Genomic DNA, 92279 nt, shown 5'->3' on the forward strand with positions numbered 1-92279 from the left:
AAGAACAAAGCGGGTGCTACGAGCCGCTCCAGAGACAAGCAAGCAGCTTAAACGCCAAGCTAGAGTCGGCCGCCGCCTCCGGAGGAGCGCAGGGGCGCCGCGCCCGCAGCGCGGCGCCCCGACGCGCGGGGCCGGTACGGCTCCGCGACGCGCTCGCGGCGGCTCAGATCAGCAGCAGGCCGATCCCGGCCAGCAGTGCCGTGGCCGCCAGCGCGGCGATCAGCAGGACGGTACGCCCGCTCGCGCCGCGCAGGCGCAGGGCGAGGGCCAGCGGGCCGATCGGGATGATCCTGTCGTTCATGTCAGTCTCCTCGATGACGTGTGATGGATCCGAAGGTGTGCGTCACGGGGTTCGGGGGTCCTCGTGGCTCAGCGCGTCCCGCAACCGCAGCAGCTCACGGTGGCGGGACCGCGCCCGGAGGAGGGCGGTCCCCGACGCGATGACGAGGCAGAGGCCCACCAGGGCGATACCCAGGGTCACGCCCGCCCCCGCACGGGCCGCGGCCAGCGCCGTCCCGGCCACGCCTGTGACCAGGGCGGCCGCGAGAGCGATCCGGCCTCCCAGGACGCGGTCCCGGGCGAACAGCGGTCGGCGTCTGCTCAACACCCATCCGGCGAAGACGGCCCAGGCCAGCCCGATGGCGATCAGCCCGGCGAAAGCGGCCTGGGTGCGCGTGGGAAGCGGTTGCGGCTCGGTGGCCCACAGCACCGCGATCAGCGCCGCCGCGCATCCACCCATCACCCCCACGACCACGTGGCGCATCCGGGAGGCCAGCGAGACCTCCGCGGCCAGCGCGCGCCGGAGTTCCTCGGGCACCTCCCGCCCGGGCGCGGGGTTCTCCCCACTCATGCCTCGTACCCCCTTTCGACCAGGACGCCGCGCAGCATGCGGCGCGCCCGGTACAACCTGCTCTTGACCGTGCCGGGCGGAACACCGAGCACCTCGGCGCAGACGGTCAGCGGCAGATCCTGGAGGTGGAACAGGACCAGCACCTCGCGCTCCAACGGCGGCAGACCGTCGAGCCCGGCCTCCACCTGCATCGTGGTCAGCACCGCGCCGAGGGAGTCGCCGTCGGCGACGACGTCCCCCGCCTCCTCCACCGGCGTCTCCCGCGCGCGGTAGGACTGGCGCAGGTGGTCGGTGATCACGCGTCGGGCGATGGTGAACACCCACGGGGCGAACCGGTCCGGCTGGCGCAGCCCCGGCAGTCCCCGCAGCACGGCGACCCACACCTCCTGGACGAGGTCGTCCGCGAGGTGCGACGAGTTCACCATGCCGCACACGTAGCGCCGCAACGGGTCGTGCCAGACACGCACCAGCTCGCCGAACGCCTCCCGTTCCCCGAGCTGGCAGCGCACCACCAACAGTCCGTCGCGTCGGTCTTCACCGTCCACCGCACCTCCTCCTCGCTCCGCCCGTCACCGGAACAGTCGGCGCGGGCGGCGGAAAGGTTCACGCGGGTGTCGGCGGCGCTACCGGTTCGGTCCTCCGGTTCCCGGCGAGAACGACGACGGCGGTGGCCGCCGCGCACAGGACACCGGTGAGCGGCACGGCCGCGGCGCCGGTGAAGGTGGCGGCGAGGACGGCCAGGGCCGCGAGCGGGAGGGCGGCGCGGTCGACGACCGTGGCGGCGTGGTGGCGGGTGTGGATCAGCCAGACGGTGACCAGGTAGGCGGCGGTCGGGACGGTCAGGGCGGCGTTGGCGGTGAGGGAACCGACGTGGGCCTCGCCGGTGGCGTGTTCGACGGCGACCTCGATACCGGGGCCGATGGCGGCCGCGGCGGCGAAGACGACGTAGTGGCCGTAACCCCAGGGGATGGCCTGCCGGGTGGAGATCAGATGGGCGTGAGCGGGAACGGAGAAGTAGATCCACCAGGCGGAGAAGACGATGAGCAGACCGCCCAGCGCGATGGACGCCAACGGACCCAGGGCGTGGTGGTCGTCGAGCCCGGACCTGACGGCGACGGTGGCGGCGAGGATGGTCTCGCCGAGGACGATGATGGTGAACAGGCCGTAGCGTTCGGCGATGTGGTGGGGGTGCCAGGGGGTGCGCCGGGCGCGTTCGGCGATCACGGGCACGGACAGCTCGGCCAGGGCGAGGACGACGAACAGCCATCGCTGGACGCCTTCGGGGACCAGGAGCAGGACGACCCACCCGCTCTGGCACAGGATCAGGCCGAGGGCGTAGCGTCGGGCGGTGCGGGCCCCGGCGTCGGTCTCACCGCGGGCCGCGCGCAGCCACTGCGCGGTCAGGGCGACACGCATGATGAGGTAGCCGATGACGGTGAGGGTCCAGTCGCCGTCGAAGGCGCGGGAGACCCCCGCCGCGTAGACGAGGACCCCGGCCATCTGCACCAGGGTGAGCAGCCGGTAGGGCACGTCGTCGCAGTCGTAGGCGGAGGCGAACCAGGTGAAGTTCATCCAGGCCCACCAGATGCCGAAGAAGACGAAGGCGTAACCGAGGGTCCCGGCGCCGGCGTGGCCGTCGGCGATCGCGTGCAGGAGGCCGACGGCGGCCTGCGCGACGGCGACGACGAAGCACAGGTCGAAGAAGAGTTCCAGAGGCGTGGCCGCGCGATGCTCCTCGTCGGTCCGCCGCGGAACCATGCGGGCGATGAGGCGACTGGTCATCGGTACCCTCCTGGGATGTGTGTCGGCTCGGATGGACCGGTGATCCGCACCGGACCGCCGACGGCGGCGCGGGCCCGCCGAAGGTCCGGCGGAACCGCGCGCGGTGCCTGGCCGGGACCGGGGCGCGGCTCCGCCGAGATGTGGAGATCCGTTCTGCGCGGCCGGTCAGCGGGTGGTGTAGCCGCCGTTGGCGAAGATGGTCTGACCGGTGATCCACCGGCCGTCGGTCGCCAGGAACCTCACCAGCGGCACGATGTCCTCGATCTTGGTGAGGTCGTTGCCCAGGGCCTGGGACTTGTGGAAGACCACGCGCTCGGGCGTCTCCTGGCCGTAGAAGAACGGGGTGTCCATCGGACCGGGGGCGACGTTGTTGACGGAGATCCCGCGCTCGGCGAACTCCTTGGCGGCGGCCCGGGTGAAGTGCTCCACGGGGGCCTTGGCCCCGGCGTAGGTGGAGTAGCCGTCGGTGAAGGCCGCCAGCAGGGAGGTGACGATGGTGATCACCCTGCCGTCGTCGTTGAGGTGACGACCGGCCTCACGGATGAAGAAGTAGGCGGCCTTGGAGTTGACCGCGAACATCCGGTCGTACTCCTCCTCGGTGGTCTCCACGATGGGCTTGCGCAGCACCATGCCCGCGGTGTTGACGGCCACGTCGATCCCGCCGAAGTGGTCCTTGGCGGTGGTGAACAGGCGCTCGACCTCGTCCACCCGCGTCAGGTCTCCCTGGACCACCAGACCTTCGCCGCCGGCCTCCTCCACGGCCTTGAGCGTCTTCTTCGCGTCCGCGCCGCTGGCGTCGGAGTGGTGGTGGATGACGACGTTCGCGCCGTCGGCGGCGACGGTGGTGCTGAGCAGGCCGCCGAGGTTCTTCGCGCCCCCGGCGATCAGGACGGTCTTCCCGGACAGTGAGTGGTTCGAGCTCATGGGGTGTCCCCTTTCCCTAGGTTGACCCGCGGTACCCGACCACTCTCACCCGGTAGGCGCGTCGTCTCTTGAACGATCCGGCCGTCCTGGAACAAACACATCACGGAATTGACCGTCACCCGCCCCTGTGTTCGAGGCGAGGACGGTCAGAATGGAGAGCGTGGGAACCTCACTGATCAAGCCGCACCTGGTGCACCTGTCCGGCAGCGGCTCCGGCCTGGGGCACGCGGTCGTGGAACGCGATGTCGAGCTGGCCGCCGGGAAGCACCCCGTCGCCCAACCGCCCGTCGGGCCGAGTTCGCACGTGCTCGTGGTGCACTCCGGCACCTCGACGAACCTGAGCTGGTCGGCCGACGGCCTGGCCCGCCGCGAGCGCTTCCACCGCGGACAGTCCCTGATCAACCCGGCCGGATGGGCGTGCCGTCCCCGGTGGGAGGAGGACGTCGAACTGATGCTCGTGGCGCTCGACCCCACCTGGTTGGAGAAGCTCGCCGACGAAGACGGCCTGCACGGCACGCTGGAGGTCACGCCGAGTTTCCACCTGAGCGACCCGTTCCTGGCGATGATGGTCGAGCGGCTCGTCCTGGAGTACGAACAGACCGGCCCGGACGACTCCCTCTACGCCCAGTCCCTCGTGCAGGCGATCGCCGCCCACGTCCTCAGGGTCTCCTCCAACCACGGCGGCGGCCGTGCACCGGCGGCGGGCTCCGCGCTCCCACCACGCAGGCTGAGCCGCGTCGTCGACCACATCCACGCCAACCTCGGCGGGCCGATCAGTCTCGACGACCTCGCCAGGGTCGCCGGTGTCAGCCGCTCCCACTTCACCCGCCTGTTCCGTTCCTCCACCGGGCACCCGCCCCACCAGTACGTCCTCAGGCAGCGCCTCGAACACGCCCGCCGGGCCCTGGTCACCACAGACACGCCCATCGCCCGGATCGCGCAGGACTGCGGCTTCGCCGACCAGAGCCACCTCACCCGCACCATGCGCCGTCACCTCGGCGTCACCCCCCGCGCTCTGCGCGCAGCCTCGGCCTAGCCTCGCGGGGGGCGGGGCCTGGGCGTGGGCCGAGGTGGTGCCGGAGCTGCGCGCGGCGGGCCACGGCGTCCGTCCCCTCACCCTGTCCGGCCTCGCGGAGAAGCGGGACGTTCCCACCGGGCGCGGCCAGGGCCTCACCGACGATCAGGTCGCCCGGATCGTGAGCGGCTCGACACCGCATCCGGGCGCTTCCCTGACCGAACCGGCCGCCCTGACCCGACCGCTCGGGGAGATCCCGACGACCTACGTCAAGTGCCTGCCGGACGCCCCGAACCGAACCTGGAACCTGGTCACGATGGACACCGGCCACTGGCCGATGTTCTCCCAGTCGCGCGCGCTGGCGCGGGTCTTCGTCAGCGCGGTGTCCTGAACGCCCCCGCGGAGCTCGGGCCACCTCCCGTCCCCTACGGTTCCACGTACGCGGAGAGGTTGGCCAGGGAGGAGGCGAGCCCCGCCGCGTGGTCGGCCCGGGAGATCCCCTCGGGCACCCCGGTCGCCGCCACGGTCACCAGCGTGCCCTCCGGGTGGTCATCCAGGCTCCAGGTCATCGTCATCGTCCCGGCGAACGCGGGGTCCTCCGACTCGAAGACGGCCCGCTGCACGATCCTCTCCTCCGGCGCCAACTCGACGAACTCGACCTCGACGACGTCGCCGGTCTCCGACGACTTGCCCCGTCCGGCCCCGGGGTCGAGGTAGGTCAGCTCCATCCGGAACCCGCCCCCGGGCCACGGCTCGAAGCGGTCGAGCCGCCCGGTCATGCCCTCCGGCGGCAGCCAGGTCCGGAGCGCCTCCGGTTCGGTCATCGCGGCGTAGACCGCCTCGGCGGACGAGCGCACGATCCTGCTCGCCCGGTCGACCCGCTGCCCCGTTCCACCCATCACCGCCGCCTTCCGTGAACGACTCCCGACCGGACCCACGTTAGGCGCACGGGCTGGCGGACGACGGACGCCGCACGCCCCGGTCGCGACCGGGGCGTGCGGCGTCATCCGTCGGACGGGGGCGAGGGGTCAGACCTTGCGCCAGCGGGGCACCCAGGCGCCGTCGGTGACCTCGTAGTCCCCGAACAGGGCGGGCGCCTCCTTCCGGAGGGTCTCCCCGATGAGGTGGAACAGCAGCCGGATCTCCTCCTCCGCGCCCGGAGCCGTGCGGGCCTCCAGCGTGTGCCGCAGCGTGCGCACGTTCGCGGTCCACACCAGCCCGGTCGCGACGCCCTCCGGGGCGAAACGGCGCATGAAGGAGGTCTTGTGCTTCTTCTCGGCGAACTTCACTCCCTCGTCGTCGAGGCCGAAGTGGTCCGCCATCCAGAGCTGGAACTCCTCCATCCGCTGGAGCATCTCCGTGGCGCGCTCCATCAGCTCCGGGTCCTTCTCCGCCCACTCCGGGAACCAGAACGGCAGGTCGGACAGGCGCACGAAGCGCAGCGACTCCTGCGACACGGCCACACCCGGGCGGTGGCGGATCAGTTCGTGGGTGTTGCCGGAGACCACCGGCTTGCCGTTCCGGCGAACCCACAACAGACCGTTGGGCACCTTGACGCAGTGGATGCGACCGCTGTAGTGCTCCATCTGGTCGTGGTACCCCTCAGCATTCCGGTAACGGCTGGAAGCACCGCGGGCATTGTTGACGATGGGGTAGGAGCGGTTCCCCAACAGCGAGACCACGTAGCAGGGGCGCAGGTTGTTGAACTTCTGCCCGCCGGGCATGGTCCGTTCCAGTCCCACACGCTCGTCGACGCGCACGTTGGCGGACAACCCCGCCTTGATGGCCAACACCTGAAGGTCGTCGGCGAGCTCACGCGAACTCGTGTAGATCACCCGATGCCCGGATTCGCGGTGGACTGTTCCGTCTCCCTCGACCATCGCGTCGAGGAACACGGCGATGGTCTCCGGCGACCAGGTATGGACCATCTCGGGGACGTACTTCTCGTGGGAGTGCCCCAAGTCGGCGAGGAAGTCACGCAGGGCCGTGCACTGGGTGCGGACCGCTCCGTTCCCCGTCTCCGGAACATAGGCGGGCAGACCCATGTCCTCGATGGCACGGCGCATCCGGTCCAGTACCGGCCCCCGGTTCTGCGCGAGGCAGATCTGATGTCCGTTGACGCTGCCCTCGGCGATGAAGTAGCCGAGGAAGCGCGCGAACGCCTCGGTCGGGAAGGAGACAGCCGGGTAGCGACGGGTCCCCTCGGTTCCGGTGTCCTGCCGTGTGTACACGCGCGTCGTCGCGGGAATCTCCACCCGGTCGGGTGTGTGGCCGCGCCAGGTCGCGGCCTTCTGGTAATGGACACGCTTGTGCAGGATGTCCTCGGCGAACTCCACCCCGAAAGGCTGTTCTCCGCGCCTCGCGGCCTGGGTGTCGTGCCTGCGCACCCACATCCGGTGGTTGGGGGTCACCAGGAGGTCGACCTGCTCAGAGGCGACACGGTACATCGGACCGTCGTAGTCGGCGTGGTAGACCTCGGTGGCTCGCTGGTACTCCAGCTCACCGCTGTCCGGGTTGAGGGTCGCGAACGTCTCGTCACCCTCGATCTTGGGCCAGGGAATCCACCCTCGGTCGGTGAGGACCTCGGTGTCCGAGTCATAGCAGCACACCCGCGACACGTTGTGCAGCACGAAGCTGAAGCTGATGTGCTCCAGCACCGACCCGTGCATGCTCGCCAGGATGTTGCCCAGGTACTTGTCCTGGTCCCTGCGCACCCGGGTCACGTTCGGGTTCAGCCCCGGCTCCCAGGAGCGGTAGCACAGCCGCCCGGCGAACTCGGCGAGGTTCTGCGGGTCGTTGAGGTGGGCGTCCAGCTCACCGCGGTCGAAGCGCTCCAGCCACGCCTCTCCCCCGACCTCCTGGAGGTAGTCGGCGATCGCGTCGTAGTCCACCTGCGGACGTGCGACCAGACGTACCTGCGGCTCGACCTTCTTCACAGCACCCTCTCCTCATGGCTCCCCGCCCCCGGGCACACGTCAACGCCGTGACCTGGGGGTAGACCACGGAAGCGTGTGCGGGGTTGGGCCGATTGGCCTTCCCCGAGGGTACACGTCCCGCCCGGCCCCCGGCCCCGCTCCCGGGTGATCCGGTCCGCGCGTGGAACTCCCCACGCGCGGACCGACGCCGTTCAGCCCCGGGCCAGCCGCAGCACCCGCGCCACGATGCCCTCGCCGACGGTCGCGGTCAGGATCGACTCGGGGTGGAACTGCACCCCGTACCACCGCGCCTCGGTGTCCTCGATCGCCATCACCACGGGGTGCTCGCCGTCCAGGACGGCGGTGACGTCGAAGTTCTTCACCAGTTCGGGCAGCGTGTAGGTGGAGTGGTAGCGGGCGGCGGGGAAGACCTCCTCCTCGCCGAGCCCCTCCAGCAGCCTCCCGCCGGACACCCGGACCCGGCCGGGTTTGCCGTGCACGGGTTCGTCGAGCGTGCGCAGCTCGCCCCCGGCGTGCTCGACCATCGCCTGGAGCCCCAGGCACACACCGAACACCGGCAGTCTCCGGGCGGCCAGTTCGTCCAGCAGCTTCGCCGTCCCGAAGTCCTCGGGCAGGCCCGGCCCGGGCGAGAGCACCACCAGGTCGGGCGCGAACCGGTCGAACAGACGGGGGTCGAACCCGTAGCGGACGGTGGTCACCTCGGCCCCGTGCCTGCGGACGTAGTCGGCCAGGGTGTTGACGAAGGAGTCCTCGTGGTCGACCAGCAGGACCCGCATCCCCTCGCCGGGGAGTTCGGCGGCGGGCTCGGAGGCGCGATCGGCGGAGCCGTCGTGCGGGGTCCGCGGCCCGTCCTCCCGCTCGCCCAGGGCGAGCGTCTCCAGCAGAGCGCGCGCCTTGAGGAAGGTCTCGCGCTCCTCGGCCTCGGGGTCGGAGTCGTAGAGCAGGGTCGCCCCGACCCGGACGGTGGCCACGCCGTTCTGGATGTGCGCGGTGCGCAGGGTCAGGCCGGTGTTCATGGAGCCGTCGAAGTTGAGGACGCCGACGGCGCCTCCGTACCAGCGGCGGGGGCTGGTCTCGTGCTGCTCGATGAACCGCATCGCCCAGGTCTTGGGCGCCCCGGTGACGGTGACCGCCCACATGTGGGTGAGGAAGGCGTCGAGGGCGTCGAAGTCCCTGCGCAGGGTGCCCTCGATGTGGTCGACGGTGTGGATGAGCCGCGAGTACATCTCGATCTGGCGGCGGCCGATCACCCGCACGCTGCCCGGTTCGCACACCCGCGACTTGTCGTTGCGGTCCACGTCGGTGCACATGGTCAGCTCGGACTTCTCCTTGACCGAGGAGAGCAGCTCCTGGATGTTCTCCGCGTCGCCGAGGGCGTCCTCGCCGCGGCTGATGGTGCCGGAGATCGGGCAGGTCTCCACCCGCTGGCCGGTCCCGGGCTCGCCGGTGACGCGGACGAACATCTCCGGGGAGGCGCCGACCAGGTACTCCCCCTCGCCGAGGTTGAAGAAGAACTCGTAGGGCGCGGGGTTGCGCTCGCGCAGCAGTTCGTAGAAGCGGGCCGGGGAGGAGCAGCGGGCGTAGGTGCGGTGGCCGGGCACCACCTCGAACAGGTCGCCGCGCCGGAACCTCTCCTTGGCGTCGGCGACGATGCGGGCGTAGGAGCCGGGTTCGGGCCCCTCGGGGACCTCGGCGGCGACCACCCGCGGGGTCGGTTCGGTGACGCGCTCCAGCCCGTCGGTGCTGGCCTCGGGGCGGTCGCCGTCGGCGGGGATGGTGAACTCGTAGGTGTAGCGCACGCAGGTCTCGCGCTTGCGGTCGCGGACGACGACGGCGTCGGGCAGGTGCAGGACCAGGTCGCGGTCGCCGGGGTCGCGGTCGATGTGCGGCTCGATGGGCTCGAACTGGAAGGCCAGGTCGTAGCCGAACGCGCCGTACAGGCCCAGGTTGGCGTCCTCGGGGCTGCTCATCGCGGCGATGACGGCCCGGATCGCGGTGAAGACGCTGGGGCGGCGGCTGCGCTCCTCCTCGGTGAAGAACTCCCCCGGGCCGGGTTCGGGGACGGTGACCGCCACGCGGTCGGCGTCCCGTTCGCGGTCCTCGGCGGCGCCCACGGAGACCAGCGCGTCGGCCACGACGGGCAGCAGGACCCGGCCTCGGGCGTTGAGGGCGGTGGCGATGACGCGGCGGCCGCGCGCGATGACCTCCAGGCACGGGTCCACGTACCCCAGGTGCCAGCGCGAGTAGCGGCCCGGGTACTCCATCCCGGAGGAGAGGACGCCGCCGCGGCGGTGCTCGACCGCCTGGACGAGGTCGGTGAGCAGCTCGGGGTCGCAGTCGGAGGCGGTACGGCGGACGGTCACGCCGCCCTGGGTGCGATACGTGGTGGTCGAGGCGTCGCTGGGGTTCACGGCCGGTCCTTCGGGCGCTGTGGTCGGTCGGGTGGTCACACCGGCCGGGGCCGTGGAAACGCGAAACGACCGCCGGTCCGGGGCGGTCGCTGGTCTCGGGTATACGAACCGGGTGCACCGCCTAGGAGCGGCGCCACCACTGGGTGTGAAGGGTGGTCTCGGTTCGCATGCGACCGAGTGTAGCGGGTCACGCGGCCCCCGGCCACCACGACGGGCGGGCCGAAGCGAAGCGGAGGCCCAAGGAAGGCACGGCTCAGCCGCCCAGCCACCGGTAGCGGCGCTCGGGCCGACCGGCGGTCCCGTACCGCAGCCGCACCTCGGCGCGCCCCTGCTCGGTGAAGTACTCCAGGTAGCGGCGGGCGCTGACCCGCGACACCCCGGTCTGCTCCGCGCACTCGGCGGCCGACAGGTCCGCTGTGGCCCCGCCCTCGGACACCGCCCGGGTGAGCGCGGCGCGGACGAGGTCGGCGGTCTCCGGGGTCAGCCCCTTGGGCATGGTCCGGGCGGCGGTGCGCTCCGGGGGCCGGGCGGCCCCGAAGGCGCGGTCGACGGCGTCCTGGTCGGGCGCGGTGTCGGTGTCCAGGTCGCGGCGGAGCCGGGAGTACCCGCGCAGGCGCTCGACCAGTTCGGCGGGTTCGAAGGGCTTGATGAGGTACTGCACCGCGCCGCCGCGCAGCGCCTGGCGGACGGTGGCGCCGTCCCGGGCGGCCGTGATCACCAGGACGTCGACCTCCGGCAGGTCGGCGCCCGCGTCGGGGCCGCGCAGGCGGCGCAGCACGTCGATGCCGTTCATGTCGGGCAGGTAGACGTCCAGGAGCACCAGGTCGGGGCGGGTCCGGGAGACCATCTCCAGCGCCTCGGCTCCGGTCCGCGCCTCCCCGACCACGGTGAAACCGGGCAGGCGCTCGACCAGGGCCCGGTGGACGCGCGCCACCATGAAGTCGTCGTCGACGATGAGCGTGCGCACCGTCGGTTCCCCGCCGGAGGCGCCCCGCGGCCTCTCCCCCGCCGCGCCCCGGTCACCACCGTCGGCGGCTCGACTCGTGCTCATGACCCGTTCCCCTCGTCGTCGTGGCGGTCGTACAGGACGGCGGTGAACTCGGAGCCCGAGACGGTGGCCTCGCCGCCGCAGCGCGCGCACACCAGGCTCACGATGGCCAGGCCGAGACCGCGTTTGCGGCCCGAACCGCCCTTGGTGGTGTACCCGTGCTGGAACACCTCGTCGGCGAGTTCGCTCGGCACGCCCGGGCCCGAGTCGCGCACGGACACGCGCACCGGGTCGCCGTCCCCGCCGACCACGTCCACCTCCACCCAGGCGGGCCGGTCCGGCCCGGCGTTCTGGGTGGCCGCGTCCAGCGCATTGTCCACCAGGTTGGCCACGACCGTGACCAGGTCGGCGGCCAGCTCCTCGGAGAGCTGGCCGAGCCGGGCGCCGGGCGCCACCCTCAACCGGGCGCCCTGTTCGGCGGCCACGCTCGCCTTGGCGATGAGCAGGGCGGCCACCGACGGGTCCTGGATCCGCTCGGTGACCTGGGCGCTCAGCCGGGCGCGGGCGCCGCCGATCTGGCTGACGTAGCGTGCCGCCTCGTCGTACTCGGACAGTTCCAGCAGACCGGAGATGACGTGCAGCCGGTTGGCGAACTCGTGGGCCTGCGCGCGCAGGGTGTCGGTGGTGGTCTTGCTGGCGTCGAGCTCGTGCTGGAGTTCCACCAGGTCGGTGCGGTCGCGCATGGTGGTGACCGAGCCGACCGCGCGCCCCTCGGTCGCCAGCGGCATCCGGTTGAGCGCGACCAGCCGGTCTCCGACGGCCACGACGGTGTCGCGGCCGCGCACCCGCCCGACCAGGACGTCGCGCAGGTCGTCGGGGACGTCGAGGTCGGCGAGCGCGGCGCCGACGCTGTCGGGGGGCAGGTCGAGCAGGCGGACGGCGGCGTCGTTGACCAGGGTGACGCGGTCGTCGGCGTCCAGGCCGAGGACCCCCTCCTTGAGGCCGTGCAGCATGGCCTCGCGGTGTTCCACCAGCCGGGTGATCTGCTCGGGTTCCAGGCCCAGGGTCTGGCGTTTGACCCGGCGGGACAGCAGCAGCGATCCGACCACGCCGAGCACGCTGGCGATGCCGAGGTAGACGAGCAGGTTCGGGGTGGCCAGCACGAGCAGTTCCCCGGGTCCCGGGTAGTCGCTGCCCGCGACGACGACGCCGAGGATCGTCCCGCCCTCGCCGATGACGGGGACGGCGGCGGCGACCGTGCGCTGGCCGTCGACGTCGGTCACCCCGGTCCAGGCGCGGCCGCCCAGCGCGGTGGCCACCCCCGGCAGGTCGGCGTCGGTGGCGTCGGCGACGGGACCGGGGTCGAGGGTGATCGGCGCGCCCGCCGCGTCGTGGACCACGACCAGGTCGGCCCCGGACAGGGCGCGGACGCTCTCGGCCAGGGGCGCCAGGACCTCCCTGCGGTCGGGCTCGCGCAGGCCGACGCGCACGGTGTCGCGGGCGGCGGTGCTCTCGGCGACGGCGAGCATACGCCTGCTCTCGGTCTGGCGCAGGCGGGCGTCGGACTGGGCGAGGGACACGGCGCCCACCATGACCAGGACGATGACGATGATGCCGAGCTGGAGGGCGAGGAACTGTCCGGCGAGGGTGAGCCGCCGCCCCGGCCCCGCGCCGTCGGTTCCGTTCACGGCCGCCCCGCCGCGGTCGCGGCAGCCGCCGTGAACACTACGAACACAACGTCCGTTACCTCCGTTGTCCGCACAATCATCACAACACTTCTCACTGGTGTTTCCGTCTGTTTGCCTGTGTGTCGCCTCACAAGAGATCCGGAACACACCCGGTGGCATCCCCTACGGAGACACTATGCGGCGCATCACATCCCCTTTCCCGTCCAGACCCGGAACCGGGCTGACCAGAGCCCGGGCGCTGCGGCTGGCCGCGGCCGCCGCCGTCCTCCCGCTGGCCGTGGCGGCCTGCGGTGAGAGCGGTGGGACCACCGACGCCGACGGCGCGTGGGAGCCGAACCGCCCGATCGAGATCACCGCGCCCGCCGCGACCGGCGGCGGCTGGGACACGCTCGCCCGCACGAGCGCCCGCCTGCTGGAGTCGGAGGGGCTGGTCGACCAGTCGGTCCAGGTGGTCAACAAACCGGGCGCGGGCGGCGCGATCGGCTGGGCCTACGTGGCGGGCCGCGAGGCCGACCCGCACACACTGTTCGTGACCAGCCCGCCCATCATCCTGGTGCCGATGGCGGGCGACTCCGAGTACGACCACGAGGACTTCACCCCGATCGCGCGGCTGGCCACCGACTACATGGTCTACCTGGTTCCCGCCGACTCGGAGATGGAGACCTTCGACGACCTGGTCGAGACGGTGGACGCGGGCGGCGCCAACATCGGCGGCGGCTCCGGCCCCGGCAGCATGGACCACGTGGCGCTGGCGGGCGCGGTCAACGCGGCGGGCGGCGACGCGGCCGGGATCAGCTACGTGCCCTTCGACGGCGGCGGCGAGGCCATGACCGCCCTGCTCGGCGGACACGTGGACGCGGCGGTCGCGGGCGCCAGCGAGGCCGCGGGCATGCTGGAGGCCGGAGAGCTGCGGGCGCTGGCCATCTCCTCCCCCGAGCCGGTGGCGGCCTACCCGGACGTGCCCACGCTGCTCGACCAGGACGTCGACTTCACCTTCGACATCTGGCGCGGCGTCATGGCCCCAGCCGGGCTGGAGGAGGCCCAGGTCGCCTACTACGAGGACCTGTTCGCCGAGCTGATGGAGACCGAGGCGTGGCAGCGGGAGTCGGCCTCGCTCGGCTGGACCGACGCCTACCAGAACAGTGACGACTTCGGCGCGTTCCTCGACGAGCGGCGTTCGGAGTTCACCGAGATCCTGACCGAGGTCGGGCTCCAGTGACGACGGAGGACACCATGACCCCGCGTGAGTCGGGCTCTGAGGGGGCGGCCCCGCTCCGCCCCCTCGGGGGGTCCGGGGCCCCCGGCGCCCCGGTGCGGTCCGAGGGCTCCGGGAACAGGCGGACCTTCGGGTTCAGCAACCGGACGGTGGCGGTGGCGCTCGCCGTGTTCGCGCTCGGCTACCTGGTCCTCGCCTTCCAGGTGCCCGAGTACACGGCGGTGAACGTCCCCGTGCAGCCGGGCACCCTGCCGCGTTGGCTCGGAGCGGTGCTGCTGGTGCTGGCGGTGCTGTTGTTCTTCCAACGCACCCCGGACGCGACCGACGACGAGGCGGCTCCGGAGGACGAGGCGGCGGACGGCGGTACGGCTCCCCGCGACGGGTCGGACGGTGACGGTCCGGGCGCGGAGGACGGCGGACCGGCCGCGACCGGGAAGGGGGCCGCGTCCGCTCCGGGCTGCGCCACCGGCACGGGCGCGCTGGGCCGGTTGCGGGACCCGCGTCTGGAGGTCGCGCTGTTCGTCGCGGCGCTCATCGTGTACGTGGCGCTGTTCGAGCCGCTCGGGTTCATCCTGTCCACGGCCCTGTACCTGGGTTCGACGACCGTCTACCTGGGCTACCGCCGCCACGTGGCCACCGCCGCGGTCGCGGTGGGCGTACCCCTGGTGCTGTACCTGGCCATGTCCGAGGGGCTGGGCGTCGTCCTGCCGAGCGGACCGCTCCCGTTCTGACCCCACCGAGGCGAAAGACACCCTCACCATGCTCGACCAACTCGTCCAGGGGTTCGCGGTAGCGGTCACCCCGCAGAACCTGCTCTTCGTCCTCATCGGCGTGCTCGCGGGCACGGTCATCGGCATCCTGCCGGGGCTGGGCCCGATGAGCGCGATCGCGCTGATGATCCCCATCGCCTACGGCATGGACCCGACCTCGGCGATCATCATGCTGGCCGGGGTCTACTACGGGGCGATCTTCGGCGGCTCCACCTCCTCCATCCTGCTCAACGCCCCGGGCGTGGCCGGTACCGTCGCCACGTCGTTCGACGGCTACCCGATGGCCCGCCAGGGGAAGGCGGGCAAGGCGCTGGCGATCGCCGCGCTGTCGTCCTTCACCGGCGGCACGATCGGCGTCGTGGGCCTGATGATGATCGCGCCCAGCCTGGCGTCGTTCGCGGTCAGCTTCGGCCCGACGGAGTACTTCGCCCTGATGGTGCTGGGTCTGACCGCCGTGGTCTCCCTGGCCGGGCGCGACCTCGTCAAGGGGCTCGTCTCGGCGGTCGTGGGGGTGATGGTCGCGCTCGTGGGCATCGACTCCCAGACCGCGATCACCCGGTTCACCTTCGACCTGCCCGAGCTGTTCGAGGGGGTGGAGTTCCTCATCGTGGCGCTCGGCGTGTTCGCCCTGGCCGAGGTACTCGTGATGCTCAACCGCCGCGGGCGGGGCGGCGCCCGGGGCGGTGTCACCTCGCTCCGGCTGAGCGGGCGGGAGCTGGCGCGGATCACCCCGCCGACGCTGCGCTCGGGCGTCCTGGGCTTCTTCACCGGTGTGCTGCCGGGCGCGGGGGCGACCGTGGCGTCCTTCCTGTCCTACTCGACGGAGAAGCGCATCGCCAAGGACGGCGCCACGTTCGGGCGGGGCAACCCCAAGGGCGTGGCCGCGCCGGAGTCGGCCAACAACGCCGCCGCCGTGGGCTCGTTCGTCCCGCTGATGACGCTGGGTGTGCCCGGGTCGGGGACGACGGCGATCCTGCTCGGCGCGCTGCTGGTGCTGGGGGTGCAGCCGGGACCGTTGATGCTCACCGACAACCCGGACATGTTCTGGGGCCTGGTCGCGTCGATGTACATCGGCAGCGCGGTGCTGCTCGTGCTGAACCTGCCGCTGATCCCGGTGTTCGCCAAGGTGCTCAAGACGCCGAAGGCCGTCCTGATCCCGCTGGTCGTCGTATTCTGCGTGGTGGGGGTGTACGGGCTCAGCTTCAGCGTGTTCGACCTGGGTCTGCTGACCGCGTTCGGCGTGGTCGGCTTCCTCATGCGGCAGAACGACTTCCCGGCCGCGCCGATGATCCTGGGGCTGATCCTGGGCGGGCTCATGGAGAAGTCCATGCGCCAGGCCCTCCAGATCTCCGGTGGGGACTGGTCGGTGTTCGTGACCGAGCCGATCTCCGCGGCGCTCGTCGCCCTGGCGGTGCTGTCGATGGTTCCGTCGCTGGTGCGGGCGGTCCGGGAGCGCGTGGCCGGTCGGTCCGCCGCCGGGGTCGCCGCCGCGTCCGCCGGTCGGGGCGCCGAGGAGGACTCCGACCGCGCGGAGTCGCTGAGGAGCTGACCTTCGAGGGGGCGGACCACATGAGGGGCACGAACCGGCGCGCCGTACTGGCCGCCGGTTTCGTGCTGCCCCTGGCGGCCTGCCTGCCGCTGACCGGCCGCCTGGCCGAGCGCGGCCCCGCGGAGCTGCGGATCATGGTGCCGACGCCGCCCGGAGGCGGGTTCGACCACACGGCGCGGACGGTCGAGGCGGTCCTGGAGGACACGGGGGCGGTCCGGGACGTGACGGTGTTCAACCTGCCGGGGGTGTCGGGCACGGCGGCCCTGGCGCGGTTGGTGTACGAGCGCGGCACCCCCGGTCTGGTCCTCCAGATGGGGTTGGGGGTGCTGGCCAACTCCCACATCGAGTCGGCGTCGCACTCGGCGACGGAGGCCACGCCCCTGGCCCGGCTGATCGAGGAGCCCGAGGCGCTGCTGGTGCCGTCGGACTCACCGCTGGAGACCATCGACGACCTGGTCGACGCCTGGCGCGCCGACCCGTCCGGGATGGCGGTCGGGGGCGGGTCGACCCCGGCCGGTCCCGACCACATGGTGACGATGCTGCTGGCCGAGGAGTTGGGGATCGACCCGAGGGCGGTGGACTACCGCGCCTATGACGGAGGCGGTCCGGTGCAGGCGGCGCTGCTGAACCACGAGGTGGACTTCGCCGCGGCCGGGCCGAGCGAGCAGCGCGCGGCGATCGACTCGGGACAACTGCGGGTGCTGGCGGTGACCGGCGCGGAGCCCGACCCGGGGACGGGCGCGCCGACGCTGGAGCGGGCGGGGATCGGGCTGCGTTTCCTCAACTGGCGCGGACTGCTGGCTCCGCCGGGGCTGTCCGGACCGGACCGGGAGGAGCTGCTCGCGATGGTCGCGGACCTGCACGGCTCGGGCGAGTGGCGCGCGGAACTGGAGCGGAACCGGTGGACGGACGCCTATCTGGCGGGTGAGGAGTTCGCCGTGTTCCTGGCCGAGGAGGAGGAACGCGTGGCGGCGGCGCTGAACCGGCTGGGCCTGACCGGAGGGGACGGCTGAGCGTCCTCTCCCCGGATAGGGCCGGGGTACGGCCGCGGCTGTGGGGCGGCCCGGGTCCCGGTGTCGCGGGCGCGCCGCGCGGATGGATGCGTGCTACGATGAGGATTTCGCCGTTTCCAGCATTTAGCACACAAAAAACCATCTAACTAAAGGATAGCAAGTAGATGGAGCTCCGTCAAGCGGACACCGTGCCGGACACCACCGCCGCCACCACCCCGTCGGACACCGCCACACGCCGCTCCCCCGGCGAGGACGCCCGCCCGGGCGCCGAGTCCCCCGAACGCGCCGCCCTGGCCGAGGAACAGGCCCGGGTCAGCGCCATGTACGACCGGTTGGACGTGCTGCGCGCCCACACCGAGGAACAGCTCTCCGCCGCCCACCTGCAGGACCGGTCCGGCTACGCGGCGCTCGTGGAGCGCGAGGACCGGTCGTACGCGCAGGCCAGGCGCCGGGCGCAGCTGGGTTCGGTCGAGGAGGGGCTGTGCTTCGGCCGGATCGACCTGGCCGCCGGAGACGGCGGGGACGAGGAGCCCGAGACGCTCTACGTCGGGCGGATCGGGCTGCGCGACGCCGACCACGAGACCATCCTCGTCGACTGGCGCGCCCCCGCCGCGCGCCCCTTCTACGCCGCCACCCCCGGTGACCCCGCCGGACTCACCCGCCGCCGCCACCTGCGGGTGCGTCGCCGCCGCGTCGTGGGCCTGGACGACGAGGTCTTCGACCCCGACCGCCTCACCGAGACCGACCGCCGCCAACTGGTGGGCGAGGCGGCGCTGCTCGCCTCGCTGCGCCGGGGCCGGACCGGGCGGATGGGCGACATCGTGGCCACCATCCAGTCCGAACAGGACCGGGTGATCCGGGCGGGGCTGTCCGGGGCCCTCGTGGTCCAGGGCGGACCGGGCACCGGCAAGACCGTTGCCGCCCTGCACCGCGCCGCCTACCTGCTCTACACGTACCGCCGCGTGCTGGAGCGGCGCGGAGTGCTCGTGGTCGGCCCCAACCCGGCGTTCCTGCGCTACATCGGCGACGTGCTGCCCTCGCTCGGGGAGACGGACGTGGTGATGCGCACGGTCGGCACCCTGGTCCCCGGCGTCGAGGCGCACCGGCACGACCCGCACGCGACCGCGCGCGTCAAGGGCTCCACCCGGATGGTCGACCTGGTGCGGGCCGCCGTACGCGACCGCCAGCGCACGCCGACGGAGGCGTTCGGAGACGTCGACCTGCGGGTGGAGACCGACACCGGCGTCCTGACCGTGCCCGGCGCCGAGTGCGGGCGTGTCCTGTCCGCCGCGCGCGGCTCGCGGCGGGCGCACAACGCGGCCCGCACGTACGTGGTGAACGCGCTGCTCACCGAACTCGCGCGGGCCGAGGCGACGCTGCTGTCGCGGCCGGTCGACGAGGAGGACCTGCCCTTCCACGGCCGACGGCTCTGGCAGGAGGACCCGGTGCGGGCGGCGATCGACGCGCTGTGGCCGCCGCTGACACCGCAGGGACTGCTGGAGGAGCTGTTCTCGGACCCCGAAGCACTGGAGCGGGTGGGGGCGCGAGCCGGGCTGGACCCCGACGAACGCGCCGCCCTGGTCCGCGCCCGGGGGTCGGCGTGGACCGTGGAGGACGTGCCGCTCCTGGACGAGGCCGCCGAGCTCCTCGGCCGGGACGGCAGCGCGGACCGGGCGCGGGAGCGCCGCGAGGCGGCCGAGCGGGCGCAGGAGGAGCGCTACGCCCAGGGCGTGCTGGAGGCCACCGGGCTGTCCGAGGTCAGGGTCTGGGACGGCTCCAAGCTCATCGAGGGGGCCGCGCTGGCGGAGCGCCATCGCGACTCCGGCCCCGACCTGACCACCGCCGACCGCGCGGGGGCGGACCGGGAGTGGACCTACGGGCACGTGATCGTGGACGAGGCGCAGGAGCTGTCCCCGATGGCCTGGCGCGCGGTGATGCGGCGGGTGCCCACGCGGTCGTTGACTGTCGTGGGGGACGTCGCCCAGACCGGTAACACGATGGGGACCCGGTCCTGGCTCGACGCGCTGGAACCCTACGTGCGGGAGAAGGTGCACGTGGAGCGACTGCGGGTCAACTACCGGACCCCGGCGCCGATCATGGCGGTGGCCGCCGACGTGCTGCGGGAGGCGGCACCGCGGGAGGAGCCGCCCGAGTCGGTCCGTGAGGAGGGCGACCCGCCGCGCGCGGTGCGGTTTGAGGGGCCGTGGGCGGTGGAGCTGCCCGCGCTGGTGGCCGAGGAGACCGAGGCGATCGGCGAGGGCAGGGTCGCGGTCATCACGGGTGACCGGGACGTGGACGGGGTCGCGGCGGCGCTGCCGGAGGCCGGGCGGGCCGGGCGCGGGGGCGACGACCGGCCGGTGGTGGTGCTGACCGCGACGGAGGCCAAGGGGTTGGAGTTCGACGCGGTGGTGGTCGTGGAACCGGACGTCCTGCTGGAGCAGCCGTGCGGCGCCAACGACCTGTACGTGGCGCTCACCCGCGCCACCAGGCGGCTGACGGTCGCGCACACCCGGGAGCTCCCCCGGGTGCTGAAGCGGCTGGCGTGACGGGCGGGGCCACGGTCGGGCGCGGGGCTGGCGCGGGTGACCTTCGCCCCTGGTGGAGGCGGGTGTCGTCGGGGAGCATCGACGCATGACGACACCCCCCTTCCCGCCGGACATCATCCTCATCTCCCCGGGCGACACGGCGCACCAACCCGGGTGCTGGCACAACGACGAGGCCGGGATCCGGTCGGGCGAGCACCCGGGCTGGGGGTGGATTCCGGACGCGACCGCCGAGCAGTGGAAGAGCATCGGGGAGGACCGGCCGCTCCGGGCCACCCACGGCGAGACGTCGCGCGAGGCCACGACCCGGTGCAGGCACTGCCCGAGTGAGTGGGCGCCCGGGTCGTGAGTCACGGAGCCGGGGGCCGACGCCGGGAGTCGGTGGCCGGTGGCCGACGGCACGGGAGCCGGGGGCGGAGCCGCCGGGGCCGGGGCCGGGGAACTCCGCCGTACGGCCGTGCCGCCCACACCAGAATTCTGAGCAGAAAATACCGATAAGACCTGATAAAAGAATCTTGCGAATAGGCGGCAAAGAACACCGCGCGCAGGAGAAAAACAACACCGGGGCATGAAATCCCCGTGCGGGGGGAATATGCACCCCTGAGGGCGCCGAGGTGACGGCGGCGCCCGGGTAACGCCCCCTCACCCCCAGAAATCCTCCCGCTCCCGAAACACCCCGCCCTGGCGGACCCCGACGCGACGGTACCGGGGAACGCCTCCCACAACGGACTCCACGACCCCTGGAACGGCCACGGGGAGAAGAACCATGAACGAACGCGCCGTGCCCGCGCGCGACGACGTCCTGGACCGGATCGACGCCCTCTCCGCCCGGGTCGACGAACTCCGGTCCCGCGTCGGCGCACTGGAAACCCGGGTGTCGACACTGGAGGGCGGACACCCGGTCACGACGACGTCGATCGGTATGGCGGTCGGTTGGCGAGGCCGCCACACCTCCTGGCCCCGCCTCATCGAGGAGGCTCAGGACATGACGGAACGTCGCATGCGCGTGCGGCGCGTCTACGACCCGGGCGTCCCCCCGTCCTTCTCCGAGTCGCACCTGCGCCACGACCACGGGTGCCGCACCCAGGTGTGGTCGTTCAAACCCGGTCCGACGACGACGGTCGACGCCCTGGTCCGCCTGTTCAGGTCCGTTCCGGACCGGTCGAACGTGTGGGTGATCCCCTATCACGAGCCCCGGGACAACATGTCGGCGCGGGCGTACCAGATCCTGTACCGGAGGGTCCACCTCGCGTACACGAAGGTCGGCGGGTTCGCCGGGATCGGTCCGTGCCTGGTGAACTGGGGCGTCCGGAACAGGAACGAGCTGGCGTACGCGATCCCCGAGCTGTCCGACTTCCTCGCCGTGGACACCTACGTCGACCTGGAGGGGACACCGGAGCTGTCGGCCGTCGAACACGTGCGGGTGGCGCTCGACCACGCGAACGCGCACGGGCTGGCCTTCGGCGTGGGCGAGTTCGGGGTGGACCACGGCCGCTGGTACGTCTCCCCGGAGCGGAAGGCCGCGTGGCTGCGGTCGTTCGCGGAGCTGGGCGACCACGCCGAACACGGGCTGGCCTGGCTGTGCTACTTCCACGCCGACGTGGGCGGGAACTTCGCGCTGGACAACCACCCGGACTACGTGGCCGCCTACCGGCACGTGTGGGACGCCTACGCGTGAGGGCGTCCGCGCCGGGGCGCCGGGGTGTGAACGGCGCCCCGGCGCGGGTCAGCCCACCGTCTCCTCGACCCGCGCCTCCTCGGCGCCCTCCCGATCCGACGGCGAGGACGTACGCGGGCGCGGAGCGACGATGCCCTGTTCGACGGCCATGTCACGCAGCAGAGGGGGTGTGGTCCACAGCGTCGGCAGCATGATCAGGCCCACGGGGACCGCGGTCACCACGATGAAGGACTGCAGCGCCTGGATACCGCCGTCCCCCACCAGGAGCAGCGCGACGGCGGCCAGCCCCATCCCCACGCACCAGACCGCCCGGGCTAGCCCCGAGGGCTCGCCCTCACGCATGCCGGAGGCCGCGATGGCGTAGGACATCGAGTCGAGTGTGGACGCCAGGAAGATCAGGGCCACCAGGACCGTCAGCACGCCCAGTACCGCGGTCATCGGCAGCGCCTCCAGGATGGACAGCGCCGCCGCGGGCAGACCGTCCTCGGCGTAGGGGCCGGTGATCGTCCCCGGGTCCCGCCGCTCCAGCCAGATGCCGGTACCGCCCAGCGCGGTGAACCAGACCGTGGTGACCACCGCGGGCAGGACCGTCGCCCCGACGTAGATGTCGCGTACGGTGCGCCCCCGGGAGATACGGGCGAAGAAGATCGCCATCATGGGCCCGAAACCCAGGAACCAGCCGAAGAAGAACAGGGTCCAGTACCCGAGCCACGTCTCGTCGCCCCGGTACAGGCTCATGGCCAGGAACTCCCGCGCGTGGACGGTGCCCGCCTGGAGGTAGAGGTCCACGACGAAGGGGAGCGACGCCATGCTGACCACGGCGACGATGAGCAGCAGGGCCAGCCAGACGTTGGCCCTGCTCAGCAGCTGGATACCCCGGTGGATGCCGCTCAGCACCGAGATCGCGGCCACGACGGTCAGGCCCAGGATGATCAGCGCCTGGACGGCGTAGGTGTCGGGCAGGCCGAACAGCGCGCCGGAGATGTAGGAGATCTGGAGTCCGAGGAAGCCGATCGGCCCCACGGTCCCGGCGACCACGGCGAGCACGCAGCTGATGTCGACGACAGCGCCGATCCAGTGTGTGCGCACCCGCTCGCCCATGAGCGGCCACAACAGGGTGCGCGGACGCAGCGGCATGCCCTTCTCGACTCCGCGCATCATGACCAGGGTGGCCAGCGAACCGCCGGCGGCCCAGGCGACGAAGCCCCAGTGGGCGAAGCTCTGCGCCATCGCGACGGCCGCCCTCCCGGCTCCGCCCGCCCCGTCGGCGTACTGCGGCGGCGGCGAGGCGTAGTGGGCGATGGGTTCGGCCGCCGCCCAGAACACCCCTCCCGCGGCCAGCAGGGTGGTCGCGATCATCGCGACCCAGGTGAACCGGCCGAACTCGGGGGCCTCGGAGCCGCCCATCCGGACCCTGCCGTAGCGGGAGAAGGCCAGGACGGTGACGATGACGAAGGTGGCCAGCATCAGAAGCTGCCAGTAGGCGCCGAACCAGCGCGCGGACCAGGTGAAGGCCGTGTCCACCGCGGCCCCGACCGTACGGGGTGAGAGCAGGGACGCGAGGACGAACGCGGCCAGGAAGGCGCCGGTCGCACCCGTGACCCACAGGTCGGAACGTCTGCCTCGCGCGGACGCGCGTGAACGCAAGGTGGAGAACATGAAAGTAGCGAAAAGCCCCTCGGATGGAAGCACCGGCGCGTCTGGGCCGGTATCGGAAGGCTCCACCCGCCGTGCGCGTGTGGCGTCCGGCGGCGACGGGGTCGGTGCGACGGCCGTCGGGCGGAGCCGGCAGGCGGTGGAGCGGGGGCGGGGCGTCGGGCGCGATCCGCCGGTTCGTCGGGACGGCCCCGGAGAAAGCGGGGCGGACCCCGGAACCACGGCGGCCCACGCGACGACGAGGCCCCACACTATCGCAGGCCAGAACGGGTTTCCGTGTGAGTGTGCACACCGGTGGGACGGTGACGCGTCACGCACCGGGACGTTCCCGGCCCCACCCGAGGGGTCCGCGACCTCGCGTGGGGCGGGGCACGTGGGACGGGACCGGGCCGCTACACCTCGGTGGGCCGGTCGATGACCCGGGTGTCGACGACCAGGGCCGCGACGCGGCCGTCGGCGGTCCGCCCCAGCCACATCGGGCAGGGGTCGGCGCCGTAACCGGCGGGGACGGTCACCATGTTCCCGCCGCTGACGGGCTCGTCCAGGGTCCTGGACCACGGGCTGGTGTCCTCGGCCCGCTCCCGGGGGTCGGTGGAGGTGAGGGGACCGGGAACCTCCGTGTGGACGATCGCGTGCGCCAGCCTCCTCAGCAGCCACACACCGCTCCGGGTGTGCGCTTCCCCACCCATGGAGTCGCCGACGGTCCCCGCGAAGTGCTGGGCCGTACGGGCCCCGGGTTCGTCGAGGAAGGCGCGGGCCGCCTCCCGCATCCGCCGTTCCCGGTCCGCGAACCGCGCCAGCTCCTCCTCCGTGTGACCGATGAGGAGGTTGTGGTCGCGCTCCGGATCCGAGAACAGCTCCCGGAGGCGGGGCAGGCACGCCGCGTCGCAGAGGCTGACCACACCGCTGCCGCCGTCCACCAGCACACCGAAGAACTGGCCCTCGCCGAGGATGTGGAAGTCCTGGCCGGGGCTCAGGGCCATCTCCCAGGAGTCGACCGGGGTTCCCGCCAGGTCGGCGACGTCGATCCGCACCCCCGCCACCAGGGCGAACTCCCGGTCGGGGGCGGCCGAGCGCAGCACGGACAGTCGCACGGGGTGCTCCCCGGGCGGCAGGGGGACCGACAGGGCCTGCTCCTCCGTGATCGTGTCCAGCCGGGAGGGGTCGAAGACGAGGACCCGACCGGTGGGCAGGGTGACGGTTCCGGCGTCGTGCACCTCGATCTCGGCCTCCTTCTTCCACCGCGCGTCCCGGTGCTCTCCCCCCGGCCGGAAGAGCTCGTCGACGCCGACCGGGGCCAACGGGCCCGGCGGACTCCAGGGCGCGGTCACCGGCACGGGGTCGGGTTCGACGTCGGCCTCGCTCAGCCGGACGGTCGCATCGCTCAGCCGGGGGTGCAGGGCCAGGAGTTCCTCCCAGCGGCCGAACCCGGGCGCCGGCCTGGTCGCGATCGACACGAGGTCCTCGTCGGGCCACCGGTTGACGGTGGTGCGCCCGCCGCCGAGGTAGTCGTGGTGGTAGCTGGCCCACTCCGGGCCCATCAGCACGGCGGTGGTCAGCACGAGCCTCCCTTCCTCGTCGGCCTCCTCCGCGGCGGGCTCCGGCCAGCGTCGGCTGTGGGTGAGCGCGAGCGCGCCGTCCTCCCGGCGCGCGTAGCGGTGGTGGGTGCGCCGCTCACCGTCGGCGTCGAACAGCCAGACCCCGCAGTGGTCGTGCGACCAGGCGATCTCCAGCAGGACGAGCGGCTCGCCCCCGGGGTCCCGGACGAGCACGGCGTACTGTTCACCGGCCTCGTCGCGCTCCCGGGCGGTGTCCGGCTCCAACAGACCCACGGGGCGGGCGGCCAGGGGGTCCCACCCCTCGCAGTAGACGAGGTGGCAGGCGGCAGGGGACGGCATGGGGTGCTCCGATACTTCGTGGGGGTGTCGGAGGGGAACCTACCGCCCTCCTCCGACACGGGGGACCGGGGGCGGCATTCCGCCCCACGGCCGAGGACGGCCGGGTCCGGCCCGTCGGTCCCCCGCGCGGCACCCGTGTCGCGCCCCCTCAGCGCCGATTTCACGAAACCGCCGTGCCCCCCGAGGGCGACCGCTAGAACTGAAAGCACCGAACCGCAGCAAGCCTCAGGGAGAGGGCATGGCACGCCGCGCAACGTCGCATCGGGTCCACCGGCTCACGATCGTCCTCGACGGCACCAACCCCCCGGTGTGGCGCCGCGTCGACGTACCCTCCGTTACCCGCCTCGGCGGTCTGCACGCCATCATCCAGGCGGTCCTGGGCTGGAACGACGAACACCTGCACACCTTCGAGTTCGGTGGGCGGCGCTACAGCGACCGGGGGGACGACCATCCCGGGTTCGGTCCCCCCGACCGCGACGAACGGGGGGTCAGGGTCGGTGACGTCCTGCGGCGTCCCGGTTCCCGGGGCACCTACACCTACGACCTCGGCGACGAGTGGCGGCACACCGTCACCGTGGAGGACATCGACGACGCCCCGCCCGACGCCGTCTACCCCCGGTTCCTGAACGGGCACGGCGGCTGCCCGCCGGAGGACTGCGGCGGCGCCGAGGGGTACGAGCACCTGCGCCACCTGCGGGACCACCCCGACGAGATCCAGGACGGGCCCCACGGCGAGGCCGAGGAACAGCGGGCCTGGGTGGGGCTGCTCGCCCCCGACGACCTCGACGTCGGAGAGATCCGGGACGGGCTCCGGACGGCGGTCGGAACACTGCCCCTGGACGAGCCCGGCGACGCCGTCCCGCGCGCCGACCCGGCGCGACCGGTGACGCTGCCCCCCGAGGACGAGCTCGCCCGCACCGCCCTGGACGCGCCGCTGCTCCGCGGCGCCGTCCGGCTGGCCCGCTGGACCGCCCCGCGCCGGAGGCTGACCGGCACCGGTGTGCCCCGCCCCGGCGAGGCCCGCGCCGCCATCGAGGAACTCGACCTGTGGCCGGTGGCGTCCGAGGCGGAGTCCGCCGAGCGGGCGGAAGCGCTCGGGTGCGCCCGGACGGCCAAGGATCTCCCCGACTTCCTGGCCCCCTGGGAGGCGGCCGTCGAACTGGGCCTGGTCGAGGTGGGCTCCACCACCGCGCGGCCCACCGGCGCGGCCGACGGGCTGGAGACGGACCCCGGACGGGTGCTGGAGCTGTGGACGGATCTGTTCGACGCGGCCGTCGACGGCCCGCCCGTCCCGGGCGGGTACCACCGGACGGGGATCGACGGGTCCGACGTCCTTCCCCCCACCCTGCGCTCCCTCTACGAGGCGCCCGACGGCGCCGGGTTCCCCCTCGGCGGGTTGGCCCGGGCCCTGGTGCCCCCGGCCGACGGGCCGGGCGCCCTCGACGCCCGGGACGCCGAGATGTGGAGGGGGCTCATGACCGAGATCCTCTACACGACGGTGCACGGGCTCGCCGCGATCGGCGCGGTGCGCCTGACCGACCGCACTCCCCCGCCCCTGGCCGCCCTGTACCGGCCGGGGCACGTCCGGTCCCGCGTCCCCGATCGGGACGAGGTCGAGAGCGCGCACGCGGCCGGGACCATCGACTGCTCGATCGCGCTCACGCCCCTAGGGCGGTACGGAACCCGGGAGCTCCTGCTCGGCATGGGGATCCCGGCGCCGCTCAGCGGGTCCCTGGCCGCGGTCGGGGCGGACGAGCTCCTCGACGCGCTGGCGGCGCTGCCGAGGGAGTACCACGCCGCCGAGATCACGCCGTGGGCGGCCCACCGCACGCCGGAGGAGGCGGTGCGGGAGATCGCGGAGGCCGCCGCGGCGCCGACCGGCCACGGGGCGGCGCGCCGCGCCCTGGGCGCGATGGTGCTCAACTCACTCGGTGAGCGGACCGCGCCCGCGCTGCGCGCCCTGCTCGGGTCACAGCGGCGGACCGTGGCCGGTCTGGCCGCCAGCGCGCTGCTCAGCTCCGACGTCCTCTCCAGGGAGGAGGGGCGTCGGATGTTCACCGAGCACGGCCCCTGGATGGTCATCGACACCGTCGCCGGGCCGATGGAGCTGGGCGAGTACCAGGTGAGCACGTTGTTCGCGCTCAACGAGGAAGCCGACGGAGGGTCCATCGGACGGATGGTGCTCGAGACCGCGGACGACCTGTGGCGGGTGGACCACCCCCAGGCGGTCCCGGCGTTGGAGACCCTGGGGCGGCTGCACCCGGACAGGCGGGTCGCCAAGGTGGCGCGGCGGGCCGCGCACAAGGCCCGCGGCCGGGGGTGAGGCGGCGGGCCGCACTGGGCGGGGTCACGCCGACGACCGCCGGTCTCGGACCCGCCCGGCGCGGCGGGGCCGACACGACCGCCCGGGACCCGACCGGCGTACTACCCGAGAAGGCCACCGTCGACCACGTCGAAGACGCGTACCCCGGCGTCCCCGGTGACGGCCAGGGCACGCTCGTCCGGTGAGAACGCCACCCCGTTCACCTCTCCGGTGACCCTCGTACGGCTGAGGGGTTCCAGCGTGCGGGCGTCGTGCAGGGCGACCACACCGTGGTTGCCGCACCAGGCCAGGTGGGCACGGCCCACGACCAGGTCGCGCGGATAGTCGGCCCACGCCCTCCCGCTGCGGGAACCCCGTGAACGCGTACGGGCCAGCTGTTCGCCCGTCGTCACGTCCCACAGGGTGAACACGATCTCCTCCACCCAGTCGCCGCCCCGGCCGTAGCTGACCGTGCGGTGCTGCACGGTGACGATCCCGTCCGCGTCGGGGCTGAACCTGACCAGCGTCCAACGGCCCTCGGGTGTGGTGTCGTTGAGCCTGCGGCTGCCGCCGTTGACCAGGTCGAAGAGTCTGACGGGGGCCAGCCCGCCCGCGAGCGCGTACAGTTCCCTCCCCGGGCTGACCGCATCAGGGGCGTAGCGACCGTGCATGCTGGCGTAGGAGTCGTAGTCGCGTCCCTCCCTGCGCGCGGCCTCGACCAGATCCCGGGTCTCCTCGACGTCGGTGTGCGGGAAGGGGCACCGGTCGCCCGCCGGTTCGGTCCTTCGCGGGTCGCGCGCGTCGGCCGTGTACCACGGTCCTCCCTGGAAGGACCGCACCGCGACACGCGCGCCGTCGGGGCTCCACACGGGATCGGCGCACCGCGGGACGCGCCGTTCCGGGGTGTGGTGTCCCCCTCCCAGCGGGGTCCACAGCCGGACCCCGCCCGATCCGCCCGTGGTCAGCGCGCCGCCGTCGGGGCTCCAGGCCAGCGCCGTGGTCTCCTCCGGGCAGCAGTCGATCCGGGCGCGCGGTGACAGCGCGCCGTCGACTCTGACGTCCCACAGGACGAGGTGGGCCCATCCCTGGTGCTGGAGCCTGAGTTCGGCGAGGACACCGCCGTCGGGGGACCATTCGACGGCCCTCGTCCAGGGGGCACCGTGCTCGCGTTCGGTGCGCCACAGGACCCGTTCGGAGCCCGGGGCGCACACGACCAGCTCACGCCTGGAGAACACGCAGACCCGTTCCCCGTCGGGATGCCAGCGCACCCCCGACACGGAGTCCCAGGGCGTCCCATGACCCCACACCCGGTACCGGGGGTCGTCGCACGGGTCGGACCAGGTCAGCAGGAGGCTCTCCGGAACCGGCGGATTCCCTCCCGGCACGGGACCCCCGCCCTGGGCCAGGGCCGCGAGCGCGCCGTCGGAGTGCCAGTGCAGGTCGAGTACCCGCGTGATCACGTCACCGACCAGGAGCCACGGCGACCGCTCGCCTTCGTCGACCGCCCACAGGCGCACGCCGATGTCCTCTCCGATGGCGAGCGTCCGGGAGTCCGGCGACCAGGCGATGGCTGGGTGGGCTCCGTACCCGGACCGCGGCGCCGTGGGCGTGGCGGCCTGCTCCTTCCAGGTGGCGGTGTCGTAGACGAGCACCGTGCGCACGTACTCGGTCCGACTCTCCCACCCGTGGACGTCGTCGGCGTCGTACTCTCCGAGGTCGGGGAAGCGGTCGCTCCTGCCGAGAACGGCGAGCCGCCGCCCGTCGGGGCTCCATGCCGCCCGGTCCAGGGACGCGCCCTCGATGTCCAGGCGCTGTTCCTGCCGCCAGGTTCCCGTGTCCCAGATCCGCACCGTGGCGTCGTAGAGGCCCACCGTCGCCAGCTTCCCGCCGTCGGGCGACCAGGCGACCGAGCACACCGGAGCACGGTGGCCGGTCAGCACGCGCAGCAGCCGGGCGTCGGTGGGCACCGTGTCGGGCCCGCGCGCGGCCAGGCGCACCGGCGGCAGGGCCTCGTCCATACCGGTCAGCCATGCGGACACCCGTGGTTCGCGGGCCAGGACGTCGGACAGCGTGCAGGCGACCTCGGTGCGGTCGCGGGACCGGGTGAGCAGGTGGGCGTTGGTGCGCAGGAGCCGCCGCAGCAGTGCGGGTTCGGAGGCGGGGTCGGCCGTCTCGGGGACGGACTCGGACAGTTCGTCGCAGACGCGTTCCGGACCTCGCGCGAAGACGCGGTCCACGAGGCTGGCGTAGTCCCTGACGGACGAGAGGTGGTCTCGGTGGGTGTCGGCATCGCTCACGTCCGGCCACGCTAACGGCCTCTGACCACGCCGAGACCCTCATGGCCGTTTCCGGACAGCGTCGGGGCACGTCGGCCACGGATGTCACCGGCCTCCCCTAACGTGAGCCGTGATCCCGCACCACACGCGTGAGAGGCCCCTCCTTGACCCGTCCCGTCGACTTCCGGCTCACCCACCTCGTGCCCGCCCTCGACGACACCTGCGAGGAGCTGGTCGCCGAGGCGCTCGGCCATCCCCGCCTGCCCGAGGAGCGCTGGTGGAGTCGGATCCGGCTCCCGCTCGTCCTTGGGCGTGTCGGAGCCGAACACGTGGCCTCGGGGTTGGCCCGTCTGGCGTCGCTCCGTTGGGAGGGGCGGGCCCTGGGCGAGGTGATGCCCGCGCTGTACGCCACCGGTCGCTCGGACGAATGGGGCGCGGGCCTCGCCGAGCAGGAGCCGGTCCTCGACACACCACTGTGGCGTATGACCTCCGACCTGGACGGGACGGGTGTGGAAAGGACGCTCCGGGCCGCCTTCCTGACCGTCCTGGAAACACTGCCGAAGGAACCCGTCGGGAACGGCGTCCCCAGGGCTACCGAGGAGAACAGAACCGTCGGCGCACGGGGTGCGGACACTCCGGCCACGGACTCCGAACCGCCCCGGGAGCCACAGGCCCCCGGTCCGTCCGCGTCCCCGGGAGAGGACCGCCCGTCCTCCGACCCCACCGCGTCCGCGGAGCCCGCGGTGACGCCCGTCGGAACCGGGGAAACCGATCACGCCGCCACCCTGCTCGATGAGATCGACTCCTGGTTCATGGTCGGCGACGAGCGCCGTCGCGCCGTGGCCGCGAGACGGATCTTCACCGACGACCCCGAGACCCTGGAGTCCATCAGCGGTGAGTTCGGGGTGACCCGCGAACGCATCCGCCAGATCCACAAGCAGGTCGAGCGGGACCTGCGCTCCTGGCTGGACTCCCCCTTCGGCGAGCCCCTGACCGCCTACCTGGAATCGGTGTCCGCCCGGCTCGGCTCCGCCGCCCCGCTCGACTCCCTCTGGGCGCTGCGCCCCGAGCACTCCCTGCCCGTTCCGTGCCTGGGCATCCCGATGGGGCGTGTCGTCCTCACCCTGTTGCCCGGGCACCGCGTCACGGACGGATGGCTTCTCACCGAGGAGGCCGACGCCCTCGCGCGACGCCTGTCGGGCCTGCTGGAGACCAGGACCTGTCTGCCCCTCGGTGAGACGCTGGAGGCCGCGCACGGGGCGGGGATCCTCCCCGAACACGCGCGGGCGTGGATCGAGGCGCTGCCCCGGACCCGTGTCGTCGACGACCAGGTCATCCACTGGGGGCGCAGCCTTCCGGACAAGGCGTGCGCCGTCCTGGCCGCCGCGGGGCGCCCGCTGCACGTCGACGAACTCATCGAGCGCATCGGTGGAGACTTCAACGAGGCCGGTTTCCGGGAACGGCTGCACAACGACGACCGCCTCATGCGGCGGGACCGCAGGGTCTTCGGTCTGCGTTCCTGGGGCGGTGAGGAGTACCTGGGGGTCGAGGGGACCGTGCGCCGCGAACTGGAGAGGGCCGGGGGCGAGATGCGGGTGGCCGAGCTCGCCGAGTCGATCGCGGGCCGCTTCGACGTCAGCGAGAGTTCCGTCCGCTCCCTGACGTCGGGAAGCGCGTTCGCCCACCCCAGGCCCGGGTGGATCGGGCTCCTCGACGACCCCGCGCGCGGCGGTGACAGCGCCTACCGTCCCCGCCGCACCGTGGACCGCACCCGCCGGTGCTTCCGGGACGCCGAGGGCGCCTGGTGGCTGCGCGTGGACGTCAACGCCGAACACCTGCGGGGCTCCGGCTTCCCGATGCCGAACGGCTTCGCGGTGTGGGCCGGGCTGTACCCCGGGGCGCGCCTACCGGTGCTCGTCGGTGACCGGGAGTCGGCGGCGACCTGGAAGAACCAGCCGCTGATGAGCTCGGTCCGCCCCCTCCTCCAGGAACAGGGCGCCGCCGAGGGCGACCACGCCTTCATCACGTTCGCCGAGGGGCGCGTGCGGTGTCGGGTGTCCGGCGCCGCCTCCGCGTCCCCCGACCCGCTCTCGCGCGCCCTGACCCTGGCCGGTGTGACCGCACCGGTGTCCGGGACCGACGCGGTGGCCGCCCTCGCCGACGCGCTGGGACTGGCCTCCGACACCTCCGCCGACCAGGTCCGGGAGCGTCTGGCCGACCGGGGTGACCACGACATCCTGGAGGCCCTGGCCATGCTGGCACAGCGGGGGTGAGGAGCCCGCGCGGCGCCGCACCGGCACGGCTTCGGCACCCCGGACGTGCCGGGCGGGCCGGAACCGACCCCGACACGATCCCCTCTCCCTCCGGGCTCCCGGGTCGGTGCCGTGGGGGGCGAGCTGGTCGATCCGCCACGCTCCATCGTCGCGCGGCCGCTCGACCCGGCGTACGCGGCGGCATCCGGACTCGTTCCCCGCGTCCCGGGAAAGGCACGGGAGGGGAGTTGGAAGACGTCCTCCCTCGGTACCCGCGGAGGACGTGACGCCTGTGAGGGGAGCCCGTTTCGGGCTGGCCCGGTGGGTGCTACGACGCGAGGCCGCCCCGGTCCGGAACCAGCCCCAAGGGTTCCTGCCCCCACAGCCAGCCGGGTTCCAGGTTGGCCCCGAGCGCCTCACCGAGGGTGTCCAGTACCAGCGGCCGGAGAGCGCGCTGGGCGACCCTGGGGTGCCCGCCGGGGTCGGGGCAGATGAACGCCGCCAGGACGCGCGACTCCAGGGCCAGCGCCCGCGGGTCGGCGCCCGCGAACCACTGGAAGCACTTCCAGAGGAACCCGAGGGCGGCCCCGGCCAGCGCCGTCCGTGCCCGGTCCCAGGAGGGTGCCTCCCATCCCTCGAACAGCGCCGCCCGGGCGGTCTGCGGCACCTGGTCGAGGCGGTCGGCGCCCAGGTCGAGTGCCCGCGCGATCTCCACGAGCAGGTCGCACCAGAAGTGACCGACGATCGCCTTCCCGACATCCGCGAAGGCGGGATCGGTCGCGGCGCGCCGCGAGGCGTACCGGCGCAGGTCCCGGTCGAAGACCTCGCCGTGGAGCCCGGTTCCGAGAGCACCGATCCGGTTCCGTGTCGCCCTCTCGTCCGCGAGCCAGGCGACCAGGGCGGCGAGGGCCACGCGCGCCCCGGCCCGCTGGAGGTACAGGGTGGGGGCCCTGCGGCCGTTGTCCCGGTGCCGTCTCCTGCGCTCCCACCACAGTCGTTCGGCGGATTCACCCAGGTCCCTGACCGTCTCCGGGCCTCCTCCCGCACGCGCGAGGTAGCCCGGCCATCCGTGCAGGCTTCCTCCGCAACCGGTACAGACGCACCTGGGCCTGGTCGCCAGTGCACACCGTTCGCTGTGTCGCACGAAACCTCCGTGGGGGCGGCGGTGGCCGGTCGGACACACCGCTACCCACGGTGACCCCGTGAAGGTGGAACCCGATACCCCGTACGCGATCAGTCTGCGGTGTCCGGGAGGAGAGGACCCTCTGACCGCGGAGGGACGTTCGGGGGCTGTTCCCGGCCGCTTTCGTCTCCTCGACCAGGGGACGGGACCGCGACGGCAGCCACACGACGATGGCCACGCACGCTCACCCGTCGTGCGTGGCCATCACGTCGCGGCCCCTCGCCGTGGCGAGCGGCCCCGTCAGGCGGGGGTGCCGTCGCCGGTGCGCATCCAGACGGTGCGCTGGGGGAACGGGATGTCGATGCCCGCGGCGTCGAGGGATTCCTTGACGCGACGGCGCAGTTCACGGGTCACGGCCCACTGTTCGAGCGGAGCGGTCTTGACGGCGAGGCGCACGACGACGCCGTCCGCGTCCAGGGACTGCACACCCCAGATCGACGGGTCCTCCAGGAGGATGCCCTCGAACTGCGGGTCCTGGCGCATCTCCCGGCCGGTCTTCTCCAGGGTGTCGTAGACCGTCTCCAGGTTGGACTCGTAGGACACGGAGACGTCGAGGACGGCGCGGGCCCAATCCTGACTGTCGTTGCGCACCCGCTGGATCTCGCCGTTGCGGATGTGCCACAGGCCGCCGTTGATGTCGCGGACCTGGGTGAGCCGCAGACCCACGCTCTCGACCGTGCCGACCGCCTCGCCGAGGTCGACGACGTCGCCGACGCCGTACTGGTCCTCGATCATGATGAGCATGCCGGCCAGGTAGTCGGCGACCAGGCTCTGGGCGCCGAAGCCGATCGCCAGGCCGACCACGCCCGCGCTGGCCAGCAGGGGGCCGAGGGCGATGCCGAACTGGTCGAGGATCATCGCCAGGGCGGTCCCCACGATGACGATGGTCGTGAAGCTGCTGAGCACCGAGCCGATGGTGCGGGCCCGCTGCTGGCGCCTCTCGCTGGCCCGGGACGCGTCACGCTGGAGGACCGCGGGTCCCCGGGCGGAGCGGTTCGGCGCGTTCTCCCGTTCGGAGGGCTGCAGGAGGCGTTCCACGGCGCGGGAGATGGCGCGCCTGGCCACCGCCCGAACGATCAGCGCGCCGAGGACGATGAGGAGGATTCGCAGGGGGACGCCGACCAGCAGATCGAGGTTGTCCTGAAACCATCCGGGGACGGCGGCCGCCTGCTCGACGGCTTCACTGTTCACTATGGTGCTCCACTTGCTGGATGGACATACGCGAAGATCGACGTAGAACGTACTTGCGGCTCTCCGCACAGGTCAAAGTCGGTGCGGTGGATCTCCACCGAGCAGGTGCGGGTTGCGGGTCTGGAGGGAGGCCGCGCGCAGGTGTTCGCGGCGTGCACGGGCATACACCCCAACACGCGCATGCCGGTCCTCACAGTGGCCCCACGGAGACGAAACGGTGAGAACGGAGCGGCGCAGCGCCTTCGTCCAAGGAGTTCACTCGCCCGGGTCCTGCTCCATCTCCGCGAGCATATGGATGGTGAGCTCCTTGGGCAGAGCACGGGTGGCGTCCGTGTGGTGGCGCAATCCCGCCGTCTGACCCACATCGGCACCGGGCATGTCGATCAACCAGCGAAGGGTTTCGTCGTCCAGACGATCGGGATCCGCGAGGTCCCGGAGCAGTGCCCGGCCCCCGGCTTCCCGGTAGTCACCGGGAAGGGGGATGCCCTCTCTGACGGCATCCCACACGATTCGCTCGCAGATCGCGCCCCAACGGCCCTGTCCCCACCAGTGGCGGGTGTAGCCGGTCGCGCCTCCCACGCTGAGCAGACGCAGGGTCGGCTCCGGGCCAAGGAGATCCTCGTCCATACGTTTCCAGAAGCGCAGCTGCTCGGACACCGTCCGCCGTACCTCCGTCCAGCCCTCTCCGAACAGCTCCGAGATCTTCCGCCCGTCCGGCAACGCCCACTCCGGATCTGTCAAACACGCTTCGATGGCCTCCCAGTCGGTTCCCTCGATCTCGTCGAGGTGGGGAAGGATCGCCTTGGTCACGGCGATGTTGACGCGTGCCATGAGGACGTCGTCGGGCAGGTGCCAATCCTCGACGGCGGTGTCGTTGCGCCAGCACCATGAGGCGATACCGAGCGCTGCCGCGCTCGGAACACAGTCCGGCAAGACATCTCGGCCGACGAAACAGCAGACGAACTGGTCATAGGTGGACATGCCCTTCTCCGCGTCCAGCCTGGCACCGAGTTCTTCCACCGACAGTCCGCTGTAGGAAGCCGCTGGTTCGAGGATCCACCTTTGGTAAGCCACGGAGACGAGATCGGAGGCGCTCACGGTACTGTCCTCCGATGCCTTGACGCGCAGGGGGTCCAGGAGACCCAGTGCGCCGAGTCGTTCGGCGACCTCACGCTGAGCCTCTTCCGCACCCTGGCCGATGTCCACCGTCACGATGTCGTCGAGCACTTCGACGAACTCGAAGGGAGGCTCTCCGACGCCTTCGGAGAACTCGTTGGAGGAGAACTGGATCTGGTGTGCCCACACGTCGTAGGTGACGCAGAGGACAGTGCCGGAACGAAGCAGGTGGGCCATGATAACGGGCCCGTGACCGGGCTCGTGGTACCCCTCCTGTAGGTGGTCCCAGAGCTCCCAGCCACCCTCCAACAGCGGCCTGACCAGAGTCTCGAGTTCTTCGAAGTACCTCTGCCACTCCTCGTCGGAGGGTCCGGAAGCCCCGTTGAGCGCATCGACGGCGGCATGGACGCCCCGCCGGTACTCGGGTTCGCTCCAGTTCCCCAGGAGGTCGAGGATTCTCCGGGAGTCCTCCTCCCGTTTCCTCCGGTCAGTCTCCTCAACGTGTTTCCGGAGTCGCCAGGACGCGTGCGCGACCGGATCCTCGGGTTCTCCGGCCGCGCGTCGTCGATCCAGCTCACGCAGGTCGGCGATGAGGTCCGCCTTGCGCGCGTAGACGGAACGTACGGGGCGGTCATAGGCCAGTTTCCGCAGCTGGACCAACGTCATCCGCTCATAGCCATCGGAGGGAGGTCCGGGGTAACCGTCACTGGACAATGAAACGGGTGCTTTCCTTGAGGAGGGTCCGCGCTCCGTCGACGTCGGCGAGGCGGGCTGACAGGGTGCGTTCGGCCAGGTGCCTGGGCAACGCAGCGCTGAACTTGAGCCCGTCCAGGGCTCGCGTGGCCACCGTGGGCAGGGTGACACTCTCCCGGGCGGCCTGTTTGGCCTCGGCCCAGGTGCGCGGTTCCAGGTCGGCGTTCAGGCGCAGGCAGGCGTCGTTGGGTTGCTGTTTGGGGTCGGCGGCGTTTCCCAGACTGGCGGCCAGGGTGAGGTTGGCCCGGGCTCCGGCCCAGGTCCACCAGCGCAGGTCGCCGCCTTCGGACCGCACGATCACCGATCCCCCGGGGTGTACGAGATCGATGTGCTCGTCGCGCGCCTTGGCCAGGGCGTTGACCGCCCTGCGGGTGAGCCGCACCCGCGGATCGGTCCCCAGGAGCACCTCGCGCACCGCGCGAGTGAGGTGGAAGAAGGAGCCCAGGTGGCCGCCTGAGTCCCACTTGGCCTTCCCGCCGCCGCCCTCGACGGGTTCCACGAAACAGCGTTGCCGCCGCCAGTCCACCCCGGTCACCACCCAGGTCCGCCCGGCCAACAGCAGTCGGCGCGGGCCGGTCCGTTCCTCGTCGGCGGCCAGAAGCGCCGGGTCCACCCGACCGATCTCGGTGCGCCCGTTCAGCGCGGTGAACTGCGGCGGCGCGGTGAAGACACTGGTCAGTTCCATGAAATGCCGGTGACCGAAGCGCTTCTCGGCCTCGGGGCCGATCATCATCAACCCGCCGTCCAGGTCGATGAACCCCTCCCGGATCAGGTGGGCGGCGATCGGCTCGCCCTGGTGGAAGGGTTCGAGGTCGCCCCACCATTCGGGCCAGAGCCGCGCGCCCACCTCGGGCTCCTGCAGGCACAGGGCCAGGAGCTGCTGGGCGACGATGTGGCGCGGTTCGGGCGTGGGGACGACGGGCTCCACCCAGTGCTGTCCCCACAGGTGCAGGAGACCGGCGGCGTCCAGGAGCCCTGCCTTGTCGACGGCCAGGAACAGGCAGTTGCGGATGCTTCCCTGACGCCGCCCGGTGCGGCCGATGCGCTGGAGGAAGGAGGCGACGGTGCCGGGGGCGTTGATCTGGATGACCCGGTCCAGGTCCCCGACGTCGATTCCCAGTTCCAGGGTGCTGGTGGCGACGATGACGCAGTCGCGGGCCTCCCCGAAGGCGTGTTCGGCGCGGCGGCGCTCGTCCAGGGACAGGGAGGCGTGCGACAGGAAGGTGGTCACACCCAGCTCCCGCAGCGCGTGGCCGAGCTCCTCCACGTACTGGCGCGAGTCGCAGAACACCAGGCGCTTCTCCCCCCGGTGCAGGGAGGCGATGACCTTGGCGGCGTTGGTCAGGGAGCCGACGTAGTCGAGTTCGACGTCACCGGGCGGCGGCTCGTCGGGCACGTGGCCGGGCTTGGGCAGGTGCACCCCGGGTGCGACCACCCTGCCCGGTCTGCGACCCGCCATCGACCCCTGGAGCCAGGAGAGCAGGTCGTCGGGGTTGCCCACGGTGGCGGACAGGCCCACCCGCTGGATGGGGCGACCGGCCACCCGGCCGAGGCGCTCCAGCACGGCGAGCAGGTGCCACCCGCGGTCGTCCCCGGCGAAGGCGTGCACCTCGTCCACGACGATGGCGTGCAGGTTCTTGAAGAACTCCCGGTGGTCGACCTTGACGCTCACCAGCATGGACTCCAGGGACTCCGGGGTGGTGAGCAGGATGTCGGGCCGACGCCGCAGGATGCGTCGGCGCCCGGCCGTGGTGACGTCCCCGTGCCAGAGCTCGGCGGTGCGCCCCATCCACCCGGCGTACGCCTGGACCCGGGGAAGCAGGTTGTTGAGCAGCGCCTTGATGGGGCACACGTACAGCAGGGACAGTCCGCCCCCCGACCGCCCGGCCATGGTCGTGAGCAGCGGGAACAGGGCCGCCTCGGTCTTTCCTCCGGCGGTGGGCGCGAGCAGGACGGCGTCGTCGCCGTCGATCAGCGGGGCCAGGGCCTCGCGCTGGAGCGGCCGGAGCCCGGGCCAGCCGAGGGTGTTGACGACGTGGTGGGCGAGGGTGGGGTGAAGCAGGTCGAGGCTGCTCGGTCCCGGTCCACCGGTGTCCTCGGGGGCTCCGCTCACAGGTCCAGTTCCACCTCGTCGGCACTGGCGGCGCGCTGCACATGGGACCCGCGTTCGACCTCGGTGAGTTCGTGTCCGCCGACGGTCAGGTGGTAGTGCGCCCGGGGGTCGAAGTCGGGGTTCTGGTCGACGCGGTCCATCACGTCCACGAGCTTGCGCAGGAACAGCCGGGGCGCGATGCCGACCCGACCGCCCAGCTCCCCGGCGACGGCTTCGGCGAAGGCGAGCAGGTAGCCGTCGTCGACTCTGTCGCGCACCCGCTGGGGGGCGTCGGCGCCGTCGGCGTACAGCTCCCGGACGGCCACGCCCAGCTCGTGCAGCTTGGCCAGGTCGAAGCCGGTCAGACGGATCTGGCTGGCGTAGAGGTTGTCGTGGGCCGGGTCCGGCAGGAAGTCGGTGTGCAGGCGCTGGGCCAGGGGGGCCAGGCGCTGGACCCCCTGGGGGCCGTCGAAGAAGGCGGGGGTGCCGGTGATGACGAGGTACAGGCCGGGGAACTGCCTGTTGGCGATCTCGTCCAGGAGCTGGCGCAGCGCGTTGAGGCCCTTCTCCCGGGTGTCGGTGCGGGCGCGCTGGAGGGTCTCCAGCTCGTCCAGGACCACGAGGAGCCCCGGATGCCCGCAGTCGCGCAGGAGGACGAGCAGCCCCTTGAGCGCGGCCAGGGCCCCGAAGTGGTCGAGGTCGCCCTTGATCCCGGCGTAGCGCTTGGCCGCGGACGCGACGTTGGGCTGTCCGCCGAGCCAGGCGATGAGCGCCTCGGCGATGGCCTGTTCGCCCTCGGACTGTGCCCGGTGGTAGCCGCGCAGGGCCGCGGCGAACCCGGGGTTGGCGGCGGCGACCTCGGACAGCCGCCGCTCCAGCAGCTCCAGGACGGCGGCGTCGAGCGCCTCCTCGTCGTCCTCGGCCACCTCGCCGGTGGCCAGGACGTCCTCCTCCAGGGCGTAGACCCAGTTGTCGACGATCTCGCGCAGGGCGCTGGGCGGCTGGGTGGCGGTGGTGAGGCGCTCCGTCAGTCGCCGGTAGACGGTCTCCAGCCGGTGCAGCGGGGTCTCGGTCTCGGAGATCTGGATCTCGGTGACGGCGAAGTTGGCGCGTTTGGCGCGCTCACCGAGCCAGCGCACGAAGAAGGTCTTGCCGGACCCGTACTCGCCCCGGACCGCCTTGAACTCGGCGCCCCCGCCGCTGACCGAACCCAGTTCCCGGTCCAGGGCGTGGGTGAAGCGGTCCAGGCCCACGGCGAACAGGTCGAGGCCGCTGTGCGGGACGGTCCCGCGGCGCAGGGCTCCGACGACGTCGTCGCGACGGGCGGCGCTGACGGTGGTCACGGTCAGCTCCCTTCGGTGAGGAACTGCTGGCGGAGCAGGGAGGTGTTGAGTTCCGCGCTGCGGTCGCCGTCGGTCAGGGTCAGGACCGGGTAGGACTCGACGTTGAGGACCTTGCTGACCATCTTGAGAAAGCGCACGGCCCGGTGCGGGGCCTCGGACTTGCCCGCGGCGCGGGCGGCGGCTCCGACCGGCAGGCGGGGGTGGGTGCCGCCCGCCGCGCCGAGGGCGTCGATGACCGCGCCGATCTCCCGGGCGGACGGCGCCTTGGCCACACGCGCCAGGCTGGCCTCGAACACGGCCGTCGCGGTCACCCTGGCGCCGAGGCTGTCGGGGGCCAGCTCCGCCACCTCGATCAGGGCGGGGGTCTGGTCCGGGACGGACTTCGAGCGCGACCGTCCGCCGCCCCCGCTCTTCCGTCGACCGCCCGCCGTGTCCCGGCCCGGTGCGGACGACCCCGCACCGGATCGCACTCCCCGGGCGGGGGCGGAGCCCGTGCCGGTCTCGGTGGCGGGGGCGGTGCCCTCCAGCGGTTGGGACCACCAGGCGGGTTCGAGCTGGGCGGACGAGAGCAGGGACCATCCCTTGGGCGCCCGGTCGAGCACGGGGATGAACGCCAGGACGGGGATGACCATCTCGGCGGCGGAGAACCCGCCGTGGTAGCCCTCCTTGCGGTCGGTGTAGCGGATGTCCTCGCGGTAGGGCACCACGAGGCTGCCGTCACCGACGAGCACCCGGTCGCCGGTGGCGAGGACCTCGCCCTCCCCGGGCTCCCCGGTGCGGTACCGGGCGGACTCGCCCGCCTGGGTCTTGCGGGCCTCCCTGCGGTCCCACACGTGGCCGTGGTCGGAGGTGAGCAGGACGGGCCGTCCGACGCGGGCGGCGGCGTCGAGGAGGGAGGTGAGCGCGCCGATCTGCTCCGGCCGCCAGGTGGGGTCGTTGCCCTCCCGGCCCTTGGCCAGGGCGTCGTCGATGGTGTTGAGCACGACCCCGACCACGGTGCCGGTGTCCTCCAGGTGTGCCTGAACCCGTGTGGGCAGGTGCTGTCCGGCCCCGGCCTCCAGGTCGCGCTGGTGGTAGAGCACGGCGTCGCGGCGGCCGAAGGCCGGGCTCGCCCACAGGTCGCGGAACCCCTTGCGTTCGGTGTCCTGTTTTCCGGTGGTGAGGGTGCCGGTGAGCAGCGAGGCCCGGGAGCAGGTGGTCGTGGAGGGGACCGTGGCCAGGGCGCCCGCCCGGGCCGGATCGCCGTCCGCGTTCTGGCGGCCGATCTCGACGAGACGGCCGCGCGCGTTGACGTGTTCGGCGAGCTGGACGGCCACCTCGACGCTCATCCCGTCCAGGACGATGACCAGGGGCGCGTTCCCGGTGGCCAGGGGACGGGCGAAGTGGTCGAGCAGGTTCTCCGCGCGCGGCTGGTCGTCGGTGGGCGCGTGTCCGCTGTTCCACCGGTTGACGACGGTGGCGAACTCGGCGTCGACGAGGGCCCGCCAGGCGCGGACCCGGTGGTAGAGGGTGGCCAGGGCCTGGTCGAGGACGGGCACCTCGGTGTGGTGGTGCCAGACGACGGACGCGGCCCGGTCCACCCATCCGGTGTCGCGCACGTGGGTGTGGACCCACTCCCGGGTGGTGGTGGGCGCGGACGCGCCCAGGGGGTGCGCGGCGGTGCCGGTGGCCAGGCGGCGCAGGAGGCGGACCGCGTTGACGGCGACCCGACCGGAGCTGCTGTCGGGGTCGTGGCGGCGGTGTTCGGACAGCCTGCTCAGCGCCTCCTCCACCTCGCGCAGGTCCTGCGGAAGCGGCAGGGACTCGCTGACGGGCGCGTCGCCGTCGCCGAGGGCGACCCCGATGGCACGGCCCAGGTCGGCCATGCGACTGTGCAGTCCGGCGTCGAGCAGTCCGCTGGTCTCGGCGACGGAGGCGGCGTCGAGCTGGTGGAGGAGTTCCTCGGCCCGGCGGATGGTCTCGTCGGCGTGGACTGGGTCGGGCAGGTCGAGTTGGCGTAGGAGCGCCGCGATGCACGCCTTGCCGAACTCGTCCAGGTCCCGCGGGGTGGGTTGGCTCAGTCCGAAGTAGCGTTCCTGGGCCCGGATGAGGGCGTTGTGGGCGACCCTGCCGCGCTGCTCCTCGCCGAACTGGTCGTCGCGTGCGGCCCGGGCCAGCTCGCCCAGGGCCAGCCCGATGGGGATGGCGTCCAGGGCGTGGCCGCGGTCCAGGAGGGTGAACAGCACCCGGGGGACGGCTCCCAGGGCCTCCACCACGGCGGCGCGCAGCTCGTCGCGTTCGTCCTCGCCCAGGCGGGTGAACGCGGCGACGGCGTGGGGGTCGCGGGTCCACTCCAGGAGGGCGGCGCTGTCGACCTGTTCGCCGGGTTCGCGGCCGAAGCGCACGGACACCGCGATGGACAGGGCCTGTTCGAGTTTGAGCACGCCGGTGCCCAGGCGTAGCTGTCGGGTGGCGCGGATGCCGCGCAGGGTGTGGGCGAGCCAGCTCCACCGGCCCGAGTACAGGCGCGGGTCGATCCCGGTGACCTTGAGGTCGGTGGCGAGCAGTTCCCAGTCGTTGAGACGGGTGACGTCCTCGCCGAGGAACCTGCCCAGTAGTGCCTCGCCGAAGTCGGCGGGGTCGATCGGGGTGAGCACGACGAGGTAGTCGACGTCCTCGCCGAGCAGGCTGAGTTCGCGCACGATGGCCAGGACGCTGTCCGCACCCGCGACGCGCACGGTCAGGTCCGTGTCACCGTAGCGTACGGCGAGGGTGTCGGGGCCCTCCCAGTGCGGGTCGGCGGACAGCGCGAGGGCGCGGGCCGCGGAGGGCCGGTGGCCCTTGTCGACCCGGCGCTGTTCGGCCTCCAGGGCGCGCTGGAGGGCGCTGGTGACGGCCTCCTCGTTGACCCGTCCGAGCGCGGTGGGGGCGGGGTCGGCGCCTCGGGTGGCGGTCACTCGGCCTCCCGGATGGTGATCTGGATCGGCCTGTCCTCGGGGATGCCGAGGTCGCGGCGGAGCTTGGCGACGGTGGCGGCCACGTCGTCGTGGGAGTCGACCCGTACCCAGGAGGTGGTGTCCTGCGGTTGGGGCCCCGGACCGGTGCCGGTTCCGTTACCCGTGTTCTCGGGTGTCCTGGTCCCGCCGCCCGAGCCCGCATCCGGATTGGGGGCAGGGGTCTTGCGCACGAGCAGGGCGACGGCCTCGCTGTTGGCGGCGCTGAGCGCGGTGGCCAGACGCTTGCTGCTCTCGTTGTGGCGCGCGGTCTCCTGGAGCCGGGCGAGGATTCCGGCGGCCTGGTCGGACTGTCCACCGCCTTCGCGGGCCAGGGGTTCGAGGGCCTCCAGCAGCTCCCACTGGGCGGCGTCCAGAGCACTGGCCAGGTTTCCGGCGCCGGTCACGGCCATCTTGTACACACCGGCCTCATCGGGCAGGTCGGCCTGGCCGAGGGCGGTGACGAGCGCGGTGTCGTCCGCCAGCCCGACCAGGCGGCCGAGGAGATCGTCGCACGCGCGGGCGGTGCGCAGGCGGGGCGCGTCGTCGTCCAGTCCGAGCACCTGGGCGTGCCGGGTGAGCTGTCCCACCAGGTGTTCGGTGCCCGACTGCAGGCGGCGGGCCTGTTCCTTGAGCTGTTCGGCCAGCCGCTGCACGGCCCGGGCGCTGCGCAGGGGTTGGCGGGTGAGCCCGAAGATCCGTTCGGCGCGTTCGTTGGCCCGTTCGAAGTCCTCCTCGGAGGGCAGTTCCTGGCGGCGCAGCACGATGTCGCCGGCGAGCTGGCCGAAGGTGGCGCCGGTGTAGCGCTTGCCGCCCCGGATCCAGGCGCGGTCGCTCTGGACGGCGTAGACCTGCACGATGAGGTCGACGATGTCCTCGGGCAGGCCCTGACCGTCCTCGCGGGAGCGGATCCACTCCTTGAGCTTGCCGACGTTGACGTCGGTGGTGGTGGCCTGGTCGATGCTGGCGTACCGGTCGATCCTGCGCACCCAGTCGTCGCGGAGCACGAACACCTCGGTGACGGTGGCGATGTGCAGGGGGTCGGCGATGCGCCGCAGCACGGGCAGGTCGGTCTTGGGCGGCTCGTACCGGTTGAGCCTGTCGGCCTTGGCGGCCTCGACGGCGGCGAGCACGGTGCTGAGCTCGCTGCGGCGGACCGCGGCCCTGCCCGTGGGGCTGGACAGGTCCGGGTGCTCCGGGTACAGGTGGTCCAGCAGTTTGAAGGTGACGCGCTCCAGCGCGGCCGGGAACTGACTGCCCGCCTCCAGCGGGATGGACAGCGACGACGGCAGCGGCTCGATGTGCGGATCGGCGGGGGCGCCGTAGTCGCCGCTGTCGGGGGCGGCCTCGACGAGCCCGTAGGCGCCGCGCAGCAGGGAGCGGATCTGGTTGGTGAGCTGGTTGCGCTGGTTGTCGAGCTGGGCGCGGGCCTCTCGGCGGTCGTCGCTGCTCCAGTCGGGCGCCTTCTCCTCCACGATGTCGGGCTGGAGCAGGTACTCCATCATGAGGATGCGGCGGGCGTCCTCGATCCGGTTCGGGGACAGGAAGGTGGGCAGCCACACCAGCCCGGCGACGGGTTCGGTGAACTCCTGACGCAGCGCCTCCACCCGGCGCCGGTCCTCGGTGGGGTTGTGGTCGCCCTCGTCGAAGGGGTAGTCGATGACCACCCGCACGGCGTTGGCCGCCATCGGCTGGAAGTCCTCGCGGTCCATGTCCTCGGGCGAGCGCACGTTGCCGAAGACGATCTCGACCGTGCGCTGGGTGCCGCGCCACACGACGGTGGTGCGTCCGGCGCCCTCGTCCAGTCCCAGTTCCTCCCAGAGCAGGCGCTTGAACAGGTGGCGCAGGGCGTGGTCGTTGGCGGCCGTGTAGGCGCTGCGCATGAGGGACTCGGTGTCCACGCGCAGCAGGTTGAGCGAGACGGTGGGGTTGGTGGACTGGGCGCCGACACGCACCTCGCCGAACTGGGCGGCCATGTCCTTGAAGAACTGGGTGACGGCGGCGACGTCCTGGCCGGTGCGGCGGGCCTTGACGATGCCCTGGTTGAGGGCGATGGCGCGCCCGGCGGTCAGGTCCTTCAGGGCGGGCACGTTGGGGGTGAGCGCGCTCAGCAGCAGGGTCTTGACGAGCAGGTCGTCGCGGCGGAACGGGGAGCGCACGTCCAGCCCGGCCGTGTCGGCCTCGGTGAGCCGGTGCTTGTCCAGCAGCCAGGGGCGCACCCGGTTGCGATAGAAGGCGCTGATCTTGGTGTACTCGGCGCTGAGCTGGTCCTTGAAGGGGCGGGACTCGCCCTCGATGAGGACGTCGAAGACCGCGCCGAGCGGCACCATCTGCCCCACCGGCAGGGTGGAGCGGTGGTTGACCAGTAGTTGCAGCAGGAGCTTGAGCGCGCTCCGCTGGCGCTGCAGCGCCCCGGACAGGTCCACCATGACGTGCAGCAGGGCGGGGCTGAACGGGTAGAGGTTGCGGAAGTCCTCCCAGGTGCTGGTGTCGGCGCCGCCGTCGCTGTCCAGGAGGGTGTCGCGCACCTCGGCGCGGGTGTTGCGCATCCGCTCGAAGGCGGCGTCGATCTCGGCCGCCGCAGCGTCGTCGCGCGGCTTGATGAGGCGGTGGCGCACCACCTCGGTGAGGTTGGCGTCGGCGAGCTTGATGTGGCCGAAGCGGCCGTCCCAGTAGCTGATGGTCTGGGAGATGCCCTCGGTGCCGCCGCCGAGGCCGACCAGGTCGCGCAGGTCGCGCTGGCGGGGCACGAGGCTGATGATGGGCGCGGGCCGGTGGCTGTGCGAGGACTCGACGAGCTTGGCGATCTTCTGGATCTCGCTGTTGATGCGCGCCTCGTCGCCGATGAAGGCGGTGAAGCGCAGGATCAGCTCGTCCAGGAGCAGGACGACGGCGTCGCAGCCCAGGTGCTCCTTGGCGTGGCGGCTGATGACCGACAGGCCCTCGTCGATGCTGAGGTAGGCGTCCCCGGAGTCGCCGACGCTGGCGGCGTAGCGCTTGAACGGCCCGCCGAGCAGGGCGCTGACCAGTTCCTCGCGCAGGGTGCGCTCGGCGGGGTCGGCGCTCTCGGGGTGGGCGGCGAACGCCCGGTCGAGGGTGTCGGCGGTCCAGGCGGCGGGGCCGCCGAAGGCTCCCCACACGTCGGCGCCGCCGCTGCCCTGGCCGTCGCCGGAGCCGGACTCGCGGGCGGGGAGCTGGTCGATGAAGGCGTCGTCCCCGAGGCGGGAGCGCAGTTCACGGGCGTCGGCCAGCAGCCCGTCGGCGCGGTAGACGGCCGGGACGGGGGCGTCGGGGTGGTCGGCGCGGACCTGGCGCACGTATCCGCCGAGGATGTTGGCCTCGATGGACACGGTCTCCTCAACCAGGTGGGCCTTGACCTCGATGAACTTCTTGTCGGCCAGCCAGGTGTCGTGCTTGGCGAGGATGTCGGCCAGGCCGGGCTTGCTGCGGGCGTCGGGGTGGTGGTCGAGGATCGCGGAGAGCACGGCGAGGAAGTGGCTCTTACCGGCGCCGAAGGAGCCGTGCAGGTAGGCGGCCTGGGACTTGCCGTCGGCGACGGAGGAGCGGATGGTCTCCAGCGCCTGGTCGAAGCACTCGGCGAGCTGCGGGGTGACCACGTACTCGGCGATGGCCTGGGCCTGGCGGGTGGTGGTGCTCTCGGTGAGCTTGACGACCAGATCGCCGTCCTGGACGGCCTCGGGGATGTCGATCAGGTCGCTGATGACGCGGCCGTTGCCGCCCGGGCCGGAGGGAGGGGTCGTCATCGCCAGGGTGCGCCTTTCTGCCATCGGGTCGGGTCAGGGATCGGGGTGCGGTGAGCGGGAACGCCAGTGGAGGAGGCCGCGTGATCGGACCCCGGGATGCCCTGTGCGGTGGGGACATCGGGGTGGTTGTGGTACGCGGTCCCCTTGTGTTCTATCAGGGGTTTCCAGCCTATGCCCTGGCTGTGGGGGTTCCACACCGACGAAGGTCCCAGGTCGGACACGCACGGGGCGGCTGGGGTGTGGTTCCGGTAACGGGGAACGCCCATGTCACGCGGATGGTGTGCGGTGCTGGCGCGGTGTCGGTGGATCGGTGGGGCGTCCCCGGGGGCCGTTCGGGGTGCCCGGCGGACGGTGGCCGAGTGTGGCCGGATGCGGCCCCGGGCCGGAGCGGTTGTCCGGCCCGGGGTGAGGTAGTGGAGGTCAGGACTTCCTGCGCCGACCCCGGGTGGGGGCCGGGGGCCGCCAGCCGGTCATCTCCGAGTCGGTGATGCCGGTGGTGTTGCGCAGGTCGGTCAGGTCCTCCCGGACGTGGTCGGCGGGGGTGTCGCCGTACTCGTCGGTCTCGGTGTGCCACTGCTCGACCCAGGGCAGCAGTTCGAGGAGTCCGGCCATGAGGGGCACCATCCTGTCGCGGGTGTCCTCGTCGTTGCCCCAGCCGAGTTCGTCGCGGCGTTCGTGGGCGAGGGTGGCCAGGGCGTCGGCCTGCTGGGCGTGGTCCCACCCGGCCCAGCCGAGCAGGAGGGTGGGATCGGTGTCGGTCTCGGCACCCGGGTAGGAGATGAACCGCTCCTTGGGGACGTCGAGCTTGCCCCGGTTGGACCAGTACTCGTTCCGTCGGAAGTCCGAGGACTTGTACTTGGGCGGGACGGGGATGTCGAGGCGCTTCTCCTCCTCACCCTCGGCGAGGTCGGCGTTGAGCTTGTCCTCCTGGCGCTGGAGGTCCCACACGTGTTCCCAGTCGGCGCGCTTGCGCATGCCGGATTCCTTGTAGCGCAGGGCCGCGAGGTAGGGCACGTGCTCGGTCCTGGTGATCTCCTCGATGACCTGTCCGAAGTCCTTGTCGGAGTCGTAGAGCGCGGCGACCTCGGCGGCCTCGGGGAACAGGTCGCGGACCCGGTTGGCCAGGGCCCGGACGGAGAGCGGGCGGGTGCGCTCGTCGCCGTAGTCGTCGGTGGTGAACCAGAGGCGGCGGTCCTCGCACTTGTCGAGCAGCCAGGACTTGAGGGCGGCCTTCTGCTTCTTCTCCCAGGGCTCGGACTGCCAGCGGCGCTTGTACTCGGGGCGTTCGAGGAGGTTGATGTTCTTGTCGGACTCGATGAGTTCGATCCGCTTGGCGACGACCTGCTTGTAGGCGTCAGGCCAGTGCGAGGGGATTTCGGTGATGGGCGTGGAGCCGTGCCGGTTGAACCACTCGGTGGAGGCTTCGCCCGCGGCCATCTTGCGCGCGAGCACGATCTCGAAGGCCCGCTCCCCCAGGTTGATCTTGGGGACGTCGGCGGTGTCGGGGATCGTCAGCTCGGCGAGTTGGGCGTCGGAGATGAGGTCGTAGCGGTGGTAGACGTCCCAGTCGAGTTCCTCCTGGAGAGCGATCATCCGCTGACGGGTGGCGACGTACTCGGCGTGGGATTCCTTGAGGAGTTCTGCGGTCGGGGTGGCCGACTCCACGACTGCGGAAGGTTCGAGAGAGGAGAGCTTCTGCGCGAGAGCGTCAAGCTCCTTGGAGCGGACCAGGGGAAGCTTCTGGGGAAGCGGGAAGTCCTTGAGCTTGGTCCCGGTGAACTCGTAGAACCTCTCCCACTCTTGAGACTTAAATCCCTCATTTACACCTTGCGATCCCTTGTCATGGGACACTTGCTTGAGCCAGAAGCACGCCGCCGATGAGTTCAGCACCCCCAGCAACTCTAGGTGCTGATCCTCCGTAGCTCCCTCCGGCAGCTTGATCACCGGGGCCGAACGATTGAAGACCTTCCCACCCCGGTCAAGCACAAAGTGGTTATGCGTAGCCACGAAAGCAAAGGGAATCGAAAGGCGGGACCTATACCTCTTCGGAAAGAACATGCTGTGATCCCACCAGCGAAGCCCCCGACCCTCAGGGGTCTCCCCAAAGTCGATCCGCCTGCACAACACCCCACGATTCCGCCAATAAAATTTCTCTTCACCAAAAGAGGCATCGCGAGGAAATCCGTTTTCATCGTAGGGAAACATCGTTGCAATCGGATGCGAGATCAGATAGTCTCGAACGCCATCCCCCAAAACAACCGGGACACTATAAGGAGAAAGTCCTCTGGTGTTCATCCCTGAAGCCGGACCATAGAACGCGTCGTCCAACCCGGTATGGGTGGTCCGACCAATCGCATCGAGGTGATCTGCAAGGAGCCCTGGACTCGACTCTATAGATTCCATGAGACCCCCAGCCCCACCTCCAGTGAGATTCCACGGGTAATCCTTGAATGCATCCCAAGGAAGGTCTCCGACACTCACCCAGTCGGACTCAGATTCCCCAGTAATCCTAAGCTGCTCCTCAATCGCCGACCACACAAGGCCATCAGCAGGAATCTCAGGCTGCTCGGGTTCACCACGGATCCCAAGAACGGCACGCACCGTTCCCGAATGCGGAGGCATCATGTTTCGACCAATAAGAATCACCGTTGGCGTCCCATGACCCGGAATATAAGCTCCGGATGTGTCAATCACCTGAGTCAAGCGTACCCTGTTGCGAAAGAATTCCTCAATCAGCTTCTTCCCAAACTCGCGCTTCATGAAAGAGTTCGCAGTGATCTGACCGACAAAGCCAGCGCCGATCTTGTCACCACCCGCGCGTTTGGCCAAATTGAAGAAACGCTCTGCAAACGGCACAGAGAGCGCATAGGTACCAGAACACGTAGAATAACGACCTCGGTAGTTCTGGTTCTCCTGCTTGTCTTTAACCGTGATGTAGGGCGGGTTTCCCACTACAACGTGGTAACTCACCGCACTCAGGAGACCGAACTCCTGACCGTACTCCGCCACGTCCTCGGTCGAATAGCGGTGAACAGTGCTCTCGCTAAACAGATCTTCCTGACGTTGAGGCGCACCACGACCGTGAATCAGGGAGTCACCTGTGGCCACAACGATGGGCCACTCGGGGTTACTCGCGCTCAGGGTGGTGATGCCACCTTCCTTCATCGCGGCGATGAGGAGACGGAACCGCGCGATCGCCACCGCGTACGGGTTCTTGTCGACCCCATGAACGCTGCGCAGGCTGCGATTGATCAGCTCCCAGTCAGACGTACCAGGTTCGGCCTCGCGCCACTTGTTGAGCAAGCGGTGAAAGGCACCCAGCAGGAAGTGCCCTGACCCACAGGTCGGGTCGATCAGACGGAAGCCCTTGTTGTCTTCCTGGTAGATCCGGTTGCCGTCGAGTCCGAACTCCTCGATCGCGGGTTCCAGCGTGTAGTCGAGGATGAACTCCTCAACGAACTCCGGTGTCTGGAGGAGCGCGTAGGTCTTCCGCGTCGCTTCGGACAGGTCCTGGTACAGGTCACCGAGGAAGCGGGTGTTCCACTCGGGATCAGTGAAGTCGTGGACGAGGTGGCCGTCCTCCCCCACCTCACGCCAGAACTCTATGAGCGCCCTCGCCGCCTGGTGAGATGGCGTGATCGACCACATCGGGTTGTGCTTCTTGTCGAACAGCCCGGCCATCACCGAGGACACGCTCATCTGCTCGAAAGCGTGCTCCAACCAGTCCCGGTCGGTGCGCTCGGGAGCATCCGGGTTCTCGCTCCGGCCTTGGAGGACCCAGGCTTCCTTCAACTCCTGGGCGACGCTGTACCGGTCGCGTTCGTCCTTCGGCCCCGTGATGAAGGGCTGCTCCAAGAGCCCGTTGTCCTCGCAGAAGCGGAGGAACACCGTGGATAGCACCCATGCCACCGCAGCCTGGGTGATCTGCCCTTCACGCCACTCACCCTCGGTGGTCTCGGTCCGCTCGGCGTCTCGGGCTCGCTGGTACTCGCGCTTCAGGTAGGCGTCGAAGGTCTCCGGTTGCCCGTTCGGACCGGTGCCCTTGATCGCGGTGGGATCCTCGCCGCGCTCCCGAAGGTCCGTCTCCAGCAGACGCACCTGCTTCTGCAAGTCCTTCAGTAGCTGCGCATGATCGACCACGAGGGCTCCAAACACGACGAGAGGGACAGGGTCCCTTCATTGTCCCGCCTGGAGAGTGCTGCTCGCACCTCGATTCCTCAACCCCGACCGCCGGTCCGCGCGCCGATCCGCGGCGAAAGGCACCGGGTGGCGGTCACATTCGAACATGGCCACCACCCGGTGTGACATCCGCTCAGGCCCCGACCTGCACGGGTCCGACCAGGAGCAGGAGGGCTCCGAGGTTCGGAGCCTCGGTGAGTCCGTCCGGCCTGGCTACCCAGTAGGACTGCGTGGACTCGCCGAACCACACGACCAGGTGGGGATAGCGCGCCTGAACGGAGGCCGCGCGTAGGTGTTCGCGGGCGAACTCGGCCCGGTGACCGCCGAGCCGGGGAAGGCGCTCGGCACGGCGTTCACGGCAGGACCGGTGAACGCAGGAGGGACAGAAGGGTCCCAGCAACGGCTGGGGGCGGGGGACGGGACGGCAGAGCTGGTCGCTGGGAGGTCGGGGCGCGGGGATAGGATGCGTCATCGATCCTGCTTTCTTACCTTGGCCGGTTTGGAATCTGGGATTGGTGGGCCCGGGACGAGCGCTGCAACGCTCTCCTGGGCCCGTGTCAGTTAGGCGACACTGAGTTCGGTGGCGCTGACTGACCTGCCGAGGAGCGCAAGCCCTCCTACGGCACGTCCTTCCAGCGGCTACCGGTGAGGTCGTAGGCGAGGAAGAACCACACCTGCCGGTGACTGGTGACGCCGTTGTCTCCCCAGTCGGTGGCCAGGGCGTCGACGAGCGCCAGTCCGCGTCCGGATTCGGCGTCGAAGCTGAGCCCGTCAGGGTCAGCGGTCAGGTGGTGGTCGTCCGTCTTCCCACGAGTGGGGGCGCGCCTGGCCCCCTGGTCGCGGCAGGTGAGGTGGAGGCCGTCACGGCGACGGACACACCGCAGGGTGTAGAACCCGAACCGCTCCCCCGACTTCGAGTGGTTCAGCGCGTTGTTCGCCAACTCCGACCCGAGCAGGGTGAACACATAGCGGTAGTCCTCGTCCCGCTCGGCGGCGCAGGCGTTGAGGAAGGCGCGGACCAGAGGCATGTACTGGGGCGAGGAGCCGAAGTCGTAGCGGCGGGTGCGGTAGTGGGGGCGACCAGACCGGTGGTTGAAGTAGTGGCGGCAGCGGGGCGGGACGAGCTCGCTGAGGGAGACGGTGATCTCCGGCAGCACGGGCATGGGGGCAGTTGCGGGCATGACGAACAGACTCCTTGCGTGCGTGGAGCGGACGGGGGTTCGGTGTGCCCGCAGGATCAACCTTCGCGTTTCCCGAACACCGGGAAGGGGCACTGCGTAGCCTGACCAGCACGAACGAGGTTGACGCTCAGTGAGACGCCGATCACTGACTACGCACACCATCATCACTTGCGCATCCACTACTGTCAACGAGAAAAAGTGGTTTCCACAAAAAATCTCAGCTAGGCTCACCCCATGCCAACGCCATATAGCCCAAGCATCCGGCGACGTCGACTCTCCTCAGAGCTTCGACGCCTTCGCGTCGAGTCCGGCCTGACCCTCACTGAAGCCGCAAAACAGGCCGGGTTGGGGAGGTCCAACCTCGGGAAGATGGAGCAGGCCGAGTCCAAGACCGTCCCAGCGGCAGCCCTGGACAAACTGCTGGATCTCTACAAGGTCCACGACTCCCAGGTACGCGAAGCCATGCACGCGCTCGCGCGAGATGCCAAGCAGCGCGGTTGGTGGTCCAAGTACAAAGGGCTCTTCGACGATGACCGTGCGCTGCCCGACTTCGAAGCGGAAGCCTCAACGGTCCGAACCTTCGCGGCTCTGTGCGTCCCAGGCCTACTGCAGACACCCGAGTACGCTCACGCGCTGTTCGAGGGCGGGCGTTACACCTCTCTCCCCGCGATCGAACGACGGGTCGCGTTCCGGATGGCGCGCAGGGAGATCTTGACACGCGTACGGCCTGCTCACTTCCGAGCGATACTCGATGAGGCTGCCCTGCGCCGTCTCATTGGCGGTCCTGATGTCATGTACGCACAGCTCATGCACCTGCTGCACATGGCTGAGATGCCGCACATCGATGTCCAGGTCATCCCGTTCCGAGCAGGCTCACACGCTGGCCTCACGGCCCCGTTCACGATCCTGGACTTTCCAGATCCTCGTGATAGTTCCATCGTCTACGTTGGGACTATTGCCGGATCTGTCTTCTTCGAGCAAGAAGACGAAGTTGAGCGCTATAACGTGAACTACGGCGACCTGCAAGGGTCCGCACTGAGCACGAAGCAGTCCGCCGCTCTGATCCAGGAGGCTGCGGACTCACTGAGAGAGTGACCATTGACTTACTTGAAGTTCCGAAAGAGCAGCTACAGCGGCCACGACCAGGATTGTGTGGAAGTCGCGCACATCCCCACGGGCTTCCGAAAGAGCAGCTACAGCGGGCAGGATCAAGACTGTGTCGAGGTCGCTGACCTCCCCTGCGGTGCTGCCGTCCGAGACTCGAAGAACCCCTCCCACGACCACCTGCCCTTCCCCAGCGTCGAGTGGGACGCCTTCCTCTCCGCAGCCCGGTCCTAGACGACCACCGGGCACACGAACAGCCGGGGCTCCCCCGCCCCGGCCGTCGTCATGCCCACACCCCTGCGGCAGGGTGGCCGGATACCTGGACAGACCAGCCACCAACCCAGGCACCTCATCCGCCATACTCTTCGCGTTCCCACCCGCCCTCACGTCCGTGACCTGAACACTGAGGACGACCGCTCCCGCACCGACCACCCCGGAAAGGCAGAACCGTGCCCGCCACCACCCAGGTACGCACCTACACCGTCCGCGAGGGCCTGCTCGACGAGTGGGTCCAGCGCTGGAAGGAGGAGATCGTCCCCCTGCGGCTGAAGTTCGGCTTCTCCCTCGGCGGTGCCTGGATCGACCGAGAACGCCGCCACTTCATCTGGGAGATCTCCTACGACGGCCCCGAGACGTTCACCGAGCGCAACCGCCGGTACTGGGACTCCCCCGAACGCGAGGCCATGGACCTGGATCCGAAGGACTACCTGGTCTCCACCGACGTCCGCGAGGTCACCCGGGTCTACTGACCCCGGCCCTCGTCCTCACCGACCGCGAGCAGGTGCGCGCGACGCTCCTCCCGGGTCAGCGCCCGGAAGGTGCGCCGGCGCGCCACACGCGTCAACTCCGCCAAAGGCATGTCCGTGTCCCACACCCGCACGGTGCCGTCCGCGGACCCCGAGGCGACCATTCGGGACCCGCCACTCCACACGACGCTGAGGACACGGTCGCGGTGGACACCGACCGTCAGCGGTTCACCCTCGCCCTGGGCGTCCCACACACGGACGGTGCGGTCGTGGGACGCGGTGACCAGACGGGCGCCATCGGGCGACCAGGCCACCGCGGGCACCCGACCGTCGTGTCCGGTGAGGACCCGTTCGGTCTGCCCCGAGGCCAGGTTCCACACCCGAACCGTCCAGTCGGCCGAGGAGGTGGCCAGGCGCGTCCCGTCCGGGGACCAGGCGACGGAGTCCACCCAGTTCTCGTGTCCGGTGAGCACGACGTGCTCGCGACCGGTGGTCAGGTCCCACACGCGGGCGGTGCGGTCGTCGGAGCAGGAGGCGATCATCCGCCCGTCGGGCGACCAGGCCAGGCCCACCACCCAGTCCTGGTGGCCGCGCAACGCGGTCAGCAGGGAGCCGTCGCGTGCGTCCCACACACGGATGCTCCGGTCCTGGGCGCCGGTGGCGACGCGCTCTCCGTCGGGCGACCAGGACACCGACTCCACGATGGCGCCCTCATGGCCCAGTTCCATCGGGGCCCGCCCCGGCTCCAGGCTCCACAGCAGGGCGCACCGGTCGGTGCCGCCCGAGACGAGCGCAGTGCCGTCCGGGGACAGGGCGGCGTCGCGCACCGCACCGGTGTGGCCGCGCAGGCACACGGGTTCCTGACCACCCTCCTCCCACACGCGGACGGTTCCGTCCTCACCCGCCGCGGCGACGGTGCCGTCTCGGGCCGCCACGGCGTTGACCGCCGCGCCCTGCGCGCCGTGGACCGTGTGCTCCACGGTGCGGGGCTCCATCTCCCACAGTCGCGCGGTGCCGTCCTCCGACCCCGTGGCCAGGCGAGTGCCGTCGGGTGACCAGTCCACGCCCCAGACGGAGTCGGTGTGGCCGCGCAGGACGACCCGCTCCTCGGCGTCGGCGGCGGCGAAGACCCGGGCGGTGCGGTCGGCCGAGGCCGTGGCCAGCAGGCGGCCGTCAGGTGACCACTCCACGTTCCACACGCGGTCGCGGTGGCCTCTCAGCAGGAGGCTCTGCTCGCCCGTGGCCGCGTCCCACACCCGGACGGTGTGGTCGCCCGAGGCCGTGGCGATCCGGGTCCCGTCGGGATGCCAGGACACCCCCTCGACGAAGTCGCGGTGGCCCGTGAGCCTGACAGCCTCGCGTGCGTCGCCGACGTCCCAGACGATGACGGTCCGGTCGTGGGAGGCGGTGGCCAGGCGGGTGCCGTCGGGCGACCAGCGGATGCCCAGGACGTTATCGTCGTGCCCGGTCAACCGGGTGCTCAGACGGCCGGTGTCGGCCTCCCAGATCCGGACGACGCGGTCGCGTGAGGCCGCGGCGACGTAGCGCCCGTCGGGGCTCCAGGAGACGCCGCGCACCACGTCGGTGGCGTCGGTGAGGCGCAGGAGGGTCTCCCCGGAGTCGGCGTCCCACACCCGCACCGTGTGGTCCCGGGAGGCGGTGGCCAGCCGCCGCGAGTCGGGGGACCAGGACACCATCTCCACCATGCCCATGTGGCCGCGCAGCTCCCGGACCAGACCTCCGTGGGCGTCCCACAGGCGGGCGGTACCGTCCCGGGAGGCGGTGGCGATCCGGGCTCCGTCGGGTGACCAGGCGAGGTTGCGCACGGTGTCGGTGTGACCGGTGAGGACCGCCGAGCAGTGGCTGTGGGCGAGCGCGGACAGCAGGGCGCCGCGGACGACGGGGACGGGCTCGCACTCCTCCAGGGCGGCCAGGGTGAGCAGGACTGCCAGTTCGGGATGCTCCTCGACCCCGGCCAGGACGTACTCGGCGATCGAGAGCGACACTCGGCGCAGGAACCCGTGGTCGCGACGGCGCGAGGCGTCGACGAAGGCGGTGAGCGCGGGGGTGTCCTGGTCGTTCTCGCGCAGGGCGTCCAACCAGCGTTCCGCGGTGGTCAGTCGGGCTCCGGTGAGCAGGTAGTCGGCGTGGCGGCCCGAACTCTCCCAGTCGCCCGCCCAGCGCTCCAGTTCGGCGCGCTGGCGCAGGCGTTCGGTGTGCGCCTCCACCTGTTGGCGCAGCGGCGCCCACTGACGGAAGAGCGCCTCGTGGGCGACCTGCGCGACGGGGCCGCCGTCGTGGACGTCGCTGACCAGAAGGCGGGCGTCGACGAAGGCGTCGACGATGTGGCGGTCGCGTGGGTCGAGTTCGGCCAGGGGCACCCGACGGCGGGTGGCGTCGCCGCTGGTGACGGTGACGAAGCGCAGCAGGACCCGGAGGACGCGGTCGAGGTCGGCCTCGGTGCGCAGCTCGGCGGTGACCTGGTCGGCGTGGCGTGCGAGCGCTCCCTCCACGCCGCCGAGGGCCCGGTAGTCGGCCTCGGTGGCGATCCCGCGAGCGCCGGCGCGGATGTAGAGCTCTTGGAGGAGGTAGGCCAGCAGCGGGAGGGCGTCGCCGCTTCCGGTGTCGAGGGCGATGCGCTCGACCAGACCGTCCTCGAAGCGGAAACCGGCTGCCTCGGCGGGGCGTTCGATGATCTCGACGAGGTCCTGGCGGCTCAGCGCGCCGAGAGCGAGGGGGTTGGTGAACAGTTCGGCGGTCTGGCCGCCCAGCAGGTCGCCGAGGAACTCCACGCGCAGGGTGGCCACCACCCTCAGGTGACGGTCGCCGTGCAGGGCGTCGTGCAGCGCGGTGAGGAAGAGGTCCCGGTCACGGTCGCCGCTGAGGGTGACCAGTTCCTCCAGTTGGTCGACGACCAGGACGGTCCGCCGGGGTCCTCCGGTCTCGCGGCGGATCCCCCGCAGCAGGGTGAGGAGTTCACCGCTGTCACGGCGGATGCGGCGCGCGTAGGCGTCGGCCTGCGCCTGGTCGGAGGCCAGGGCCCGGGCCAGGGCGCCGACGGGATCGGCTCCGGGCACCATGACGGGCAGGACGTTCCAGCGCTGCCCTCGCAGCCGGGGGAGGATCCCGGCCTGGACAAGGGAGGACTTGCCGCTGCCGGAGGCGCCGATGACGGCCAGGAAGCGTTCGTGGGGTTCGGCGCCGACGCCGTGGAGGCGGCGCATGGCCTCGGTGGTCTGGGCGGCCCGGCCGAAGAAGACGGCGGCCTCGTCCTCCTGGAAGGAGGCGAGACCCGGGTAGGGAGAGCGCCCCGGTTGCCAGGCGAACTCGGGAGGCGGCGGGTGCTCCAGACGGTAGACGGCGAAGTGGCCGACGAGCAGGACCACCAGGATGAGGACCAGGCCCGGGACGGCGGCCTGTTCCATCACCCGCAGGGGCAGGGGTGTCGCGCGGCCGTCGGTGGCGAAGTTGGTGACCACCCCCAGCAGGCCCGCGGCCAGCACCAGGAGCAGTTGCAGCATCAGTGCGAGTCGTTGGCGTCGCCGCACGTCGTCTCCGAGGGGTCGCGTGTTCCCGAGTTCATGGGGGCGTCCGCGCCCCGGGTGAGCCTACGCAGAGGGGTGGTGGGGGTAAAGCCGATGTCCCCTTCCGGCCATCCGCAATCCCCTGTCCCGTCGGGGTTCCCGCGGTGGCGGCGGGCCGTGGGGAGTGTTCCGGGCGGTGCGACCGCTCGAGGAGCGGACCGAGCCGCTCGGCCGGTCCCCGCGACCGGCGGCGAGACCCGATGGCCATGCCCCGCGGGGCTCGTCAACCCTTCCGTGCCCTCTCCAGCTCGCCCCCGGCGTGTGGACCTACCTCGCTCCGCATGTCCTCTTTCGAATGCTTGATGCTTTCTTTTCGCTCTGGCGTGGTTTATCGCGCAATGCACTGTTTTCAAGGTCGCGTCCGTCGATATCGCCCTCCGGTATCCACGGAGTCGAACGAAGATCGCGTGAACTGGGAAGAATGCCCCACATCACGAGTGCCGCCCTGTCATCCTGGATTCTCCTGTTCCCACTCTTCACGCGGTTTCGAGGACCCCCGTTGATCAAGCGCGTCACCCGTGTCAAGGACTTCCGCTGCTTCCAGGGATGGAGGCAGCACGACAACGCCGTCGACTTCGAGAAGCTCAACCTGATCTACGCCCCCAACGGCACCGGGAAGAGCACCTTCGCCGAACTGATCAGCGGCGTCCCGGACGATCCCACGTGGTCCCACGGTATGAAGGTCAGAGTCCGGACCGGTGACTCCCCGGACTCCACGGAGACGGTCGAGGGTCCTGGGCACTGGATCTGGGACGACGTCCGCCTCTTCGGCTCCGAGTACGTGCGGCGCAACCTTCGCTTCGACGCCCTCGAGGCAGAGGGCGGCGCCGACGCCGATGCGCTGCTCTACCTGGGGCGGCCCACCATCGAACAGCAGGAGCGCAGGGACACCGCGCAGGCCGAGCGCGAACGGGCCAGCGCCGAACTGAGGGACCTGCGCAAGAAGCGCACGTCGGTCGAGCGCAAGCGGGACCGTCTGTGCACCGAACTGGGGAGCAGGGCCCACCGCGAACTCGGGCCCGTGAGCGGCCGCTTCAACCGGGGCTTCAACAGGAACCACGTGAAGCGGGCCCTGCAGGCTCCGCTCACTCCTCAGAAGGAGCTCGACGCCGCGCGCGACCGTGACCGGAGCCTCATCGCCGGGTCCGCCCCCGAACCGATTCCCCCGGTCAACGCCCGCGGCCTCGCGCTCGGCGCACTGGAGGGACGGGTCGTGGCCCTACTGGCCCGCACCGTGGCCTCCGAGGCCCTGGACGCACTGGTCGGTCGTCCCGAACACGAGGCGTGGGTGCGCGAGGGCGGCAGGCTGCACGCCGACCGCGACACCTGTCTGTTCTGCGAGGGGCAGATCACCGACGGCCGCAGGGCACGGTTGGCACGCCACTTCGACGAGGGCTACACCCGCCTCCTGGCCGAACTCGACGACGCCGTCGCACAGACGCGCCTCCTGCGCTCCCAGGCCGAACGCTTCTTCTCCGCGCTCCCGCACCGCACACAGTTCTTCGAGGACATGCGCGAGGACTACGACGAGACGTACAAGAAGGTCGAGAGCGCGGTCACGGCCTTCCAGAACGGGCTGGACCGCGTCGTGGAGGTCCTGGAGCGCAAGAGGGGCGAGATGTTCGCCCTGCTCGAGCTGCCCTCGGACATCGCGCCGGTGGCGGTCGACACCGCCGGGCTGGGCCGGATGATCGACGACCACAACGCCCGCACGGACTCACTGGCCGACGAACGCGCGCGGGCCGCCGACCGCGAGTTCGAACGCATGCTGCACGACGTCGCGACCCCGATCCGGGACCACGACCGCGAGGCATCGGAGCTGACGCGGCGGATTCGGGAGCAGGAGCGCACGCTGGACGAGTGCCAGGAGGTGCTGCGCGAGATCCCCCGGCTCGGACACGATCCCGAGTACTTCCTCACCGAACTCAACAGGGACATCTCCTCCCTGCTGCGGCGATCGGACCTGCGATTCGTCCACGACGACGGCCGCTACCGGGTGCTGCGCCACGACCGCCCCGCCCGCCACCTCAGCGAGGGCGAACGGACCGCGATCGCCCTGATCTACTTCCTCACCAGCCTGGCGGGCGGGGGCCGGAGCCTGGAGAAGACCATCGTCATCGTCGACGACCCGGTCTCCAGCCTGGACGACCACCTGATGTTCGGCGTCTACTCGATGCTGATCGCCAAACTGGACCCGGACGCAGGATTGTGCCGACAGCTCTTCGTCCTCACGCACAACACCGTCTTCCTGCGCCACTGGAGCAGGGACCTCAAGCGCAAGGACAGCCCCACGACGCTGCACATGATGAAGTCGGTCGGGGAGGGCGCGGATCGCGCACCGGTGCTCGTTCCGCTGGACGCCAAGCGCGGCAGGGACTCGGTCATCCTGGAGACCGAGTACCTCCTGCTCTTCCACAGCGTGACGCACAACCTGCTGGACGCGATCGACGGCACGTCGTTGGACGCCGACCTACGCCTGGCGACCTCGGTTCCCAACGACGCGCGCAAGATGCTGGAACACTTCCTCCAGTTCCGGGTACCGGAGAAGGGCGGAAACCTGACCGAGGCCGTCGAAGAGCTGCTCCCGGGAAAGCGCGACCTCGCCGGGGAACTGACCCGATTCCTGCACAGCAACTCGCACCGGACCCCTGACGCCGTCGGCAAACCGATCCTGGACGCCGCCGCGACGCACGTCCTGAAGGGGGTGTTCACCCTGATCCGCGACACCGATCCCAAACACTTCGAGGGCATGTGCACGCGGCTGGGCATCGCCGACCGGAAGCACCGGCTGACGTTGGCCTGACCGCCGCGACGCCGGGGAGCGCTTGAGGGCGCAAGCTATACCGCGCCGACTGACCGGCTCCCCGCCCAGGACCGCTGGACCGTAGACCACCGCACGTGCGTCCGGGACACGCCACGGGATGTGGCCCGGGCTCCCGCCGTCGACGGGAGCCCGGGCGTCACACCTGATGTGTCACCAGGTCCTCGATCCCGTGGATGCTACCCGCTGGGAAGGGGCCGTCGGACTCGCGGAGCCGTCGGAGCGCGGTGTCCGGATCCTTGGTGAACAGCACCACGGCCAGGGACCGGGTCGCACGAGAACAGGCGACGTAGAAGAGCTTGCGTGTGCGTTCCTGGGTGTCTTCCTTGTCCTGTTCCAGGTTCTGGCGGTCGGACTTGCTCGACTCCCTCAGCCCGAGGAGCTTCTCATAGGAGTACTTGTTCCAGTTGCTGCGGTCGTCCTCCAGCAGCACCAGGACCCGCTCGAACTCGGCTCCTTTGACCCCGTGCTGGGTTCCGTAGGGCGAACGGCCCCTGAGGTAGTCGTGGTAGGCGCGGAGCTGGCCCGCCGGACAGGCCAGGTACGAGCGCATCACGTTCGCCAGACTCTTCTGCCTCTCCCGTTTGCTCTCCTCCGGCAGGTGCGCGGTCTCCTCCTCGGGTTCGGGCCCCTCCTCCTCCAGGGCCCGTTCGGGCAGGGAGAAGCCACCGTTGTCGGGGAGATGGGGTTTCATCCGACGGTCCCGCCGGATGATGCCTGACCGGACGGCGTGGCACAGCACCTCGGCGACGGGCTTCTCACTTGTGCGGGCGAGGAGTTCGACCAGCGTGTCCGTGTCCGCCTTCAGCTCCGACAGAACCTGCACCGGAGCCTCACCTTCGGTGAAGTCGCGAAGTCGGGGGGAGAACCCCCTGAGCATGGCCAGTGCGTTGACGCCGTGGCCTGCCTCAACCGCCTCGACCAGGGGGATGAGCCGGTCCAGTACGGGTGTCAGGCTCCAGTGCGCGCCCTCCGTGTAATCGTCCTTGAGCCTTCCTCCGGACTTTCCTTTCGCCTGACGGAACGCACGGTCCAGGTCCCCGAAACCCAGCCGAAGAGCGGCCAAGCGGTGCTCCAGAACGAGGATCTTGAGGTGCTCCCCCTCCCTCCCCCGGCTCCACCACACGTCTCCCTGTCGCACGGCGAGGCGGTCGCGCACCTGATCCAGTTGGGTGTCGTCCTCCCGTTGGTAGGGCAGCACGAACAGATCCGCGTACCCCGGGTGGCTCTGACGCACCTCATCCCCACCCAGTACCTGCTGCAGGTCCCCGTCATGAGGCGACTGGCTCCGGATGCGGTTGATGACGTTGAGGACCTGCTCCGGACAGCGCCAGTTCTGTCGCTTGCGGATCACCGCCCAGGTGCCGTCACCCGTGACGAGTCCGGTCCCCTGCAGGTAGATCCGCTGCATGGGATCGCCGAAGAACCCGACGCAGAACCTTCCCCGTTCTCTGTTCTCGACGCTCCGCAGAGCCTCGACGACGCGGGAATCGGTGTCCTGGCTCTCGTCCACCAGGACGTAGGGGAATGATTGGGCGACGATCGTGGCCAGGCGTTCGTGGCGCATGATCATCTCCGGGACCATGCGCAGGACCTCGTGGTGGCCCAGGGCGCCCGTGCCGTAATTCCTCGCCGCCTGGTAGGTGAAACGCAGCGAGGGGTCGTCCACCCGCTTCAGTTCCTCGACGTACTTGGCCGCATCGTCGGCACCACGCTCGTCGATGACACGGGTGATGTCCTCCCGCACCCAGGTCCGGATCATCCCCTGGAACGGTTGCGCCAACCGCCACAGGAAGCTGTGGATCGTGGAAACGTGGAAGAGCGGGTCGGCGTCGACCCTGCGTGTGATCTCCTCGACCGCCGCGTTGGTGTAGGTGATGCAGGCGACCTGGCGCCGCTGCCCGAGGAGCGCGGCTCCCTCCTGTCGGCCGATGTGGCGCAGCGCCCTGACGAGGGAGGTCGTCTTGCCCGAGCCGGCCCCGGCGATCACCACGAAGCCCCGCTTGACCGGGTCCTGGAGGATCGCGCGGATCTGCTCGTCCGCGTCGACGCCATCGTGCCCGAGCGCCGTGCTCACAGCTCCACCTCCCCGTCGAGCTCGTCGTTCAGCCAGGACAGCCCGTCGTTGATGTACTGCGGGTTCTTCCACCGTTCGTCCGCGTACAGCTCGAAGAAGTGCAGGGCGAGATTGGTCTTTCCCGCCGGGGGCTTGCGGACGAAGCCGTGAACCTTCTCCAGCAGTTCCTCAACGGGCTCCCCCTCCGGGGGACGGAATCCGATCTCCTGGCCGTGCGTGCGAATCCATGGGAGGTTCTCCAGGATCATGGCCTCCTCGAAGGTCCGCCCGGCCGCGATGTGCGTTCGCCCCTCCCACACGAACTTCTGCCTGGTCTGGTAGGCGACACGCGCACGTGAGAGGACCATGCCCTCGCGGTGCTCGACTTTCTTGTCAGTCTCAGGCAGCTCCAGGAGAGCATCGATGTCCGCCACGCCCGGCAGCCAGCCGGCGAGCGTGGGATTCGCTGTCACGGCTCCGTCGGCCTCGGCCCGGCACGCCTTCTTACGGGTGCGACCGTCCGTGCAGGCGTTATCGGTGACACTGTCCAGATCGGTGATCACCAGGGCGGGCAACCCCAGGAACTCCACAAGCGGTTTGAAGCGGTGAGCGTGGGACCCGCCGACCTCCAGGAGGGGGATGTGCGAACTGGCGACATGGTGTAGGCCGCTGGGATGGTTGGCGACCATCAGGGGAAGCAGGACGCGTTCGGCGTCGCCCTCCACGAGGATGACCGCGTCGGCGAAGAACAGGTGGCAGTTGGTCAGGGTGAGGAACCTGCGAAGGAATCGGGTGTCGTCGGACTGCAGCCGGGACAGGTCCCTGACCTCGCAGATCGGCACACCGTCGATGTTGGCCCGGCGGAAGTACCGGATCGGGTCGAAGGTCGTGTCGTGGATGATGTGTGGGGAGTGCGTGGTCACCATGAGCTGCGTGTGGAATCCGGTCTCGCCCTCCTCCTCGACGAATTCGCGCACGATCCTGAGGAACGCCTGCTGGAGCTGGGGATGCATGTGCGCCTCGGGTTCCTCGATGACCACCAGGTGGACCAGCGGCCGTCGCCCGGTGCTTGAGACCCACCTGCGGTGCATCTCGTGGATCTCCAACAGCATGAAGAGGAAGTTCTTGTAGCCCAATCCGTTGTGCCGCTCGGGAAGCTGCCGGGTTTCGTCGTGCTCGCCCGCCGTGAACTGGTAGTAGACCCATGCGCTTTCGGCGAGGAGCGTCTGGTCGCTCTGTCGGCTACGGACGCTCAGCCGGGGATTGCGCACGCCAGGCCCCGCGACCCCGTGCAGTCGCTCGAAGGTGGGTGCGAACTTGTCGGCGAGATAGGACTGCACCCGAGCTTCGGAGAACTTGACCGCCTGGTGTGCGGCGTGGTCGACCTCGTTCGACCGGGAGTGGTCGAGCATCCTGCGCACGTGCCGGGACAGGTCGCGGCCCTTGGCGTTCTGGTCGTCGGACAGGAAGCGCTGCGCGTCGACCATGTCGACGTGGATGAGGCCGTCGACGAACTCCTGCGCGGCGGCCGGTGAGTCGCATACGCACCCGATGACATCCGATTCCGCGCACTCGGCCCCCTCCCGGTCGAAGGAAGCCGGATCGATCACGTGATACCGGAACGCATAGGACGAACCCAACTCCCGATCCAGGTACTCGCGCAGGTCCTCCGGCCAGGGCTCGTAGCCCCCCTTTTCCCCGGGTGCAAGGTCCTGCTTCGCCCGCCTCGCCTTCGCGCGGCTCTCCGCGAACCTCGGTACCAGTTCCGGACGCGGCGCGAACTCCAATCGCAGTGCCACACGACCGATGTCCCGATCCAGGTCGTGGAGGCTCATCAGCTCGACGACGCGATACCAATCCTCCTTCTCCACCTCCAGCAACAGGTCGAGCCGAATCCTCGGCAGTTCGCCCACAGCCTCGTCGTCGAGCTCCGTCACCTCCTGGAAGGAACCCCAACAGCCCGAGTTGAAGTCGTAGAAGGTGAGGTCGCTCTTCCTGCGACCGAAGAAGAAGCGGAAGACGTGGGTCATGGACGTCTTGCCACTGTTGTTCGCCCCCACGAAGACCGTCGCGTCGGTGTCAAGGTCCACCCTGACCGAACGCAGCCTCCGGAAATTCTGCACACGAACAGAAGAAATACGCACACTCGCCCCAGAGAAGGAAGAACCACACCCGCAGCAGCGAAGCCCACCCAATCGCATGGGAGATGACACGGAGGACTGCGCGGGGAGACCGGCAAGAACGACGCTAGCGCCTACCTGCCAGTAGTGTTCTGATATCCGAAAATCCCGTCGACTTCCGACGTGAACGCCCGAATGCCACTGTGAAGACATTTCTTCACGAAGAGCGGCAGCCAGGAACCGACCGGCACGCGCCGGTCAGCTCCTCCTCGGACGAACGAAGTCCCGGTCGGCCGGAATCAGCCGACCAGCACCGTCTCCGGTACGGAGAACCCCCTGGGCAGCAGCACCTGCTCGGACTCGGCGATGATGCCCGCCGGGCGCCCGTCCAGGGCGGCGACCGCCTGCGGTCCACGCATCGGGCACAGCAGCCACAGTCCGTACGGGCTGCGGTTCGCCTCACGGGCCTCCTGGACGAGGGTGCCCAACAGGGCGCGCCCCGGCTCGTAGCGCGCCAGCGGGGTCGCCCGGTGCAGCAGCACCACGCCGTCGTCGGTGGGCGTGCCGGTCCCGGCGGCACGCACCCGCTCCCCCAGGCGGCGGAACACCTCGGCGAGCATCCGATTGAACGGCTCGGGGCGGCTGTTGTCGGCCTCGCTCAGGATGTCCCAGTTCAGGGCGCTTCCCATGCCGTCCATGACCTCGTCGACGACGTGGACGAACTCGGCGGAGACGTCGAAGGGCACCACACCGGACATGCTTCGCAGCGCGTGGGCCGCGCGCTCGGTGTCGGGCATCCACGTCTTGACCGCCCGGTAGCCGCCCCGCCGCACGGCCTGCGCCAGACGGTTCCAGGTCTCGGCGGACGCGGCGTCGCCCCGGTCCGACACGTGGTGCCCGGTGTGGGTGGAGGGCTGGTAGGTGGTGACCTCCGGCTCCAGGTACCAGCACACGGTGCCGCCGACCGGGGTCTCCTGGAGTTTGGGGTGGAGCCGCTTGAGCAGCGCCCGCAACCGCTGCTCGTCGGGCCTGGGCAGCGCCGGGAACCGCGACAGGACCCGGTCCTGGATCTGTTCCGGGGTGATGCCGGGCTTGCCCAGGTAGCCGACGGCCTGGGTGATCCGCAGGGCCCGCTCCAGGTCGAGGTCGGCCGGGTAGAGCTCCAGCCGCGGTGTCGCCTCGGCGTTGCCGGAGGCGGCCGCCGCGATCTGCACCAGGGCGGTGTCGGTGAACGGCTCCATACCCTCGGGGGCGTCGACCCCGCGCAGCGCCTCCCTGACCGCGGTGGGGCTGGGCAGGAGGTCGGCGTCGCCGAGGGAGACGAGCTCGTCGGCGCGCCGCCCGAGGTCTTCGGCGTAGTCGAACAGGTCGCCCTCGACCGGCACCCGGGGATCGTCGTCGATCACCTGCGCGGCCAGGACCCTGCGGTCGTACCTGCGGACCACGAAGCGCTGTTCGACGCGCTGTTCCTCGCACTCGGTGACCACGCGCACGGCGGCCAGGGCGTAGACCGAGCGTTCGTCGCCCTCCAGGGTCGAGCCGCGCAGGGTCAGGAGTTCGGCGGCGATCTGTCCGACCTCGCGCACCCGGCTGTTGCGGGACAGGATGTCCACGACGTCGTCGCGGACCGAGCCCAGCAGGGAGGCGTTCTTGCTCCAGTAGGTGTGCGCCTGTCGCAGGCTCTCGTCCACCAGGGAACGGGGGATCCCCAGATTGCGGGCGACCTCGCGACGGGTGGGCCACCAGTTCTTGCGGCCCTTCCTCCCCTCCGGGATCCCGACCAGTTCGCGCACCACCCGCACCCACTGGCGGTTGGCGTCGGTGGTCGTCGGGAGGAACTGGCGGATCACCTGGTCCAGGACGGCGTTGCGCTTGACGTCGTCCCCGGCGCCGCTCGGCAGCTTGACCCGGGTCGCGACCGCGTACTCGGCCACGTCCAGGCGCCTGCGCCACTCGGAGGACCTCTTGCGCAGCTCGTTGCGGACGGCCAGGGGAACACCGCGCATGTGGGTGATCTCCCGGACCGGTTTGCTGAGCAGGTCGCCGACCTTGTCGCAGCGCAGGAGGCGCTGGGCCGCGTCCAGGGCCAGCGGGGTGAGACCGGCCAGGTGCAGGGGCGTGTCCAGTGTGGCGCTCTGCGCGTTGCGCAGCCGGGTCTCCTCGTCCTCCTCGACCTGGTCAGTGACGGAGCCGGAGCGGAAGGCGGACTCCCAGGCGTCACGCATGTCGGCCAGCGAACCGAAGCGCTGGCGGTGGTCCCGGTGCAGCGCCCGGTGGAAGAACGCCACCAAGGCGGAGCGGCTCTGCTTGGGGAGGGACTCCTCGGCCAGGCGGGGAACCACGACGTCGTCGCCGAGGAACTCCGGGCCCACACCGTCGTCGTCCCAGACCGGGAGTTCCCCGGTGGCCATCTCGTGCAGGGTCACGGCCACCGCGTAGCGCTCGGCCGCGTCGTCGTAGGGGCGGTCCTGGCCCAGGAAGGGGTCGAGGTAGCCGCGGGTGCCCGCGGTGACGCTCTCCACGGGCGCCTTGGACAGGGAGAAGTCGAACAGCACCAGGGCCCTGCCCTGCTTGCGGGTCTCCCGGACCCCGAGGTTGGCGGGTTTGATGTCGCGGTGGAAGACCTCGTGCTCCTCCAGGTGCTCGACCGCGTCGAACAGGTATCGGCCGAAGCGCAGCAGCTCACCGGGGCCGAGGGCACCCTGCCGGGACAGGTAGTCGGCCAGGGTGCTCTCCCCCGCACGCTCCAGCGGCAGGATGGTGCGCTCACCGATCTCCAGGACACCGGAGGCCGTCTCGTCGCCCGTGGCGGCCAGCGCCACGATCCTGGTGCTTCCGGCGACGGTCCGCAGGGTCTCGGCCTCGGCGCGCAGGGCCTTGGCGGCACTCTCCTGGTTGAGGGCGACCTTGTAGACGACCTCCTCCGGCCGGTCGTCGCGCCCCATGAGCAGGGCGCGGGCGGTCGCCCCCTTGCCCAGGACCTCGCGGACCCTCCAGCCCTGCACGACCTCGTCCCCGCGGCGGGCGTCGAGGGGGTCGGTGATCGTCTCGGGAAGGGTGAGGTACTCCTCGACCTGGTCGAGCATGCGCAGGAAGGTCTGCACGTTGGCCAACCGGTCGTTGGGGGAGCGCCGGGTGGACTCGCGCACGAGCGTGTCGAGTTGGGGCACGACGTCGTCGCTGATCGCGGCCGGGGTCAGGCAGCCGTGCTCCTGGATCTGCTGGCTCAGCTCGCTGCGGTTCCGGCCCGGGGGTCGGCCGGTGAAGATCAGGTAGGTGAGCGCCCCGAGGCCGAAGAGGTCCTGGGGGGCGGCGCGGCCCGTGTAGTCGGGGAACTCCGGGGCGAGGTAGGCCTCGGCGGCCTTCTCGACGTGCGCGGCGAACGCGCGCCCGCCCAGCACCTCCTCCAGGTGGGAGGTGGCCGCGCCCGAGGTGGTGTGGCGGGTGTGGCCGCCGCTGCGCAGCCGCAGGCTCTCCCGGGAGGCGACCTGCCAGTCGGCGATGTACAGGCGCGGGTAGGCGCCGTCCATCTCCACCCACACGCTGCGAGCGGCCAAGGCGCGGTGGTAGAGACGGTTGCGGTGGGCGTGGTTGACCGCCTCGGCGAGCTGGCGGACCATCTCCATCCGCGTGTCGACGTCGAGTCCGTCCCCGTGCTCGGCCATGAAGTGGTCCAGGCGCTGCCAGGAGGAGTGGTGCCGGAAGACGACCGCGGGACCGAGGTCCTTGCTCGACTCCTCGATGACCCCGAAGTACTCGGCCTTGACGATGCCCTCGTGCGAGATGCCCTCCAGGGACATGTACTCGCGTTTGGCGGCGCGTTCGACCGACCGGCGTTCGTCCTCGCCGTTGGTCTCGCCGTAGTGGTAGAGGCGCACCCTGCTGGTTCCGCCCAGCCGCTGGTGCTTGGCCTTGTAGTCGGTCCAGGTGGGGCCGCTGTCGAAGGAGCGCTTCTCCAGGGTGTACTCCCCCAGGGTCAGCGCCCGGTCCATGGGCATGACCCCGATCGTCTCCATGAGTCGGGAGACGTTCCTGAGGAAGCCGGGATCGACCTGGCGCTGGGGGGCGCCGAGGAGTCCGCTCCAGACGCCCGGCAGGTTGGTCTGGTTCTCCAGCCCCTCACGGCCGTAGACCTTGGCCTTCTGCACCTCGTCGAAGTCGCAGCGCAGCCCCTCGTCGGAGAGGAACACGCCGGCCTCGATGAAGGGGACCTTCACACCGCGCAGGCCGAGTTTGTCGACCGCCCACTGCAGACGGCTCTTGAGTTCCTTGGCCTTGAGGTCGGTCAGGTGCAGCGGGTTGGTGATGGTCCTGCGGTGCCCGTTGGTGAAGATCCACTCGCTGCCGTGGTTGGTGGCCCGGCCCGGGTGGCTCTTGATCTCGACGAGGAAGACCCCTCGGGGGGTGACGGCGAACAGGTCGCACTCGCGGATGCGCTGGTTGCGGGCGGTGAAGGTGAACCCCGCCCACGCGCGGTAGGGCTCCCGGTCGGGGAAGTACGCGCGGACGTGCTCGAGGGCGGACTGCTCCCAGGGGAACTCCGAGGGCCTGCCCCACCATCGGTTCGCCATCTGGGTCCGCCTTCCCGGTTCCGTGCTGTACAGCGTCCCCAGCATAGAGCCGTCCCCCGACACGCATGGGGGTCATCGGTCCCGAATCCGGCCGCATCGCGCGGCACGACGAGGGAGTCGAATCTGGCCGAATGTGGACACTCATGCTCCGTTCCGCGCCCGTCAGGGAACGCTACGCACAGTTCCCCGTGCGGACACATGAGGTGAAGCGGTGCCCCCACCCCCTGGGCAGACCCCGTCTCCGACCCCCGACAACGCACCTACCGACCCGCTGGCCCCGGTTCGGGGCCGGATACTCCTCCACGTGAAGGACACCAAGCACTCCCCCTTGGGTCGTGTCTCCGCGGCGGCCAGCGGTGTCGTCTTCTCCGGCAGGAAGGCGGCGTCCCGGCTGTCCGATTTCCGCCGCATCCACGGACACGACTGTCCCACCGTCCTCGACCCCACGAGGTACGAGGACCACATCGCCACACCCGACGCCCCCTTCACGTTGGACGGCCTGGGTGTCCTCGGTGAACCGAGCCTCGATGAGGCCTTGGCCCTGCTCATATGCAATCCCGCCGCACTGGTCCTGACACCGTCCGGCTTCTTCCGGGCCGATGCCGACGGTGAGACCGCCATCAAGGAGGCGGCCCGGCGTATCGATGACCTGGACATGGGAAACGTGGTCCTGGCCCTTCCGTTGGAAGCGGCGTGGCTGGCCGGGGATCCGACACCGTTGGTCGAGATCCTCCGGCGGACGCGGACGCCCAAGGCCCTCATCCTCGGAGGGAAGGGCAACCCCGTCAGTTCGGTCGCGAAGGCGGAGGCCCTGCGGACGATCGTGTCCCACTGCCCTGACACAGCGCTTCTGCGCACCGACCTGGCGGGCGTGGACGCCATGGTGCACGGGGCGTCGTTCTCCTCCATCGGCGACACCTCCTCCACCCGCTACACCCCGCTGCCATGGGGGAAGCCGTGGAGTCCGAAGCCGAAGGACAGCAGCCCGAACGTCCTGAACCCGCATCTGTTGGACTGGATGAGGGGATCAGGGCTCGCGGAGTACGCGGACCACGAACTCCTGTGGTGCGCGTGCGCGTTCTGTACCGGATGGGCGGCCGACCGGAACCGTCAGCCGCCGGTACGGTCCCTGTGCGAGCTGCACGACCCCGCGGACGAGCCCGATGCCCGCGCGCACAACATGGCGGTCTGGTCGGAGCTGTGGGCCTACCTGGCGCACGACGGATCTCGGACCGGGGCCCGGGAAAGATGGACGCGGCTGTGCTCTGATTCGGTGGACCGCCACAGGGAGTACGACGGGCGAATCGGCACGCGCTTCACACGGTTCAGGGCACCCTCAGTGCTTCGCTACTGGGCTGGGCGGTCGACGAAACGCAGGTGAGCTCCCGCTCGCGCAGGGCCATGTACACGTGCTCGGCGAGCCTCCACCGCAGGGCGGCCACCGCATCGGAAGACCGTGGCGGCGGCTCGACGAGGGTGCGCGGGCGGCTGCCGTCCACGACGGCCAGGCCGACACAGTGGTAGTCGGCTTCCAGTAGCGCCGGGACAGGATCGCCCGGCGCAGAGTCGCAGACAGCCATCCGCCGCGCGGCAGGACCGAGGTGGCGAGCGCGGTCGAGCGCGTCCTGCCAGTTCTCGCCGGGGACGACGACCAACTCCAGATCGACGGGGACGTCAGCGAGCCTCAGGACGTGACGGTTCCTCCGCTGAAGAGCCCATCGCGGCACCGCCGGCAGGATCGCCCTCTCCCTCGCCGTGAGGGAGTCGACAGGAATCCACGCACCGAGCGGCAGTGTCTGGAGGACCTCGAAGACGCCGAGACGGCTCACCAGGGTCCGGTCTTGAGCGGCTCTCAGCCTCCGCTGCTCGTCATCCGGCTGGCAGACGGCCACAGCATCGATCCCCCGGAAGCGGAAGTCGACGGTCTCCCGCTCTCTTTCCGGACGATCCGGCGCTCCGTACGCGAGGCCGAGGATGTGCTGTCGGTCGAGTGCCATGCGCAGCAGTGTGTCAGAGACCTGACCGCCGTGTTCCCGCCGGGATGAATCTGTGGAATCTGCCCAGACCCATTCGTTCGATGACCTGGTCATCCCTCCTCGCACTCACGGTCGTTTCGCCTCTGAGAGCACGTATGAGCAGATTCTTCCATTAAACATGGACATAATCAGTCATATACCGACATTCACTCCGGGAAGGGACGAGTCAGTGGGTCTGAATCCCCTCTACCGCGGGACGGCCATCGAGGTCAGAGACACCCTCGAGGGCGGACGGCTCATCCCTGAAATGGCGAAGGAGCTGTACAGACTGACGGGGAGGTCGCCGAGCCCCGGTGAGGCCAGATCCTGGGAGAACAGCATTCTCCATGTCTCCGAACTCCTCGCCGAGGCCGGACTCGGCGATGTCCAGATGCTCCTGGAACTCAAGCTCCCCATCACGGACGCCCGTATGGACGTGGCCCTCGTCGGCTCATATCCGGGCACCGGAGACATGGCCGTCGTCATAGTCGAGAACAAGCAATGGTCCCGGGTGGGACTCGAGCCGGGATCCGAGCTCGTGCGTGTCGACTACACCGAACACGCGCAGGTCCACCCGGCCAACCAGGCGTGGGGGTATCGGCAGATGATGGTCGGCTTCGTTCCACTGCTCCGGATGGCTTCGGTGACGTGTGTCGCCAACATGCACAACGCGAACAAGCAAACCGTGGACAGCATATCCATCGCGGACCTTCCCCACGCGGAACCGGACCCCCGATACACACGGATGTACAGTGATGACGATCGAGAGCGCTTCATCGACGATCTGCGCTCCGTCCTGTCCCCGGAGAAGTCCGAATCCCATGCCAAGGAGCTGCTCGCCGCGACAGTGCGGTCGACCGAGCCGCTGATGGCCTCCGTCGCCAGAGGTCTGGGGCGGCGCTCCGTCTTCCCCCTCGTGGACGAACAACGCGAAGCCTACGACTACGTCCGAGCCCAGGTCGAGCGGGCCCGTTCGGAACAACACAAGGAAGTCATCGTCGTGGAGGGCGGCCCCGGCACGGGCAAGAGCGTGATCGCGCTCGAGCTGATGCGTGCGTTCAACGCACAAGGCGTCGACGCCGTCCACGCAACCGGCAGCAGATCATTCACGAGAACCCTCAGAAAGAACATCGCACAAGGCCGGAATGCCGACAGCAAGAAGTTCGCCTACTTCAACAACTTCTCCCAGGTCAACGGCAACCACATCAACGTCATCATCGCGGACGAAGCTCACCGGCTCAGGGCACAATCCGCGAAGAACTCGAAGAGACCCCAGGTCAGGGAGCTGATCGAGGCCGCGCGCGTTCCGGTCTTCCTCCTGGACGAACGACAGGTCGTACGCTCCTCCGAGGTGGGGTCGGTCGAGCTCATCCGTCAGGCCGCCGCCGACCTGGGGCTGGGTTTCCACAGGATCAACCTCCGCCACCAGTTCCGCTGCGGAGGCGCGCCCGAGTACATCGACTGGATCGACCGGCTCCTCGGCCTGGACCCGGAGGTCGGACCTCAGCCGTGGACTCCCCTGGAGAACTTCGAACTGCGCGTCGCGCCCACCCCCTCGAGCATGGAGGACTTCCTTCTGCAAAGGACGCGGGAGGGCGCGGGGGCCAGGATCGCGGCCGGATTCTGCTGGCCGTGGAGCGCCCCCCGACACCACCGCCTGGTGGACGATGTCGTCATCGGTGACTGGCGCAGGCCGTGGAACGCCAAATCAGACTCTCCACTGGGAAGGATTCCCCCTTCGGACCTCTGGGCGACCGACCCCGGCGGTTTCGGACAGATCGGCTGTATCTACACCGCCCAGGGGTTCGAGTACGACTACGCGGGTGTCATCTTCGGCGGCGACCTCGTCTGGCGTGGGCAGGGATGGGCATCCGACCCCAGAGCCAACAAGGACTCCCAGGTCAAATCCGAAAGGAACTTCGACGAGCTTGTGCGCAAGATCTACCGGGTCCTGGCCACGAGAGGCCTGAAGGGCGCGGTTCTGTACTCCACGGACCCCGAGACGAATGCCTTCTTCGCCCGCCTCGGCGTCCCGCGCCTGGACGCGAACGGAGGCCGGCTGTGAGCGTGCACTGCCGACGCGGATTCCCGCGAAGACATGCATACGACTGGTAGTCGGGTTCGGTGTGCTCCGAGACCTTGCCCGGGACATCTCCACCGGATAGCCCTCGCAATCAACGGCGGCCTTCTCCCGCAGGACGCGCTCCAGGTCCACGCGCAGGGCATCCGCCGGGCACAGGAGGCAGAAGAAGGCTTCGGCCAGGTCATGGCGGACCGCGTCGGACGTTGAGGACCCGCCATGACCTGGGCGGCTCAGCGCCCTTTCACGTTGGCGATGTTCTCGCGGTGCCAGGCGAAGTACGGGGCACTGGCGTCGCTGTAGGCCAAGCATCGCGTTCCGACCCGGCCGACGGCGGTCGACAGGTCTGCGGAGGCCCGGACCGCGTCCGACGGACGGATCGATCCGTCGGAGGCCACGTACACATAGCCGTGCTCGAAGAGGGAGTCGCAGCCGAGCACACAGGCGAACATGACGTTGTTCAGGTCCCTGCGCTCGTGGTGGAGGCTCTCGCTGCGGCGCTTGATGTGGGCCGTGTGCACCAGCCGTTTGGGGAGGAGCAACTGGCACAGGTCGCAGGGGACCTCCGTCCTCCCGTCGAGTTTCCTCGCCCGCACGATCTTCTGTTCCCGTCGGGCGAGCGTGTAGGAGGGAACGTCCAGGGCGGAGGGCAGGTCGAGCTTCGCGCTGTCCTCGGGGTCCTCCTCGTCGAGCGGTTCGCCGCCGTACTCCTCGAGAACCTCCTCCAGCACCCGTTCCATGACGGACTCCCTGCTCCCGGGAAGCTCGGGGGTCCCGTTCCTGATGGCCGACATGCGCAGGGCCTCGATGCCTTCGGGGCCGATGTCGTCGCTGGTGACGTCGTACCGGATCTCCTCGATCTCCAGGGGCACCCGGTAGGTGTAGGCGGTCTCCCCGTCCTCGTCATCCCACACCTTCTCCCCATCCTGGTAGAGGCCGCCGGTGAGGCGGGCGACCACCAGTTTGGGCACCGTCCTGCTCTGCGCGTCCGGGGCCTGGATACGGCCGAGCCCGCGGTGTCCGAGACACAGTCGGTCTCCCTCCCTGAGGGACTGGAGCACCTGGTGGTAGTCCGTCCCCACGATGACGTCCGGTTTCCACCCCCACACCGACTTCTGGATACCGGTGTCCAGGTTGTGGCTGCCTTTGACCCCCACGTACACGTAGGCGGTGGTCACAGCGATCACCTCCACGACTGCGCTCCTGACAGCACGAAACAGGTCAGGAGGAAGAACGGACAGATGCCTTAAACGAGAAACGTCACCAAGGTCACTTATGCTACAAAGCGCGTGTGACACCCGGTACCACGCTTCGGTTACCCACCCCGAGGGCGCTGAGGACGTGACTCCACGAACGGGACACGGACACCCCGAGCGGGCAGGTTTCTCGACCCGACCGGTCTTCTGCCCCGAAGGACGCTTCCCCCACACGCCCCCGCCTTCGTGCCGCACTGGAGTGTGTTTTGACGGCTTTCCGCCGATCCGCCGCGTCCCTGCCCTTCTTCTCACCGATGGAGGAGGAACCCGGAGAACTCCGGCGGTGGGAGATCACGCTCTGAAGATTCCGGACCCGGCGGTGGCGCCCGGCCTTCCGGCGTCCCTCGGACGGGGGTGGGCCCGTCCGAGGACCGCCTACCGGTCAGGGACCACTGTCACCGCGGCGAACGCTGGCGCTGGAGTTCGGCTCGCGCCTCCTCGGCGCGGTGCAGGGCGTCGGGCGGGGGCTGGACGGTGATGCCCGCGCCGGTCAGCATGCCCAGGTCCAGCTCCCACACCACCCGCGAACGGCGTTCCCACAGCGCGAACGCCTCGCGGACGTGCCGCCGGGCCGCGTCGGGAGAGGCTCCGGTCACCGCGATCAGGTGGGCCATCGCCTCGTCGGCGACCCCCTTCACCTGCGCGAGGCCGAAGTGGGTGACGGTGTGGCAGGGCGTGCAGAGGCAGATCAGCCGCCGCAGGGTCTGGGTCCCGGACCGCTCGTCGAAGGTCCACCGCTCGTGCACCTCCAACCACCGCCGCGCCTCCCGGTCGGCGGAGGCCCCGCAGATCTCGCACACCTGACCGGCCCGGTTCACGACCATCCGGCGCAGCCGCTCCCAGTCCCGTTGCGACACGCACGAGCGCACGTTGGTGAACCAGCAGGTGGTGGGCACCAGGTCGACGAACAGCCCCGAGCCGAGCGAGCGGTCCTCACCGGGGAGCAGGTCGGGCACGTCGGGACGGGCCGCCCAGCGTTGCAGCCCCGCGATCCCCGGTCGGGGCGCGTACCAGCGGCGCGCCCGCGGGTCCCACCGGGCTCCCTCCGCCTTCGCCAGATCCTTCTCCGCGTAGGGGACGTCGAGCCAGATCCGTTCAGCAGGCACCGTGCTCCTCACATCGGGTAGGGGTGGGTGACCGGGCAGTGACACTAACGGTCGGCGTGAGGCGGAGTCAGCACCGCCGGGTGGCCGGAAGCGGCCACCCGCGCCAGGGAGGTTCCGGTGGCGGAGGCCCTCCCGCCCTTTCCCGGAAACGGCTCCGAGCACGCACCCGCGACGTGTTGAATGACCGCATGCGTACCTTCTCCAGAGACGACCTCCTCGGACTCGCCGGACGGAAGTCCTACGCACGCGGCCTCGACTACGTCCACCGGGTCTCGGGGCCGACCATCGACGGGAACACGGTGCGCGGCACCGTCACCGGGACCTGCGTCTACCGGGTGGAACTCACCCCGACCCGAGAGGGTCTGGGGTGGGACTGCGACTGCCCCTGGGCGGAGGAGGGCAACTTCTGCAAGCACTGCGTGGCCGTGGGTCTGGTCCACCTGTACAACCTCGAACACGGTGTGCCGACCCCCGAGACGCCCGACCTGAAGTCCTACCTCCGGTCGCGTGACCGGGACGAACTCGTGGCACTGCTCCTGGAGGCGGTCGACGCATCGCCCGATCTGCGCCGCCGCCTGGAGATTCGCGCGGCCTCCTCGGGCGAGACCGCCGACACCGCCTCCCTTCGCGTCCTGGTCGACTCAACGCTGCGGATCGGCGACCACGACCACGCGGAGTACGACCACGCGCGGGAGTACGCGGGCAGGGTCCACGGCGTGGCCGACGAGCTGGAGAACCTCCTCCAGCGGGGGATGGCCGGGGAGGCGGAGGAGCTGAGTCGGCACGCGATCGACCTTCTGGACGAGCACGCCGGTGTGGTCGACGACTCCGACGGTGACGTGGGCGAGGCCGCGCACCGGTTCGTGGAGATCCACGTCGACGCCTGTGTGAAGTCGGGGAGGAGCCCCGAGGAGCTGGCGGAGTGGCTGCTGGACCGACAGCTCGACGAGACCGCCGGTGTCCCGGAACTGCTGGTGGAAACGTACGCGGACGCGCTCGGTGAGGACGGCCTCCGGCACTATGGGGAGGCACTCGCCAGCGCACGGTCGCAGCGGCCGGAGGGGGACTGGACCGCGCAGTTCCTCATGACCGAGTTCGCCCGGGTCACGGACGACACCGACCTGTTGGTGCGGACGTACGCCTCGGCCCCGGAACCCGTGCACCACGCCGGGATCGTGGCGGCCCTGGACGGGGCGGGCCGCCCGGACGAGGCCCTGGAGTGGGCGCTCAGGGGGCTGGCGGAGAGCACGGGTCGGCCGGACGAACGGCTCGTCGACTACACGATCGACGCCTACCGGGCCGCGGGACGCGACGACGAGATCCAACGGTTGCGGTGGGAGGTGTTCGAGCGTTCTCCGCAGCTACGGACCTATCAGCTCCTGCGCGCGGACACGCCGGAGCACGAGTGGCCCGCCGGACGGGAGCAGGCTCTGGCGCTGCTGCGGCGATCCGCCGCGCGCAGGCCCCAGCCCCACCTCCCCTGCACGCTGGTGGAGGTGCTGTTGGCCGATGACGACGCCGAGGGCGCGTGGGAGGCCGCCGTCGAGCACGGCTGTGACGACCGCCAGTGGCTGCGGGTCGCCGCGCTGCGGGAGATCTCGCATCCGGCGGACGCTCTGGAGGTGTACCTGCCGCGGATCTCCGCGAAGGTGGCGCTCACCGAACCGGCGCTGTACCCGGAGGCGGCCGGGCTCGCCTTGAGGGCGTACCGGCTGTACGAGCGGCTGGGGCGTGCGGAGGAGGGCCGGGAGTTCGTCGACGGCTTGCGGACCGAGCACCGGCGCAAGCGGCGGTTCATGGCCGAACTCGACCGTGTGGGGCTCGGGCGGCGATAACGCCGGGCCCCCGCCGACGGGGGCCGTCACCGGCCGGTGAACACCGGCGTGTCGCGGTTCAGCGAGGCGGCGACCCCGACCTCGTGGTCCTTCGTGGCCATCAGGCGGGTCTGTTCGACGATCTCGCGTTCCAGGGCGGCGGGCAGCGCGGCCAGCAGGTCGGCGCGCATGGTGGCCTTCATCGAACGCACCGCGAGCGGTGCGCGGGCGGCGATCCGGTGGGCCCACTCCAGCGCGCCCCGGCGGACCTCGCCGTCCTCGACCAGGTGGTCGGCCAGGCCGATCGCGTGCGCCTCCGCACCGGGGACCCGGCGGGCGGTGTAGAGCATCTCGGCGGCCTTCTGCCCGCCCACGACGCGGGGCAGCGAGGCGCTCAGCCCGAAGCCCTGGTGCAGGCCGAGCAGCCCGAAGTTGGCGTGGAAACGGGTGGCGGGCGAGGCCACCCGGAAGTCCGCGGCGCAGGCCAGGCCGAGCCCGCCGCCCACGGCGGCGCCCTGGACGGCGGCGATCACCGGGATCGGCAGGGAGTACAGACGCGACCCCTGGCCGTAGAGGGCGCTGAGCGTGTGGAGCGGGCTCCGGCCGGCTCCGTCGGCCGCGAAGTCCATCCCGGCGCAGAAGTTCCTGCCCTCCGAGCACCAGACGAGGGCGCGGCACCCGTCGGCGGCCAGCTCCTCCGAGGCGTCGGCCAGCTCGGTGAGCACCCTGAGGGAGAAGTGGTTGTTGGGTGGGCGGTGGATCTCCAGGACGCCGACGTGACCGTCGACGCGCACGGACAGCTCCTCCGACATGGGAAGTCTCTCTTCCTCGGTGCGGGATGGGACGAACGGCAACGAGGCTATCGGGGCAGCCGCGGCGGGTCGGCGCCCGGGTGGAGCGGTGCTCCCCGGCACGGGGGCGTCGGCGGCGGAGGGGGTCACCGGGTCCGGCGTCTGGGACGCAGCGGCGCGAACGCGCGGCCGACCGCCGCCGCCGACATCGCCGCGACGGGGGTGGTCACGCCCAGGGCCAGCTCGCGCCCGAGTGCCGACCGGCCGTCGAGGAACTCCAGGACGTCGCGCGTGTCGTTGCGGGCGAAGAGCCGGGCGAAGAACTCCGCGCCGTCCAGGCGCCCGGAGTCCAGGGCGTACAGGAGGACGGAGTCCATGACCAGGTGCCGCCGGCGGTGCGGGACCGGGGGCAGCGGGTCCCGGCCCCGTTCCAGCGCGCGGACCACCGAGGCCACCTGCCGCTGGATGCCGCTGAAGGTGTACCCGGTGGACGGCCGGGTCGCGCCGCCCGCCGCTCCCAGCCGGAAGACGCGCCGACCGGCGCGCGTGGGGAACCTCGCGTCCGTCATGGGGATCACGCCCTGCTCGCGGGCCGCGACCGTGAAGCGCCGCAGCCCGAGCACCTCCCCGGTGTACCGGCGCAGAGCGGACTCGTAGCCGTCCTCGTCCAGGACCTCGCGGTTGAACTCGGTGTACTCCACCAGGGCGTCCCTCGACGACAGCGGGAGCACGTAGCCGAACGAGACGCCGGTCCGGGGCCGGGGGGTGCGCAGGTCCATCAGCGACGCCGTCGCGGGGTCGAAGACGTCGTCCCGCGCGTGGACGAACCAGCCGCGGAAGTGCTGGAGCAGGGTGGTGCGCGCGCGGGGCGGCACCGGGCGCGGGCGGGAGTCGAAGACGTGCCCAGCCCTGAACGACACGCGTGAACCGTCGGGGCGTGAGGCGTGCACGGTCGCGTGGTCGGTGCCGTCGTCGATCGCGGTGACCGTCGCCGTGTACGGGTGGACGTTGGGGCCGAGGCCCGCGCGGACGTGCGCCTCGAAGTCCCGGGAGCGGAGCATCTTGTAGGACAGCGGGCTGATCGCCTGCTCGTGGCTGGCTCCGGAGGGCGAGACGACGGACAGCGTCTCCCAGCGGGCGGTGAGGAGGCCGTCCCACGGGCCCGGGCCGCGTTCCCAGAAGCACCACGTGCGCTCCGCCGGGCGCCGCGCCCCCGGTGGCGGTTCGACCAACGCGATCTCCGGGGTGCCGATTCCGGGCATGACGATCCCGGCGGCGGAATGCGCCAGGGTGAGGCCGGCCGCGCCGGCGCCCGCGATGAGCAGATCGAATTCCCGCATGGCGGTTAGCATGTCATGGAATCCGACTCCGATTCGATATCGTCTCTGGGGGATCATGGCGCGGTCAGTTCTCGGAATGAAGTCCGGTGCGGTCACCGATGAGTTCGACCGCGCGGCGGCCACCTACGATCTGCTCGTCGCGGCCAATCCGGGATACCACCGGCACCTGCGCAGGTCGGCGCGGAGGCTGGGGCTTCCGGGAGGGGGCGAGGGCTGCCGGATACTCGACCTGGGCTGTGGGACCGGAGCCTCGACCGCGGCTCTGGCGCGCCTTTTCCCCCGTGCGCGGATCACCGGTGTGGACGCTTCCGAGGGCATGCTCGCCCGGGCGCGGGCGAAGCAGTGGAATAAGAATGTCCGGTTTATTCACGCACGGGTCGAGGAATTGTCCGTCGACCGCCTGGGCGGTCCCTCGGACGCGGTGTTCGCCGCCTATCTGCTGCGCAACTGCCCGGACGCCGACGCCGCCCTGAGGGGGATGGGCGGTCTGCTCAGGCCGGGGGGACGGATCGTCCTGCACGAGTACTCCGTCGCCGACTCGCCCGCCGCCCGCCTGGTGTGGTCGCTCGTGTGCTGGGGCGTCATCATCCCCCTGGGGCGCCTGGCCACCGGCCGGTCCGATCTCTACCGCTACCTGTGGCGCAGCGTCCTGGACTTCGACGGCGTGGCCGAACTGCGTCGGCGCATGGGCCGGGCGGGGCTGGAGAACGTGCGCGCCCTGCCGCTGCCCGGTTGGCAGCGGGGCGTCACGCACACGTTCCTCGGCCGGGTTGCCGCCGGAGGCGCCTCATGACGTGGTCGCCCGCCGACCCCCGGGCCGAGGTGATCGACCCCGCCCCCGCCACGGGCGCCGGGACCGCCGACGCTCCGCGGGCGGCGGTCGTCGGCGGGGGCGTCGCCGGACTGGCCGCGGCCACGGCCCTGGCGGAGCGCGGTGTGCGGACCACGGTGTTCGAACGCGAACCCGACCTGGGCGGACGCCTGCGGGGGTGGCCGACCGTGCTCGCCGACGGCCGCGCCGCGACGATGAGCCGTGGTTTCCACGCCTTCTTCCGCCAGTACTACAACCTGCGGGCGCTCCTGGCGCGTCTGGATCCCGACCTGGGCATGCTCAGCCCCGTGCCCGACTATCCGCTCGTCCACGCCCGGGGCGGACGCGACGTGTTCGCCGGACTTCCCTCCCCGCCTCCCCTGAACGCGGCCGTGCTGGCGGCACGCAGCCCGAGTTTTCCCGTGGGTGAACTGGCGGGTGTGAACGTCGCGGCCGCCGTCCAGTTGCTGGACGTCGACGTCCCCGGGGTCTACGCGAGGCTGGACCGCGGGGACGCGCGCTCGTTCCTGGACGCGATCCGCTTCCCCCCACGCGCCCGGCATCTCGCCTTCGAGGTGTTCTCGCGCAGTTTCTTCGCCGACCCCGCCCGGCTGTCGGCGGCCGAGCTCGCCGTCATGTTCCACCTCTACTTCCTGGGCTCCAGCGAGGGACTGCTGTTCGACGTGGCCAACGCGCCCTTCCCCCGGGCGCTCTGGCATCCCTGGTCGGCCTACCTGACACGGCACGGGGTGAGCGAACGGCTCTCGGCGCCCGTGTCCCGCGTCCGCCCGGGTGAGCGGCGCCGCTTCGCCGTCCACACGGCGGGGCGGACGGCCGAGGAGTTCGACGCCGTCGTCCTGGCGACGGATGTCTCCGGGCTGCGCGACCTGGTCGCCGGTTCACCGTGGCTGGGCGACCGGGGCTGGCGAGGTCGCGCGCTGGCGCTGCAGAGCGCTCCGCCCTTCCTCGTCAGCCGGCTGTGGCTGGACCGCCCCGTCCGCCCGGACCGCCCCGCCTTCCTGGGCACCGCCGGCTACCCCACCCTGGACAACGTCAGCGTGCTGGAGCGCTTCGAGGACGAGGCCGCGCGCTGGGCACGGAGCACCGGCGGGTCGGTCGTGGAACTGCACGCCTACGCGCTGCCCGAGTCCTGCGACGAGCACGTCGAACGCAAACGGCTGATCGCCCAGCTGCACCGGGTCTTCCCGGAGACGGCGCACGCGGGAGTCGTCGACCAGCGACACGAGATGCGCGCGGACTGCGCGCTCTTCCCGCCGGGAGGCCACGAGCGCCGGCTGACCCCCACCACACCCGACCCGTGGCTGGTCGTGGCGGGCGACCACGTGCGCGTGGACCTGCCGGTGGCCCTCATGGAGCGTGCCGCGACCAGCGGTCTGCTGGCCGCCAACGCGCTGTTGAGCCGTTGGGGCCTGCCGGGGCACCGGCTCTGGAGCGTGCCCCGGCGGGGGCGGTGGGCGCCGCTGCGGGCGCTGGCCCGCTGGGCGCGCTCGGCGGGTCAGCCGGGCCACCGGCCGGACGCGCGCAGGGCGTAGCGCCGCTCGGCGTAGGCGACGTCGTCGCGCCACAGACGCCGCGCCGCGGCGCGCATGAAGGGCCGCACCAGCGGAGCGACGCGCGTGGCCAGCCGGAATCCGGCGCGCTCGGAGGAGGCGACGGTCGCCTCGATGATCGCCGTCGAGGGGAGGCCGTCGCGCACACCCAGCGGGGTGGCGTGGGTCTCCACCACGCTCCCCTCCCCCTCGCCCTCGATGATGTGCATGGCCACGGTGCGCGGCTCCGGGCAGGAGAACGCGGCCCGCACAGGCACCCCCCATCTGCCGGCCACCCTGAACGCCACCTCGGCGACCATCCGGTCGGGGTCTGGGGCGGGGTCCCCCGGGGGCGCCGTCTCTGTGACGCGCAGGCCCGCGAAGGAGTGGGGGTGGAACCACGACCCGTGCCACGGGTCGAGCCTGTTGGCCACCACGTCCTCGGGTTCGCAGCGCCCGACGAGGCTCTCCACCGCCGTGAGCGCGCTCCCCGGGTCGGGGCGTTCGGGGAGCACCGGCCGGGGGAGCGGTTCCTCGCCGCCGACGTGGTCCAGGCGGACCCACGCCAGTGTCCCGTCGTCGTGGCAGGGGTAGGGCCGCCACCCCGGGAAGCCCTCGGGCTCCAGGGCCAGCCCGTGCCAGCGGCACACCAGCCGCCCCGTGTCGACGGCGCCCCGGCACAGCGGCGCCCCCAGGTGCGGGCAGGCGCCGGGGGCCGTGTGCAGGGTCCCCTCGCGGTCCCGCCACGCGACGATCTCCGTTCCGGCGACCACCCGGCCGAAGGGTCGGTCCGCACGGACCTCGTCGCTGGCGGCGAACACGTACCAGTTGCCCGAGGGGCGGGCCAGGGCGCGCTTGAGGGCGGCGCCGATCACCGCTGGCGCGGCCTCCCGCCAGGTGGGAGCCTGTCGGTTCCAGCGTGTGGCGGGCAGTCGGCGCAGAGGAGACCATCCGGGTTCGGGAACGGGCCGCGGCATACGTGACTTCCTTGGCGTCGTCGGGACGGGTGGTGAGGCGTCGCGTGGTCAACCGCCGAGGGCGCGCGCCGTCAGGGCCCTGCCCAGCGCGGGCACCGCGACGCGCACCCGTCGGGCTCGCGGGACCCGGTGCCGCCGGGACCACACGTCGTAGTCGGCCTCCTCGATCCGGTCCAGGATGCCCCGGTACAGGCGCAGGGCCGTCTCGACGCACGGACGCGCGACCGGGGAGAGCATCGCGCACCCCGGCTCGGCCTCGCGGTAGACGGCGCGGTTGAGCTCGACCAGTTCCGCCAGGGCCTCGCGCACCCGGCCGTCCTGGGATCGGCGGCGTCGGCAGTACGCGAGGAGTTCGCGGTCGACGCCGTGGCGGGCGAGGACGTCGGCGGGCAGGTAGACCCGGTCCCGGTCGAGGTCCTCGGCGACGTCGCGCAGGAAGTTGGTCAGCTGGAAGGCGACGCCCAGCGCGGCGGCGTGCGGTTCCGCCTCGGACCGGGGGACGACGGTGCCCAGGACGGGGAGCACCTGCAGGCCGATCACGGCGGCCGAGCCGTACATGTAGGCGTCGAGTTCGGCGTGGTCGGCGTAGTCGGTGACGGTCAGGTCCGCGCGCATCGAGCCCATGAACGCGGTGAAGTACTCCTGGGGGATGGCGTGGCGGCGGGCGGTGTCGGCCAGGGCGCGCACCTGCGGGACGCGGGCGTGCCCACCGGTCATGGCCGCGTCCAGTTCCCGCTCCACCTCGTCCAGGAGCGCCGCGGTGTGCTCGGCCGTCTGTCCCGGGGCGGGTTCGTCGACGATGTCGTCCACCCATCGGGCGAACCCGTACAGGGCGTGCACGGCCGGTCTGCGTCCGGGGGGAAGCACCCGTGTGGCCAGGTAGTAGGTGCGTCCGTGCCGGGCGTGCAGCGCACGGCTGACGGCGTAGTCCCGGCGCAGCGCGGATCCGGTGACGCCCGCCGCGTCGAGTTCGAAGGCCGTGCCCATCAGCGCTTCCCCCCGGTCACGGCCGCCGGACCGACGATCCGGGCAGCCGCGAGTTTCCCGGAGAGCAGGGCGGTGGGGAGGCCGACGCCCGGGGTGGTGCCGCATCCGGCCAGGACCGCGTTGCTCGTGCCGGAGACGAGGTTGCGCGGCCGGAACGGTCCCGTCTGGGCGAGGGTGTGCGCGGTGGCGAAGGGGGTTCCGAAGGCCATCCCCCGGCGCGACCAGTCCAACGGTGTGGTCAGCCGCTCGGTCACGATCGCGGACCCGAACCCGTCCAGCCCGCGCTTCTCCAGCGTCTGGACGAGACCGTCGCGGTAGCTTTCGGCCTCGCGTTCCCAGTCGACGCGGCCGGTGCGCAGGTTGGGGCACGGCGCCAGGACGTAGTACAGCTGGTGGTCGGGGGGCGCCAGACCGGGGTCCGTGGCGGTGGGGCACGTGATGAGCAGGGAGGGGTCGCTCATGGTGGTTCCGCGTCGGCAGATCTCGTCGAAGGTCCGCTCCCACGCGGCGCCGAAGGAGAGGGTGTGGTGGTGCGTTTCTGCCCACGCGCGGTCGACTCCGGCGTGCAGGACCACGGCGGAGGGGGAGAACCGCAGCGGTACCGGCCGCCAGGGGGTGCGCCCCAGCAGCCGGTAGGCCATCGGCAACTCCGGGGTGAGCACCACCGCGTCGCAGCCGAACCTGGAACCGTCGAAGGTGCGGACCGCGGTGATCCGGTCGCCGTGGCGCTCCAGACCTCGCACGTCCTTTCCGTAGTGCACGGCGCCTCCGGCGTCGACCACGGCGTCGGCGAGCGCGTCGCCCAGCGCCCGCATCCCGCCCCTGGGGAAGTACACGCCCGCGACCGTGTCCATGTAGGCGATGACGGCGTAGGCCGCCAGGGCCCGCTGGGGTGTGACCCCGGCGTAGAGGGACTGGAAGGAGAAGACACGGCGCAGCCGCTCGTCGGCGACGAAACGTCCGACGGTCGGTCCGAGTCGCCCGAACCCGCCCATCGCGGCCAGCCGTGCGAGCTCCGGGGTGAGCAGGCGCAGCGGTGAGTCGTGGTTCGCGTCGATGAACGTGCGCATCTGGAGCCGGTAGAGGCGGCTCAGCCAGCCGCGCAGCCGCAGGTAGCCCCGGGCGTCCCGGCCACCGATCTTGTCGTTGATCTCCTCGGCCATGGCCGCGGGGTCGGTGTGCACGTCGATGGCGGAACCGTCGGCGAAACGGGCTCGGTAGACCGGGTCGAGCCGGACCAGGTCCAGGCGGCGGTCGAGGGAGTCGCCCACCGCGGCCAGGGCCTCGTCGATCAGGTCCGGCATGGTCAGCACGGTCGGCCCGGTGTCCAGGAGGAACCCGTCGGCGTCGTCCCGACCGGCGCGGCCTCCCGGGTGCTGGCCGCGTTCGACCACCGTCACGGATCGACCGGCTCCCAGGAGGTGGAGGGCGGCGGCCAACCCGGAGACTCCGGCGCCCACGACGACGACACGGTCGGTGGGTCCCGTGACAGTGCGCGCTGCGCGTCCACTCGGCTTCACGAGCTCTCTTCTCCGTCGGTCGGATGTGGGGCGTCGGCGTCCGGGGGCGCTCCGGGAGGCTCGTGGGCGTCGCTCGCCCGTACCGTCGTTCGCGGCGTCGTCGTGCCATCCGCCCCTGACGGTCGGGTGACGCGCGCTGACCGGATTCCCCGCGACACGAAGTGACCCTGTTTCCGTGTTTGTCGTTCCCCACGGTCTGTTCAGGGGTGGCTGACCCCCCGCACGTGCACGTGGTGCTGATGGTGTGGTGGGGGTGTGGAGCTGATACGAGGGTACGAGGACCGCACCCCGGTTTCCGGTTGTTCCTGTTCGTCGGCGAGTCTCACCGGTTCCCGGCCGAGGGCTCCCCGGGGTTCCCCACGGGCCGTGGCCGTGTCCTGGGCGCCCGTGCGGAGGCGGTGCTCCCCCGGGGTGCGGCGGGCGGCGTCGCACACGTCCACCGGTGCGGTGGCCGCACCGGCCCCGTCGGGCTCTCCCCCGTCGAGGTGGCCCGATGCCGCACGGGGCCGCGGACCCGCCTCCCCTCCGGGGAGCGGGGTGACCGCCCGCCCCGGCCCCCGGCCCGTGACCACCGCGGGTCCCGGAGCTCAGCCGAACGGGAGCAGGCCCCACACGAGGGTGAGGAGGTCGGTGACGCCCGTCCCCGAGCGCGCGCCCGCCTCCAGGCCGAGGGCGAGCACGACCGCCACCAGGAGCACCACCATCCACGTACGCCGCCGCCCGGGCGGCTCGACCGGTTCGGCGGGTTCGGCGGGGGCGTCCAGCCAGGGCCGGTCCAGACGGGCGACCTCCCGGCGCAGGTCCTGGACCTCGGCGTGGTAGCGGTCCCGTTCGTCCAGGACACGGTCGAGTTCGGCGCGTTCGGCCCGGATCGCGGCGCGAGCGTCGACCACGTCCACCCGCGCGCTCTCGGGGCCGTGGCGGGAGTGCCACCGCTCCAGGCGGGCCAGGGGGATGTCGACGTAGTGGGTCGGCCAGTTGTCGTCGGGTGTGCCGTCACCGGCGGACTCGTCCGGGGCGGGGGCGGTCTCGGCGGGGTAGTCCGGTTCGGGGGCCAGGTTCAGCGGCGGTGCGTCCTCGGGGGATCGGGGGTCGGGGGTGGCTGGTGGAACCGCGGAGGGTTCGCGGGGTTCCGGTTCGTGGTGGGGCTCTCGTTCGGCGAGGGGCCACAGGGGCGGGGGTTGGGGTCGGTCGGGGTCCTCGGTCTCCGGCGCCTCCACCTCGGGGAGGTCGGGCAGGTCGTCGGGGGCGACGTGGGCGGCGGGGGCCTCGGATCCGGTGAGACAGCCGGGTTCGATGAGGCCGTCGGGATCGTCGAGGGCGGTGGGGTCGTCGAGCCCTGGAAGGTCGGTGGGCTCGGGGAGATCGTCGGGCTCCGCGAGGTCAACGGACCCCGGAGGGGCGACGGACTCCGCAAGGTCGTCGGGCTCCGGCGGGTCGGCCGGATCGAGGTCGGCCGGGGGCTCGTACTCCGGGGGCAGCCACTCCGGCTCGGGGACGTCGTCGAGGTCCGGCAGGTCGACCATGGACGGGACGTCGTTCTCCACGGCGGCGGTTCCCCCGGGCGGTCCTGGGACGTCACCCGTGACCGGCGCGGCCGTCGTCTCCGGCTCCGGTTCGGCCGCCCGCCCCCGGGCGGGCGGATCGAGCCAGTCGCACAGCAGGTCGCGGCGGTCGGCGAAGGTCGGCGCCTCGGGCACCCCGCGCTCGCGCAGGTGGGCGGCGAGTACGTCGCCGCCCTCGTCCCGCAGGAGCGTGACCAGGGATTCGGCCACCGCGAGGTGGTCGGGCGCGGGCGGGTGGAGGAACGGCGTGCGGGTGTCGGCGGTGGGCGGACCGAACGCCAGGTGCTGGCCGTCGGCGGTGCCCAGCACCGGGTCGTAGGTGGAGAAGGACCAGCTCCACCCGGCGGCGGGGATGGCCCGGGGTGGGGTGAGGACGTCGCGCAGGATGCGGTGGACCCCCCACAGGAAGCGGAGCTGGACCGCCTGCCACGGGTCGGCGAGCTCGGGGTCCAGTCCGATGTGGATCGGCAGGTCGGGGCGGGCCAGGGCGGCGGCCACGGCGCCGACGAGGACGGGCTCGCCCGCGACGGAGGTCTCGGCGGCTCGGCGGTCGCGGGTGCGCACGGCCCCGGGAGCGGCGGTGCGCTCCCAGGGTTCGGGGGTGGGCAGGGCGGGCATGGTCGCCCAGCCGGGGTCGGGGGGTCGGGCGGGCGAGGGCCGGGTGTTCGGGTTCTCGTGGAGCGACAGCGCGCGCGGGAACGCGAGTCCGCGCGCCGGTCCCACGATCGCCCACGCGTGCGCGTCGCGGACCTCGCCGGGCCAGCGGTAGACGAGGGCGGCCCGCCCGTCGGGGTAGGCGCGCGCCCAGAGGGTCTCGGGGTAGTCGGCGGGGTCGGTGCCGGGGAGGGCGGAGCGGTAGTCGGCGGTGAGCGCCGGAAGGAGCCGGTCGCGCCAGGACCGCAGGGCGGGTTGGTCGTCCTTGGTGAGGGAGGAGGCGGCCGGGCCCGGTCCGATCCGTCCGAGGAGGGTCGGTTCGGCCCAGGCGAAGTGGATCTGGTGGTAGGTGTCGTCGGGCAACTCGCCCCTCCCACGGGTCGGCGGACCGCGGCGGCGCGGCCCAGCCCGCCACCATCAAGGAAGGTATCCGGTCACCCCACGGCGAAAACAACGCGTTTACACCTATGGGATGAATTACGAGGTTCGCCCCAGTAGTTTCTGGCGCACTCACCCGGGGGTACCGTTCGGGCGCCGCCAGGGTGCTCGTGGACGGGGCCGCGCCGCAGGCGTCCGTTGAGGGTGGCGGAGGGGGGCGGGCGGGCGAGGCGAGCCGCGTGGCGAGGAACGAGCGACGGGCGCGGCCGAGAAGGAAGAATCCCCGGCCGCGCAGGCGCCCGAACAGAGTCGGTGCCGCGCCGCCAGACGTCGGTTGAGGGTGCCCGCCCCGCCGCGAAGCGGCCCCTCGGGCGGGGCGGGCGACGGGCGGGCCGAAGCGCAGCGGAGGCCCGGAGCGAACACGACCTAGTTCGCGTCGGCGAGGCGCTGCCACTGGTCCTTCGTGAGCGTCAGGTCGGTGGCCTCGATCGCCTCGTCGAGCTGCGCCGTGGTGCTCACCCCGACCAGTGGCACGACCGCGGGGTCGCTGTCCATCAGCCAGGCCAGGACGACCTGGTTGCGGGTGGCCCCGGTCTCCGCGGCCACCTCGTCGAGCACGGCCAGGCGGGCCGCCGTCCCCGGGTGGTCGTAGGCGCGTTCCAGCTCCTTGTCCGCTCTGGTGTAGGCGCCCCACAGCAGCGAGGTGTAGGCCACGACCGTGTACTCCCGCCCCTCGGCCGCCTCGGCCCGGACGAAGTCCAACAGCTCCGGGGTCACGTGGACGTGCGCCGTGGCCGTCAGGGGCACGTCCATGCGGGGCTGGAGGTAGCTGTACCGGTACTGGAGCAGGCGGGGGCGCGGCCAGGAGTGGGCCTCGGCGACGGCGCGGGCCCGTTCCAGGCGCCAGGTCCGGTGGTTGCTCAGTCCCACCTCACCGACCGAGCCCTCCTCCACGAGCGCGGCGAAGGCGCCCAGGGTCTCCTCCAGGGGCACCGATCGGTCCTCGATGTGGGCGTACAGGGCGTCGAGCCGGTCCACGCCGAGGCGCTCGCGACTGCGTTCGGCGGCCGCGGCGACGACCTCGGCGGACAGCCCCTCCGCCGTCTCCAGGCCGGTGCCGGGCACGGTCGGCATGGCGCCGAGCTTGGTGGCGACGAACACCTCGTCGGTGATCCCGCGTTCGCGGCGCCAGCGCCCGAGGAAGGTCTCGCTCTCGTGCCCCTCGAAGCCCTCGACCCAGAACTGGTAGTTGTCGGCGGTGTCGACGAAGGTTCCGCCCGCCTCGACGAAGCGGTCGAGCAGTGCGGAGGCGGTGGCGTCGTCGGTCTCGCTGCCGAACTTCATCGCGCCCAGGCACAGGGCGCTCACACGACGGTCGCCGACGGTGGTGTAGCGCATCAGGGGGTCTCCTCAGCCGGTCGGGGGGCGTTGTCGGCGAGGACGCCGACGTAGTAGTCGATCTTGTGCTGGATGGCCGTCTGGTGGGCGCGCAGCTCGGCGATGCGCCGGTCCAACAGGTCCTGGTGGCGCTGGAGGACGTCCAGCCGGTCGTGGATGGTGTGGTCGCCCGCCTGGACGAGTTCGGCGAACTCGCGCAGGCGGGCGATGGGCATGTCGGTGTCGCGCAGGCACCGGATCAGGCCGAGGAGTTCGACGTCGTCGGCACGGTAGCGACGGTGCCCGCTGGGGGCGCGGTCGACCCGCCGGAGCAGGCCCTCGCGTTCGTAGTAGCGGAGGGTGTCGAGGGTGAGGTCGAACCGTTCAGCGACCTCACCGGGCGTGTAGTAGTCCCTCATGGGAAAGAGCATGGGGCCTGGAGTGCACTCCAGGTCAAGCGGAATCCGCGCTCGGGTTCGGCGGAGGGGTCAGCCGCCGCGGATCGCGCCGACGACGGCTCCGGTGAGGTCCTCGATGATCTCGTCCTCGCCGACCTCGGGGTGCTCCAGCCACCACTCCCCCGCCGCCTGGACCATGCCGACGACGGCGTGCGCGACGATCTGGGCGTGCGGACGGCCGGTGACGCGGCCCTCGCTGGCGAGCTGCTCGGCGAGCTCCTCCCCCAGACGGCGGACCATGAGCCCCAGGTCACCGCGGGTGCGCGGGTCCTCGGAGGTGGCCCGGTCCATGAGGAACCGGTAGAGGTTGAGGTTCTGCGAGATCATCGACAGGTAGGCGCCGACCGTGGCACGGGCGCGGACCTCCAGCTCGGCGTGCTCGTGCAGCTCGGCGCGGATGCGTTCGATGAGCGGGTCGACGTGGCGCTGGGCCAGGGCGCGGTACAGGCCGCCCTTGTCGCCGAAGTGCCGGTACAGGATCGGTTTGCTGATCCCCGCCTCGGCGGCGATGGCCAGCATGGGGGCGTCGGGCCCGTCACGCTGGATCACCCGGTCGGCGGCGTCCAGGATGGCGCGGCGCCGTTCGGGGTCGCGCCCGCCCCGGCCGCGTCCGCCGCGGCCGGGCGCGCCGGTGGGGACCTCCGGCCGGGGGGCGCCGGAGGTGTCGTTGTCGTCGGTCAGAGCCGTCCGCCGTGTGTAGTCGATCGCCACAAGGGTTCACCGTAGCGTCTCGGCGGGGTCACCGCCGCTCAGGAGCGGATCGCGATCCAGGTCGCGTGGGCCTCGGCGAGCAGGGCGCCGTCGGTGTCGTACACGGCGCTGCCGGTGTGCGTCTTGCGTCCGTCGACGGACTCCAGGTGGCCCATCACCACGTGGGTGTGCCCCACGCGCGGCGCGCGGTCGACGCGGGCGGTGATGCGGCCGAGGACGATGGGGCGGCCGACGACGTCGCTGGACCAGCCGCCGGGACAGTCGAGGGCTGCCCAGGTCTGGGGCAGGGGGACGGCGCCCGTGTCGTCACCGAGGTCGGCGTGCGGGGTCCAGGTGCAGGCGACGGTGTTGCCCTGGCCGTCGGGGCCGGTGGCCGGGCGCACGGATCCGGCGAACAGGCGGAGGCCGTCGCCCTGGGGGCGGGCGGGACCGCAGCTGTAGCAGTGCGGGAAGGGGTGCTCGACCAGGCCGGGGTAGCGGCTCTCGGCGTCCTCGGCCTCGGCGGGGGGCACCGGGCCGCCGGGGATGGCGGGGCGGTCGGGGAGTTCGGCGGTCCGGGCCTCGGCGACCAGGTGCGCCCGGTCGGTGCGTTCGGGGTCGGTCAGGCGCAGCCCGGTGGCGGGGTCGCCCTCCACCGTGAGCGGACGCCCCAGGGGCGGCGGGGTGCGCAGGGTGACCGTGACCGCCGGGCCGCCCGCGGCGGTGAGGTGGGCGGCGAGGAGTCCCGCGCTGTAACCGCCGTTGCCCGACCCGTCCGGCCCGTTGAACCGCGCGGGGATGGTGATGGTGGGGGCGCCGTTGCCCGAGTTGGCGTTCATACCGTCAGCGTAGGGGAGGCGCCCGGCCGCCTTCGTGCCGACCGGTCGGTTCGGGTCGGTCGTGGGGTCGGGGCGGTCCTCCAGCAGGGCGTCGTACAGCCAGCGGAAGACGAGGGGCCAGGTCAGGCGGGCGACACCGCGCGGACGCGGGGAGAGCAGGCGTCCGGGGACCGCCCCCGCCGTCCCGTCGGGGCGGACGGGAACTCGTGGAACCCGTCGAAACCGCGCGGCCCCCGGAAACGGAACCGCACCCGCCGGCCGGGGGATCCCGGAGGAGGCGACGCTCCTGGCGGCCGACGCGGCGCGGCGCCTCCTGACCCCGCGTCCCGCCACCGGCTGACGCACGGCCCGGCCCCGCACGGGTCGCGGGTGGTGGCGCGGTGGTCGAGAGGCTGACCGACCCCGAGATCGGCGCTCACCGCCCCGCGGAGCCGGTTCTGCGGCCACGTCGGCCGCGGGGCGCCTGTCGTTGACCGCGTGCCCCTCCCCGCATCCGGACGAGGTCGGGGGGAGCGACGGAGCGGGCGCGCGCCGCTTCCCGTGTCGGTCAGCGTTCCTTCCTCCGTGAGGGGCAGAACGGCCGGTGGCTGGCCGGGGCGAGCACGACGAACACGGACAGCGGCCAGACCACGGCCGCGACCAGGAGGGACAGCCCCCAGGTCGCTGGGGTCACGACGGGCAGGTTGTCCACGATCCTGCTGAAGAACGCGTGGTTGTCGCGGCACGGTGTGCAGTCGGGCTCGGGGTCGCGGCCCAGCACACGCTCGGCCTCGAGGTGGAAGAGCAGCGCCGTCACGGCTCCGGCGGCGAGATAGACGTACAGGATCATCACGGGGGCCTCCGGGCCACGCTACCGGGTCGCGAAGGGGGCCCGGCGGACTCCGTCGACCGCGGGGGCGGCGTCGGCGTGCGGTGGCTTCGTCCCGTGGACGGCAGGGCGCGAACACCCCGGAAACGACGAACACCCCCGGCCCGGTCTCCCCACCACGGAGTGCGGTCTGGGTGCGCCTCTGCTGACCGGCGCTCACCACCACAGGGCAGGCCCGGAAGGCGCGGGCGCCCCTGGCGGACGCCGGATGGCCGGAGGTCCGCGTCGCCCCGGAACCCCACAGACGTCCTCCCAGGTCGCGTAGTCGGCTGCCCGGTCGCCGTCGTGGTCGACCTCGAACAGCAGCAGGTAGCCGCTGGACGAGTTCAGCGCCCGACCCCATCCGTACTGCCGTCCCCGGTGGGTGCCGTAGCGGACCTGGACTGTCCCCGCCGAGGTGTTCACCGACACGGCGGTCCTGGGGTCGGTGACGCTCCAGACCTGATCGGGGCCAGGGCTGTTTCATTCTCGGTGGGTGGTGACGTTCGCACTGGTCAGAGAAGACCGATCACGTCCAGCGGGCGGGTGAACGCCTCATACGACACCCACCGGATCGCGTCGGGCACCGTGTCCTGCCCCAACCGGTCCAGGAACACCAGGGCGACCGCTCGCAGCGTGGCCAGGTTGTCGGGAGCGTGCCCGGAGCGGACCTTGCAGGCGCCCTCACCCAAAGTGACGTC

General features: G+C 71.3%; 61 protein-coding genes and 4 pseudogenes. 20 read left to right on the plus strand and 45 right to left on the minus strand.

Annotated features, from left to right (window positions below; translation table 11 throughout):
• Positions 1-163 precede the first annotated feature (163 nt).
• The 5 genes from DVR05_RS26745 to DVR05_RS21830 form a co-directional block, all read right to left on the minus strand.
• The gene (locus DVR05_RS26745; RefSeq protein WP_157982504.1) at positions 164-301 is read right to left on the minus strand and encodes a hypothetical protein; all 138 of its coding nucleotides are present in this window, start codon (positions 299-301) and stop codon (positions 164-166) included.
• Between the two features lie 42 nt (positions 302-343).
• A complete protein-coding gene (locus tag DVR05_RS21815; RefSeq protein WP_116247779.1) occupies positions 344-850 on the minus strand; it encodes a transmembrane transport protein in 507 nt (168 codons plus the stop codon).
• Entirely contained in the window at positions 847-1395 is a 549-nt protein-coding gene (locus tag DVR05_RS21820) for an RNA polymerase sigma factor (protein ID WP_116247780.1), read from the minus strand. Before DVR05_RS21820 ends, DVR05_RS21815 begins: the two co-directional genes overlap by 4 nt.
• A gap of 58 nt (positions 1396-1453) precedes the next feature.
• Positions 1454-2632, minus strand: coding sequence for a low temperature requirement protein A (locus DVR05_RS21825; protein WP_232832256.1), 1179 nt, complete (start codon positions 2630-2632; stop codon positions 1454-1456).
• 165 nt (positions 2633-2797) lie between these two features.
• Entirely contained in the window at positions 2798-3556 is a 759-nt protein-coding gene (locus DVR05_RS21830) for an SDR family oxidoreductase (protein ID WP_116247781.1), read from the minus strand.
• A 160-nt stretch (positions 3557-3716) separates the two neighbouring features.
• Here DVR05_RS21830 and DVR05_RS21835 point away from each other — a divergent pair, with 160 nt between their 5' ends.
• Complete coding sequence (locus DVR05_RS21835; RefSeq protein ID WP_198659288.1) at positions 3717-4592, plus strand: helix-turn-helix domain-containing protein; 876 nt, start codon at positions 3717-3719, stop codon at positions 4590-4592.
• Between the two features lie 37 nt (positions 4593-4629).
• Positions 4630-4962 (plus strand): hypothetical protein, encoded by a 333-nt coding sequence (locus tag DVR05_RS21840; RefSeq protein ID WP_232832257.1) that lies wholly within the window; start codon positions 4630-4632, stop codon positions 4960-4962.
• Between the two features lie 34 nt (positions 4963-4996).
• Here the strand turns inward: DVR05_RS21840 and DVR05_RS21845 are convergent, their stop codons facing one another.
• The 7 genes and pseudogenes from DVR05_RS21845 to DVR05_RS21870 all read right to left on the minus strand — a co-directional run bounded on the left by DVR05_RS21845 (position 4997) and on the right by DVR05_RS21870 (position 12594).
• Complete coding sequence (locus DVR05_RS21845) at positions 4997-5470, minus strand: SRPBCC domain-containing protein (protein WP_116247783.1); 474 nt, start codon at positions 5468-5470, stop codon at positions 4997-4999.
• A 129-nt stretch (positions 5471-5599) separates the two neighbouring features.
• Positions 5600-6064: pseudogene (locus DVR05_RS27555) on the minus strand (FAD-dependent thymidylate synthase); the annotation flags it as partial.
• Positions 6065-6331: 267 nt separating this feature from the next.
• A pseudogene (locus tag DVR05_RS28005) lies at positions 6332-7018 on the minus strand (LAGLIDADG family homing endonuclease); the annotation flags it as partial.
• 147 nt (positions 7019-7165) lie between these two features.
• Positions 7166-7507, minus strand: a pseudogene (locus tag DVR05_RS27565) (FAD-dependent thymidylate synthase); the annotation flags it as partial.
• Between the two features lie 191 nt (positions 7508-7698).
• The gene (locus tag DVR05_RS21860; RefSeq protein ID WP_116247784.1) at positions 7699-9918 is read right to left on the minus strand and encodes an anthranilate synthase component I; all 2220 of its coding nucleotides are present in this window, start codon (positions 9916-9918) and stop codon (positions 7699-7701) included.
• A 253-nt stretch (positions 9919-10171) separates the two neighbouring features.
• On the minus strand, positions 10172-10969 hold the full coding sequence (locus DVR05_RS21865) for a response regulator (RefSeq protein WP_369974570.1): 798 nt from the start codon (positions 10967-10969) through the stop codon (positions 10172-10174).
• A complete protein-coding gene (locus tag DVR05_RS21870; RefSeq protein ID WP_116247785.1) occupies positions 10966-12594 on the minus strand; it encodes a sensor histidine kinase in 1629 nt (542 codons plus the stop codon). Before DVR05_RS21870 ends, DVR05_RS21865 begins: the two co-directional genes overlap by 4 nt.
• A gap of 175 nt (positions 12595-12769) precedes the next feature.
• Between DVR05_RS21870 and DVR05_RS21875 the strand changes: the two genes are divergently transcribed.
• From DVR05_RS21875 to DVR05_RS21905, 7 genes are all read left to right on the plus strand, one after another.
• On the plus strand, positions 12770-13813 hold the full coding sequence (locus DVR05_RS21875; RefSeq protein WP_232832258.1) for a tripartite tricarboxylate transporter substrate binding protein: 1044 nt from the start codon (positions 12770-12772) through the stop codon (positions 13811-13813).
• A 14-nt stretch (positions 13814-13827) separates the two neighbouring features.
• On the plus strand, positions 13828-14541 hold the full coding sequence (locus DVR05_RS21880; RefSeq protein ID WP_198659289.1) for a tripartite tricarboxylate transporter TctB family protein: 714 nt from the start codon (positions 13828-13830) through the stop codon (positions 14539-14541).
• A gap of 28 nt (positions 14542-14569) precedes the next feature.
• Positions 14570-16129, plus strand: coding sequence for a tripartite tricarboxylate transporter permease (locus tag DVR05_RS21885; RefSeq protein WP_232832259.1), 1560 nt, complete (start codon positions 14570-14572; stop codon positions 16127-16129).
• Positions 16130-16149: 20 nt separating this feature from the next.
• Entirely contained in the window at positions 16150-17142 is a 993-nt protein-coding gene (locus tag DVR05_RS21890) for a tripartite tricarboxylate transporter substrate binding protein (RefSeq protein WP_116247787.1), read from the plus strand.
• A 164-nt stretch (positions 17143-17306) separates the two neighbouring features.
• The gene (locus tag DVR05_RS21895; RefSeq protein ID WP_116247788.1) at positions 17307-19688 is read left to right on the plus strand and encodes an ATP-binding domain-containing protein; all 2382 of its coding nucleotides are present in this window, start codon (positions 17307-17309) and stop codon (positions 19686-19688) included.
• An 85-nt stretch (positions 19689-19773) separates the two neighbouring features.
• Entirely contained in the window at positions 19774-20034 is a 261-nt protein-coding gene (locus tag DVR05_RS21900; protein WP_116247789.1) for a hypothetical protein, read from the plus strand.
• Positions 20035-20451: 417 nt separating this feature from the next.
• Positions 20452-21363, plus strand: coding sequence for a hypothetical protein (locus tag DVR05_RS21905; RefSeq protein WP_116247790.1), 912 nt, complete (start codon positions 20452-20454; stop codon positions 21361-21363).
• A 48-nt stretch (positions 21364-21411) separates the two neighbouring features.
• Here DVR05_RS21905 and DVR05_RS21910 read toward each other — a convergent pair whose 3' ends face one another.
• Together DVR05_RS21910 and DVR05_RS21915 are read right to left on the minus strand one after the other, a co-directional pair.
• Positions 21412-23022 (minus strand): BCCT family transporter, encoded by a 1611-nt coding sequence (locus tag DVR05_RS21910; protein ID WP_116247791.1) that lies wholly within the window; start codon positions 23020-23022, stop codon positions 21412-21414.
• A 389-nt stretch (positions 23023-23411) separates the two neighbouring features.
• Complete coding sequence (locus tag DVR05_RS21915; RefSeq protein WP_116247792.1) at positions 23412-24917, minus strand: DUF4241 domain-containing protein; 1506 nt, start codon at positions 24915-24917, stop codon at positions 23412-23414.
• 238 nt (positions 24918-25155) lie between these two features.
• Here DVR05_RS21915 and DVR05_RS21920 point away from each other — a divergent pair, with 238 nt between their 5' ends.
• Complete coding sequence (locus DVR05_RS21920; RefSeq protein ID WP_198659290.1) at positions 25156-27240, plus strand: plasmid pRiA4b ORF-3 family protein; 2085 nt, start codon at positions 25156-25158, stop codon at positions 27238-27240.
• Positions 27241-27341: 101 nt separating this feature from the next.
• Here DVR05_RS21920 and DVR05_RS21925 read toward each other — a convergent pair whose 3' ends face one another.
• On the minus strand, positions 27342-29516 hold the full coding sequence (locus DVR05_RS21925) for a WD40 repeat domain-containing protein (protein ID WP_116247794.1): 2175 nt from the start codon (positions 29514-29516) through the stop codon (positions 27342-27344).
• A 143-nt stretch (positions 29517-29659) separates the two neighbouring features.
• On the opposite strand from DVR05_RS21925, the gene DVR05_RS21930 reads away from it, so the two are divergent.
• The gene (locus DVR05_RS21930) at positions 29660-31768 is read left to right on the plus strand and encodes a sigma factor-like helix-turn-helix DNA-binding protein (RefSeq protein ID WP_116247795.1); all 2109 of its coding nucleotides are present in this window, start codon (positions 29660-29662) and stop codon (positions 31766-31768) included.
• A gap of 307 nt (positions 31769-32075) precedes the next feature.
• On the opposite strand, the gene DVR05_RS21935 is transcribed toward DVR05_RS21930, so the two are convergent.
• The 10 genes from DVR05_RS21935 to DVR05_RS21980 all read right to left on the minus strand — a co-directional run bounded on the left by DVR05_RS21935 (position 32076) and on the right by DVR05_RS21980 (position 51521).
• Positions 32076-32891 carry a hypothetical protein gene (locus DVR05_RS21935; protein ID WP_157982506.1) on the minus strand — a complete coding sequence of 272 codons (816 nt, stop codon included), beginning with the start codon at positions 32889-32891 and terminating at the stop codon, positions 32076-32078.
• A gap of 279 nt (positions 32892-33170) precedes the next feature.
• The gene (locus DVR05_RS21940; RefSeq protein WP_116247797.1) at positions 33171-34121 is read right to left on the minus strand and encodes a mechanosensitive ion channel family protein; all 951 of its coding nucleotides are present in this window, start codon (positions 34119-34121) and stop codon (positions 33171-33173) included.
• Positions 34122-34376: 255 nt separating this feature from the next.
• Positions 34377-35903: a hypothetical protein gene (locus tag DVR05_RS21945; protein ID WP_116247798.1), complete on the minus strand. Its 1527-nt coding sequence runs from the start codon at positions 35901-35903 to the stop codon at positions 34377-34379.
• 37 nt (positions 35904-35940) lie between these two features.
• A complete protein-coding gene (locus DVR05_RS21950; protein ID WP_116247799.1) occupies positions 35941-38103 on the minus strand; it encodes a DEAD/DEAH box helicase in 2163 nt (720 codons plus the stop codon).
• A complete protein-coding gene (brxD, locus tag DVR05_RS21955; protein ID WP_116247800.1) occupies positions 38100-39425 on the minus strand; it encodes a BREX system ATP-binding protein BrxD in 1326 nt (441 codons plus the stop codon). Before brxD ends, DVR05_RS21950 begins: the two co-directional genes overlap by 4 nt.
• Before the next feature lie 2 nt (positions 39426-39427).
• Entirely contained in the window at positions 39428-42361 is a 2934-nt protein-coding gene (pglZ, locus tag DVR05_RS21960; RefSeq protein ID WP_116247801.1) for a BREX-2 system phosphatase PglZ, read from the minus strand.
• Positions 42358-46161, minus strand: coding sequence for a phage resistance protein (locus DVR05_RS21965; RefSeq protein WP_116247802.1), 3804 nt, complete (start codon positions 46159-46161; stop codon positions 42358-42360). The genes pglZ and DVR05_RS21965 overlap by 4 nt, the downstream gene beginning before the upstream one ends.
• Before the next feature lie 420 nt (positions 46162-46581).
• Complete coding sequence (gene pglX / locus DVR05_RS21970; protein ID WP_232832260.1) at positions 46582-50301, minus strand: BREX-2 system adenine-specific DNA-methyltransferase PglX; 3720 nt, start codon at positions 50299-50301, stop codon at positions 46582-46584.
• A 172-nt stretch (positions 50302-50473) separates the two neighbouring features.
• The gene (locus DVR05_RS21975) at positions 50474-50812 is read right to left on the minus strand and encodes a hypothetical protein (protein ID WP_116247804.1); all 339 of its coding nucleotides are present in this window, start codon (positions 50810-50812) and stop codon (positions 50474-50476) included.
• 145 nt (positions 50813-50957) lie between these two features.
• Positions 50958-51521: an ATP-binding protein gene (locus DVR05_RS21980; RefSeq protein WP_116247805.1), complete on the minus strand. Its 564-nt coding sequence runs from the start codon at positions 51519-51521 to the stop codon at positions 50958-50960.
• Positions 51522-51755: 234 nt separating this feature from the next.
• Here DVR05_RS21980 and DVR05_RS21985 point away from each other — a divergent pair, with 234 nt between their 5' ends.
• The 3 genes from DVR05_RS21985 to DVR05_RS21995 all read left to right on the plus strand — a co-directional run bounded on the left by DVR05_RS21985 (position 51756) and on the right by DVR05_RS21995 (position 53374).
• Positions 51756-52616, plus strand: a complete 861-nt coding sequence (locus DVR05_RS21985; RefSeq protein ID WP_116247806.1) for a helix-turn-helix transcriptional regulator — start codon at positions 51756-51758, stop codon at positions 52614-52616.
• Between the two features lie 3 nt (positions 52617-52619).
• A complete protein-coding gene (locus tag DVR05_RS21990; protein WP_116247807.1) occupies positions 52620-52859 on the plus strand; it encodes a DUF397 domain-containing protein in 240 nt (79 codons plus the stop codon).
• A gap of 215 nt (positions 52860-53074) precedes the next feature.
• Complete coding sequence (locus tag DVR05_RS21995) at positions 53075-53374, plus strand: NIPSNAP family protein (RefSeq protein WP_116247808.1); 300 nt, start codon at positions 53075-53077, stop codon at positions 53372-53374.
• On the opposite strand, the gene DVR05_RS22000 is transcribed toward DVR05_RS21995, so the two are convergent.
• Complete coding sequence (locus tag DVR05_RS22000) at positions 53368-56892, minus strand: WD40 repeat domain-containing protein (RefSeq protein ID WP_116247809.1); 3525 nt, start codon at positions 56890-56892, stop codon at positions 53368-53370. The genes DVR05_RS21995 and DVR05_RS22000 overlap by 7 nt on opposite strands.
• A gap of 562 nt (positions 56893-57454) precedes the next feature.
• On the opposite strand from DVR05_RS22000, the gene DVR05_RS22005 reads away from it, so the two are divergent.
• Positions 57455-59758, plus strand: coding sequence for an AAA family ATPase (locus DVR05_RS22005; protein ID WP_157982507.1), 2304 nt, complete (start codon positions 57455-57457; stop codon positions 59756-59758).
• Between the two features lie 157 nt (positions 59759-59915).
• On the opposite strand, the gene DVR05_RS22010 is transcribed toward DVR05_RS22005, so the two are convergent.
• The 3 genes from DVR05_RS22010 to pglW all read right to left on the minus strand — a co-directional run bounded on the left by DVR05_RS22010 (position 59916) and on the right by pglW (position 68523).
• Positions 59916-61853: a UvrD-helicase domain-containing protein gene (locus DVR05_RS22010; protein ID WP_198659291.1), complete on the minus strand. Its 1938-nt coding sequence runs from the start codon at positions 61851-61853 to the stop codon at positions 59916-59918.
• Positions 61850-64165 carry an AAA family ATPase gene (locus tag DVR05_RS22015; protein WP_116247812.1) on the minus strand — a complete coding sequence of 772 codons (2316 nt, stop codon included), beginning with the start codon at positions 64163-64165 and terminating at the stop codon, positions 61850-61852. Before DVR05_RS22015 ends, DVR05_RS22010 begins: the two co-directional genes overlap by 4 nt.
• Before the next feature lie 86 nt (positions 64166-64251).
• Positions 64252-68523: a BREX system serine/threonine kinase PglW gene (gene pglW / locus DVR05_RS22020; protein ID WP_116247833.1), complete on the minus strand. Its 4272-nt coding sequence runs from the start codon at positions 68521-68523 to the stop codon at positions 64252-64254.
• Positions 68524-68827: 304 nt separating this feature from the next.
• Here pglW and DVR05_RS22025 point away from each other — a divergent pair, with 304 nt between their 5' ends.
• A complete protein-coding gene (locus tag DVR05_RS22025; RefSeq protein WP_116247813.1) occupies positions 68828-69904 on the plus strand; it encodes a hypothetical protein in 1077 nt (358 codons plus the stop codon).
• On the opposite strand, the gene DVR05_RS26755 is transcribed toward DVR05_RS22025, so the two are convergent.
• The gene (locus tag DVR05_RS26755; RefSeq protein ID WP_157982508.1) at positions 69849-70520 is read right to left on the minus strand and encodes a hypothetical protein; all 672 of its coding nucleotides are present in this window, start codon (positions 70518-70520) and stop codon (positions 69849-69851) included. The genes DVR05_RS22025 and DVR05_RS26755 overlap by 56 nt on opposite strands.
• Before the next feature lie 157 nt (positions 70521-70677).
• Between DVR05_RS26755 and DVR05_RS22035 the strand changes: the two genes are divergently transcribed.
• Complete coding sequence (locus DVR05_RS22035; protein WP_116247815.1) at positions 70678-72603, plus strand: DUF2075 domain-containing protein; 1926 nt, start codon at positions 70678-70680, stop codon at positions 72601-72603.
• Between the two features lie 248 nt (positions 72604-72851).
• Here DVR05_RS22035 and DVR05_RS22040 read toward each other — a convergent pair whose 3' ends face one another.
• Both DVR05_RS22040 and DVR05_RS22045 read right to left on the minus strand, forming a co-directional pair.
• The gene (locus tag DVR05_RS22040; RefSeq protein WP_232832262.1) at positions 72852-73811 is read right to left on the minus strand and encodes a hypothetical protein; all 960 of its coding nucleotides are present in this window, start codon (positions 73809-73811) and stop codon (positions 72852-72854) included.
• 458 nt (positions 73812-74269) lie between these two features.
• Complete coding sequence (locus DVR05_RS22045; protein ID WP_116247816.1) at positions 74270-74980, minus strand: DUF5710 domain-containing protein; 711 nt, start codon at positions 74978-74980, stop codon at positions 74270-74272.
• 188 nt (positions 74981-75168) lie between these two features.
• On the opposite strand from DVR05_RS22045, the gene DVR05_RS22050 reads away from it, so the two are divergent.
• A complete protein-coding gene (locus tag DVR05_RS22050) occupies positions 75169-76815 on the plus strand; it encodes an SWIM zinc finger domain-containing protein (protein WP_116247817.1) in 1647 nt (548 codons plus the stop codon).
• A gap of 26 nt (positions 76816-76841) precedes the next feature.
• Here DVR05_RS22050 and DVR05_RS22055 read toward each other — a convergent pair whose 3' ends face one another.
• Together DVR05_RS22055 and DVR05_RS22060 are read right to left on the minus strand one after the other, a co-directional pair.
• Positions 76842-77606 (minus strand): enoyl-CoA hydratase/isomerase family protein, encoded by a 765-nt coding sequence (locus DVR05_RS22055; RefSeq protein WP_116247818.1) that lies wholly within the window; start codon positions 77604-77606, stop codon positions 76842-76844.
• A 125-nt stretch (positions 77607-77731) separates the two neighbouring features.
• Positions 77732-78925, minus strand: coding sequence for a lycopene cyclase family protein (locus DVR05_RS22060; protein ID WP_116247819.1), 1194 nt, complete (start codon positions 78923-78925; stop codon positions 77732-77734).
• A gap of 76 nt (positions 78926-79001) precedes the next feature.
• Here DVR05_RS22060 and DVR05_RS22065 point away from each other — a divergent pair, with 76 nt between their 5' ends.
• On the plus strand, positions 79002-79718 hold the full coding sequence (locus DVR05_RS22065; RefSeq protein WP_116247820.1) for a class I SAM-dependent methyltransferase: 717 nt from the start codon (positions 79002-79004) through the stop codon (positions 79716-79718).
• Entirely contained in the window at positions 79715-81289 is a 1575-nt protein-coding gene (locus DVR05_RS22070; RefSeq protein WP_116247821.1) for an FAD-dependent oxidoreductase, read from the plus strand. Before DVR05_RS22065 ends, DVR05_RS22070 begins: the two co-directional genes overlap by 4 nt.
• On the opposite strand, the gene DVR05_RS22075 is transcribed toward DVR05_RS22070, so the two are convergent.
• The 11 genes and pseudogenes from DVR05_RS22075 to DVR05_RS22125 all read right to left on the minus strand — a co-directional run.
• A complete protein-coding gene (locus DVR05_RS22075; RefSeq protein ID WP_116247822.1) occupies positions 81253-82263 on the minus strand; it encodes a DUF5914 domain-containing protein in 1011 nt (336 codons plus the stop codon). The two genes, DVR05_RS22070 and DVR05_RS22075, sit on opposite strands and share 37 nt — an antisense overlap.
• Positions 82264-82311: 48 nt before the next feature.
• Positions 82312-83250, minus strand: a complete 939-nt coding sequence (locus tag DVR05_RS22080) for a phytoene/squalene synthase family protein (RefSeq protein WP_198659293.1) — start codon at positions 83248-83250, stop codon at positions 82312-82314.
• A complete protein-coding gene (crtI, locus tag DVR05_RS22085; protein WP_116247823.1) occupies positions 83250-84770 on the minus strand; it encodes a phytoene desaturase family protein in 1521 nt (506 codons plus the stop codon). Before crtI ends, DVR05_RS22080 begins: the two co-directional genes overlap by 1 nt.
• A gap of 587 nt (positions 84771-85357) precedes the next feature.
• Positions 85358-87352, minus strand: a complete 1995-nt coding sequence (locus DVR05_RS27155) for a hypothetical protein (protein ID WP_198659294.1) — start codon at positions 87350-87352, stop codon at positions 85358-85360.
• 441 nt (positions 87353-87793) lie between these two features.
• Positions 87794-88765 carry an aldo/keto reductase gene (locus DVR05_RS22095; protein WP_116247824.1) on the minus strand — a complete coding sequence of 324 codons (972 nt, stop codon included), beginning with the start codon at positions 88763-88765 and terminating at the stop codon, positions 87794-87796.
• Positions 88765-89163 (minus strand): MerR family transcriptional regulator, encoded by a 399-nt coding sequence (locus DVR05_RS22100; protein ID WP_116247825.1) that lies wholly within the window; start codon positions 89161-89163, stop codon positions 88765-88767. Before DVR05_RS22100 ends, DVR05_RS22095 begins: the two co-directional genes overlap by 1 nt.
• Before the next feature lie 69 nt (positions 89164-89232).
• Positions 89233-89913, minus strand: a complete 681-nt coding sequence (locus tag DVR05_RS22105; protein WP_116247826.1) for a TetR/AcrR family transcriptional regulator — start codon at positions 89911-89913, stop codon at positions 89233-89235.
• 38 nt (positions 89914-89951) lie between these two features.
• Positions 89952-90731: a hypothetical protein gene (locus DVR05_RS22110; protein WP_116247836.1), complete on the minus strand. Its 780-nt coding sequence runs from the start codon at positions 90729-90731 to the stop codon at positions 89952-89954.
• Between the two features lie 547 nt (positions 90732-91278).
• Entirely contained in the window at positions 91279-91563 is a 285-nt protein-coding gene (locus DVR05_RS22115; RefSeq protein WP_157982509.1) for a hypothetical protein, read from the minus strand.
• Positions 91564-91755: 192 nt separating this feature from the next.
• The gene (locus tag DVR05_RS22120) at positions 91756-92010 is read right to left on the minus strand and encodes a hypothetical protein (protein ID WP_116247828.1); all 255 of its coding nucleotides are present in this window, start codon (positions 92008-92010) and stop codon (positions 91756-91758) included.
• An 83-nt stretch (positions 92011-92093) separates the two neighbouring features.
• Positions 92094-92279, minus strand: a pseudogene (locus DVR05_RS22125) (ISAs1 family transposase); the annotation flags it as partial.

The organism is Nocardiopsis sp. FIRDI 009 (genome assembly GCF_003386285.1).
Lineage (GTDB): Bacteria > Actinomycetota > Actinomycetes > Streptosporangiales > Streptosporangiaceae > Nocardiopsis.

Coding starts and splice junctions, on each gene's coding strand:
- DVR05_RS26745 (WP_157982504.1), bottom strand. CDS start 301: ATGAACGACAGGATCATCCCGATCGGCCCGCTGGCCCTCGCCCTGCGC.
- DVR05_RS21815 (WP_116247779.1), bottom strand. CDS start 850: ATGAGTGGGGAGAACCCCGCGCCCGGGCGGGAGGTGCCCGAGGAACTC.
- DVR05_RS21825 (WP_232832256.1), bottom strand. CDS start 2,632: ATGACCAGTCGCCTCATCGCCCGCATGGTTCCGCGGCGGACCGACGAG.
- DVR05_RS21830 (WP_116247781.1), bottom strand. CDS start 3,556: ATGAGCTCGAACCACTCACTGTCCGGGAAGACCGTCCTGATCGCCGGG.
- DVR05_RS21845 (WP_116247783.1), bottom strand. CDS start 5,470: ATGGGTGGAACGGGGCAGCGGGTCGACCGGGCGAGCAGGATCGTGCGC.
- DVR05_RS21865 (WP_369974570.1), bottom strand. CDS start 10,969: ATGAGCACGAGTCGAGCCGCCGACGGTGGTGACCGGGGCGCGGCGGGG.
- DVR05_RS21875 (WP_232832258.1), top strand. CDS start 12,770: ATGCGGCGCATCACATCCCCTTTCCCGTCCAGACCCGGAACCGGGCTG.
- DVR05_RS21880 (WP_198659289.1), top strand. CDS start 13,828: ATGACCCCGCGTGAGTCGGGCTCTGAGGGGGCGGCCCCGCTCCGCCCC.
- DVR05_RS21885 (WP_232832259.1), top strand. CDS start 14,570: ATGCTCGACCAACTCGTCCAGGGGTTCGCGGTAGCGGTCACCCCGCAG.
- DVR05_RS21890 (WP_116247787.1), top strand. CDS start 16,150: ATGAGGGGCACGAACCGGCGCGCCGTACTGGCCGCCGGTTTCGTGCTG.
- DVR05_RS21895 (WP_116247788.1), top strand. CDS start 17,307: ATGGAGCTCCGTCAAGCGGACACCGTGCCGGACACCACCGCCGCCACC.
- DVR05_RS21900 (WP_116247789.1), top strand. CDS start 19,774: ATGACGACACCCCCCTTCCCGCCGGACATCATCCTCATCTCCCCGGGC.
- DVR05_RS21905 (WP_116247790.1), top strand. CDS start 20,452: ATGAACGAACGCGCCGTGCCCGCGCGCGACGACGTCCTGGACCGGATC.
- DVR05_RS21910 (WP_116247791.1), bottom strand. CDS start 23,022: ATGTTCTCCACCTTGCGTTCACGCGCGTCCGCGCGAGGCAGACGTTCC.
- DVR05_RS21915 (WP_116247792.1), bottom strand. CDS start 24,917: ATGCCGTCCCCTGCCGCCTGCCACCTCGTCTACTGCGAGGGGTGGGAC.
- DVR05_RS21920 (WP_198659290.1), top strand. CDS start 25,156: ATGGCACGCCGCGCAACGTCGCATCGGGTCCACCGGCTCACGATCGTC.
- DVR05_RS21945 (WP_116247798.1), bottom strand. CDS start 35,903: ATGACGTTGGTCCAGCTGCGGAAACTGGCCTATGACCGCCCCGTACGT.
- DVR05_RS21965 (WP_116247802.1), bottom strand. CDS start 46,161: ATGACGACCCCTCCCTCCGGCCCGGGCGGCAACGGCCGCGTCATCAGC.
- DVR05_RS21975 (WP_116247804.1), bottom strand. CDS start 50,812: ATGACGCATCCTATCCCCGCGCCCCGACCTCCCAGCGACCAGCTCTGC.
- DVR05_RS21980 (WP_116247805.1), bottom strand. CDS start 51,521: ATGCCCGCAACTGCCCCCATGCCCGTGCTGCCGGAGATCACCGTCTCC.
- DVR05_RS21985 (WP_116247806.1), top strand. CDS start 51,756: ATGCCAACGCCATATAGCCCAAGCATCCGGCGACGTCGACTCTCCTCA.
- DVR05_RS22000 (WP_116247809.1), bottom strand. CDS start 56,892: ATGCTGCAACTGCTCCTGGTGCTGGCCGCGGGCCTGCTGGGGGTGGTC.
- DVR05_RS22015 (WP_116247812.1), bottom strand. CDS start 64,165: ATGTCTTCACAGTGGCATTCGGGCGTTCACGTCGGAAGTCGACGGGAT.
- pglW (WP_116247833.1), bottom strand. CDS start 68,523: ATGGCGAACCGATGGTGGGGCAGGCCCTCGGAGTTCCCCTGGGAGCAG.
- DVR05_RS26755 (WP_157982508.1), bottom strand. CDS start 70,520: ATGGCACTCGACCGACAGCACATCCTCGGCCTCGCGTACGGAGCGCCG.
- DVR05_RS22035 (WP_116247815.1), top strand. CDS start 70,678: ATGGACATAATCAGTCATATACCGACATTCACTCCGGGAAGGGACGAG.
- DVR05_RS22050 (WP_116247817.1), top strand. CDS start 75,169: ATGCGTACCTTCTCCAGAGACGACCTCCTCGGACTCGCCGGACGGAAG.
- DVR05_RS22055 (WP_116247818.1), bottom strand. CDS start 77,606: ATGTCGGAGGAGCTGTCCGTGCGCGTCGACGGTCACGTCGGCGTCCTG.
- DVR05_RS22060 (WP_116247819.1), bottom strand. CDS start 78,925: ATGCGGGAATTCGATCTGCTCATCGCGGGCGCCGGCGCGGCCGGCCTC.
- DVR05_RS22065 (WP_116247820.1), top strand. CDS start 79,002: ATGAAGTCCGGTGCGGTCACCGATGAGTTCGACCGCGCGGCGGCCACC.
- DVR05_RS22070 (WP_116247821.1), top strand. CDS start 79,715: ATGACGTGGTCGCCCGCCGACCCCCGGGCCGAGGTGATCGACCCCGCC.
- DVR05_RS22075 (WP_116247822.1), bottom strand. CDS start 82,263: ATGCCGCGGCCCGTTCCCGAACCCGGATGGTCTCCTCTGCGCCGACTG.
- DVR05_RS22080 (WP_198659293.1), bottom strand. CDS start 83,250: ATGGGCACGGCCTTCGAACTCGACGCGGCGGGCGTCACCGGATCCGCG.
- DVR05_RS22095 (WP_116247824.1), bottom strand. CDS start 88,765: ATGCGCTACACCACCGTCGGCGACCGTCGTGTGAGCGCCCTGTGCCTG.
- DVR05_RS22100 (WP_116247825.1), bottom strand. CDS start 89,163: ATGAGGGACTACTACACGCCCGGTGAGGTCGCTGAACGGTTCGACCTC.
- DVR05_RS22110 (WP_116247836.1), bottom strand. CDS start 90,731: ATGAACGCCAACTCGGGCAACGGCGCCCCCACCATCACCATCCCCGCG.